Below are 95,521 nucleotides of genomic sequence, written 5' to 3' on the forward strand. Positions count from 1 at the left end.
CTGCTGGTTACCGCATCCGGCGTGTTCGGCGAAATGCAGGTTGCCCTGAACGAGATCTGGAAAGTCAAACCGGGCGGCACATCGATTTCACGTCTCGTGCGGGCACGAGCTGCCAGCCTGGGTCTGGTCGCGGCGCTTGGCTTTCTGCTGCTGGTGTCCCTGGTCGTAAGCGCGGCAATATCGGCGCTTGCAGATATCATCAACGCTTATCTGCCCTTTGGCACCCTCATCCTCAGCGCTATCAACGGGATCGTTTCGTTTGCGCTTATCGCGCTGTTGTTTGCGGCAATCTACAAGGTCCTGCCCGACCGCGCCCTGCAATGGCGCGACGTCGGCGTCGGCGCCGTAGCAACGGCGCTTCTCTTCACGATCGGCAAGTCGCTGATCGGCTGGTATATCGGCACCAGCGCCGTCGCATCGTCATACGGGGCAGCCGGCGCACTGCTCGTCGTGCTGCTGTGGGTCTTTTATTCGTCCGAGATCTTTCTGTTGGGCGCCGAATTTACGCGAGCCTACTCGGTTCGATATGGCAGCCGGTCCGATCTGGAGGCGACCATTGAAGCAAGCAAAACGCGAGCAGAAGCCAGCCACGGCGGCCATGATCGAAAAGTCTGAAAACGAAGTCTCGAATTTTTTTCAGCCGGTTGCTCACTGCCTCCCGAAGCCATTCCCGGCATCGACACCGGCGCTAAAACGCCCGGCGCGGCGCCCTGAGGCGAGCATGGCTTTGGCCGGTCGCAGCGACATGCGAAGTTCCTTCGCCGCAGCCACCAGCTTGGCACGGTCGCTTCCGTATCTCCTGATCAACTGATGGACTTGCGCCGGGGTGATGCCGTTTTGCCGGGCAAAATGCCTTACCACATAATCCTCGCTGCCAGAAATCCGATCCCGGTGGCGAGGATAGAGCTTCGCCGCGTCGGCTGCCATGCTTACTCTCCTTTGGTCACGTTTGCTGACGATGTACGATTGGCCAACGCAAAACGGGCGAATTCGTTGCCGCATGCGACACCAATGCAGTTCGCTTTTTCGCCGCAGGCCCGAGCGCCCGGCCAAAGCAATCGGGTCGAAGCACGTATCTGGTTAAGTCCATACGTCGATTTTTCGAGACTCAGCCCTCAGGCACGCGCATGATATGGGCAGGGAGGAAAAGCCATGCGCGAATTGCCAAAGAGCATTGACGCAGACGTTGTAATCGAAATCAGCAGGTTGCTCGACGACCGTGCGAAGTCGGCACCAGTGCCAGTCCACAAGCTTGCCTCGATGATCTCGAATAGTCTCGAGACCGATCTGCCGACAGCTTCCATCGAAGAGTTGATCGTTGAAATGGCCATGACCCGCCAACTTCCGATGCTGTTCGATCTGCCGGGGGCGGATGCAGACAACGTCATATCGATAGCCTTGGCGCGCGCCAGCTGATCCGGCTGAGGGACCTTTCCGGCCAGTGTGATTTCAAGACGCGGATCGTTCCCGTCCTGCTCCAATTCGCGCCGCTGGCTCCGGCCGGCGGCGTGTTTGCCGCGTCGCCAATGACAATCGTCATCGGCAATAATTCGTCATGGCGATCCGCTGTTTGGGAACATGTGGTGTCCAGTTGCATTTCCTCTAGACAACAAAGGAGGAATTCATGAACTGGGATCAAATCAAGGGAAAATGGATGCAGTTCAAAGGCCAGGCCAAGGAGCAATGGGGCGACCTTACCGACGATGACCTTGATCGCATCGAGGGCAATCGTGACCAACTCGCAGGACGCATTCAGGAGCGGTATGGAATCGCCAAGGAAGAGGCAGAGCGCCAGGTAGACGACTGGTCCAGAAGCCTCACCTGAGTCTTCAATATCCAGGCTGCGCCGTCGATCGGCGCAGCCTCGGCATCATCCAAATTCACGCTCGCAAATGTGGTGCATGCGACGGTGGTGAGTTGATCTGTGCCAGCTGTCGCTCCCGGTTTTCGGAGCTAGCGCGCCGCTTGTCTCTTGGCTTGCACGGCGACGGCGGTAAGGAAAGCCGTTGCGGCAGTATCGCACGCCGCTCGGGACGGGCTATAGGCGAAAAGGATCAGTTCGGCAGCCCTTGTCGTAAGGCCGTGCTTTTTAGCGAAAGCAGCTATTTCGTAAGGCTTGTCGTGGTCTATGGCCAGTTCGTAGTCCTCATTCATTGCTTCCTCCCGTTTGCGACGTTCCTCGCCTTGGCCCCCTCCGCGGCGCAAGGATTAACTTCCCCGGCCTTGAGAGAGTCTACCAATTAGAGATTGCAAAAGGCCTGCGGCGCAAGTCCGCTGCTTTTTTCGCGGCCATGCTGCCAACGGAACCAAGAGCAGCGGGCCAGCATGGAGGATCACTTCGGCGCTAGCCGTGCCGATCTGTTCATCGATCCGCCTGATACGCCCGTCTTGAGGGGCAGCCCCATTTTGTCCGCTGCACATCAAAAAAGATTATATGATGGCGCTGATATCGCAGGTGGTCGACGCAAGCCAATGCCGATCTTTTCAGTCAAGCACACGACCGTCTATCGCTATACGCAGCCGGTGACGTTCGGCGAGCACCGGCTGATGTTCAGGCCGCGCGACAGTTTCGATCAGCGACTTCTGGATCACGGCCTGTTTGTCGACCCCGAGCCGAAAGAAATTGGCTGGATCCACGACGTTTTCGGAAACTGCGTTGCGGTAATCGATTTCAACGGCTCGGGCGACGAACTGCGTTTCGTGACAGACATCCGGCTCGATCACACGCCGCAGCATGCGCCTGATTTCCGTATCGATGACGCAGCACTCAGCTATCCATTTTCCTATGATTCCGACGAGGCAACCGACCTCAGCCAAACCATCGAGCGCCATCACCTCGATGATGGCGACGAGATCGGCAAATGGGCACGACAGTTCGTGAGCGCCAAAGGGCGCACCGAGACGGGCAAATTGCTGATGACGCTTTGCTACGCCATACACGAGAGCTTTGTTTATTCGCGTCGAACTGAATCAGGGACGCAACCGCCTCTGATGACCTTGCACCTGCGTCGAGGCACATGCCGGGACTTTGCGCTGTTCATGATGGAAGCGGTTCGTTCGCTCGGTTTTGCCGCCCGGTTTGTGACCGGTTATGTCTATGTGCCGAGCCGCGACAGCGGTTCTGTCGTCGGCGGCGGGTCGACGCATGCCTGGTGCCAGGTCTATTTGCCTGGCGCGGGTTGGGTCGAGTTCGATCCCACCAACGGCATTGTCGGGAACCGGGATCTGATCAGGGTGGCTGTGGCCAGGCATCCTGGGCAAGCCATCCCACTTTCGGGAAGCTACTGCGGCAGCGCGTCGAGCTTTCTCGGCATGACGGTGGAGGTCAAGGTGGTGAGGGAAGCCGGCAATCACCAGCATCAATAAAATCAGCGTATCCTAATACGTCTCGGGAAGGCCCCAGCCCGCCGCGCCTTTCGGCATGACGGGCTTCAGCGCGAGGGGTCACGTCAGTCGTAGACCTTCACAATCTTGCGGGTACCTGGATCGACCAGGACAGTTCGGCCCTCGATGACGACGTAGCGGTACTGAACGTCCGGCACCTCGTAAAGCTCGACTGTTTCGGGCAAAGCTGTGCCGATGTTGAGCTCGACGCCGGGAAGGCTGAGTGATGCCACCGGTTTCTTTTTCACGTATTCGCGGATCACGGTGTCATGCTCGGGTTGAATAATGACGTCCTGAGCGGCAGCGGCGCTGACACCGACGAGCAGAAGCATGCCTGCCGCAGCCAATGTAAGTTGCTTTCCCATAATAGCCTCCAAGCAACCTGTAGCTGCGGTGCTTGATTGCTGCCGCGGCGGGTTGCCTAGCCATCTCAACGATGCGGAGCAATTCTTGTTCCACCGGCGGTGCGCGAACCGGCTGCCACGGCCTATCAACGCCGATGTTTGGCGACGCCCGCGAAAGCCCGCTCAAGGCCTGGTTTCTTCTTGAGGCGGCGCGTTTGGGACTGGACAATCAGGCTGTGGCCATGTTTCACACGCAGAGGGCCTGTCGCCGGCGTCGCCATAACGTTCCACGAGTTTTGCGAAGCCGTAGGCGAAGGCGGAAAGCAGCGCCAGGATAACCACTATGCGAGCGGCCATACGGGATTATATCAGGCTCCCGCTCAGGATTGACCCCAGCATCAGCTGTGCGAGGCGACTGCGCGAAACCGTAACGCCACTATGCTGCTACCCAGAGGCGTCTAGCTTAGCTAGTTTCCGTCCAGGGGGCCGCATCGAAATCGATCGCAAATCCCGCGTCGATGGCGCTTCGCGCAATGAGATCGCCAATTTGCCAATCCGTGAGTTCGCAAAGTGGAAACATCTTCCTCACGGCGATGGTCACTTCGACTATCGAGACGCTCGGATTGTCGACATGATCGATCAGGTAGCGGACAATCGCTTGCCGAACATCCAATGAATTTGGCTTCTGCAGTGGCGCGGACATTTCCGGCCTACGAATGGAGCCGTGGTTCCAGGCCATCGGCTGTTTTGGCGTCGAAGGCAACGGGCACGCCGTGCACGACGCATGCCGCCGCCAGCATCTCCTCCAACTCGTGGTTGGTGGCCTTGCAAGCCGGCATCAGCGTTCGAATGGCGCGGATCGCCTGCGCGATCGAGAGATACCGAGCCTTGCCTCTGGAAAGGACATAGGCCTCTGTCGCGCCTTCAACGGTGACTGTGTGAAAAGTGTGGCTCATCAACAGTTCCTCCCTGCCAACACTACGACTTTCGTCTAACATGCGGCGACCTTCAAGCTTATGTCTGATATCGGACAATCAGGCGGAGCGCGTCGCGTTTGACCGGCCTCATGCGACGCGCTTTGTTTTTATGCATGTCGCTATCGCAAAACCGCTGCACACCCTCGGGTCAGGCCCTGGGTCAGGCCCGAGGCGCATGCTTGTGCGCGACATGCGTTAGCCGAAGTGACGTTGCTCCTCGTCGGCATAGGCGCCATGTGTGAGCTTTATCATTCCGGCACGGTCGACGATCGTGATCTCGCCGCGCCTGGCGTGAACCAGCCCGCGATATTCAAGCATTTGCAGGGCGGTGGTAACCCCGGGGCGCCGAGAGCCGAGCATGGTCGCCAGGAATTCATGCGTCAGCTGGATCTTGTTGCCCTCGGTCCGGTCGTGGACCATCAGCAACCAGCGGGCCAGCCGTTCCTCGATTTTCGAATGGCCGTTGACCAGTGCCGTCCGCGACGACTGGACAAGGAAGGCGTGGGCATAGGCAAGCAGCGACGCGCGAAGCGACTGGCTCTTTGCCACCTCAGCACGAAGATTCTCAACCGGCAGGCACCAGCCATTGCCTGCGACCTGGATGTAGGTTTCGTTGGGAGAGCTGTCCTGGCCGAGAATGACGGCAACGCCTGTCATGCCATCATAGCCAATGATCCCGACCTCACTCTGCCGCCCCCCAGTCATGGTGGCGACCACCGAAGCGATACCCGCCTCTGGAAAATACACATGCTCGATCGGCTGATACGGCACCTCCAGCTGGGCTTTGAGGTCCAGTTGGACATGATGCATTGACGGCCGCAGCAGCGCGAAATCCTCTGGGGAGAGGGCTTTCAGCAGATGATTGCAAGGAAGGGACACGGCTCTCTCTCTCCCGGACGGGCAAGAGCACGTACCCTCTTACTGTCGGCTGCATCCGCAGCAATGGCGGCCGATATCGAAACATAGGCTGCAAACGCGCGATTGGCAAAACCTGCGCCACCGGCGGCCGAACTTCAAACTGAGACAAGGTGGCGGCAGCAGTCGATCTGGCGCACTTTTGCGCATACTTGCGCGCTGGCTTCGTCAGCGAACATACTGTGCGTGCCACAACCGGGCGCAACCCTGCGCAGCTGTGGATCGAGGTGCCTGGACGAACGTCCGATGGACCCTGCCCATGCGGACATTCCTTACTCAGCTCAAGAGTTGAGCTTCTCCAGATTGCATGGCCAACACAGGATGCGCGCGTTCTCATCGGCGTTCGTGCCGCCGCGCTGGGGCGAAACGTGATGATCGAAGTGCCATGGTGTGTTTGGATGTTGCGCGTGGGGTTTGACTTGCGACCAGAGCGTTAAACACTTCGGACACCGCTCTGGGTTCTCGGCAATGAGGCGGGTTCTTACTGCCTGGGAGAACGCGCCGCCGCTCGCCTTCTTCCTCTCAGCATAAGCTTGGCTGCGTTGGCGCTGGCATACCAAGCAGCGATCGTATGTATTCCACGGGGTGACAGCGTCACACTTGCTACAGAACTTATGAGCGCGCTCGGCTGGCGGAATACGCATCTTGGTTCGGGTTCCTTGCTTGTTTCATTGAAGGCAGGTCCCCACGGGGGGGCTCGCAAGTTCGACTTATTTGATCGCTCGCTCGTAAATTTGTTCCAAATATTCCGGGTTGCCGCTACTGTCTAACCCGGCATCCGACTTTCTTATTCGTTGCCGGCGAGCCAACGGACCATGTTCGCCATCAGTTTTCCGTAGAGCGGCCATCCGAGAAAGTCCTGCGAGAGCCAATGCGGGCCGATATCGGTCGCCCAGGCAATCGCGCGGCCACGGCCATGGCTGCGAACGGCAAGGAGCGGCCAGTCCGTGCCGCGATATTGGCAGGTCGCCAGAAGGCGGGACGAGCCGTCCTGCCTGAATTCCAGCTTGTTCATGCCGAGAATGGGCGGCAACGGCCCCTCCACCCCGGAAAAAATCGGATGGGACGACTGCAGGATCGAGGCGTGGAGGCCTTGCGGCACCTCCATGCCATCGCAAAACGGCAGGCAGCGGACCGGCAGCACGTCTTCGACCGAGGTGTCATGGAACCGCGCCGTCCCGAACATGCCCTGAAAGCCCATGTAACCGCCGGCCAGCATCAGCCCTCCGCCGCCTTCGACATAGGCCTTGAGCAGATCGAGGCGGTTGACGCCGACACGCCCGGCGCGGGCATCCGGCGTGACCAGCAATGTCAGCGCGCCGACATCGGAGATCACCACTGCCTGATATTGGGCGAGCGCATCAAGCTCATAGGGAAACTCCGCGGCGCAGCGCTCGCCGCCGATCTGCGTGACGACGATGCCTTCTATGCGGCGTTGAAGGCCGTCGCACCATTTGTCGAGGTCGCACTTGTAAGCACATCACTACCTATGGCGACCGACGTCGTCGCCGAAAAAGTTTCGCCTGCAAGCAACATCTTCATTGCCGCGCCCCGCACTGTTTTTGTTCGAGAGAATTTGGCAAGGGCGCCGGATCGACCCGGCGCCCCCTTGGGCTTGAGCTTTACAGGGTCAGAACTTGAACTCGGCCAGATTGTCGGGCGTCACTATCTTGGCCGGACCGAGGATCAGTTCGCCGCCGGCGCCAATCGTGTATTCGCCGAGCCTGCCTGCTGTGAACTTCTCACCCTCTTTGCCGGTGATCTTGCACTGCGCAAGCGCCTGGGCTGTCTGATAGGTAAGATAGCCAAGATCGGTGACGTTCCACCAGATATCCTGAGCCGCGCCGTCCTTGATGTATTTCGAGATCAGAGTGGCCGGCGCGAGGCCGGTCAACTTGACCTTGCCGATCATGCCCGCCTCCTCGAGTGCACGCGCGGCCGCCGGAAGGCCAATGCCTGCCGGGACGATGATCACCTTGAGATCCGGAAAGGCCTGGACCAGCGCCAGCGCCTGTTGCTGGTTGATTTGTTCGCTTTCTTCGCCATAGGCGACCTGCACCAGCTTCATTTTGGAGAACTTCGGCTCTGCAGCCATCTTCGCCTTCATGAAGTCGATCCAGGCGTTCTGATTGGTCGCCGTCGGCGTCGACGACAGGATCGCGAATTCGCCTTCACCGCCGCTGAGGGCGAATGCACTTTCCAGCATCATTTCGGCGAGGCTGTCGCCCTTCACCTGATTGACAAACACCGCGCGGGCATCGGCGGCCACATCGGAGTCATACGAAATCACCCTGACGCCCTGCTGAACGGCGCGCTTCAGGGCAGGGGCGACGGCATTGGCGTCGTTGCCGGCAATTGCGATCACCCCGACCTTCTGCGACACGAGGCTGTTGATGAATTCGATTTGCGCCTCGGCAGTCGCCTGCGATGGGGCGACCTGGGTAGCGGTGCCGCCAATTTCCTTCGCTGCCTCTTGTGCACCGCCAAAAGCCACTTTGAAGTAGGGGTCTGTGTCGAGCTTGGGCAGGAAACCGACCGTTACGGGTTCCTTGGCGCACTCCTGGCTGAAGGCCAGCGAGGTTGGCGCCAGCAGAACCGCGGATGCGAACAGGGCTAATCTAAACGCTTTCATTGTGACTCCTCCGTCAAAATTCGGGCTTGAAGGAAGGGGCCCGAGATCACCCCTTTGTCTCGCGCATTGCGCGGGATCTGCTGAGCCGCTCCTGTGTGGAGCGCCAGTAATTGCCGACGAGCAGAGAACCGATAAGCAGCATGCCGATGATCATGCCCTGCGCGTCGCCGCCGATCTGGCTGAGCGCCAGCACGTTACGGATGATGGCGATAAGGACCAGCGCCAGCATGACGCCGGTCAGGCGACCCTTGCCGCCAAAGACGCTGACGCCGCCGAGCAGAACAATGGTGATGACATCGAGCTCCATGCCGAGCGCATTGTTGGCGCGCGCGTTGGAGAGGCGGGCGGTATAGACGATGCCGGCGATGGCGGCGACGATGCCCGAGACGACGAACAGTTTCAGCACCATCCGGCCCGTGTTGATACCGGAATAGCGCGCCACTTCGGGGCTGCCGCCGAGCGCATAGATGCGCTTGCCGGTCGGCGTCTTCTGCAGCACGACCGCAAACACCGGCGCCAGCACCAGGAAGGGCACGATGGTCCACGGTATCTGGGTCCCTGGCAGGTTGTTGATGCCGAAATCGACGACCGCCGGCGGCAAAATGTTGACCGAGCCGGTGCCAAGCAGGATGTAGCCGATACCTCGATAGAGCGCCATGGTGCCAAGCGTCACCACCAACGACTGCAGTCCAAGGCCCGACACCAGATAGCCGTTGAAAGCGCCGAGCAAGCCGCCAGCGACGAGCGTCAGCGGGATTGCAGCAAGCGTCGGCACGCCCGTCTGGACCAGTAAGCCAAAGATGACGGACGTCAGCGCCAGCACCGAGGCGATCGACAGGTCGATTTCGCGGGTGATGATGAGCAGCGTCATCGGCAGGATCAGCAACGCCTTTTCCGAAGCGCTCGCGGCCAGTTGCGAGAGATTGAAGGCCGAGCCGAAATTCGGCACAAAAATCGCCGCGTAGAGGAAGATGGCCAGGCAAGAGGTCGCCAGCAGCAGATCCCAGAAGTCGATCGAACGGAGGAACTTTTTCATCTCGCCCTCGCCTGCCTGGCCTGATCCGCGCGACGCACGATGAAGGTATCGATACCGATGGCGACCAGGATCACCAGGCCGTAGACGCCCTGCAGCCATAGAGGGTCGACGCGCACCAGCGTCAGGCCGTTCTTGATGACCAGCAGCGTGAGCGCTCCGAGGATGATGCCGAGCAGCGTCCCCGAACCACCGCGGATGGCGACGCCGCCGACCACCGCCGACGCGATCACCGTGAGTTCGAAACCGAGCGCGACGCGGGCATCGATGGTCGCATAGCGCGATGCCCACAGCGCGCCGCACAGGCCGCCGAGCAGGCCGGCCATGCCAAAGGCCAGCAGAATGCGCCGGTCAACGGGGATGCCGATAAGACGCGCACCGTCCGGATTGGAGCCAGCGGCGAACAGTTCGCGCCCGATCGCCGTGCGATAGAGCAGCACGTAACCCAGGCACAGGATGACGATCGCGATGGCGACGATCAACGGCACGCCGGCGATCTTCAGGCCGGTCATGTCGAGCCAGGCTTGCGTTACTTCATCGGCGCTGATCTGGTCGCCGGCTGCCCAGATCGAGTTGAAGCCGCGAAAGATCGACATCGAGGCCAGTGTGACGACGATGGCCGGGATCCCTCCCCTGGTGACGACGAGGCCGTTGATCAGGCCGGCGACACCACCGACCGCGCATGCGGTTACGAGGCCGATGCCGATGTCGAGCCCTGGATAGGCCTGAACCAGGCTGGCCGCCATGTAGGCCGAAAGGCCAATCACCGCGGCGATCGAAAGGTCGATGTTGCGGGTGATCAGCACCAGCATCTGAGCGAGTGCTGCCACCACCAGCAGAGCGGCATCCATCGACACGGCGGTGAGGTTTGCCGCACTCACCATGCGCGGGTTGATAATGGTGACCGGGATGGCGACCGCCAGCATCGCGGCGAGCAGGCCGAACTCCCGCCGCTTCAGCATGTCGAGCGGTCCTTTTTTCCTCGCCGCGCCGGCGGCGCTATCCGCCTGTGCTGCCGGGTCGGCGTTTTCGCCGGCCTTCGTCGCAGCTTCCAGCACCTTTTCCTGGGTGGCCTCGCCCCTGGCAAATTCGGCCGTCCGATGGCCTTCGCGCAGGACGATGATGCGGTCGCACATGCCGATGAGCTCGGGCATTTCGGAGGAGATCAGGATGATAGCCATGCCCTGCGCGGCAAGATCGGCGATCATCGCATGCACTTCCGCCTTGGTGCCGACATCGATGCCCTGCGTCGGTTCATCGAGGATGAGGACGCGCGGCTCGGTGCGCAGCCATTTGGCCAGCACCACCTTCTGCTGGTTGCCGCCGGACAGGTCCTTCACCGGCTGCCCGTATCCGGAAAAGCGAAGCTTCATGCGCTTCAGCCAAGCCGAAACCAGATCGATCGCGCGGTCGGTGCCGTAAAGGCCGGAGCGAGCCGCCTTGTCGAGGACGGGCAGCACCGCGTTGTCGAGGATAGAAAAATCCATCACCAGGCTCTGGCCCATGCGGTCTTCCGAGACATAGGCGATACGCGCATCCATGGCGGCGCGTGCCGATGCGAAGCGCACAGCTTCGCCGTCGATCCGGATTTCGCCGGCATCGGGCTGGTCGATGCCGAACAGCACGCGCGATCTCGGTTCGCCCACTGCCGACCAGGCCGCCGAGCCCAAGCACCTCTCCGGCGTGGAGCTTGAGGTCGATGTTGGAAAAACCGCCGGCGCGCGAAAGCCCCCTCGCCTCCAGCACCAGCGCGCCGGTGGCGTGGTTTCGTTCCGGATAAAGGTCGGTCACTTCGCGGCCCACCATCATGGTGATGGCGGCCGCGCGGCCAAGTTCGGTCTTCGGCTTGACGCCGATGAGGCGCCCATCGCGTAGCACCGCGATGCGGTCGGCGATGCGGAATATCTCGTCCATGCGGTGGCCGACGAACATCATCGCCACGCCATGCAGCCTGAGATCGGCAACGACATTGAACAGCCGTTCGACCTCGCGCTGCGACAGCGCGGCCGTCGGCTCGTCCATGATCAGCACCCGCGCGTCGAGCGACAGCGCCCGGGCGATCTCGACCAGTTGCTGTTCGGAGGTGCGCAACGTTCCGAGCCGTGTTTCGGCCGATACGTCGAGGCCGACCGTCGCCAGCACCTTGCGCGCGCCGGCAAGCATGGTGGCGTTGTCGATGCCGCCGAAGCGGTCGCGCGGCATATGGCCGAGATAAATATTTTCGGCGACCGAAAGATCGGGGAACAGGCCAGGATGCTGGTGCATGACCGCAATGCCGGCTGCCTGGGCATCGTGCGGCGTGTGGAAGACCACAGGCTTGCCATCGACCTCGACATGGCCGCCTGTAGGGGCATGCACGCCGGCCAGCAATTTCACGCAGGTGCTCTTGCCGGCACCGTTTTCGCCAAGCAGGGCCAGCACCTCGCCAGCGCGCAACTCGAAGGACGCGTCCCTGAGGGCAATCGTGCCGCCGAAGGCCTTCGTCGCCTGGACCAGGGCAACGGGGACCGCCGCGTCCCTCTTCACCACGGCATTGGCTTCGCCTAATGCGTCCAACTGCAGCATCCTCCCTCCAGCTGGTTGTTTTTTTCAATTTGCTATATTAAATGCCCTAAAGCCGCAACTGGAAAATTGACTTCCATGGCACTGACGGGCACTGTCGCGAGCGCACTGGGGCGGCTGGAGTGCCTCGATCGCAGCAGCTTCAGAGCTGTGATCGGTTAGAGTGGCTCTGCGAAAAAGAATGGGGAGGCGCCGGTTTTGTCCGGAAAAGGCAGCAATTCCGTCAAAGTTCGGCATTACAATGAGCGGTTCGTGCTTGATGCCATCCGCCGTCTGAAGGAGGCATCCAAGTCCGATCTGGCGCGGGCCGCGAATCTGACACCGGCCGCGGTAGCAACCATTGTCGACGGACTGGAGTCGTCTGGATTCATAAAGCAAGTGGGGAAAAGGTTCGGGCAACGCGGATCGCCGTCCACTCTCTACCGACTTACACCAGAGCGCATCTACAGCGTCGGTATCAAGATCGGCCGGCGCGCGCTGGAAGCCGTCCTCGTCGACTTCGCCGGTGAAGTTCGCTCGCGCGGGTCGCACGAATATCGCTTTCCGGACCCCGACCTGGTGCTCAAGGCCGGCAATATGTCGCTGGCCAATTTCGAAAAACTGGTCGACGGGCTTGGCGACGCCAGCATCGTCGGTATCGGCATCGCTTCGCCGTATTTCCTCGGCGGCTGGAGCGAAGAACTCGGCTTTCCCAATGACCTTGGTAGCCGCTGGGAAGCAATCGACCTGACGACATTCTTCGCTACAAAGCCAAGGATCCCGGTTTTCGTCGAAAACGACGCGTCGGCGGCGGCGCTCGCCGAATTAATCCAAGGATCCGGCGCACGGTTTCGCGACTTCATGCATATTTCGATCGACACCTTTGTCGGCGGTGGGCTGGTGCAAGGCGGCAAGGTCCACACCGGGCCGCATGGCAACAGCGCCGCGCTCGGTCCTTTGCCGGTCTCGCCTTCAAGCCTCGATTCGGTGGCGGCCAAGCCGGCGCGTTACCAGAGCCTGCTGCATCGTGCCTCGATTTACGTGCTGGTCAATCACCTCAAATCGCGCGGCGTCGAGATCAATCGTGTGCGCGAACTGGATCCGCTGCCGCCGGGGGCACGCGAACCCCTGTCCGAATGGATCGACGACTGTGCCAATGCGCTGGTCGAGGCAATCATCGCCATCACCTCCGTCATCGACATCGAGGCGATCGTTCTCGACAGCATCCTGCCGCGGCCTATTCATCTCGAACTTCTGACAAGAGTTCAGTCCCAGTTCAACCGGACTAGCGCCATCGGCATCGTGGCGCCGGAAATCGTCTCGGGGCAATTCGGCCCCGAGGCCTCGCCGATCGGCGCAGCGATGTTGCCGTTCTCGGCACTGCTGGCCCCCGACAGCGGCGTGCTGATGATCGGTAAGGACAGAACGATATTGTTGGGCAGCCTTTCGAAGCTTGCCAGGCAAAGCCAACCAGCAAGGAGCTCAGCGATTTCAACGGGATGAGATGGTGCTGCGAGAGAGGATTGAACTCTGGCTTACTTCAATTAAATCAAACACTTAAGCGCCAGTTTGTGACATTGTGACGGACCGTAAAGTGACCGGCCAAGCACCTTGCCGGGCGTTGCGCCATAGACCTATTTGGCCTTTTCCTTATGAAGCGTTCGATTCTGTTTATTCGCTCCCAAGGCGTTCCCGATCAAGCCCCCAATAGCCACGACGCCTCCAGCCACCCAGCCCCAAATTGCGACCGCAGTGCCAGCTACTGCCAAACCCATGGCCGGGATGAAAAACACAGCCACGAACCCGACGAGCAACCCACCTGTGGTCCAGCGCCGTGTCGTGGTGCTCAGTGCCTGTTTCTTTGCGATGGAACTGAGCCGACGCAGGATTGCCGAGTCACGATCTTTCATTTTGATACCCCCACTAAGAATCTGACTCGCCACGTAGACGACAGTTAGCAGGGTATCGAGGCCTCGCTAAGTGCCCTAAGCGATCTATTTCTTGCCAGGGTTTCACTGGGAGCATCGCGTGCCATGTGGTCTCACCGACCCGTTGCGGACGCTTTCCGACTTGTAATACCTTCCCTTCGCAATGATCCTATTCGCAAAAGGCTACTTGCACCGGTGGAGTTCGGATGACGCGAGGTTTGATTCTTCTTGCATGGATCGTCGTCGGAGCGTGGACTAGTTCGGCATTAGCTCAAGATGCCACCGAGAAAACCTTCCCCCACGACATCACGCTTAGCGATGTAGCTCCCTTGAAGCTTGCAATCCGGAAGCACCTTGCCATCTCGACGGAACCAACAGTGTGGATCGCGATGGCTCGCATAGGAGAAAGTGGGGGTGTCTACCTTTGTGGGCTTACGGATGGTGGCAGCGTGTCGACCTCCATTCTCTTCTTTGCGCATAAGACAGATGGGGCTGTCGAAGTCGAAGAAATTGATAGTGACTCCAAAATCGATGGCAAGGCCAAAAAGCTTTGCGACACTCACGGCTTCCGCACCCCTATCCCCGGCTGAACCTCCGCAACCTTTAAGAACAGCTTCCCATTTCACCCATCTTGGTCATTCCGCATCTATGAGTTGACGACCTAGCCTCCTTTGGAGCGCGGACTCGAGCGCGAGCAAGCCCACACCTCGCGATCAGTTCAATTTAATATTTACCAACTATTTTCTTCGGCGATGCCTTGCGCAGAACCAGAATTTGTTTGATCAAATTGGCGAGAGACCAATAACCCGCAATTGTGATCGGAAACCTGCTAATATGATGTTTGAAAGGCCGCCAATCGAACGTTCAGTTCAAGCGGGACAGCGGGTGCTCGTCGGTCTTGTTGTGCTGCTTGCGCTCGCCGCCCCGACCTTGGCTGAGGATACTGACGATTGCGGAGGCGCCGCTGCAGGCTCACAGCGGATCGCCGCCTGCACACGGATCATCGAGGACGGGGCGCGAAGCCCGGAGAGTCGCGCCCACGCTTACCACAGCCGGGCGATCGCCTGGGCTGACAGCGGCGACAATGACCTGGCCATGGCGGACTACGACAACGCCATCGCCCTCGATCCGAACGACACCGATGCCTACAACGAGCGCGGACTGCTTTGGCTCGATAAGGGCGAGAACGACAGCGCCATCAGCGACTTCGACCGGGCGATCGAGCTCGATCCGGAAAAAGCCATGGCCATCTATAACCGCGGTCTCGCTTGGGCTCACAAGGGCCACGACACTCGCGCCATCGCCGACTACAGCCACGCCATCGAGCTCGATCCGAAATATCTGGAGGCCTACAACAACCGCGGCTTCGTTTTCAACAGGATGGGCGAATTCGACCGCGCCATCGCCGATTTCGACGAGACGATCAGCCTCGATCCCCAACACCCCTACGCTTACAATAACCGGGCCATTTCATGGGGCGCAAAGGGTGATGCAGAGCGCGCCGTCGCCGACTACAGCCAGGCGATCACACTCGATCCGACCTATGTCAACCCTTATGGAAGCAGGGGAATCTACTACTTCTACGATCGCAAATCGGCCAAGGCGCAAGCGGATCTTGCCACAGCGGCAGCACTTGCGCCCGGCAATGCCTATTATGCGATCTGGGCGGATCTGGCCGAGCAGCGTGGCGGTGGTGCCAGCCAATTGCGCCAGATGGCCAGCAAGTTGGACATGACCAGATGGCCTGCCCCGCTGGTTCGTATGTTCCTTGGCGAGGAGACGCCCGAAGAAGCACTGGCCGCGGCCGACGATCCCGTCCCGAGCAGGAAACGCGGAAATCTATGTGAGGCCAATTTCTACTCCGCGGAGTTCCACCAGCTCAAGGGCCATACCGACAGGGCTTTGCGACTTTACCGGCTAGCTGTGCGCGACTGCCCCCGCGATTTCATCGAATATGTCGCAGCAAGCAAGGCACTGCGTGCCTTGGGCGTAACCCCATAGGGCGTCCTGCTTTGCGCGCCGATCTCAATAAGTGTCGGCTAACAAACATGCACGCAAGCTAATGTAAGCGCAATATCATCTGAGAATAAGTTTGGGAACGGGCCGTCGGCGCTTGCTTGCATTGTTGCACTAGTCTAGGCGATGTTGCCGCTGGGCAAGCAATAATTGGGGGATGGAAACTGTGAAGCGATTTGTTTTGTTGACGTCAATGTTCGCTGCCGTGGCAGGGTGTGCCACGCCCCCTGACAAGATCGCAGGTGTTCCGAATGCCGGCCCTTGCACACAGGCGGACCGAGAGCGTTTGGCCATCGTATCAAATCAGCAAAACAAGGCTGTGAGCGGCGACGCCTTGGGCGTATTTCTAATAGGCGTGCCCGTCTCCTCTATGTCAGGAGGCGACCACGAAACCGAGATCGCAATTCTCAAAGGGCGCTGTGGCGCGCCTAAAACCTAGTCCGGCCTTTCAATGCCATGCCGGTGCCGACGTAATTTTCTCCCTCCAACCCGGGGGATATCGTTAGGTGACCGACGGGCCAGGATGTGAGAGGTGTTATCGCGGCCTCGCAAAGTGTCTTCGCACCGGCAAGAGCCCCAGGCCGTGAACTCATAAATTCGGTCATGACCGGCATGGGTGGAAAGCGGAACTGCGGCGACATACAGTAATGGCCATGATGGTCCGCAAGCCCAGCCTCATCGAAATGGTAGTCCAAGCATCTCTTTGCGCTTTCCTCCTGTTGCTCGTCTTTGACTATCTCCAAGCCTCGAAGGCGGCCGCATGCTGGCCACCACCGGCTGCACAGGGGTGCTAATCCTTGGGGAATGACGGAGGGACCGATGGAGGGCGGCTCCTGGAACTATGCGAACAAGGAAATCTACCTGAGATCAGCATTGGTCTGGGGTGGTATCCTCGCAGTAGCTATTTTGTCGCCGTTTGCTATGCAGGGTATTTGGACCTGACTGGCTGCCATCGCTATCATTCTTGCCGCAGGATTCTACAGCGCGGAATGGATGACCGGGTTCTTGCTATAGCGACCTCCTGGCGAGATCAGAGTCGCAATCATGAATGAGTAGCACTACCCGAATAACCGGCATCCCACCGGCCAAAGAAGCCTGGCATGCGCGCAGAGGCTACGCTGCCTTGTCCTGCTTGGAAGTAGTCGAAACTCTTTTTGCCAGCCCAGGGGCCACAGCTATGGACATTGTGGAAATCGCCAAGAGGCACGGACAGTTCCTCGAACGCCTAATTACGGCATCGACAGGATTTATTGGTGAATTGCTTGTGGCTGACGCACTGGTCAATCGTGGTTACCAAGCCAAGCCGGTCAACACCAATGCCAGGCAGAAAGATATTTTGGTCATCGCACCCAGTGGGAAGATCTTCACCATAGAGGTAAAGTCTGACAGGCAGAAGCGCCCGACTTGGTTCGTGCGAACCTGTCCTGATCCTGCTCAGAGCTCGATCTCGTGTTTTGTGTCCGCGCCACGCTCACCGCAGGCCCTTCCCAATGCGGAAGACGTCGAGATTTTTGTGCTGACAAACGAAGAGGCGCGCGAGATTTGGCTGTCGTCAGAATGGAATCAAAGAAATCCGACAAATGGGGATATCCGACGCTGGCAAATTCCTAATGAAGCGCTCCATGCATGGCAAAAACTGCCATATTGAGCTTACCCCATTGAGCGATATTCACCGGTAACAGGGTGGGTCGGGCGGTTGTTGCCCAGCCTGAGCAGTTGGATGTCGGGCTTATCTTTTCACTGTTAGACTCGGCTTGTGGCGGCGAAAGTGATGACGGCTGCCAAGGCCAATTTTGCGGCGGCAAGGAAATTAGCGAGCAATCGCCTCGCTGTTCGACGACACCAAGCAGAGGCCGTCGAACGTTACGCAGAAGATTCATCGCGTCGATTACGAGTTTAGCAGCAGCTTCGAACGGAGTTTTTGCCGGTTCGGTTATTTTGATCCTCGCTCTAAATATAACAGTGGTCGCGCTGCTTTGAAGTGCGAGCAACCTGTGTATTGTGGAGGGGCCGCTGTTCCCGTATGCCGGCAGGCGATGTGAGCATCGCGTCCGTTACCGGAAACACTATGTCCTATTCCAAGGCAAAAGAGCTTCTCAGACTGGCTGATTTCGCCTCTTCAAGGTTCCGCGGCGTCACGCTGACGGATATCTGTGAGCATTTCGAGGTAAGCCATCGAACAGCGCAGCGCATGACTTCGGCGCTCTCGGAGGCATTTCAACATTCGGTGGAGATTGCCGAAGATCAAACCAGGGAACGGCGCTGGATCGTTCGAGAGGTGCCACTCGCTAGATTGCGGCTCTCCGGTGACGAGGAGCTCGAGGGGCTTGAATTCGCGATTTCCCGCCTTCGCGAAAGCGGTGATTCAAGGCAGGCCCGCGCTTTGGCGAGCCTTCGCGACCGTCTTCTGGCCGCGCTGCCAGTCAAAGAAGCACGGCGCGCGGAAGCTGATGCTGAAGCGATGCTTGAAGTTCATGGAGTTGCAGCAAGGCCAGGTCCAGTCGTTGCCGTGGCACAAGCCGTAACCGACGCAGTGACCGCAGCGCTGCGCGGACCATACAGGCTTCGCTTTAGCTACAATGACAGTCTACGTCTTGTTGAACCTTACGGCGTTCTTCTCGGTGCGCGGCGCTACCTCGTCGGGAGGCAACCCGATAAAGGACTGAAGCTTCGGCATTTCCGCTTTGACCGAATTAGAGCGGTCGAGGTGACGGACGAATGGTTCGCGCGAGACTTCGATTTTGATCTTGCAGCCCACGCAGCGCGAGCGTTTGGCTCGTTCCAGGACGACAGCCAGTTCGGTGAGGTCGTGTGGCGCTTCGCTCCAGAAGCGGCCGATCGCGCCGCGGAATGGCGATTTCATCCCAACCAGCAAGTGCGCCGGACTGTCGATGGCGCACTTGAGGTGCGGTTTGAGGCCTCTGGCTGGCTTGAGATGGCATGGCACCTTTACCAATGGGGAGATACTGTCGAAGTCATCAAACCCAAAGAGCTCGCTAATATCGTTCACGTGGCCCGAAGGGCTGATTTTGATGCACTTCCCTGATTAATGTTCACAGTTTGTTCGATAGTTCAATCCCTTCAACTTTCGTCGACGTTCGTGACCATCCCCCTCCATGACAGCTTCTGACACCCTCGCGTGATATCTCATGCGAATTCGGATCGCTCTTTTGGCTCCGGCTCAATCTGGCTCAGGTGATCTTCGCATGTTTCGTTTCATTCATTCCTCCGATCTGCACCTCGGTCGCAGGTTCGGCAACTTTCCGGAAGACGCTCGCGGTCGACTGGTAGAGGCTCGGCACGCGGCGATCGGACGTCTAGCCGCTTCCGCACAAGATCACGGTGCAAGCCACGTGCTGCTTGCAGGAGACGTTTTTGACACGGAAACGCCTTCTGACGCCGTTTGGCGTCACGCCTTGGCTGCGATGAGCTTCGCACAAGGCATTCAATGGTGGATTCTTCCCGGGAATCACGACAGCCTGGCCGCTGAGGTTCTCTGGGGTCGCGTGCGCACCCATGCGCCGCCAAACGTCCATCTTCTTAGTGCGCCGGAACCAGTCGAAATAGCGCCGCGCGTGGTTCTCCTGCCCGCTCCTGTGCCTCGCCGCTTTCCCGGCCGCGATCTGACAGAGTGGATGGCCCTTTGCGCTACTCCTGAGGACCACTTCCGGATTGGGCTGGCACATGGCGGGGTTCTTTCATTTGGGTCCGAGGACGGCGGGGCCGAGATCATACCGCCCGATCGCGCCAAGTCTGCTCGACTCGATTATCTTGCGCTTGGTGATTGGCACGGACTGAAGCAGTTCGGCGATCGCACTTTCTACTCTGGCACGCCCGAGCGCGATCGATTCAAGCACGGCGGGCCCGGCTCTTGTCTCGCTGTCACCCTCATGGGTCCGGGCACAGTGCCCCAGGTCAACGCCATTCAGACCGGCCAGTTCGACTGGCGGGAAGCACCACTTGCTCTCACACCTGCACAAGATGCAGTGGCTGCGCTGGAGATGCTGCTGCCGGCCGAAGGCAGGGCGAGGCGCGACATGCTTCTCAAAATTCGAGCCACTGGTTGGCTGAGGCTGCCAGCGCGCATGGCTCTCGCGCGTGCCGCAGAGCTCGCAACGCCCGAGTTCTGGCATTTCGAATTCGACGATGCAGATCTCGCTACCGAATGCAGCCTGGAGGATCTCGATGGAATTGCGTTGAGCGGCGCGCTGCGGCTGGCGGCCGAAGGTCTCCATCAGAGGTCTGAGGACGCGGCAACGAACCCCACGGATCAGGCGATCGCCGCGGCGGCACTTAGACGCCTTTACAACTATGTGCAGGGAGAGGCGCAATGAAGCTCGTCGCGATACGTCTCGATAATGTCCGACGGTTCACCGACCCCGTTGAGATCACAGGAATCGGCACCGGGCTGAACGTCCTCTCGGCCCCGAATGAGAGCGGCAAGTCGACCATTGTAGATGCGCTCCACGCAGTCTTTTTCAAAGGCTACAGGTCGTGGGACAAAGAGGTTGCGAGTCTTGCGCCGCATGCCGGTGGCGATCCTCAAGTGGCGGTCGAAATTGAAATCGGCAACTGCCGCTTCAAAGTGGAAAAACGTTGGAGTAAGACGCGCAAGGGCGAGGCCAAGGTCTTTCGCGACGGACACCTGATCAAGCAGGCGGACGATGCCGAGACATGGCTCGCCGAGGTGCTCAAATCGCCAAGGGACGGGGGGCCGGCCGGCCTACTCTGGGTGCGGCAGGGCTTGACGAGTCTCGACGAAGGCGAATCCGCCCATTCAGCACGGCGCGACTTGCTCTCTTCAGTCACCGGCGAGGTTGAAGCAATGACCGGCGGGCGCCGCATGGACGCGACGCGGGACCGTTGTCGGCGGGAACTCGACCGCTACGTGACCAGCAGCGGGAAAGCGAAAGCTGGCGGTCCACAAAAGCTCGCCGAAGACGAGGTCTTGGCGCTCGATCTGCAACGCGAAGGGCTCGTCGGCAAGGCGGCCTCTCTGTGCGCGGAACTTGATCGCCGGCGTAATCTAAGGCGCGAGCTCGCTAGTCTCGAAGACAGAGAGCAGGATTCGGCAAGGATGGCGCGGCTCGCAGAGGCGCAGGCCGCCCATGACGAGGCATCCCGTCATGCAGATGCGCTTGAGCGTGCGATTGAAACTGAAAGATCGAAACGCCTTGAGATGGAACGAGCCCAGGAGAGGCTTGCGACAATCGGGACCGCGCTTGCCGAAGAAAGGGCTGCCGGAGCCGCCTTTGAGTTGGCCATCGCTGACGCCGCCATCAGGGACAAGGCGCATCGTGAGGCTGAGGCTGCGTTAGCCGAGGCGAGAAGGAGTTTCGACAAGGCGTTCTCATTGGCAGAAACTGCCTCTGATGTCTTTCGAAGGGCACTACGTGCCCAGACAGGCGCCGCGACAGCCGAGCGGCGAGCGGAGCTTGCGCTTCGACTGACCCAGGCTGAAGGCTTGCGGACGGAGCTTGAGAAAGCCGTAGCGGACGCCAAGGTTGGCCTCACGGACAAGGTGCTGCGTCAGTTGGAGGACCGGGCTGGAGAGGTCCGGGTTCTACGAAAGGCCCGCGAGATCGAGGCCGTCGCACTCACGATGACGTATGCCGCCGGACGAACAGACGGTGTCGCGCTCGACGGTCAGCCGTTGCCCGATGGAAATCGTGTGGCAATACCCGATGGCGCCACGCTCGAGATTGACGGCATTGGATGCCTAACTGTCCATCCCGGTGCACAGTCCGCCGCCGATACACTTGCGGTAGCCGAGAAGGCGCTTGCCGACGCACTTGAAGCGTCTGGCTACGAGAACATGGAGACCGCGCGCGCGGCCGCGCATCTCCGGCGTGAGGCCGAAGCGCGACGCCGGAATGCTGAACACGAGTTCAATGGAGCGGCGCCGAATGGACTCGAAGCTTTGCGGGAAAGTATTGCGCGCCTGCCTGAACCCGTCGAAGCGGAACCCGAACTTCCGAGCGCAAAGGAAGCTCAGGAGGCCGAAGTAGCAGCGAAACAGGCTCTTACAGAAGCAACCGACACACTTGAGAAAGCCCGTTCTGCGTTCGAAATTGCGCAGACTGCAGCCGCCCGCGTTGCCGCAGCTGCGGAAAGCGCAGCGGAGAGGGTCTCCAGGGCACACTCCGCGCTCTGCAGCTTCGAAGATGCCGAGGCCGAAAAAACGAGCCTCACAAACGAGATTGTCGGGCATCGGACCACGTTGGCCGAAGCGATTCGACAGCGCCAGGCGATCTCGGCTGTGGCGCCTGATCTCGAGGCGGCGAAGGCTGGGCTACAACGTGCACAATCGGTCATCACACGCGTCGAACAGGACCGCCAACGCATTCGCGTTGATCTCGGAAGGTTGGATACGGCGATCGACATGCATGCTGCGGAGGCCGTCGAGGAAGAGCTTGCCGACGTTGAAATCCGACTAAAAGCAGCGAGGAGGAGACTTAATGAGATCATGTTCGAGGTCTCGGTCCTGCAGACAGTCGGCGAGGCGCTTGAATCCGCTCGAGCAGCTGCACGTGACCGCTACGTTGAGCCGGTCCTGAGGGAACTCACACCACTCATCCAACTGCTCTGGCCCGAGGCCGAGCTTCGCTTCGACGCCGAGAAAGTCCTGCCGACGGCTCTGGTTCGAGCCGGGACGGAGGAAGACTTTGACATCCTGTCGGGCGGCACTAAGGAGCAGATAGCGCTTCTCGTGCGGCTGGCCTTTGCCCGAATGCTGGCGAAGTCAGGTAGCCCCGCACCAGTGATCCTGGACGACGCGATCGTCTACACTGACGACGACCGCATCGAACGCATCTTCGACGCCTTGACGCGGCAGGCACAAGATCTGCAGATCATCGTATTTTCATGCCGACAGAGAGCCTTCCGAGATCTCGGAGGCAGGAGCCTGGCAATCATCGGACTGGAACCTATGTTGGATGCCGCGTGATGAAACGCGACGGAAATGGGCATCGCCTATCGGCCTCAGATTTGATGCGGTTCATGGCCTGCCCGCACGCTACAGGCCTAGACCTCGCACATCTCGCCGGCGAGGGGCCGCAGCCGGCGGATGACAGCGAAGACGCTGCCCTACTTCAAAGATATGGCGATGCGCACGAAGCGGCCCATCTGGTGCGGCTCGAGACAAGCGGAAAGCGCGTCGCCAAGGTTGAAAAGGATGGGATCGCCTTCGATGATGCTGTCAAAGCGACCCTCGACGCTCTTCGAAGTGGCCCGGACATTGTTTTCCAGGGAGCACTAGAAGGAGGGATGTGGGGCGGATACTCCGATTTCCTCGAACGGGTTGATTTGCCCTCGAAACTCGGAGGATTTTCCTACGAAGTTACAGACACCAAGCTGAAGCGCAAACCTGCCCCGGCTCATGTCTTACAACTCGTGCTTTATTCCGACCTGTTGACAACCACCCAGGGCCGCAGTCCAGAACGAGCACATGTGGAGCTTGGTGACGGCACGCGTTTCAGTTTCCGTCTCGCGGAATATGCTGCGTATGCTCGCGCAGCGCGAGAGAGGCTCGAGTCATTCGTTGTCGAACCAACGAAAACCCGGCCTGTGCCTTGCGCAACTTGTAATCTCTGCCGCTGGCGCGAACATTGCGCTGGAGAGTGGGAGCAAGGGGACAGCCTTTTCCGCGTTGCAGGCATGACAAGGGCCCAGGTGGAAAAGCTTGAGGCAACCGGCATCACAACGATGGCCAATCTCGCCCAACAACGCGGCCGCGTGCCGAAGATGGCCGAGGCGACACTCGAAAAGCTCAGGACTCAGGCAGCGCTGCAGCAAGAGCGGAAGAGTGGCGAACCGACCTATGCCCTGCGGCCTCCCCTTCCCGGCAAGGGCTTCGACCTGATGCCCCGGCCCCATCCGGGCGATCTCTACTACGACATCGAAGGTGACCCGTTCTATGCTGAAACCAACACCGAAGGCCTCGAATACCTACACGGCGTCTGGGATGGGAAGGCTTTCAAAGCGTTCTGGGCTCATGATTTTGCGGAGGAGAAGGAGGCGATTGTTGCCCTTTTTCACCTCTTCGAGCAGAGCATAGCGCAGAACCCGCACGCTCATATCTACCACTACGCATCATATGAAATCAGCGCGCTTCGCAAGCTCACCACTCGGCATGGCGTCGGCGAAGCGCAACTCGACCGATGGCTGAGGGAGCGCCGTTTCATCGATCTCTATGCCGTTGTTCGGGGAGGCGTCTACGCATCCGAACCATCCTATTCAATCAAGGATATGGAGGCCTTCTACGATCTTTCCCGCACAGGCGAGGTGACGACTGCAGGGGGATCCGTGGTCGCTTACGAGAAGTGGCGTGAAAGCCGTGACGCCGCCATCTTGGAAGAGATCGAGGACTACAATCGCATTGACTGCGTCTCGACGGAACGGCTGCGCGATTGGCTGCTCGAAATCCGGCCGGACGGGCGCTGGCTGGAACTCGGCGAAGGCTTCACCGAGAAGTCTATAGTGGCCGAAGCCGAGGTCGACGATCTCGCCGCGTTGCTGCTCGAATCCAGCCTACCCGAGGACCGTCGGCGGCTCTTGTATGACCTCGGCGTTTTCCACTGGCGCGAGCGCAAACCTGCTGCGTGGGCTGTATTCGACGCCGCTGCGAAGGATTTTGAAGAGCTCTGCGATGATATGGAATGCCTTGGCGGTCTCGTCGCTGACGGGCCGCAACGGCCGGTGAAGAGGTCGAATGAGCGAGATTACCGATATCCGCCACAGGAGACGAAGCTAAGGGCAGGCAAATCCTCGCAGTTTGCCCTCGAGGGCGGTTTCGGACAGGTCGACATCACATCGCTTGACCGGGGTGCTCGGCGGGTAACGCTGAAAATGGGGCCGAGCTCCGGCGAGACGCTCCCGGACCGTCTCGATCTTATTCCAACCTTCGCACGAGATGCCAAACCCATCCCCTCCGCGGTCCGCAAAGTTATCGAGGACCAGTGTAGAGACCGTGCGAACAGGGCGGCCGAGGATCTCCTCTCACGCAATCCGCCGCGCTTCAAAGGTGTATCACCGCTTCCCCTGGATGAGGCGGCAGATCCCCTCCGAGGAACAATAGCAGCCATTCGGGCGATGGATGCGACAGTCCTGCCAGTCCAGGGCCCGCCTGGCACAGGCAAAACGTATGTCACCGCGCGTGCTATCCTGGCACTCGTCAAGGACGGCCATCGCGTCGCCGTCTCATCCAATAGCCACGAAGCCATCCGCAACGTCCTGATGGCCTGCGTAGATGCGCTTCGCAATGACGCCGACGTCGGTCTGACACTTGCGCAGCTCCAGCTCGTCCACAAGATTGGGTCCGACACCGGCGAGGCACCGATTGGTTACGAGGCTATCGCGAGTGTGCGGAACAACGACGATTCTGCACTTGAAACAGCACAGGTAGTCGGCGGGACAGCCTGGCTGTTTTCGAGAGGCCAACTTGAGGGCGCGTTCGAACACCTCTTCGTCGATGAGGCTGGGCAGGTTTCTCTCGCAAATGCGGTCGGAATGTCGAATGCGGCGAAGAATCTTGTCCTTGTAGGCGACCCACGCCAACTCCCTCAGGTAATCCAGGGAGCGCACCCTGACCCGGCAAATCTCTCTTGCCTCGACTGGGTTCTCGGCGAAGGGCAGAACGTTGCGCCGGACCGGGGGATTTTCCTTCCTGTCACTCGTCGCATGCATCCCGAAGTCTGCAGCTTCATTTCATCGCAGTTCTACGAAGGTCGGCTGCATCCACACGAAACGACGTCGCGGCAAGCAATCCATTCATCGGGCCTGCCCATTGCCGGCGCGTGGCGGATTCCGGTGACCCACCAAGGGCGCGCACAGGAATGTCCTGAAGAGGTTAGTGCAATTCGTGAGAAGATTGAACTTCTGCTTGCCGGAAAATGGACCAACAGTGACGGTTTGGTGCGCCCGCTACGGAAGGACGATATCATCATTGTCGCTCCTTACAACGCGCAGGTGAACGCTCTAGCCGAAGCTTTGCCGGACATCAGAGTAGGAACCGTCGATAAGTTTCAGGGGCAGGAAGCGCCGGTTGCCATTGTCTCAATGACCGCCTCTTCAGCGGAAGAAACATCACGGGGCATCGAGTTCCTTTTTTCCCGCGAGCGGCTCAATGTCGCCGTGAGCCGCGGCAAAGCGCTGAGCCTCGTATTTTTTTCGCCTCGACTCCTGCAGACGGGGTGCTCGACCGTCGAGCAAATTCGTCTCGTGAACACGCTCTGCGCACTTCCCGACATGCCTACAGAATGGGACGAACGGACGGAATGAGTCGATGAAGGACACCGCAACAGCCCGCCTTAAATTCGAGACGCTCAAGGGAAAGCAGCGTCAACTCCGGGCGGGTTTCCCCGAGCATTTCGGCCTTCGCGTCCACCGGTCGATCAGTTGGATCGGACGGGCTGAAGCCGAAGCCAACGATCCCGCTGCGGCGTTCCTGTTCCTCTGGATTGCATTTAACGCCGCCTATGCAGACGAGCGCGACGTGCGAGGTGAACGTGAGGCATTCGCATGGTTCTTCGGAATGCTCCGCGACCTCGACAAGGACCGCCGCATCTATGACACGGTCTGGACTCGCTTTCCCGGACCCATCCGGCTGTTTCTTGAGAATCGCTTCGTCTTTGGTCCATTTTGGTCCCGCCAGAACGGGATCGACGGTTACGACGACTGGGAGCAACGATTCAATGCCGCCAGGCGCGCCTTCCACGGCGCGCTGATGACCCGCGATACCGCCAGTATCCTGTCAATGCTATTCGACCGCCTCTATGTGCTCCGCAACCAGCTCGTTCACGGCGGCGCAACTTGGAACTCGAGCACCAACCGCAACCAACTTCGTGACGGGGCCGACATCCTTAGGTTTCTCATCCCGATCATGATCGACATCATGATGGACAACTCAACCGAGGATTGGGGACGACCATTCTATCCGGTTGTTGAGAATTAGACCCCTGTTTACGCCGACAAAGGCACAACCGCCCGCAACAAATTGGCCGTGATGAAACAGCTGAACCGGGGGACGCTCTTGGAAGCCAAGTGACAGCGAAAAACGAGGAAACAGGTCGTTCAATTTCGACCCATGTCCGGGACGTGAGGACCAAAGACGCCGCCCTCGACGTCATCGATTCGCTTGGCGGCTCGAAGGCGACCTGAATGCGATTCTGGAATTGGTTCAATACTGTGCACTGGTCAAACTCTCAACTTCAGCCGCAGCCAAGCGTTCCCTCGGATTCGTCGGCCTTTGTGCTGTCTAACCCGGTAGTTGATGCACCGCAGATCACCCCGATGCCGCCGGCCGTGAACGTTTTCTATGCTGCATCGGGGTCCACTATTGATCGCGGCCTTCGCGAGATCATCTTCGATCTTGAGACAACGGGAACATCCGGCGAAGACCGGATTATCGAGATCGGCGCCATCGAGCTGATCAACCGGGAGCCTACGGGTCGCGCCTATCAGACGCTCGTAAACCCCGAAGGTCGAAAGAGCCATTGGGCGGCAGAAAGGAAACACGGCATCAGTTCATCAGAACTGGTCGGTCAGCCGCCCTTCGCCGCGGTGGTGCCAGGCTTCTTGGAATTTGTCGGCGGGGCGACGCTGATTGCCCACAACTGCTTTGGCTTCGACCGACGAATGCTCAATGGCGAGCTTGAACGCGCTGGATTGGCCCAGATTCCAGCGGATCGCTTTCGCTGCACGCTCGAAATGGCGCGTTCGAAGTTTGTCGGCAGTTGCTCGCTCGACGCCCTGTGCGATCGTTTCGAAATCGACCGCAGGCAACGCAACACGCACAGGGCGCTGATCGACTGCGAACTCCTCGCGATAGTGTATGCCAAACTCGACGCGGCAGCCGTCGACCCGGAAGCGGCGGCAAGAGCGGCGCCGTCTAGTGAGAGAGATGGTTGAGGATATGCGAGCCGGTGCCACCGAACTGGCGGCAACGTTGGATCGCAAGGATCTCACGGACGATACGCTCAGAAACGTCCGGAGATCGCCTCCCAGGGAGTCGGCAAGAATTTGGCTGCCGAAGCCATCGACGCTCTTCAAGCAAGCGGTGTCGGCGCTTGGTGCGTCCAGCGACTTGACGAACTCTCTGACGATTTCGACAGGCTTATAGACGACATCGCTTCTCGGCTTGGCGAGTTGGAAGATGAATGAGTTTGGCCGAACTGAATACTATTACGACGCCAGCCACATCTTTACGCAACGTCGCTGAATTGACCGCAAACAAGTTGTCGACGATGACCATCAAGTGATACTGTGTTGGTGGGGGTCGATGTCGAAAGCGCCAGACGACCAACGACTTCGAAGGGGTTTCATTGCTTGACCACACCATTAGGCGGCTACTCGCGCTTTACCCGCGAGGCGCCACCGACGATCAGCTTGTCTGGCGGTTGAGGTCGTCCGGGCTACGCATCGGTGCGTCAGAGATGCTTGCCGGACTGCTCTCTCTGGCCGAGCGCAGAGAAATCGTGCGGGCGCGGAACGGGCGATGGATGGCGGTCTCACAGTCCGCGATTGCTGCACCAACGACGGGGCCCAACCCCAGCGCCAACAACGCTGGCGCAACAATTCTTTACTCGGTTCCTGCCGCCTGCAGAGCAGTAGATCCCCCTCCTCCTTCGGGAATTGCCGAGTCGCCTACAGTCGCGTCTTTGCCGGATTGGGCGACGCTCCTTGGCTACTACGCTGCGACACAACGGCAGGATCCTCGTGGCCAGATAGTGGAATTCCCTGACCGTCATGCCGTGAGCTGGCAACTTCTTCGCAGTTCGGGTCATTGGTGGGAGGACGCCGAGGTCCGCGTGGCAATGGAGTTCTTGCCGGAAAGCTTCCGGGAGGCACTTGCTCGCCGGACAGTTCGGACGGCTGCGGTGGGATGGCCTGTTTCCATCTTTTCGATCGCCGAAGGCCCCGCCTGTATACCTGGTCTGCTCCTGCCAGTTGACTGGCGAATCGAAGGGTCAGATCTGGTGCTGAATTTGGAGGCCGCACAGCCGACCGTAAACCCAGCATGGTTGAGGGAGGTGCGGCGCAACTCCAGGTGGAACGAAAGCGCGCTGCTCGACACCCTTTTTCCCGAGGGAGAGGAAAGCGACCTCGCCGCCGTGGGTAGCCGGATGAGGCACGCTCTAGCAACGTTGGGCGGCGCGCAGCTACGTCCAGCGGATCTCGCGCCGGAGCTGGCCGTCCACGGCACCGGTCTGCGAAATGCGGCGGCCTTGTTCCTGATCGAGGATGGGACATTCACCAAAGGAGCAGCTGACGATCTTGAAGCTCTTCGAGCCTGGTCAACTGAAATGCGTTCCGGCACTGCGCTGGCGGAGTTGTTCGCGCGGGATGCCAAGAGCCCCGAGACCTCTGAGGTGGCTGTCCTCTCGCCGACCAACTTGACTGACAGTCAGTTGGAGGCAGCGGAAGCGGCGCTGCAAGGGCCTTTGACGGTAATCCAAGGCCCGCCCGGCACCGGCAAGAGCCAAGTCATACTTTCCCTCATTGTTTCGATTGTGATGGCCGGTCGGAGCGTGCTGTTTGCGGCGAAGAATCACCAAGCGTTGGACGAGATTGAGCGACGTTTGAAGGAGATCGTCCCCGCGGTTCCCCTGTTGGTTCGAGGTCGCGATGCTGACGGCGATCGGAATACAAATTTCCTTAATGCGCTTTTCGATATCGCCGGTGGCGAAGCGAGGAAACCGGCTGACGTCGACGGTATCGAGGCCGGACGGATCGGCCTGCTCAATTCCGCGCAATCGGCGGCGGCTGACCGTCGGCGGATGCGCGATCGAACGGGCCTTCACCTAGCGCTATCTGAGCTTGCCGATCGGCATGAGCTGATCTGCCGCCACCTTCCCGACGGCTCGGCAAGACGACCTCGCATTTCATGGGTGAAACGCGCATTGCTGTCCCTGCATCGGTTACTGGGCCGCTCAGTCGATCTTACTATTCCGCTGCCCGATCTTGTTCCACTTGCTGAACTAAATGCGCGAATAGCCGAGGTGCGGCGCAGACTTCAAAAACTTGACTCGCGACCGATTGACGACAGCAAAGGAGACTTCGACCCGGCCGTAGGTGCCGTTGAAATCCGCTCGTTCTTGCCAAGATTGGCGGCCGTGAAGACGCAGGCAGGAGAGGCGGAGTGGTTGCGGATATCTGAGCGCGCAAAGGAAATCCAATTTGGCAACATCAAGAGTGCGCGAAGGATGATGCCGGAAGACGCACGCGCAGTGCTTGAGCATCGTCCGGTCTGGGCCATCAGCACGCTCTCAGTCCCCTCTCGCGTGCCTCTCATTCCTGGCCTGTTTGATTACGTGATCTTCGATGAATCGAGCCAGTGCGACATTGCTTCAGCCCTGCCTCTCTTGGCGCGGGCGCGCAAGGCAGTCGTCGTTGGCGACCCGATGCAGCTGCGTTTCGTCCCATCATTAGGAATCGCCACCGAGCACGCTCTTATGGATGCGGAACGCATCCCCCAACAGGGACGGGCGTCGATCGCGCAAAGCATAAACTCGCTGTTTGATTTCTGTGCGCGCCAACCGAACGCACGGCGCCTGTTCCTGCGAGACCAGTTTCGTTCGGCACCGCAGATTGTCGACTATTTGAACTCCGATTTCTACGGCGGCAAGCTCGTGAGCAGGCGAGAGGATGATGCCTTCCGCCCCCCGTCTGGCTACAAGCCCGGATTGGTGTGGGAAGATGTTGCGGGCACCGCCAGCAGACATGAGGGTGGAACCATTAACAAGGCCGAGGCGGAGCATATCGCCACGGTTCTTCGCCGAATGGCCGATGACGTGGAGTTCACGGGCACGGTCGGAGTGATTTCTCCGTTCAACGCGCAGGTGGCGGAAATCGAAGTCAAGGTCCTGGGCCTCCTGACGAAGAGGCAGCGGGAGCGCCTGTCGCTTAGGATTGCGACAGTGGACAAGTTTCAGGGCGGCGAGGCCGATGTAATTCTTTTCTCGCTGGTGCTTGCCCCCGGCTGCCCTTCCTCGGCCCGAACCTTTTTGCAAAGGGAACGCCGGAGGCTGAATGTGGCAATTAGCCGGGCTCGTGCGCTCTGCATTGTAGTGGGGGATCTATCTCATGCTCGGTCCTGCAACATCAAGCACATAGAATATCTCGCGCAACGCGCAGTCACTCCTTGGTCGCCCCCGCGCCCGCCCTTCGACAGCGACTGGGAGCGCAGACTCGACACTGCGATGCGAGCGCGGGCGCTTCAGCCCATCGCACAATACCCAGTTGGAACACGATACCTCGACTTCGCGCTCGACCCTCAAGGGGCCAAACTCGATGTCGAGGTGGACGGCAGGCGCTGGCACTTGGATGCGGACGGAAACCGGAAGGTGAGCGACCGGCTGCGGGATGCCGAACTTCGTGCCCGCGGCTGGAAAGTGCTCCGCTTCTGGGTTCACGAATTAGCTAATGATATGGAGGCATGCCTTGACCGGATTGAACATGAACTCAGGCGCGCCTGACTCAGCCCGAGGCCAAGCCGCTCCAATCGGCGGTCGGATATGGATCGCTCTCGTGGCGATGCTCGGGCTGGCCGTAATCGGATTGAATCTGGTCGTCTTCACAATGGTGCAGGGTGCCCAGCGCATCGCAGAGAGTCGCGAGACTGAATTGCAGCGCCGGACGCTGATCGTATCGGCGATGGAGGAGCGAAAAGGTGAGTTGGAGCAAGCTATTCGCAGCCTCGATGACAAAAGAGTGGAAGCTCAGCGCGCAAAAGAGGATGCCGAAAGGAGTGCCTCGGACGCTGACAAGATAAAAGGCGATCGCGACAGGGCGTTGGCTGAATTGAACAAGGCGCGATCTGACCTTGCCGAGGCAGAAAGAAGCCAGGACGCGGCAAAGGCTGCCGAGGGCAAAGCCAAGAGCATGTTTACCCAGCTGAATGCGCAGATCGAGAAATCTACCGACGATCTGACGCAGAGCGCTCAAGAACTCAAAAAATTGGAAGCAAACCTCGCAGAGGTGAAGGACGAGATTTTAGCGGAGGATCAGTCGCGTTCGGATGCCGAGGCAAAAGCCCAAAAGGCGCGCTCCCATGGGGCTACGGCTGGAGGTAACCTCGAAAAGTTGAGAGATCAACTCGAGAAGGCCGAGAGCGACCTTGCAACCGTGAAAAAAGACCTAGCTGAGAAACAGGCTGCCTTAAGCGGAGCGCAGCAGATGTTAGCAAATGCTTCGGCCGCTGCAGACGAACAAGGGCAGCGGACCTCCGAGGCCGAAGAGAAGGCAAAGGCTGCCGAACAGAGACGCGCCGCCGCAGAGACGCGATTGGCGGAAGGTAGCTCGAATGAGGCTGCCCTTAATGACCGCTTGGCGAAGCTGAAGGCCGATGCTGCGGCTGCACAAGCTCAATTGGATGCGCAGCTTGCCTCTCTCGACAAGGTCCGGGGCGACGTAGCTCAGCAAACCGTAGCCTTCACTCGACTTCAGGCGGAGGTGGCTCGACTGCAGTCGCAGAGTGCCGCTGCCACGCAAGATGCTGCGACCGCGGATCAGGCTGCTGCGGCGCGGATGGCGGCAGAGAAGGAATTGGCGAAGGCGCAAGGCAATCTGGTGGCGGTGAATGGCCAGCTTGCTAGAGCGCAGGCAGAATTGGCTCGCACGAGGACACAGATCGCAGACACGGCAATGGACGCAGAGGCGGCCAAAAAGGCCGAGATCGCGCGGCTTGAAGCCGACAAGATGGCGTTGGAAGCAAGAAACACCCTCGAAAGCCTGAACTGCGAAATTGAAACTGCAAAAGCCCATTTGGCGGAGGTCAAAGTCACCTCCCCTGAACAAATTGCGACACCTACGACCGACCCCGATCCGGCAGCCACGGACAATTCCGTGCCGCCGTGCGCCGCGAAGGAATGAGGAACCACGATGTTAGCCTTTGATCCCGCCACCCTCGTTCTGCCGTCACTCTTGGCACTCACAGCGCTCGCCGTCTTGATGAGCGGTATCGCAACCATGTTTCAGATTCGGCGTGCGCGGCTACCCGATGCGACTCGCTACGAGCATGTGCGCGAGCTACGCGCACAAGAGGAAGGGCTATTAGCCCAGCGACGAGCAGAACTGAGCATTGTCGAACAGAAAATTCAGGAGAAAGATCGTTTGATCGCAGAGGTCTCGGCCCTGGAAGAGCGGCGAGATGCCACCAATGCAGAACTCTCCAATCTCGAATCCGCCCGAGCGGAGATCGACGAGGTCAAGCGCGAAGCTTCGGCTGCGGCGGCCGAACTGGCTGAGGTTTCACAGAAGCTCGGAGCCGCGACTGACGAACTTGATCGTGTGACCGCCGATCTAGACCCTGCCCGGATTGTCGAGCGCAAGCGTGAGGTGGAGCGTCTGACAGAGGAACTTCACCAACTCGAAGCCAAATTGCCTGAGCTTCGGGCCGAGCGCGATACCGCGTTGCGGGCGCTCGAAGAGGCGCGGAGCCTAGAGGCTACCAAGGCTGCCATCCACGTGGAGGTGGAACGGCTGCATCGCGAGGCCGAACGCCTTTCAGTTCAGGTCGAGGAACTGACTGCCATAAAGGACCAGGTGGATCGGCTGCGGGATGAACTGGCCCGTGCATCTGAAGAGTTTGGTCGTGTCGAAACACGCCGCAACCACTTGCAACGGGAACTGGAGGACCTGGCGGAGCGAAGTGATGCCGTGGAGCTGAAAAAGAGTGAGGTTCAGGCGATCGCCGTCGACCTCGCCCAGAAACGTGAACGTCGCGACGAACTGGCAGAAGAGGTGGACAAGCTCGCGGCACGGCGAGAACGACTGCTTTCAGAAAGTGGCGGCGCTGACCTGGCCGCAGTGGACGAACAGGCCATCCTCGCCGATCTCACGAAGTTGCCGGCATTGCTCGAGACACCGGCAACGTTGCGGGATGCCGGGCGAACAGAAGGCGCGGCTCTGCATGACGTCGCGGCCTATCTACAAAAGCATGGGCTGTCATATAGCGGGCGCACAGTCAGGGCCTTTCACACCGCTCTAAAGATTAATGACAATGCTCAGCTCACGGTGCTGGCGGGCGTCTCCGGCACAGGAAAAAGCCTGCTGCCGCGGCGCTATGCGGAGGCAATGGGAATGCATTTCCTGCAAATCGCGGTCGAGCCGCGTTGGGACAGCCCCCAGGATTTGCTGGGCTTCTACAACTATATTGAAAAGAAGTATCGCGCGACCGATCTCGCCCGTCTTCTAGTCCACATGGACCCATTCAGGACCGTCGAGATCGATACCAGTCGCTACGATCGCCGCGACCATATGTCACTCGTGCTACTGGACGAAATGAACCTCGCTCGCGTCGAATATTACTTTTCCGAGTTCCTCAGCCGCCTCGAAGTGCGGCCCCGATTTCAAGAGTCGGAGGATGACAAAAAGCGCAAGGACGCCCTCATCCCGATCGACATTCGCGGCCTGAAGAAGACACTGTCGCTGTATTCCGCGCATAACGTCCTCTTCGCCGGCACTATGAACGATGATGAAAGCACGCAGGCGCTCTCGGACAAGGTGCTCGATCGCGGCAATGTCATGCAGTTCGCGGCGCCGAAAGACTTTCCAACAATGAACGAAGTTGGCAATGTGGCCCGACCCGACGGTGCGATATCCTTCAAGAGCTGGAGAACATGGGTGAAGGGTTCGGACAGGCTCGACGACGCACGCCGAAACCTCGCCGGTCAGATCATTAATGGGCTTGCCGATATCATGGAGGGTTGCGGGCGGCCCTTCGGCCACCGATTGCGGGATGCCATCCTCGCCTATTGCGCCAACTACCCGGCTGATGGGAATGGCGGTGTCGATATGCGCGTGCCCCTAGCTGACCAGATCGAATTCCGGATTCTCCCAAAGCTACGTGGCCTCGATATTGAAGGCCATCGGGACCCATTCGACCGGTTGGTGAAGCTCCTGCGCGAGGATCTCGGCGACAGCATGTTTGCCGACCGAATAAGCGATCTCGTTGAGAGGCAGCAGACCGGAACCGGTTTATTCGTATGGCGGGGTCTCACGCGGCAGAGTTGATGCAAGTGACGCAGAAGCGTGAAATCGAGCTGTGGCTGCGACCTTGGGCCCTGGTGGACCTGAAGCGGCGTCACCGGCGACCCCTTGCATCCGGTTCGACCGCCATCGTGGACCGAAACCGCGCTGGCCTGTGGTTATATGTGCCTGAAGGAACGCGTGCTGGGCCGGCTGGCCTCACGAAACTCGGCGAGCCTGTTTCGGGGTTCTCCACGGACAATGGTCGAACGCTGCTGGTCCTGCCACTTCCGCTGAGACATTCGACCGGCTCGACCGTCCCGACCGCGACCGGCACCACAAAGCTCTCTTGGCACTCTGCGCCGGAAAGACCCTCAAGAAACCACGATCCGCAAACGGCCGGGGAGGAAGCCGCCCGTCGCCTGATGCTGCGCGCGGAAGCGGTCTGGGACCGACTGCGCGATGTCGAGACCGCGTTGGCCGACCCTGCCAACCTATGGGAAGAACTCCGAAAGCGCTGGACGGAAGAAGACAATGACGTCCCGCCCCGAATGGATTTGATCGTCCATCACGCGACCGCCCTCTCCCGGACCCTCGACGAGTTGGACCGCACGCCGCGGCGCATCCTTCGACGCACGAACCAGCAGGTTCCTATTTCGCGTGTCCAGGAGTTGGACCGACGCGCGATGACGTGGCTGGTGCGGCAGCCCGGCGAGACGCTCGCCGAGCGCGCTGGCGACAGGCAACGCCTTTTGGCGGTCACACGCGAGGAGAATTTCGACACGCTTGAGAACCGGGTGCTTCGCGCATATGCCGAGCTTGCCCGACATGTGGCGCGAAACTATCTCGATCGAAACCGCACAAAGGCACTTTCCAATCGGGCACGGAAGGTCAAGGATTTCGAGCGGCGATGCAAGCGTCTCGCTCACGATCTTGCCGATCGCGGCGTGCGGCTGGCTGAAGCCGGGGTGACCCCCAACTTCGTGCTTCAGCATAACCCGCGCTATCATGCGATCTGGGAGGGGTGGCAAGAGCTCCTTAAACACGATCGGATCTTCGACGAACTTTGGCAGTGGCAGGCCCGATCCTGGGAAGAATTCTGCACGCTGGCGGTGATGGTCGCCTTGGTCAGCGTGCCGGGCGCGCGTCTGATCGCGTCGGCCCCGCTTAGTTTCCTTGATGAGCAGAGACGCGGCACGTGGACCGATCACGACAACCCGTTGGGTGTTTTCCATTTGCCCAGCAGCGGCATTGTCGTCGAGGTCCGTTACCGGATGGCCAATCCCGATGTGCGATTGAGAGACTTTGGCGCTCCGATCTGGGTTCGTATCGGCCGTGTCGGTGATGCACAGGCCTTCCTAACCAATTTGGCTATCTGGCCGGTCTGGGACATCGAAGGGGGTTTGGTGGAGGGCGAAATTTCTGAAGTCTCCGACTTGCTCCCCTTCGGTCGCAAGGCCCAACTCGCCGCGGGAATCGTATTGCGCCCTGCTGCCGCGGGCAAGGAGGCCGAGATCATGGAAGGCAACGGTGTCCTGACCGCAACCATTGGAACCGATGGCAGCGCTCTCAGCGAGGGCGTAGCAGCCGTGAGAAATTTCCTCACGTCTGTAATCCAGGCAAAGGCCGGCTGATGCGTCGACTCTCGGGAATGGATATCAATGGCTGGCACGATTTCGCGGCGCGCAACTGGGAGCCCGATGACCCCCACGTGCTGTCGCCGAGTCCAATTCTTGTGGATGGCGGGATCCACGGTGTAGTCGTCCGCCAAGAGTCGGGCGTCTGGATCGGCGGCCCCCAGGCCAAGCTATCGCCACATGGACGCGGCCTAGGGTGGGGAAAGCTCGGCGATCCAGTTCGGCGCGTGGAAGTAACGGAAATCTGCAACGATCTAGCCAAGAGCTCCGAGGCGGGGCACGATCTCCACCTTTTCAAGGCCATCGTCGACTCGCTAGCGCGAGAAGCGCATTCCGTCACGCTCACGGTGCCGGATCATGACGCATTTGCGGAGGCGGCCCAAGCTCGCTTGCTGAAACTGCTCGGCCACGGCCGGCGCGCTCACCGGCTGCTCTGGCGACCCGTAGCGCTTTTCCTCGATGCCCTCGAGGCCGGTTCGATATCTCGAGATGCCGAGGGCAGGCTCGTCCGATTGCTTATCCACTCAACTTCAGGCATCGAGATGCAGGCGTTGCGTCTTCGCAGGGACCGCGATCATCCGGCCCATCTCGCGCCGGAACGCGATGGCTACGGGCGCATCGTTGTTCCGGAATTAGCGCTAGGGACGATGCTAAGACGAGCTCAGAAAGAGGTGGCAATCGCAAATCCGTCGATTCAGATCGGCAATGGCGAGAAGAGCCAGCTGGCATCAAAGTTACTTTTCGGTCAGGTGAGCGCAGGCGATACGGAGATCCTGAGAAGCGACAACGGCACTTGGATTGAGATCTTGGCGCCCCGCCTCGATCCGTCGTTCGTGGTCCAGCCGTATCATTGCGATGGCGTGGCCGATAGCAAGGACGTTGTAGCGACATTTCTTGCGACCCCGCTGGCCGAGCCATACGCGACCATGCTGGCCGAGTCTCTGAGCGATCAAATTCCCGATCTGCAGCGATTGGAATGGTCTTCAATTGCACGCGGATCTCTGAGGGCGGCTCAGCTCGTCGAACGAGGCCTTCCGCACTATTTCGATCGGCTCACACCGATTGGCCTTGCGATCCTGAAAGGCGAACTACCTCACTTTGAGGACTTGGTCGGGACCCAGGCTACGTTGCCCGCGAACCGCGAATATGTGTCGCCGATCTACGATGGCTTGACATGGGGGCAAGGGAAAAAAGAGATCGATTTCTACGTGGTCAAGGGAGAAACGGAGGTTCGTCACTGGCGGGCGCAGCAAGATGTGCCGCCAACAAAGGATGTGAATGTCGAACTTCGGCTCAGGCAAACGCCTGGGCAAAGCTGGGCAAGACTTTCTCTGACGTCACCTGAATGGGAACCGCTGCAGCGCAGCCCAATCCTACTCGACTGGGAGAAAATCCTTGTGGTCGACGAGAGCCCCGAGGAGATACTGACAAAGCTGAGATCTCCACCGCCAACTATCCCTGATCAAATCGTCGAACTCGCGAACATGGAGTTCTGGACCGGCAACGCGCGGTATATTGGGATACTGGATTGCCTTCGGCAGGGGCCTTCGGGCGGCGCCGAAGCGGGTCAAATGGCAAAGCTACTCTCGAGGTCGATGCGCGATCCCGAAACTCGAACGAGAACCCGCCCCATAGGCACAAACGGGGAACTGCCGTTGGAGCTGTCGGACGTGGCCGCCGAGGCATTTATGCAGAACCTCAATGATATGGGCCAATACGTCCAACTCGCCCTCAGTGAGCCTCGGAAGAGACTGCGAAACAATGACTATCTGAGATGCCTTACTTGGGTGTTCACGCTCTGCCCTGAGAACGTTCAGAACGCCATCGTCGACGCACTGGAAGCCGACTTTCGCGGACGCGGTCATCCCCTACTTGTTCCTGCGAATGCCAAAACGGTCCTCACGCAAGGTGCAGGGCGTGCTCTTACCGGCCCGGAACGCATTGGTCGCGCGCTTGCCGTCCTGGCCGCTCGGCCCTCCAACTCTCACACGCTGAACGCGCTTGCCATGATTCTGTCACGGCGTGACGAGGCACCAGCTTCGCTAACCGGCGAACTCGTCCGGCGGATCGCCGATCGTCTCGTGGGCGAGTTGCGCGAACGATTGAACAATAGAAACTTCCTCATACGTTTCAGAAACGCCCTCTCGGCAACCGCTGGTCTCTTTCGATATCGTGAGATCGAGCCATACGCACTGCTTTCGGCTCGAGATCCAACCGCCCAACGTCTGCGTGACGTGCTCTCACAAATCGGCGAGGCGCTGGGGCGCGAGCGACTTCTCGTTCGCCATCAACAGGAGCTGCGAGAGACCGTCTTCGGTCTAATCAAGCTTCTGGATGGGGAAGGAGACCCGAATATCCTGCACAAGATCGACAGTCTGGACGACGATGATGAGGGCAACGCCGATGGTCAGGACGATTAGCTGCTAGCCGGGATGGCGTCGAGATTAGGGAGCGCCCCACCTCAATTTACGTCCGGCAATTCCGTTGAGAACCATTGGGACGCCTTGCCCCTCCTCTGCCCGACGTTCTTCAACTTATTCCCGCACCCTGCAGGCCACTCGAAGTAGCCTCGAGGCGCCCTTAGCCAGCCGAAATTATTCAGATCGGTCCGACTTGGAAAGGACTGCCTTGAATTCTGCGGACAAACTCAACCGTTGTAGGCGCTCAAGGGCAGCGACTGCAGAATTGACGCGCTCGGACAAGAGGGCAAAGGCGACATGGTGGTTGATCGGTGGAACACGGATGCTGACCGCCGCGGTGGCTTTCCCCGCCGCAAATTCCATATCTTCGTCTAGGATTGGAACAAGGAGTGCCTCCGCGCGCTCAGCGTCCCTGCATGCGATCACCAACTCGACCGTTCCCTTCTTGAACTTGTGGTAAAGTCTGCACTTCGGTGCCTTTCGCGGAATCAAGAAATCGATCCAAGAGGAATCGCGCCCCTTCTCGGGCGGTTCGGCCATCTCAATGAGGGAACCAGGCGATTTCAGGTGAAGCCAGTAACTGCGCCAAAACTCGGTCATGGCGCGGTCTACTTGCTTGACGTAGCCTTTTCGTCCGGACGCAATGGCCTTCGCCAGCATGTGGCGTTTGAAGGCTAGATCAGGCCGTCCAGCTTTCTCGAGCCAGTCGAGGACAGTCTCATAGGGAACCTCGATATCCAGGAACTGCCGCTCCTCCTCGCGCAGTCCTGCAAGATATTTCTGAGGGGCAAGGAGGACGATCCGGAAGCTGCTCCACTTGCCAGACACCTGTCCTTCCTCTCCGCGCATTCGGTAGCGCTCAAGCTGTCGCGGTGTAAAGGGAGCATAGATTTTGTTTTCAACAAGGTAGCCGACCTTCGTGTCGCTCTCAGCGCAGACGATCTCGACGTCGGTTTCTCCAGTCGAAGTCTCGAACACGGAATGGCGCGCCGAGACAAATGTGACCGAACGCTCGGGTTGAGGGTCGACCAAGGCGCAGAACCAAGAACGGAAGCCGCTGTCAATGTAGAGCATCTCGAGCAGCAGCATATCGATCATCCGCTCGTCGACAACGGGCAGCACCTTGACGTCCAGGTTCATGGCAGGACGGTCCACATCTTGAGTAGGTTGGATAGGGATCAGCACAACGACTCACACGGCATCCCGTCGCTGTCCCGATCGAGCTTGCCGCCCCAAGAGCAATTCTCAAGATACCACCGCGCCTCGTCGCAAGAGCCGATTTGCGAACACTTTAACCGCGGCTGGCAAGACCAGCTCTGCGCGACCACTGTCGGCCGGTTCGTCCTTTGCGAAAACGGACTTCCAGCGGTCGGAAAACCTCTTCGCTGTTCGACCGTGTGTTCCCCGCGTAACGGCGAGCTACTCACGGACAACACTGACAGCGCCGTCACCAGGGTAATCACTGAATGCTTCATAGTTCCCCACGCCTCGCGCCCTTCGCATATCGCCCACACGACTATGGACTTGCGCAAAGCGGCCTCCCCGCCCCAGATTCCTATCGCTTTGATCGTCGCCACCCTGCCGAACGGGCATCTGCTTCTGAGCAAAACCACCGTTCGCCTTTTGATTCCGAGATCCGGCTCACTTCGTAGAATTTCTGTCCTGGCAAGTGATAGATGCGCTCCCCTTCGGCTGAAATGTTGCCTTTTATCTTGCACCCGATGTTGCCGGTGGCGAAGAGCGGGGCGCTCGTCGACTTCTCTGTGGCAATGTGCTCAGCCCGCCACTCCCACGGCACCTGGAACGATCCCGACCAGATTCCGCGCGCCGCTGCCTTGGCGAGCGCCTGCTGACCTGCGTAGGCGCCGCTGCTATATTTCGGCCAGTCGAGGGCGTTTCCGTTCTCGACCAACCAGCCAGCGATGTTGATTCCGTCGCCTCGCGAGCAGTTGCCGACGTAACGGCGATAGCTATCCCAACTGACGAACTCGCAGCGCACCGAGCGGGATTCCGAAAGAAAGCCGTCAAGAGCCGCGGCTGCCTTCGCGCCGCATTGATATCGGAAGCCCCTCGCATCGTCGCATTGTTGGGAAGACTCGGGCGCATCAATGCCATTGAAGCGGATCCGCTGGCCGTGAATTTCGATCGTGTCGCCGTCGATCACAGATGCGATGCCGACGATCGGATCCGCACCAAGCATCGAACCCAGCAACGGCGTCAAGGATAGGGCAGGCCCGCCCTCAGAAACGAAATAGCCTGCGACGCCCAGCGCCGTCACAATCGCCAACAGCCTCTGCGGCTGTCGAAAGGCCGACCGCCTAGCATTTCGTTTTAAACGCATGAGGTATCCCCCGACACCATTGGCGGATCATGCCGTGATTGGCCCCTGTTGTCGAATCCGTCGAGCGAGCGGCCGAATGCAATGCTTTGCTGAGGCCCAGATAGCAACGGCGCCGGGGAATTCATCATCACGCCGCCGCCGGCCCCGCTTGAGCCGCTGACGCCAGAAACGCCATAACTCCTTGCCGGGTGATCCCGTCAGCCCTTCTTTTGCTTTTTAGCGCCGACTCTGCTCTTCTCGTCCAAAAGATGGGAGTGGGACAATGACGGCCGAAATTGCTGTAATAAACAAAACGGCGGTTGCTTTGGCGGCTGACAGCAAAGTCACCCTGTCCAGGGGCGGGAAACAAAAGACTTACGACACCGTCGATAAGCTTTTTTCGATTTCGAAAACGGAACCCGTTGGAGCCATGATATATGGGAATGCCGAGTTCATGCGGTTCCCGTGGGAGACGATCCTCAAAGAATACCGCCGCAGAAAGCCAGGAAAGCGGTTTGACACGGTTTTCCTCTGGACCGATGACCTTTTCGAATTCTTGCTTACATTTTTTTCGTTCAACAGCGATGATGAAGACATCGCAGCGCTTACAATTGTTGAGACATGGCTTCAGCACTACATCGACGGCTGCGCGATCGCGGCCAAGGGTCCAGAAGAATTCAAAACTAATTTTGCCGAAGAGATCAGGGCTGCGACCGTTGAGCTGAAAGGTATCGACGACTTCATCTCCGACGAAGAATGGGCAACTTTGATCGCTCGGCTGGAGCCGAAGCTAGATGCAGTCCTGAAACGCGGCATTTTGGAACAGATGTCGGCAATCATCGAAGAATTAAAAGTATTCGCGGAGCTCGTTATCCGAAAGGCTCACCCATCCCCTGCCGCGTCAGGCTTGGTTGTGGCTGGGTTCGGAGAGAAAGAGCTTTTGCCGTCGCTCCATGCCTTTCGGATCGACGGAATACTTTGCGGCCGGATCAAGGCGTTCGAAACTGATAAATTTGATGCCACCCGTGAAAATCGAGGTGGGGTAATGCCGTTTGCGCAAACGGACATGGTTGATCGATTTATGCAAGGCATTGACCCAGAATACGCTGTCCAGCTTCATGAAAGCATTAGAGGGCTGCTTTATACCAGCGCGATCGATACCGCCGTGGCTCTTGGGCACTCAAAGGCAGACGTCGAGAGAATGAGCGATGCCTTTTCTGCCGCCACTCAAGCGGCTGTCGACAAGTTTTGGGAATCTCACCAGCGAATTCGGCGGGAACGGTTTGTGTCGCCTATTGTTGATATGGCGATGAGCCTGCCAAAGGATGAACTGGCGAATTTGGCTGAATCCCTTGTAAGTCTGACATCTCTGCAGCGTAGGGTGTCGCGGGAATTAGAGACGGTTGGTGGCGCGATTGACGTTGCCGTGATCTCAAAGGGCGACGGTTTTGTATGGATTAAGCGGAAGCACTATTTCCAAGCGGATCGAAACCTGCGCTTTGTAAATAGCTATTTCGCAGAGCATGGCGGGAACAGCAACGGAGGACCAGTGGATGAACATGCAGCAGCGACGACAGAGTGACACGGGCGTGCGGATTGCATCTTCGTTTGTTGAGCAGAGGCGTGCGATCAAAGAAGTGACAAAGCAAAGCGTAGGCCTAGCCTCTCGCGTTTATCAAAAGGCGCTTGAAACCGAACTCAAGAAGGCCGCCGAGCAACCAAAGCCGTCAGATAAAAAGTGATTCTTGTCAGATTGAGCCCGCCGTGCCGAAGGTGCGGCGGGCTTTTTTGCGTCTGGAACAATGGCTTTCGATAATAGTTTGGGCTTCTGCAGCATGTTCTCGCAGACAACGCTGCGATCGGATGGCCCAGCCCGCGTCCTCCCCATCCAGGGCGCGGGCTTTTCGCGTTTCAGGGAACCGAAACGTTCAAAGTTTATTGAATAGCCTGGGGACGTGGGGTTTTTATGAGTGGGGCGAGGCTGGCGTTTATCCCTCCGATGGAACCCAAGCTGGTCGCCAAGCCGCCCGGTGGCGAGGACTGGATTCACGAAATCAAGCTCGACGGCTACCGCTCCCAGATCGTCATCAATGGGCCTGACGTCCGCATCTACACGAAAACCGGCATCGACTGGTCGGCCAAGTATCGCGACCTGGTCGACGCCGCGAAGGAACTGGATCTCGACAGCGCAATCATCGACGGCGAGACCATCGTCACCAACGAAGCCGGCCTGCCAGACTTTGCCGCACTTCGCAGAGCGATCACGCAGCGCCAGCATGATCTCTATCTCGGCGCCTTCGATCTGCTGCACCTCAACGGCCAGGATCTGCGCGATCTAGCTGTCGAGGAGCGGCGTGATATCCTACATGGATTGATCCCGACCGACAGCCGCATCCAGTTCAGCGAGGAGATGCCTGGCGATGGCGACGCGGTGTTCTATCTCGTGGACCAGGCCGGCCTCGAGGGAATCGTTTCGAAGCGCCGCGGCAGCAAGTATCGTAGCGGCCCGACAACGAACTGGCTGAAGACAAAGAGCTTCACCGTCGACGAATTCGAGCTGCTTGGCGTCGAGCGTGAGCGGGGCAAGGCGGCGTTCGCACTTTTGGCCGAGCCCGGCACCGGGAACTATGCCGGTTCTGCCTTCATCACATTGGGCCATGACATACGGGAACGACTGTGGAAGCGCGTCCAGGAACACGCCGGACCGCCGCCCAAGGCCATGAAGAAGCGGCCGGCAACGCAATGGGTCAAGCCCGGGATGAAACTGCGCGTCAAGCATCTTCGTGGCGAGCACGGCCACATACGTCATGCAACGCTGTTGGGTTTCAGTGACGAGGAGTAGCGCCGTGTTGGCGGGACTTCCGGCTCGATCCGAAATGCCGACGGCTTGCTGGGGCGCGGTCTGTCAGGTGATCTCCGATCAGGAACTGCAAGGGCGCGGTCGAGCCTGGTATGCGGCAGCGACAGTGTGACGCTTCAACCGTGCGTTCGAGCTTTGGCGGGCGAAAACGCACGAAGACCGCCGAAAGCCGGCGCGTGAAGACCAGGGCGATGCCGTCCCGCAGAATGATCTGGCTGCGCTAGCCGTTCCACTTGGCCTCGAAGCACCACTCGCCCCGGCCGGGTGGCTCGTAGATAGCTTAGGCTGCATCGGCTCAATCAATCCGATCTCCCCGCCGCCTCTTCACGCTGATCCACGCATGCCCGCTGAGGATTTAGGAACGGAATGGCAGCGCTCTAGAGAGGCCCTGAAAGATTCGACTCACCGTTTCGGTGAGCGTATAAAATGCTGTCAGGTTGAATAGGCTATTAAAAGTCACGTTAGTTGAGAAGTCATAGGGGAAAGTCAGACTCTCATCGCATAGCAGGCCCGTAAGATTCTTGCAGATCAGAGGCCCTTGCATGAAACGGTTTTTCATCCTCCTGTTTGCCGCTGCCGCAGCAGCTCTCGCCGGCACAAGCGTGACGGCCGGAGAATGGGAGCGTAGGGTAATATCCGATTGTTTTTTCGCGAGAGGCGCGAGGACCGGGTGGCAGATGCGGCACTGCTCTGGGTTTGACGTGCCTCCCCCTGTCCTGCAGAGCTGCCTCAATGGAGGGCCTTGTTTTGACCCGGTGGTCAGAAGAGCTCCGCCGTTGATTCTGCCCTTTCCGGGGCCGGAGGTAAGGGAAGATCCGTTCGCTGACGACGATCAGGAAGGGGGTGTTCAGCCACGCTTTAAGCGCGTCTACAAACGACCAATCGGCTCAGCTCAAGAGGTCGCGCGGGCCTGCGCTGAAGAGGTGGATCTTGATGACGTCGTTGCATTCACAGCCTGCACTGGTCAGCGCGTCATTCTCTCCGAAAGCCAGCAGACATTCATTCAATGCGCCGAGAAAAATGCGAGTGGTAACACCGGTAAGTTCGCGACGTGCGTCCTAAAAGGCCAGCTCAGCAAGGACCAGCGCGCCGCCGCCGAATGCGCGATGGAATCGGGCGGTGACACTGACAAGTTTGCCAGTTGTGCCGCTGACCATTTCCTGGACGAAGAGCTGTCCGACGAGCAGCAGGCGGCGGTCGACTGCGCGATGGAGGCCCAAGGCGATGCCGAGAATTTTGCCAGTTGCGCAGCCACCGAAATTATGGGCGGTGACGTCACTCCTGAGCAGGCCGCTGCTGTCGCGTGCGCGGCTGAGTCGCAAGGAGATGCGACTTCATTTGCCACCTGCGCCGGAACCAAGTTGCTTGGTGCCGGGCTCAATCCCGAACAGCGCATAGCCGTCCAATGCGTGGTGGAAACGGGAGCGCAGCCCTACGCTGCCGCGGCTTGTATTGCAGTCCGCCTGACACTGCGCGAGCTGGAAAAGTGCCTGGAAGGCGACTTTGGAGGCGATGGCTGCTTTGGCGATGATAACGATCTTCTGGGGAAGAACGGTTGGACTATGCGGACATTATCCAACGCAGTCAGTGACATCATCAACGGGCCGGGCGAAAATCATGAGCTCTTTGGCAGGAAGGGATGGCTAGGAAGGACGCTTGAAAACGCACGTAGCGACATTGAGAATGGCGCCGGAGAGACCAACGATGCGGTCGGAAAGAAGGGCTGGGCGTGTCAGCGACTTGGCTGCGAGAATTGGTCCCCTTTTTAGCCCTCCCGTTTCGCGACCTTTCATTGGATGGTTCTGATCAATTCCAAGAGCGTTGCGACCACGTCGTCAATGAACCACAGGACAAGTAGTCCCAACATCACGACCGATATCGCTGCGAGCGGTCGCGCAATGCCTGCTTTCTCCGCGCTCTGAAGCCATATAAAGAGCGGGGCGAACACGAACGCCATCCACGCTAACGTGGTTGCCAGTCCCATCACTAGCAAGGTCACAGAGCCGCTCGCCTCGGCTGCGGCCAAAATTACCGCAATCACTATAAAGTTGCGGACGACCTCTAGAAGCCGTTTCGCGACAAGATCGACCGTGCGCCATCGTCCAACGGACCGCTTCCGCCGCTCCTGCTGTTCTGCCGTCATCAGACCATTACGCACCAATTCATTCCCCGGCCTAAGCGGCCCGCGGTCTCCGCTGCCCGCACCCACGACTGCGACAATATACGAGAGAGCAAGCATTGCTTGTTAATTCGGCTTCCATGCACGTATCATCGCGCGAGCTATCACGAGCTGCGCCTCGACCTTGGCGCTTTCCTTTCGGGTCATGTTGCTTCAAAGACCGCATGATCTCTCCACGCGGTCCATCCGGCTTCAATCATGCAGTCGACGATCGCCTGAAAGCCCGGCTCCATGGCCTCCTGGCAATCGATCTCCCGATCGGATATTCGCCCTGTCGTCTTGGCGGTCTGATCACCCACACCTCCTCATAAAAAACGCTCCCCTTTGGCTCGGTGGTGTTTCCGTCGGGCAGTATGCCGCCCTTGACGATCCGGTCAAAAACTCATCTTTCGCCCCTAGACTTTCCAATCAAATTGCCTTTGCGCCGAGCGACTATGTCCAATGCGGATTGCACATCCCGATCGATCTGCTCCCGCCGCGCCATGAACCAATTCTTAGCGCCTGGATAGTCAGCCGCCGATTCCCCGGAGTCCGAAAAAAAACCTAGCGTATTTTGGGACAAGGCAAGGATACCTTGCTGCCCCAATACAACGAAAAGAGTGACACGTGTTTCGGCGGAATTGTTCTCAAGCCATTTGGCGACCCCGATACCGACCATATTGTTCTGTAGGTCCTTCATGATTTCCAAAGTCGTGTCGGGCTTTCCGCGTTTCACATAGAGTTCAGCAAATTCATTGATCATTCCACACCGGACGACCATCTCTTCGGCTATTGTCTCTGAAAGCCCGAGAAGCCTCAGTCCGGAATAGAGATAGGAAGACGCCGAAGCATGCTTGAGGGCGTTGCGATAGGTCCCGTCAAGACCTTGCTCAGTCACGATCCGGCGGACGCTCACTTCGAACCAGCCGTAAAAAGCGAGCGGCGGCAAAACGATCAGGAGCGCGAGCGCTAAGAGCTTCCTCATCCTACGATGCCGTCAGAACTCATCTTTCGCCTTCTGGTAAGGGATCATCAGCGCTTTCGGATAGGTCGCGCGGCGCGCGACCAGGATACGGGCCAGGATTGACATTGTGACGTCTGTCAAAATGACCATCTCACCGGCCCGGCTTCGTTTCCATCACGGCACGATGGTGACCAAATGTTTTTCAAACTTAAGCTGCTGGACGTGGAGATCTCTCGGTTGGAAGCTGAGATTTAAAATGGTTGAACGATGCGCGGACCGGTCACCAAGATCAATGCTCAATGAATAGAGTGCATCCTGTCGGCGATCCACATCCTGAAGGCGAGCCTTTCTGCGTCAGCTTGGACCGGAGTCTTAGCTCTCGTGTCATCAGATCGCTCTTATGTCTCTCGTGTATCTCGATCACGCTTGAAGCAACCGGCTGGTTTACTCTTCAGGCTGAAAAGTGGAGGGCGGCGACTGCGCCTGAACGCACTCGGTATCGGCGAAGTTGCCAGCTTGTCGCCTTCGACCGCTCGTAGGTTCGAGACTGTCAGATCACCCAGAGAGGTGCGAACATTGGGAGCATCTCAACGGGCCAGAAAATCGGCATTGCCAGAAGCCCATCCCAATCGGAGCCTTTGACCGGATTTTAGGGTCAGCACGTTGGCGGTGTCGGGTATCGCGTCTAGACCTAAGAGACGCAGAAACCGCGCGAAATCTTCGAACCACATTCGCTGGGGCGAGAATGAATGAACGACCATTGCGGCCTCGTCGGTTTTGAAGCGCCGCGCCTCGATAAGAGCCGATGCCGTCCGGTGCATCAGTTGATACCGAATATTGGATGGCGGGACTTCATCCAATCCCAGCAAGCTGCACAGATGGCGCATGCGTTCCCGTTTGCCTTGCGACGGGTTCGAAAACCAATCGCCCACGGTAGGCCCGAACGGCTCGTTCACCTTGCCTTCGATGGTTGCAGCACAAGTCTTGTCGCCAAACCGGATAAGCGCGAACACGTCGTTCTGGCTGTCACGATTGCCACCGTCGAGTGGCACCTTGTGTTCGGGCAGGGCCAACAGCAACTCCGCCGGAACGCCGAACATTCGAGCGATCTCGTCTGGAAGGCCGCCACTGTCCTCCCAACAGTGCGCGAGCGTCTTTGCCGAATAGCCCGTTCGCCATTGCTTCTCGGGTTCCGCAAGAAACGCCTGCCAGCTCGACGGGCCTTGGCTGGGAAGATAAACCCGCGTCCTATGTCGCTCACGTGCGGGTGCCACGAGTTGATCCACAGCTCAAGTATCCCTTCCCAAACGAACGAAAGTTTTTTGCCACCACTCCACGTCGGCCAACCCTTCGGCGACCATATGAGCGATACATGCTCCGCCGCGTATACCAACTTTGTCACATCGTAGGAGGGATCGAATGACCTTCCGTAAAACAGACAAGTAAAAGTTGAAGCACCTCATGACACCTGGCGGGATTGAAGGCTCCGATACGTTGACCGAAGCGGAAAGCTTTGACCCTGCAGCCAAATCGGATACTCATCACCCCCTTTGAGAGGTTGGGGGATTGAACGTGAAGTTTGCACTGGTCGGTGGCGAGCGCCGAGAACCCGAGCCGACCCTCACCGGGCAGTGCCCCGGTTGCGGCGAGACGGTGACTTCGAAATGCGGAACACAGCGTGTCTGGCATTGGGCGCATAAGGGGCTGCGAACCTGCGACCCGTGGTGGGAGCCTGAGACCGAATGGCACCGGCGCTGGAAAAACCTGTTTCCGGTCTCGTGGCAAGAGACGGTCCTACGATCAGAAACGACCGGAGAGCGCCACATCGCAGATGTAAGAACGCCGGACGGTCTTGTCATGGAGTTTCAGCACTCCCCGGTCACTCCTGCTGAACGAATATCAAGGGAGACCTTTTATCGGAACATGCTCTGGATCGTTGACTGCAAGCGGCTAAAGAGGGATCGTCCAAGGATAGACAAGAACCTGTCGGACTGGCGCAGGCTGCCGGAGGGGGATGTTCGAACGACCCACTCGCCCGATGAATTCTTGCCACAGCAGTGGCTCGACTGTTCCGTGCCTGTATTGTTCGATTTCGATGGCTTGGACATAGACTATCACTCGGATAGCCATAACCATCTGATCTGCCTGCTACCCAACCGCTTCATGGATGAAGCAGTTTACTTCCCCGTGGAAAGATCCACATTGGTGAGCGTTGCTAACAACGAAGCCTCAATCTTCGATTGGCTAACTGTGCATCAACGTCTCTTAGAAAGTAGAATGCAAGCTCGCACGGCGTCCCACCGACTGCGATCGTCCTACCGCAGGCGTTGGTATTAGCGTCCTCCGTTTGGTCAAGAATTGCGCTAGTTGCGCCAAGCGGCGCCAAGGACAAAAATCGGGACATTCCCCAGCTACTCGCCACCGCCTTGGCGAGGGCATCGCTGGAGGCTCTGAAAATCCGCCGTGATCGGCCTGCCGATGAAGGTCGTCTAGGCTCTGATATGTGGGGTGTATCAGAGGTTAGAAACCTATTTCGCGTAACGAATAGCGATGAGACTTTTCGCAACCAGAGTTTGGGGAACGAGCTTCGGGCGCATACCGCTTGCGACGTTTACGATGGAGGGTCATCAGCAACGACTGTTGCGACTGGCAGATCGCGGAGACCGCCTCGTTTTTGTCGGCACACAGACCGAGCGGACCGACGAAGAAAACCGAGGGCGCTTGCTTGGCATGGGGGAGATCGGTTTTGAACCCCTTCGCACGCTCGACTTCATTGACCGTCAGGACCTTGACCCTCGCGATTTCGATGCCGATGACCATTTCCGCTTTCCCTACGCCGTGCCGCTGGTCAAGGCGTGGCGGTTCACTCCAGCGCCGTTTTTAACAGACGTGCTGTCCAAGCAACTTCCCATGTTGGCTACTCCGGGCGTCGTGGAACTCGATGCCTCGGATACCGATAGCGTTCTGGCTCTTGTGTCAGAGGAAGTGCAGCTTCCCGCGCTTCCGGCGTTGGCGAAGATGCGTCGCCTGAACCAGTTCTTCCGTCCGACCACTGGCCCCAGACCAACTGACGCGATTTACAACGTCACGCGCAGCGCACAGGAAACCAGTTGGACTTACGCGCTGCGCTATGGAAAGCGGAATATGTTCAAGGTTGGCCACACGAGCGATGTGCAGGATCGCTTGGCTTCGATCAATCAGCATATTCCCGTGGAGATCGGCGCGGAATGCTGGTCGGTGGCTTTACAGCAGAAGTGGGAAACTGCGTCCGGTGCCTACGACATGGAACAGCGAGTATTCGTGCTTCTGGCGGCGAAACGCTCGGGGTTTGAGCGCATTCAGTGCACCGAGAGAGAGCTTCAAAGCGCGTGGCAAGGTGCGCTGATGGATGTTCTCAATTCACCCAGCCCGACCTCCAACTAGAGAACTGCTCCGGCTGCGTTGCTGGTGAACATGTCGCCGTCGCGGATGTAGCGGGCGAGCATGGCGTCGGAAGCGTGGCCGGCCTGCGACCTGATCTTGAAGCTGGAGGCTCCCGCCATCGCTGCGCTGGTGGCCAGTCCGGCCCTTAGACTGTGGCCTGAATACTTGGAAAGCCAAATTTCTTAGCTCATACCGCCAGTGAACGAAATGAGAACAAAAGAGTCAAGCGCACCATTGACGAAAGCGGAATATGTTCCTTATTCGTGTGTATCGGAGGGGACGAGTGCGCGGCTGCTGAAAAGCGTCGACCGGCGAAGCGATGGCAAAAAGGGCGGAAGACAATTTTCGGATTGAAGTTTGGGATCGCGACGAAACGCAACTTGTCGAGACGATCTGTCGCTCCCCCGATTCCATGGTCAGCCAGGCCGCCTGGCAGGCCGCAATCAGGCGCCGCCCGGGGATGCTTTTGATCCACTACAACAGTAGACATGTGATGGAGAAGATCCTGACACCAGGCGAGGCCAAGGCCGACCCGCAGACCATCGTCGATGGCAGCGTGCACGCGGGCCTCGATATCGCGCTTGGCGACCTGCGCGATTGGCATAAGCTGCGTGCCTGGTGCAAAAACTGCTCGCACCACGCCGAGGTAAAGCCAACCGTGCTTGTTCGGCGCTATGGCAAGAATGCGCTGTTTAACACGGTCGAGAGAGCGCTTTTCTGCACGAGTTGTGACAGAGGCGGACCGGTAAGGCTGGAAATTCACAAGCTGCCTCGGAATTGAAGGCCAGAGAAGCACATCGATGGCGACTCGCACCGATGTGACGCCAGGCTTGGCGCGATAATCGACGCTGGGCATAGCGGGTTGCGCATTCCGCTGCCAGGAGCGCGGCCCAAAGCGTCTTCCATGGCACGTTGAACGACTCGCTTTTTATCCCGTTCTCAGCTTCACTGAAGAGTGAGTGGGGGAAGAGAAATGGCACCAATATTAAAGCGCCCGTTGTGCGAGCTATTTTCTGCATTCCTCTTCGGCGCTGCACTGTTAATTTCGGGGTGTGCTACTCCTTACATCCCCCCGAAGATTGAAGAGCCTGGCCAGAACAACGCGTCTAGCTTTGGCGGTATAATGAGCTTTGCCAAGCAGCAAGACCTACGGGTTGTATGGGTGCATGGGATGTGCACTCACAAAGAAGACTGGGCAGATAATCGTCACGCGCTTCTCCAACAGGCAATCGCAATTGGGTCGTCTAGGCGAAACACTATGTATGGCCCAGCGCGCGCCGCGCGCGTCACGTTCGACCATGATGTGAACGGGCATGCACTCGAACTCCGTTATCTCGTCTGGTCACCGCTCGCGGCCGGCGCAAAAATCGCGATTGGGCTTGATCACAATGATGAATTGAAGCGTGCCAGCCTGAACAGGGATCTCAAGAAAGGTCTAATCGACGACTGCTTTTCCGACGCCGTCATCTACACGGGCATTGCTGGCAACCCGATCAGATCCTGGATGCGTTCCGAAATCTGTGACGCTCTGGGCGGCAATATTTCAGCCGCGGGCAAGTGCGTTATCGACGACAGCAAGCCGCGACGGAAGACTGTGCTGGTCGCCGAAAGCCTTGGCAGCAAAATACTCTCCGACGCGATCGTATCGATTTGGCAAACCACTCCGGCATCGGAACAGTCGCGGATTGCCCAGCGCATTGGCGATGTCCAGATGGTGTTCCTGCTGGCAAACCAGATCCCTCTCCTGAACGCCGCAACCTACTCTCCAGACACCGCCAAGATTGCAGCTGACAGATCGGCGGATCGCGCCAGCGGATCGCTCCTCGACGTGTTCGCCAGCGCACGAGTTCGAAAGAAAAAGACGTTTATCGCGGAGCCGTCCGGCCCCATCCGCTTTGTCGCCTTCACGGATCCAAATGATCTATTGAGCTATCGGCTCTTCCCCAAAGCGTATCTGCCGGAGGACATGAAAATTACCAACGTGATTGTCTCAAACGATCAGACATACCTCGGTCTGTTGGAACGCCCGGACACCGCCCACTGCGGTTATGGCTGGAATTCCGCGGTGATAGCTACGGTCGCGGAAGGCTACGATGGCAAACGGCTAGGATCGATACCGATCAAAGTCCCACACTCGTGCGGGCTCGGCGGGTAGCACGCTGCGGGGCAGCGAGCCACCCTCTCCGCCAGCATTAGTGCTGCCGGGCAGGACGCGGGCGCGTTCTGCGGCTCGCTCATTCCGACAAACGCGTTCGATACCGAGCAGCTCGAACTAGCCGACGGCGTGGCCTATCTTCAGCCATTTCGTAGACGGGCCGCTGCGTGCCCTAACAGGTGGCGCCAGGCCTTCCGCCCATGCCGGTGGCCGAAGTTCAACCGTGGAACCGTCGCTCACAGTAGCCGGAGTTGCGGCGCCTAGCTCCTTCAAGGTGGCAAATACCATGCCCTGCATCACATTTTGAACCCGGCGTTGTTGGCCCAATTCGTCAAAAATCTGCGCTAACGCCGATGCTATTTTATCTTCCGTAGGAGGGGCGCCGGGCGAGCCATCTGCATAGTCGGTCGAAATCCAGCGATACTCCTCCTCCAAACTGGGCCACCATACTTCGAATGTTTTTTGAAGGCGGGCGTCGTCAATGGGCGACTCAGAGAGCGCGTTCACTGCCTTTACCAGTTTCCGGAGACCCTCCTTTTCAAACTTGTTGTGCTGAAACTGTTGCAACGGGCTATCGAGTAGCGAAAGCGGGTCCATGTTACATAGAAGCGGAGCCACCTTTCCGTGGAATATGGACAATGCGCCTGCCTCGAAAAGAACCCAAGGCGCGGTGAAGTTCGACTTTGTCAACACAACAATGCCAAAACGGGCTTCGTTCAGGTTTGTGGCTATTCTGGCGAGACCCCGATCGCCTGAAGCGATGTCCGTTTCGGACATGAAGATATCGGCAAACTGCAAAACGCTCGGAAGCCAATCCTTTAGAGCGAGAGCTATCCGCTTACTCTGCTCCCCCGACCAACTCACAAAAACTTTCATTTCGGATCCTCGCTAAGTGCAGAAACTAGCACATTCGGCGCATAGCAAAAGAGGTGACGATCAGCTCATTGGCCGGCCTGCCGCGACCGCCACCCACCGAATAGGACGGCGCCACCTCCTCGATGTCGTAGCCGGAGACCTGCTTGTTGCGCTCAAACGTCCGTTTGTCGTCGATGGGCCGCGCGATTCTGCCGGCCGTGTCAGAATGCGAGTGACGAAGCCAGGCCGGAAAATCGTTGCTTCGAAGGGGTGATACACAGCGTCTCGTTTCCGCGTGCGCCTGCGCCACCTCCGGGGCGAGTGGCTAATTATAATTAGCCTGCCAGTGATCGCCATTCGCCGGCCGATGGAATTCAGAGATCGGCAAGGCACCGGCCTTCGCCACGGGCGGCATCGTCGGCAGGAACAGCTTCGCCAACACCTATGCGCCGAACCTCGCCATCAACGTCAGCGGTTCCGGCAACCCCCGGCAGGACGCGCACCTTGCCAGTCAAATCGCGGAGCATGTGGACAGCACCCTAAAGGCCAATCAGGCGAAGGACGGCTGCATTCGGGCAACAGGCCGGAACGGATGATCCCTCTAGCGGCTTGTGCTGTTGCCGAAAGCCATGCGGATGCCAAGTCCGACGATGAAGCAACCCGCGATGCGTTGCTGCCAAAGCCTGACACGTGGACGCGCCATGATCCACGCTCCTACCGTGCCGGACGCGAGGGCGTAGGTTCCAAGCACAAGGACACCCGTCATCTTTTGCGTTGCGCCTAGCAGCAGCAGTTGCATCGTCACGGACCCTCGATGCGGGTCAACGAATTGAGGCAGGAACGCAACCATGAAGGTGATGGGCCACGGGTTGACCAAGTTGGCGATCATGCCTTCGCGTGCTGCCGCAAGGGGCTTTACCGGTCGTGTCTCATGTTGCGCGGTGGCATCCGGTGACGTGAAAATCAGGCGCGACCCCAGCCAAACGAGATAGGCCGCTCCCATCCATTGGAGCGCTGCGAATGCGAGCGGGGAAGCTCTTAAGAGAGACGAAACCCCTAGCGCGATCAGCGGGAGTTGCACCATTCCCGCACCGACTGTCATTCCCAGCACCGTGAACAGGGCAACGTCGCGTCCTTGTCCAATGCCACGAGCCATGACAAGCATGCTGTCCGGTCCCGGCGGCATCTGCATGAAGATGACCGTCCCGACGAATGCTATCCAAAGTGCTGGGTCCATCTTGGCCTTTGCCTCACACGATCTACCCCCAATCGTCTGGGCGGCTTTGAAGTTCCCATGCGACACTGTGTCGTTTTCGATGAGTGACGCGCTCTGGTTGGGCGAGTTCTCTGAAGAGGTGAGCTTTGAAACGCCGCACCGATGCTTGATTAGAAACACCAGCAGGCCAGAGTTGGAACGCATGCGAAAAAGGGGCGCGGTGTGATCCCCGCCCCCTTTCGTCGATCAACGATCAATCAGGCTGGTGAGACCGGCGCAACCTTACCTGTTGCACCTTCGAACAACCCCTCCAAGAAGACCACCCGGATCTGAAGCTCCAGACGGGTCATTATTTCGATGCGCTTCTTTGACCGAGGCTTTTCACCTGTGAGCAATTCGCCTTCAGTAAGCTGCATTGAAGCACCCGCGATCGAGGGGCTTGAGTGGAAGCGCCGGCTATGAATGGCCTGCGATCAACCATCCCCGCCACCTCGCCGCCAATAGCTTCTCTGCAAGCGTGAGTGGCGGCAGAGGCGATGGCATCCCCATAGGATACGGGCCGTTGTGCATATTGTAGAAGCCGAGCGAATTGGCTTTGCTTCTCCGGTTCCCGATCAGCAGGGCGAGGGTTTCGCGAGTGAGCTCGGGCCATGGATCATTGAGCCTGATGTTGTGGAGGATCGTTTGATGGATCTCCTTGACCACTGCTTCGGCATCGAAATTTTCGCCGTAGAAGAGGGCTGTCATCACGTCGAGTAGTGTGACAGGGAAATGATCGATGTCATCATCCGGAGGGTGGCTGTTAGCATGTGCAATCAATTTCTCAATTGTGTCGCGGTCGATAAGCGGCAACTGGCCTTGTAACGACCCTATGAGTGCTTGCAGGATCCCGATTTGCCCCGCTCCTATGCCTTCGACGTTCTTGAGCAAAGCTTCGGCCTTCCCTAGCAGAGCTTCGGCATTCTCTAACTGATCTTCGAAAAACTCGCGCTCACTGCCAAATTGATCGATAACGTTGGTCATGATAATCTTCTCCTTGTTATCGGCGGGATTAAGCCCTGCCGTTGGCTACATCGCCGGAGTGAGATCGGGCTGAATCGAAAAACACTCCGGCGAATTCCTCGCTGTCAGTCGGGACGCTCTGCCTTCACCTGTATGGAAGGGAACACGAACCGCGTCGGCGCTCGTAGTTGGGTCTGGATCGCCTTCAGACGGTCGATCTCGGCGATGGATGCCTTCAGCGCCTTAACGTCGCCTCTCGGCAGGTTGGCACTAGCCTCCAGGGCTTCATCGATCGCCCTGTCGACCTCTGCCAGCTTGTATTGGTTGATCAGCACCGACAGTTCATCGGCGGCGTCGAGGCAAGCGCCCAAAATGCCTACCGCACGTTCAAGCGCAGTGACCGGCTCGTCGCGATGATACTCAGATTTGAAGGTCTGGATTTCCGTTCTCAAAAAGTTCGGACCGGATATGTGGACTCCGTAGGCATCGAAGCTGGCATCGAAAGAAAAGTGACGATCCCCAACAAACTCGGAAAATGACCGCTTCAGATAGCCGGGCTTAGTCGGCGTGGCCTTCGCCGCCGCCAGTTCGGCCGCCTTCTGGCGTTCGCGGTAGCGTTTCTGTTTTTCGGCGGGCGTAAGAACCATGATCGAATCTCCGGTAGCAGTCACGGTTCTGGTAACATGGTGACCGTTACCGTGTCAACGGAGATTCGTCCAAGCTTCGCCCGGTCCACATCCTCGTGCACTATCTCGACGGGTCTGCCAGACGACTGTTATGACGAGCCAGGGTTCGCAGGCGAGCTCACTGGCGAGCTCGAGCACCGGACTGCTGCAACTGGACCGCAGCACACTATGGCGCTCTCTGGCGGCCATCCCTGACAGCGTGGCGAGTGATTTCGGCGCCCTGCGACCGGATGCACTCTTGCGACATCTCGCTGACCCTCCCAGACATCGGTTGGTTCATGGAATTCCGCCGACTACTCAAAGACGATGTGCCGTGAATAAACGGTCATCGAGAACGAGATCGAATGAGAGAACCATCGGACACGGATCGCAGCACCTGGGGCCCTCTAGCAGCGAAACGAACGACGAATATGGTTGAGCGCCAGTCTCGGATGTCTCCCAAGCACACGCATTCGGCACAGGTCAATGCGCCTATTTAGGTGTGGTCTGTCAGAGGTTTACGGGAACATCGGCCTAGGAACTACGCAGGACATGAAATAGGCCTCTTGCGGTATCGAGACTTCTAGCGCCCGATCATCCTACACTTCGGCCCATACAGCAGTCTGCCTCCGACGCGGAGCGCCTCCTGGATCCCGCCTTCGTTGACACTTTTCCAAAAACTTGGATTTCGGACGGTTTTGTCAACCTGATGTAAACTTAGGGTAAAGCAGACTCTTATTTCGCCTAAGAGAACGCACGTTTCTGGTTGACAGAATTCGTTGCGGATCACGAGTGATCGATGGCCCAAGTTGACGTTTGTCAACGTGGGCATGCCTGACCAGGCCTGTTCCCTTCAGACGGCCAGCCTGCACCCCACGCGAAGCGGTGCATTGAGGGAATACTTGTCTGCCGCAACAAAGAGCATCCCCTTGATCTAACCAAGAAAATCCTAGGACTTCCATCTTTGGGGTTCATCCCGTGTTAGAAACAAAGTCGATTGGTTCCTAGGAACCCCGGCGATCATCTGCTGCTTCCTCTCACGGCATCCAGAACCGGCACCCGTGGTGCACTCGCAGACGGGCGCTTACTTCACTGATCCCGCTAGATTAGCGGGACTGACCGAACATGCGCCCCATGCTCGCGGTCTGCGCTGGAGCCGGAGGGCTGTCGCGCATGACTGGCATTAAGACCGATGGCACAAAGGTCGACTCCTGGAGCCGGCGAACCATCGTGCTAGGGCGCATCGCCGGTTCTTGGAAAATCATCCACGAACATGCCAGCTTCCCTATGGCAATGGACGGAAGTGGGCGCGCTGTGACGGATCTCTTGCCGTAGTTCCGGAACGCCTAACGTCCTCAACAGGAATGTCGGCTTTCACGCGGCAAGGGCTCGTAGGTGAACGGTCGATTTGGCGGCGCGTTGCTGACAGTCAGCCTTTTCACGGGAGCGAACCAGCAGCTTCTGGGGATCGAAAAGCAATGGCAGACATTCGACAAGGTGGGACTGTGGCATCAGACTGGTCCCATTTGCGCCTTCGCGGCAGCGCGCTGACTCGAAAAATGGGCGGAATACCAACCTTCGCTGTGGTGCAGGCCGTCAACGGAGGACGGGAGGGGTCGGCGAAATGACCAGGATCGGCGCAAAGTTGCCCTCCATCTTGCGGAGCGCGCAACTCGGCTGTGGATCAAATCGGGGTTCAATGTGAGAGACGGCTTACCTGCCTCCGTCCACTCGATCGGAAACCCGCGCATGAGCCGCTGAAGCTGCGGTAGGTGGCTGCCGACCATCGAGAATCGCCTCAACAACGTCGGGCTCGAGCAGCGCAGGCCGTAGGAGCTACGCGACGTAGGAGGTCTTGAGCTTCTCTGCCCTGGCCAGTTCACTGATCGAGCCAACGCCGCCGTTTGTCGATCATGTTCTTCCAACGGAAGGCGCGGACGAGAGCAGTGAGCAGCGTGCCATCGCAGAAGCTGGCAAACGCGTAGCCCATTCGCCTTGCGGTTTGAGTCGAGACCTGAAAGGATCGAAGCGAGCCAGATGCGAGAGCACAGCTCTGGCTGTGGGAGCACGCCAGCGTGGTGACCACTCGAACGGAGCGGCGGCTGGCGGCCATCATGGCCGCCGACATCGTCGGCTACTCGCGCCTCATGGAAACCGACGAGGCGGCGACGCTCGCAGCGATCAAGGCGCTCCGGGCGGAGGTGATTGATCCACTGCTCAACGAGCATAACGGACGTGTCGTTAAGCTCATGGGCGATGGCGCCTTGGTTGAGTTCCACTCCGTCGTCGATGCCGTTGCTTGCGCCGTGGCCATTCAGACCAGAGTCGCCGCGCATCAGAGCGTGGCTCCTGCCGAGCGCCGCATAGTATTTCGTATCGGCACTAATCTCGGCGACGTGGTGGTCGAAGGTGATGATCTCTTCGGCGACGGGGTGAACGTGGCGGCGCGCCTTGAGCAGCTTTGCCAGCCGGGCGGCGTGCTCATCTCGGGAACCGCCTACGACCACATGAAAGGCAAGCTCAGCCTGCCAATTGACTTTGCCGGCGCTCAAAAGATCAAGAATATCGCCGAGCCGGTTCGCACCTACAGCGTCAGAATGCAAGGGGCAAAGCTCGGCTGGAGCCTGCGCACTCGCCGCATCCGGCGCTTTCTGCCGATGGCGGCTGCATCCCTTGTTTTGCTTGCGTTTGCGGCTGCTGGAGCGTGGTGGTGGCTGCGGCCGGTTGATACTGCCATCGGCAAGCCGTCCATTGCGGTTCTGCCTTTCAGCAATTATGGCGGCGACGAGGCCACCGGGCGCCTCGCCGACGGCCTCACCGAGGACATCATCACCGACCTCGCGCGTTTCCCCGAATTCCAGGTCGTCGCCCGCAATTCCACCGAAGCCTACAAGGGTAAGCCGGTGGACGTCCGCCAGGTCGCAGCAGCGCTATACGTCGGATATGTGCTCGAAGGTTCCATCCAGCGCCAGGGCAGCCGCGTGCGGATCAATGCGCAGCTGATCGAGGCGGCGTCAGGCAAGCATCTGTGGTCGGAGCGCTGGGACCGGCCGGATGAAGACGTGTTCGCCGTCCAAACCGAGATTTCCGAGCAGGTCACCAACCGGCTCGGTGGCGGCGAAGGGCTGATCCAGGGCGCCGGGCGGGCCGCGGCCAAACGCAAGCGGCCGGAAAACCTGAACGCCTACGAATTCTATCTGCTCGGCACCGAGAAGCTTGCGCAGATTAATAAGGCGGATGTCGAAGAGGCCATTCGCTTGCTCACCCGCGCCGTCGAGCTGGACCCCGGCCTCGCCCGCGCCTGGGTCGAGCTTTATCATTCGCATAGTCTTTTGGCGAGCTTCGGCGTCAGCCCTGAGAGCGAGCGGAAGGCAGCTGTCGAAGCGGCCGAGCGCGCCGTCAGGCTTGATCCGAGCGACGCCGAGGCGCACGCCGTGCTCGGCATGAGTTTTGGCGAAAGGGGCGACCTGGCCCGCGCCAAGGTCGAGTTGGACACCGCCTTGCGTATGGCTCCGAGTTCAGCTGAAATCCTGACCTTCTATATCGGCTGGGCGCCAACCTTCGGGGAACCCGAACGCGGCGTGGAACTGGTCGACCAGGTGATCCGACTCGATCCGAACTACCCATTGTGGGCCACAAACTTCTTCTCCTATGCCTATTTCATGGCCGGCCGCTATGAAGATGCGCTGAAGATGCAGGTGCGCATGACACCGGAAACCTACAACGTCCCCAAGTGGTCGATGCGGTGCGGTTCGTTCGCCGCCCTTGGTCGAACGGAAGACACGAAAGCCTGTGTCGCAGAGGCGCTCAAACGCTTTCCCGATCTGACCATGGAAACCATGGCAAACGAGCCGGGCTACAGCGACGCCGAGCACCAGCGCTTCCTCGAGACAATGCGCAAGGCCGGCTTCCCGGTCTGTGCGAGCCCCGAGGCGCTGGCGAAGTTCGCCAAGCCTCAGCGATTGCCGGAATGCGAGAAAGGGACCGCCAACTAGGCTGCGTCGCAGGAATGTCAAACGGCGTCACCTTTGACCATGCCGGCCGGAATGTCCGCTTCGAGGCGAAGGTAGTGTTTGCCTGTTGGGCCGACATGCTGAACAAAGCTGCCGTCCACCTCGCCGGTAGACGTCAGTCGTCTTTCGGTCATGAGCGCTGGCTGGACCGAATGTCGGGTTTCTGGAGGGAAAATAGATCCCGAAAGGTCCGATCAGGGTCAGATCGCGTCATGCAACACTCGAACTGAACGAAACAAAGGTCGACCTCGGTTGGTCACAGTGATCAGTTCGACGCGGGCATCACTCAGCATCATCGTCCTGCTTCGTGCCGCCCATGTCACCAAAGAGGGCGCGCAATATCTTTCGCAGCACGACCGATATCTTCGGATCCGTTCCGTTCGACACCTTGCGCAGCACGCGGATGAACTCTTTCTCATTGGCTGAAACGCGCTCGCCGACAATTACCTCAAAGGCTGCCCGGTCTCTTTCATTGCCGTCCTGCGTTAGCGCCATGATGAATAGCTCACGAGCATCGGTTTCTAGCGCCTTGGCGATGCTCACAACCCGAAAAAGCGGCACCTTGATTCGACCGGTTTTCATCATCGAAATGACGTTGTCGTTGGTAAGTCCAATCTCCCTGGCTATGTCTCTTTGGCTCTTCCGGTGCCCTAGTTCGTAGATGCGCTTGTCGAGGAATTTGGCAATCTCGGATTGGCGATGTGCATTCCTGCTATCTTTTTTCATGCTCGTTCTCTTTCTTAAGTCTATGATCTTGCTTAATATATATCAGAAAGCGATAGGGTATTTTGACTTCCCAATGATCTATGCAAATTGAATGTTCTTCAATTGGACCATTTAGCTAAGTCTATCACTCAATGATGGTTCGTATAAATCCAATATTTGAGATATACTGTCGAATCTATACATAAGTCATCTATGACTTACTGCGGTCTTGGCGGCCGAGCACACATTGGGGGATCCACGGCGCCCGAAGTTGGCGAGATGGAAACGGCCTAGGGCACCGCCTGTCGCATGGGTAATGCGACTCGGATAAAGGCCATCCTGTGTGGTCGAGAGGCTGCTCGATGGATGGGCCGCCACAGATGAACTACTCGACCAAAGTCGTCCTTAGGGGCATCAAAGACCCGAAGCGCGAGGTCGAGCTGGAATACAGCGCAGCTCCAACGGCAGCTGTGCAGCGGCGGGTTGCCGGAAGAACAGTTGTTCACCCGGTGATCGATCTCGGTGACTACACGTGCCGAGCGGTCATTGACTGGGCCGAGATTGACTTCTGGTTTGAGCACCGGACCCAGTTCCGATTTGTCCGAGACGTTCTCAGTCCCATCATTGGCCGGCAACCTTATGTAGAGCCGCTAGATCCGGAACCTGGAAACGTCAGCACTCAGTTTCGGGTAAAGGTCCAAGAACCGACGCTGGATCTCCTGGGACAATGCGAACGCGCGCTCGACCGAGAATTCGCTTTGCAGATGTATGGGGTGATTCATTCGATCGAGATTAGCCTGGATTTCAAACCGGTGACGCCGTCCTCCGACAAGCTCGGGAGGATGGTGGGGGTGCTAGCCCGGCACCTGTTTCCAGACCGGGATTTCATGACTGTCGGCCCCGACAGACCACGTTTTCTGTCGAATCGAAAGGAACCAACCTTCATCATCGGAGCGAACAACCTGCTCTCATCTCATGCAGACCGACCTGCTCCGATCGATGCGACGTTCTACGTTGGCCGAAGGGATGGGCAGGTCAGGTGGCGAGTGATGGAGAAGCTCATCGACAACCAGAACATCGAAGCTGGAACCTGGGATGATCTGCCTGTCAGCGAACACCGAGCCAGGACTGAAGTGACGCTGGACCGGCAGGAGCTGATCGACCTCGGGATCAACTTCCTAGACGATCTGCGACGATTCAATTTCGCCAGGCTCCAAGGCAGATACTTCCAGTTCATGGTCCCGACGTTCGAGAACCAGTTCGCAGGCAAGCGCCCAGCTCAGAAGGCACTGGAGATCGATCGCTGGAGAAGGTTCGTCAACGCCGGCATCGTCGGCGTAATTGCCATGGAACGGGCGAGGCAGTCGTTCAGAAAGGGCGCCAGGCCGGAGCTTAAGAAGTTGCTGCGAGCTAAGGGGCGCAAGATCCGGCCGGTTACCAGGCTCGGCAGCGGGGCTTCAGGTAGCTTCCTCGCCTACGAGGCGTTAAACGGGCGCGCGGCGATGGCCCTGGAGATGCTGGGGCACTGGGAGGGTGGGTGAGGCTGTGAAAGGCGAGTCCCTACTGCCCAAGTTATTAGGTGCTCTGAGCCACTCATGTTCACGATCCCAGCGCCGCAAACGGCTCCCGTGCATTCATATTCGCGACGGCATGCAGTTTGTGGTGGAAAAAACTTGCCAAACAACAATCGCGCGGAGCACTTCGCACGTTAGCTGAAAACAGCTGTCGGGCTCCTTTGACAGGCCGCCATTTCGCGATCGTCGGGCACTCGGCATTAAGGTCGCATTTTCGCCGCGCGAATGAAGCTCCCACGGCATCACCTCACCCCGTTCGTGATTGCTCTCTACCCCAATGCCAACAGGCATCGCGCGCCTGGCGATGAAACGAGAGCTCGTCGGCGACTGCGAATCCGACCCGCCTAGCGCCAGCTGCAAAGCCACCCAATGCGTTCGCCTCTAGGTCTCCGGTGTCGCGACCGCTCTCATTGACGCAGATTGCAGGCAGCATGGGCAAGCCGCGTGCATGGCAGACATCAAGGAGACGATCCAGGTGCCCATTCGCGCCGCTCATTCGATGCCGGGCCTGGCTCCATTCGACCTTGCTTGCCTTTGCCAGATCGCCATAGGTGACGCACCGCTGTTCGATTGCCGCCTGGGCGAGCAGTTCCAGAGACATGTCGATATTGAGGTGACCTTTTTCCTGACTCCGGCGTGCGCGCTCCTCTAGCAATTGCAGGTAAAGCGGCGCGCTTGTCGCACCCTTTTGCTCGTGGTTGCGTATCCATTGGTCGATTTCGGTATCTGTCTTTTCGGTCAAGCTTGCCATTCGACTTCCCCTCTTGCCCTCTGATTTGCGAGCCCGTGATGTTCGCTCCGTCGCTTCCAAGTGGCGTTACCTCATCTGCGCGAGTGCATCGACTAGCCATTGCGCACTCCCATGAGGTGCAAGGCATGTCCAATGAAATCCTGCAAATCAGCGGAGTGATAGGCCAGCCGCTTGATCTTGTGGCCCTCCGCGTCCCACTGATCCACCTGCGCTTTCTGCTGCCGATAGCGGTGGAACCGACCCCAGATAAACGCCAGCATTTCTGCCCAGATCAACTGCGTCACCTCAGGATATGCCGCCGCTAGGTCCTCGCTTCGGTCACGTCCCACTGCCACCAGTCGGATGCGAAACGGAGCGTCGTTACGGTGGAAGCCTGCCCCGTGGATGTCCGCCGCGGCCGCTTTGATGCGGTCAGGCGGCAGGCACCCGATCGCGGCCAGCACGCGATGAACGTTCTGCTTGTCTTCCCGCGTCCATGGGCCATTCAAGGTGCAAGGCTGATTTGTCTTCACCTCGGCTATGACCACGTCGATCAGGTCACCGGATAGCGCGAGGCTCTGCACGTCGTCGGCCATAATGTCGTTCGGATCATCGAACAAGCGCTCCGCACGAAAGGGAAATCGAACCGCCAACAGATCGGCGTCCGTCCGCTGACCGCCGCGCCGTTCGGGGTGAACCACAAAATTCTCGATCTGGAAGAAGCCATTCAAGCGGAAATACCAATAGGCCACCTTCTCCGGATCGAGGCGCTCCACAGCAGGCCTTGCCGGTGCGCGGCTCATTCCGCCGCCTCCAGCTCTCGATCCTCGGCCGGCGCCAAGGCCTCTCCCAGCAGCGCGTCGAGCAGGCGGCGGCGGGTAGCGGCGGTCGCGGTGAGGCTCGCCTCCAACCGGTCGCACAGCGCCATCAACGCATCGACCTTGGCGACGATGCGATGTTGTTCGGCGAGGGGCGGGAGGGGAATGAGAACCTGTGTTAGAATTTCGAGGTTGATGTTCTTCTGTGCCGTCGCTGGGGCAAATTCCAAAAGGTTCGCTTTTGCGGTTCGGACAAAATATTCAAAATATCTGCCGTTCTCGAACATCGACGCCGGAATGAACCCGACGACGCTGTCAGGAAAACAAGCGTCAAAGCTCAATATCCCGCTGTCCGCGATATTCGCAGCAATCGTGATGCATAGCGTTCCCTTTGGCCATTTGAAACTCTGGGACAGACCAAATTCGTTGTATTTGCTGGTATAGGTCCCAATGACGCCTTGCGATCGGGCAACATCGCCGGTCTGGATCATCAGGTGCTCGCCGCCGTCAAATAGCGCAGGATCATTGCGAGGTCGGTGTTTCGACTTCCCCCTGCCGAATGTGCCAACCTCAGGAAAGCGCGCCCATGCCCATCCAAAGGGCAGTTCGAAGGGCGCTTGATCCAGGTCGACTTCCTGCAGTCGGTCTTGGCGCTTGGCCTTTCCCTCTTGCACCAACTTCGCCTTCTCTTTCGCAATCCGCTTCAGCAGTTCCGAGGCCGGCTCGTCGTTCGCATCCTGCTGCAACAGTTTGCCGCGCATCGCGAGGTTGAGGATGGTCTGGCGTAGCTGTCTGATCTGGTCCGGGCGCGTGGTGAGGGCGGGCAGCGCGTTGAGGGCAAAGCGGGCGTCCGCCTGGAAGGTTTCCGGATCAGGCGAGTTGAGGCGGGCAAGGCTCGCCGCGGCCAGCCGGTCGCGCACGCCCTCGCGGCCTGCCCGCGCCTCCTCCAGCCGGTCGCACAAACCCATCAACTCATCGACCTTGGCGACGATGCGGTTTTGCTCGGCGAGCGGTGGGAGGGGAAAGGGTTGTTGCTCGAACTCGGCATACTTTAAGCTTTGAACGGTCGTGCCGGTTTTCACCAATTCCCGAAGAAGGAAGTCCGTCAGCCCGCGGAACATAATCTGAAGATAGCGCTCCTGCCCATCTAGAAAGGGGGCAAGCACTTTCATGTCTTGATTTGCAGCGGCGGGAACCCGATTGATCGAAACGGGAAAGGTTCGCTTCAAGATGCCGCTTCGAGCGACCATGAAAAGGCAGCCTGGCCGATAGAGCTCTAATCGCGTTTCGGCGAGCCCAATCGCTGAAATCCGCAACTCCGAATCCGTGACCTCATTTAGCTTTATGTCCTTGGGCGATAGCCAAACGATATCGCCGTCCCAAAAGTCAGAACGATTCATCGAGGGGGTCATGCCACCGGACAGTTTGCCGATATCGCAGAGCCGTGCCCAAGCCCAACTCTCTGGCGTTGGCATAGGAAGTTCGTCATGTCGAATAGGTTCGGACGACTTCGGTTTCCTGATCTCCCCTGCCTTCACCAGTCGCGCCTTCTCCTTCGCGATCCGCTTCACCAATTCCGACGCCGGTTCGTCGCTCGCGTTCTGTGGCACGAGCTTGCCGCGCACCGCCAGTTCGAGAATGAAGCGGCGCAGCCTCGTAATCGCGTCGGGTGCGTCGGCAATCTGTTCATAATGCACTAAGAGGCGTTCAGCGTTCATCGGGCGAGCGCCTCGGCGAGGATCACCTTCAACTGATCGCGCAAGCCCGCCGTCTCGGCGTCGGCGGCGGCCAGATCGGCCAGCAGCGCTTCCGGGTCGCCATGGTCGTCGGCCGCAGCGTGCGGGTTCTTGAAATCAAGATTGTAGCCGCGCGCCTTCACCTCCTCGGCGGTGACGCGCCAGGCCTCCGGTGTTTCTTCCCGGCCGTTCCGATTTTTGCCGCCCCACCAGTCGATGCAGCCCTGGAAATGCTCCAGCCGGATTGGCTTGGTCATCGAATAGGCCTTCTGGCCTTCCGGCACGCGGTGCTCGTAGAACCAGATGTCCTTCGTCGGCGCACCCTTCTCGAAAAACAGCAGGTTGGTGCCAATGGCGGCATAGGGCTTGAACACGGAATTTGGCAGGCGGACGACAGTGTGGAGGTTGCACTCCTCCATCAGATGTTCCTTCAGCCGCGTCTTAACGCCTTCGCCGAATAGCGAGCCATCGGGCAGCACGACGGCGGCGCGGCCGTCGGCCTTCAGCAGCCGCACGATGAGGGCGAGGAACAGGTCGGCCGTTTCCTTGGTGCGAAAGGTCGGAAAGTTGTTTTCGATGCCGTCCTCCTCGCGCCCGCCAAAGGGAGGATTGGTGACGACGATATCGACGCGCTCGTCCTTGCTCCATGAAATCAGCGGCCGGGCTAGCGTGTTATCATGGCGCACGAAACTGGGGTCTTCAATGCCGTGCAGCAGCATGTTGGTGACGCAGAGCATGTGGGGAAGCTGCTTCTTCTCCACCGCGCGCAGGGCACCCTGCATCGTCTCGCGCTGCTTCGGCGTGCGGACGTAGCCCTTTGTCTCCATGTGGCGGATTGCGCACGTGAGAAACCCGCCCGTGCCGCAGGCGGGATCGAACAGGATTTCGCCGGGATGCGGGTCTATGCGACCAACCATGAAGGCGGTCACGGCGCGCGGCGTGTAATATTCTCCCGCATTGCCGGCCGATTGAAGATCGTTGAGCAACTGCTCGTAGAACTCGCCGAAGTGCCGCCGCTCGTCTAGATTGTTGAAATCGACCTGATTGATCTTGTTGACCACCTGCCGCAGCAACTGCCCGGATTTCATGTAGTTGTAGGCGTCCTCGAACACATCGCGCACCACGCGGCGGCGGTCGCCGGGCTTGCCCGTAGGCTGCAATCCCTTCAGCGCCGGGAACAGCTCATCGTTGATGAAGTCGAGCAGGGCCTGCCCGGTGATGCCCTCTGGGTCCGCCGCCCAGTTGCGCCACTGGAATCTTTCGGGGAGCGGCGGGCGGTAGCCGTTCCTGGTCAATTCCAGTTCCTGATCCTGATCGTCGATGATCTTGAGGAAGAACAGCCAGGTGAGCTGGCTGATGCGCTGCGCATCGCCATCCACGCCGACGTCCTGGCGCATGATGTCCTGAATGGATTTGACGGTGGTTCGGACGATCATGTCTTGGGACCCGCTTCAAGATTTCCATTTCGCCACAGCCTGAAACTGACCGCCCCTAGAAGGTCATCGCGGGCATGGTTAAAAGCGACTTTGGTTGAGAACGACGCAAGGAGTCGTTCGTTAAGGTAAGTTTGCGTGAAAAGGGATGCGATGCATCCGTGCACCGAATGGAACGGAGCAATGAATTCCGATGCGCAGGGCGATGCCGAAAACACCTTCCCAAATTCCGCTTTCCCGGTCTGGCAACCCAGGCTGATGAACTCTTTCGCCGTCGGATTTGGAGCGTTAAAGATTTCAGCCAGCCGCGCCGGAACAATATTCTCATCTCCGAATAAAAAGCCACTTGAGTCCCCGTGCCCAACAAGCACTACCTGTTCGCACATTCCGTGGAGTGTTCCCCAAAAGGTGACGAGCTCGGCTTCTGTGCGGAGTTCAATAAGCCGCACTGAATCACTCGGCAGCAGCATCCTGCAATAATGCAAGACCGATTTCGCAAGCGGGTCGAGAAGCCCGTCCTCGTTAAAATCGCCGATGCGGATGATTAATACACCAAAATTCAAAGCAACCTTCGAGGTCGCTATCATATCTGAAAGAGCGCCGTCCGGCTTATCGACCTGGACGGAGCGATCCTGTCGCTGCCTGACCATCGTCCGATAGAAGGGCGATATGTCGTCGTCGTCCAATCCGAGAAGTGAACGACGCACGTAGACTTGGTCGCCAATCTTCAGCGGCATCAGGCCGTTTCCTGATAGAGCGCGTCCTGCATCTCGTGGACGGCCTTCTCGAAACCCTCCTTGCCGCCGAACGCCTTAATGAGTTGCACGACGCTGCCCATTGCAGTGAAGGGCGTCACCTTCAGCACGTTGGTGTCATCGAGATTGAGCACGCCCTCGTCGCGATACTTTTCCAGCAGCGCGTCGAGCACGGCGCGAGCCTGTGGCCCGTATTTGGTGAACACGTCGCGCTTAGTGACGTTATCGGCCCGCTCACGACGGGTGAGCGGCTTCTTGTCGAAGGCGACGTGGCAGATCAGATCGAACGGATCGAGGTTCTTGCCAAGCTCGTCGGCGACGGCGTCGAGCGCCAGGCCCTCGGCCTCCAATTCCTCTATGATCGCCTGCTTGCGTTCGGTCGCTTTCCATCGCTTGAGGAAATCGTCGAGGCTGGCGAAGCGCTTCTTCAGCGCCGTTTTGGTGAAGTCACGCAGTGATTCGGTCACGAGCTTGCCGTTCTCGTCGAGATATTCAACGCGCTCTGCCAGGATGCTGGCGCCGATGCCATCGACATAAATTTTTCGGATTGGCCCCCCGGGCGGCAGCAGACCCGGCTGATCGACAATGGTTTCGTCCGAGCCCGGCTCGGGCGTGACTAGCACGCCATCGTCACCTGTAGCCGGCGCGTCGTCGGGCGGCGTGATCGGATCGTCGTCTCCGAGCGTGCAAATCTGCACCGGGTCGCCATCGAAATCCGGGTCGGCGAAATGGCTGGTCGCGCCGCGAAAATCGATCAACGTGAAGAAGAACTTCTTCGTGTCCTCGTGGACGCGGGTGCCGCGCCCCACGATCTGCTTGAACTCGGTCATCGAGCCGACCGCGCGATCGAGCACGATCAGCCGGCAGGTCTGCGCATCGACACCGGTCGAGAGCAGCCGCGAGGTCGTCACCAGCACGGGATATCTCGATTCCGGGTCGATGAAGTTGCCGAGCTGGTCCTGGCCTTCTTTGTCGCTGCCGGTGATGCGCATGACATAGCGCTGGTTTTCCGCAACCAGATCGGCGTTCTCGTTGACAAGCGCCTTCCGCATCCGCGCCGCGTGCTCCTCGTCGACGCAGAACACGATGGTCTTTTGGAAGCGGTCGCCGCTTTCCTTGAGGAACTCGGTGATCTTCTTCGCGGTCAGAACCGTGCGGTCGTCGAGCACGATATTCCGGTCGAAATCCTTGGCGTTATAGATGCGGTCCTCAACCTCGTTGCCGTCACGGTCAAGCTGCCCGAGTTCCGGGCGATAGCCTTCCACGTCTCGGTCGATGTGAACCTTGATGACCTTGTAAGGTGCGAGGAAGCCGTCGCTGATGCCCTGCTTCAGCGAATAGGTGAAAACGGGCTCGCCGAAATAGTCGGTGTTAGAGACGTATTCGGTTTCCTTAGGCGTGGCCGTCAGGCCGATCTGCGTCGCGCCGGAAAAATGCGTCAGGATTTCGCGCCATGCCGAATCGTCGGCCGCGCTGCCGCGATGGCATTCGTCGATCACGATCAGGTCGAAGAAGCCGGGCGAGAATTCGCGATAGAGCTTCTGGCGCTCCTCCGGGCCGGTGATCGCCTGATAAAGCCCGAGATAGACCTCGAAGGCGGTGTCGATCCGCCGCTTCCTGTCGAGCGCCAAAGTCAGATCGACCGTGGTTCCGTCCTGCCGCTCGATCGTCTTGGCGTTGGTCGAGAGCTTCGCCATCGCCGCGCCGAGCGGGCGGAAGTCGTTGACCATCGTCTGGTCGATCAAAACGTTGCGGTCGGCAAGGAACAGGATGCGCTTCTTGCGGCCGGCCTTCCACAGGCGCCAGATGATCTGAAACGCCGTGTAGGTCTTGCCCGTGCCGGTCGCCATGACCAGCAGCACGCGGTCGCGCCCCTTGGCGATGACCTCGATCGCAGCGTTGACTGCGTTCACCTGATAATAGCGCGGGGCCTTGCCGCTTCCGTCGTCGAAATAGTCCTGAAGCACGATCTGTTCGGCCTCGGCGTCCAAGCCCTTCCAGGCGCGATAGCGCGCCCACAGATCGGCCGGCGGCGGGAATGCGTCGAGCCCGAGATTCGTCTCGATCGGAACGCTCCGGCCGGTGCGGTCGTGGAACACGAAGCCGTCGCCGTTCGAGGAAAACACGAAGGGAATATCCAACGTCGCAGCATAGTCGAGGGCCTGCTGCATGCCGTCGCCGACGCTGTGATTGTTATCCTTGGCCTCAATCAACGCGATCGGGATATTCGGCTTATAGTAAAGAACGAGGTCTGCCTTTTTGGCCTTGCCGCGCGTTACCAGCTTGCCGCGAACGATGATCCGGCCCTTGGTGAAATAGACCTCCTCCCGAACCTGCAACATCTCGTCCCAGCCAGCTTGCCTGACGGCCGGCAGGATGTATTTCGTGCAGATATCGCGTTCGGTGAGGCTTCGTTTGTCCAAAATTGAGGTCCCCCAACCGAGGTCTATGGGGTAAGCTCACTCCGATCAAGAGACTAGTGCGCCGGGTAGATAACGGTCGTTGAATGAGCAGCAGCGGAAATTGCCTCGACTGGCGCGAGTTCTCTGTCGCGTGCTTGCTACAAAATGAGGGACAGCGGCCGTCTTACACAATTCGGTGTGAGGTAGTTCTCAAAACTCATACCGCGGCATCCGCGCAATGGCGGACGCCCTCGCGGCGATCGTCACGTCCCCATAGTCGTCGCCGGAGGTTCGTCCTGCATGGCCCTGGATCGCGTCGAGCGTCCGATCAGCAACGCCGATCTCACGACCAACCGTCTTGAACCGATGGCGCCAACCATGGCTAGGGCTCACACCTTCAGGGATGACCTCCCTATCCTGCAACCAGTCACTTACCCTGCCTGCCACGGTCCGCGCCGGCAGCGTCCCGTCTTTCTTTTTGGAAGCCGGGTAGAAGAGCGGGCCGTCTGCCGCGCGATTCACAAAATCCATAAAGCCCAGGTCGATTAACTGCTGGTGCAATGGAACATCGCGATAATTGCCCGCCTTGACGGAACCCGCATCGGGCCGGATGCGAACTACCGGCACATCGTTCTCATAGCGAAAGTCCTGCTTCCGAAGCTGAGTGATCTCGGCAATTCGCGCTCCCGTATGGGCGCACAAGATCGGCGACCATCGTTTCGCAGCAGTCGTTTCGGGTGCTTCCCGCGTCTGCGGATTGGCAGAGTGTTTCGGCTGATGATCGCGAGCGACTTTCAAAACCTCAACCGCCTCGTCCAGGGTAAAACCCTGTTCGCGCGAACGCTGCTTTTTCGAAACCTTGATGCGAACGTTTTCGGCCACGTTGGTCTCGAGCCGATCGTTGTTGACCGCCCATTTCAAGACCGTGCGCACGGATGCCAGATACACGTCACCGACGGTCTTGCTGGCGAGCGTTTTCAGGCTCGCATCTTTCCAATCCAGAAGGTTCTGTTTGGTGAGCTTCCGGGCGTCGTCATGGCGGATGAACTTGGACAGGCTAGCGAAAACAGGGGTCCAGCGCTTGCGTGCCTCCCTGCCCTTCCCGTCGGCGGCGCGCTCATCCAGGTAGTCGGTAAGCAGACCCTTGAGCGGAACCGGCTGGCGGTCATCCTCGACGGGCTGAGCGGTCGTTAGCAACGGGTGCGAAGGCTCACCCTTGAAGTCACCGTCGTTTCGTTCATGTTGCCGGGACATGGCCTCATAGGCGGATACGCAAAGAGCCTGAGCGATCAGGCGCCATTCGACACTACCCTTGGTGGCTGTGTGATTGCCGAGAGACTTGAACTCCTCGAGGCGCTCGCCGACGAGCCGCTCAAGCTCATCATCCGATAGCTTTCCTGAGTAGCCGTCACGAAAGAGCCGAGCTCCCTCGTAGTCGACCTCAAAGCCCGCATATTGATGATGATGCGCCCGGATCAACGCATCGTCGGCCAGTCGCATTTGATAGTCTCGGCTGGCTATTTGTGGTGGAAGAAGTGGGTAGCGGCCGACAGTGATGGACTGTTCGCCAGCCGCAACGGCGCGGCGCTCGGCAAGTGCAATTTCGTGCTGAAGGGCGGCGACGGCACCAGGCAGCATCTTCAGGGCTGTCCGGTAGTCGGGACCGAGCGCCTTTCGCAATTCCGTCTTCCCGATATACGGCCGAAGTTCTTTCGGGACTACAAGCCGTGCAAAATAGCGGCCGTCCCGATTAAGGAGATTTCGAACGCGGCCTGTCATCAGTTCCATCCGATTGTTACGGCATTTGTAACGTCAGAATGGACAGAAAGCGTTGCGTGTCAATGGCTTCAACGATTTCAAGGAGATAGACTGGTGCTGCGAGAGAGGATTGAACTCTCGACCTCTCCCTTACCAAGGGAGTGCTCTACCACTGAGCTACCGCAGCCGCTGATGGCGGGGCTTCTGCCATATCGAACCGGCAAGCGCAAGGCCAAGCGCAAGCCATTCGCAAGCCATCTGTGAAAGCCCGCTCCGACGGCTTTTGCGGACATGGCAGCGCCACAATGTTGGCTATCCCTGAATAGCGGGTCAGCCGGGACGGAACCATGAACGACAAGGCAACTCCATCTGACAAGGGCGGGCCATCGAAAAAGGACAGCCCGCCGAAGAAGGCTGACCGCCAGACCCGGCTGGCCGAGCAATTGCGCGCCAATCTGCAGAAGCGCAAGGCGCAGTCACGCTCGCGACGCACTGGCGACGCCGACAAGCGGCGCGCTGGCGAAACCGACAAGCGGCCGGACGGGCTCGGCGGCTTACGCGAGACGCAAAAGGATTGATATCAACAGGCTGGCCAGGGCGGGAATCCTGTTTCTTGAACCAAGCCGGCCAATGGTTTAGACGGGCCACAACAGACTCAACCGATTAAACCGGCCTTTCGGCCGAGGGGACGCTCTTTAAATGGATCGCATCAGAATTGTCGGCGGCAACAAGCTTGCCGGAAGCATCCCGATCTCGGGCGCGAAGAACGCCGCGCTGCCGCTGATGATCGCTTCGCTGCTCACCGACGACACGCTGACCCTGGAAAACGTGCCGCATCTGGCCGATGTCGAGCAGTTGATCCGCATCCTCGGCAATCATGGCGTCGACTACTCGGTCAACGGACGCCGCGAAAAGCAGCAGGAGGGCTATTCGCGCACCGTCACTTTCTCCGCCCGCAACATCGTCGACACAACGGCCCCCTACGAACTGGTGTCGAAGATGCGCGCCTCGTTCTGGGTGATCGGCCCGCTGCTTGCCCGCATGGGCGAGGCCAAGGTGTCGCTGCCCGGCGGCTGCGCCATCGGCACGCGGCCGGTCGATCTTTTCCTGGAAGGCCTCCAGGCGCTGGGCGCCGATATCGACGTCGACACCGGCTATGTCATCGCCAAGACCAGGAACGGCCGTCTTGTCGGCAATCGCTACGTCTTCCCGAAAGTGTCGGTCGGCGCCACCCATGTGCTGATGATGGCCGCGTCCCTGGCCAAGGGCGAGACGGTGCTCGAAAACGCCGCCCGCGAGCCCGAGATCGTCAACCTCGCCGAATGCCTCAACGCCATGGGCGCCAGGATTTCCGGCGCCGGCACCGCGACCATCACCATCGACGGCGTCGAGGCGCTGTCGGGCGCGCGCGTCCGGGTGATACCCGATCGCATCGAGACCGGCACCTATGCGATGGCCGTCGCCATGACCGGCGGCGATGTCTTGCTCGAAGGCGCGCGGGCGGACCTGCTGCAGACCGCGCTCGACGTGATTTCCCAAACCGGCGCCGAGATCACGCAGACCAATTCCGGTATCCGTGTCAGGCGCAATGGCGCCGGCATTGCGCCGGTCGACGTGACGACAGCGCCGTTCCCGGCATTCCCGACCGACCTGCAGGCGCAGTTCATGGGCCTGATGACGATGGCTAAGGGCAAGTCGCGCATCACCGAGACGATCTTCGAAAACCGCTTCATGCACGTCCAGGAACTTGCCCGGCTCGGCGCCCACATAACACTGTCCGGCCAGACGGCGATCGTCGACGGCGTGCCGAAGCTGAAGGGCGCCCCGGTGATGGCGACCGATCTTCGCGCTTCGGTGTCGCTGGTCATCGCCGGCCTGGCGGCCGAAGGCGAGACCACGGTCAACCGGGTCTATCATCTCGACCGCGGTTTTGAGCGGCTGGAAGAAAAGCTGTCCGGCTGCGGCGCGGAGATCGAGCGGATTTCGGGGTAGAGGTAACGGCCTGAGGTCGGCGCTGCTCCTTGCATGTTCGGCATCTTCTCTCCGTCTGGACCAAGGCTATTGCAGGTGGAAAGCCGAGGCTTTCGCTTTACGATGTACCCCCACCCCTAACCCCTCCCCACAAGGGGGAGGGAGACTTCCGTTGGCGCTGACCTCGGCAAATTGCCCGCCTTTCAGCGCCAAAAGGGAAAGTAAAGGCGCGCGGCAGCGTCCGCTCCCCCTTGTGGGGAGGGTTAGGGTGGGGGTCCATCTTCGCAAGAATCCAAATGCGATGCCCTGGTCAGGATCCGCGGCGCGGTTGCACGGATCGCCAAGACCGCCTAACAGAAAGCCGATGTAAACCTTCGCAGGTGCGAACTCCGCATGAACCTTCTCAAGCTTGTCGCGCTCGACGATCAGGATCTGAGCATCGTCTCGGCCCATGTCCAGGACGCCGTGCTCAAGGTCGGCGACCTCGAATATATGCCGGCGGTCAAGCGCTTCGTGATGACGATGAACCGCTTCGTCTGGGAGGCGAAATCGGGGCTGTTCCGCCAGCACAATGAACGGCGGCAAAGCGTGCTGCATTTCGACCGGGTGCTGGGCGCCAAGACCAGCGGCATTGCCCGCGACAAGCCGGACGAGGTGCTGTCTCTGCTGGCGATCAGCTTCGTCGCGCTCGACAAGCCGGCCGGCATTGTCGAGCTGATCTTTTCAGGCGGCGGCGCGATCATGCTCGATGTCGAGTGCATCGAGGCGCGGCTGGCTGACACTGGCGGCGCCTGGGAAGCGACGTCGCGCCCCTTCCACAGAGCCTGAGCACACAAGATGGCCATCACGCTTCGTCTGTCCGATGCTGATTTCGAGCAGCGGTTTGCCGCGTTCCTTTTGACCAAGCGCGAGGTCTCGGAGGACGTCGACGCGGTGGTGCGCGCGATCATCGCGCGGGTCCGCGCCGAGGGCGACGCGGCGCTCATCGACTACACGCAGAAATTCGAAAAGGCCGACCTGAAACGCCTCGGCATTGCCGTGTCGAAAGACGACATCGCCAAGGCCTACGATGCGGCCGACCCGCAGACGATCGAGGCGCTCAAATTCGCCCGTGACCGCATCCGTTCGCATCACGAGCGGCAGCGGCCGAACGACGACCGCTATACCGACGCTGTCGGCGTCGAGCTCGGCTCGCGCTGGACCGCGATCGAGGCGGTCGGGCTCTATGTGCCGGGCGGTACGGCGAGCTACCCAAGCTCGGTGCTGATGAGCGCCGTGCCGGCCAAGGTCGCCGGCGTCGAGCGCGTCGTCATGGCGGTGCCGGCGCCCGGCGGCATCATCAATCCGCTGGTGCTGGTGGCGGCGGACCTGACCGGCATAACCGAGATCTACCGCGTCGGCGGCGCGCAGGCGATCGCAGCGCTTGCCTATGGCACCGAAACGATAAAGCCGGTCGCCAAGATCGTCGGCCCCGGCAATGCCTATGTCGCGGCGGCCAAGCGCCAGGTGTTCGGCACGGTCGGCATCGACATGATCGCCGGGCCATCGGAAGTGCTTGTCGTGGCCGACGGCAGCAACGATCCGGACTGGATCGCCGCCGACCTGCTTGCCCAGGCTGAGCATGACGTGTCGGCGCAGTCGATCCTGATCACCGACGATCCCGTCTTCGGCGCGGCGGTCGAACAGGCGGTCGAACGCCAGTTGCAAAACCTGTCGCGCGCCGGGACGGCGGCGGCGAGCTGGCGCGATTTCGGCGCCGTCATCCACGTCCCCCGAATCGAGGCAGCGCTGCTGCTGGTCGACCGCATCGCGGCCGAGCATGTCGAGCTTGCCATCGACGAGCCGGAAGCCTTCCTGGCGCGGATGCGCAATGCCGGCGCCGTCTTTCTCGGCCGCCACACGCCGGAAGCCATTGGCGACTATGTCGGCGGCTCCAACCACGTGCTGCCGACGGCGCGCTCGGCGCGCTTCTCGTCCGGGCTTTCGGTGCTCGATTTCGTCAAGCGCACCTCGATCCTGAAGCTCGGGCCGGAGCAATTGCGGGCGCTGGCGCCGGCGGCCATCGCGCTGGCCACAGCGGAAGGCCTCGACGCGCATGGACGCTCCGTCGCCATCCGGCTGAATATGTAGCTGACATGGCGGACTACGATCGAACCCGTGCCAGGCTGATCGATGTCGAACTCGACGAATCGATCGGCCGTTCGACGCCCGACGTCGAGCATGAGCGGGCGGTGGCGATCTTCGACCTGATCGAGGAAAACAGCTTCCAGCCGGTCAATGACGACGGCGCCGGGCCCTACCGGCTAAAACTGTCGCTGGCCGAATCCCGCCTGGTCTTCGCGGTGACGCGCGAGGATGGCGCGGCGGTCGTCACCCACATCCTGTCGCTGACGCCGCTCAGGCGCATCGTCAAGGACTATTACATGATCTGCGAAAGCTATTACGATGCCATCCGCACCTCGACGCCCAGCCAGATCGAGGCGATCGACATGGGCCGGCGCGGCCTGCACAATGAGGGCTCGCAGACACTGATGGACCGGCTGGCCGGCAAGATCGATATCGATTTCGACACGGCGCGCCGGCTGTTCACGCTGGTCTGCGTACTGCACTGGCGAGGCTGAACTGTCAGTCCCTCTGCCCCACTCGATCCTGCCCCGCTCGATCCTGTTCGTCTGCGCCATGAACGCCGTGCGCTCGCCGATGGCCGAACTGCTGGCGCGTCAGGTGCTTCCGGCCACCACCTTCGTCGCGTCGGCCGGGGTGCGCGGCGGCGAACGCGACCCGTTCGTCGACGCCGTGCTGGCCGAGGACGGGCTTTCGCTCGGCGACCGGCACCCGAGGACACTGGACGATCTCGAGGACGACTATTTCGACCTGATCATCACGCTGTCGCCGGAAGCCCATCACACCGCGCTCGAGCTTACCCGCTCGCTTGCCGTCGACGTCGAATATTGGCCGATGCCGGACCCGACTGGCGTCGGCGGCACGCGCGAGCAGATCATGGCCGCCTATCGCGAGGTGCGCGAACGGCTGAGGGCGCGGATCGGCCGCCGTTTTCTGGCGTCGGAAGCAGAGAAACCGGGCTGATTTAAGCATGTTCACAAGCGCACGATTATCATATAGGTTCCGCCCAAATTCCGGCTAGAGTCGGATGATTTCAGGTCTGTTCGACCTGAAATCTGAATCCGCCTCTAAATCCAAGACGTAGAGCATGATGTCGTCCGAAAACCGCTTCACACTTTTCGGCATCATGCTCTAGGCGCTGGGAATCCATCCAAGCAAAGGTATCGAATGCCGAAGGAAGAAGTCCTCGAGTTTCCGGGTGTCGTCACGGAATTATTGCCCAATGCGATGTTCAGGGTGAAGCTTGAAAACGAACACGAAATCATCGCCCACACCGCCGGCCGCATGCGCAAGAACCGCATCCGCGTGCTGACCGGCGACAAGGTCCTTGTCGAGATGACACCCTACGACCTGACCAAGGGCCGCATCACCTACCGTTTCAAGTAAGATCGTCAGAGCTCGGCCGGGATCGCGATGAGCATTTTGCAGAAGCTCGTGCTTGCCTCGGGTTCGCCGCGCCGAATCGAGCTGCTGCAGCAGGCCGGCATCGAGCCGGACCGCGTGCTGCCGGCCGGCGTCGACGAAACGCCGCTGCGCGCCGAGCATCCACGCTCGCTGGCCAAGCGCCTGTCGAAGGAAAAGGCCGAAAAGGCGCTGGCCTCGCTGCAGACGGAAGAGGATTATGCACCGAGCTTCGTGCTGGCCGCCGACACGGTGGTCGCCGTCGGCCGGCGCATCCTGCCCAAGGCCGAAACGTTCGACGACGTCGTCAATTGCCTCGGACTGCTATCCGGCCGTTCGCACCGGGTCTATTCCGGCATCTGCCTGGTTACGCCGAGCGGCAAGCTGCGCCAGCGGCTAGTCGAGACCAGGGTGCGATTCAAGAGGCTGCCGCGCGCCGAGATCGACGCCTATGTCGCCTCGGGAGAATGGCGCGGCAAGGCCGGCGGCTATGCCGTCCAGGGTCTGGCCGGCGCCTTCGTCGTCAAGCTTGTCGGCTCCTACACCAACGTCGTCGGCCTGCCGCTCTATGAGACGGTGGCGCTGCTGGCCGGCGAGGGCTTCAAGGTGCATGCCAACTGGCAGTCAGTTCGGCCATGAACTCGGGTGCGGACGACAAGGTCACGCCGCTGCGCCCCAAGCGGCCCTGCCCCGAATGCGGCAAGCCGTCGGCGCGCGAGACCTACCCGTTCTGCTCCGTGCGCTGCAAGGACATCGACCTCAACCGCTGGCTCAAGGGCGCCTATGTCATTCCGGGCCGCGACGACGAGGACGAAACGGACAACGACCCTCCCAAATGAAGCTGTTCGGCACGGCTTGGTGACTTCGACCGCGTCCCATGAATCGAGCTGTCCAGTGATTGCTCGTTTGCCGCTTGAAATCAACGCTTAGGCGCTGGACAGGCCGGATTCCCGTGCTATAACCCACGCGCTTTCGAGGGGCGCCTGCGGCGCTTTCAAGAAATCCGGCGTGCAGAACTGCCCGCGTGCCGGAACAGGCCCAGATAGCTCAGTTGGTAGAGCAGCGGACTGAAAATCCGCGTGTCGGTGGTTCGAATCCGCCTCTGGGCACCATCCCCTCTTGTCCCGATAGTCTCTTTCGCCGAATCTTCTACGCTTCTGTTTCGGCAACAAGCTGAAATCGTTGAATATTTTGTCGCGCGAGGCGCGGTTGGTCGGGTTTTGTGGAATTTCGGCGTAGTTGGTCCAACGAGGCGGAGGGCTGGTATTTTCGCTGGTATCGGACATCCTGATGGTATCGATGCAGCCAAATGGAGGTCCCGAGAATGGCCCTTTCCGACGTGAAATGCAGAAATGTCCGACCCGCTTCCAAACTCGTGAAATTGTCTGACGGTGGCGGGCTCCAGCTTTGGGTTCAGCCTACCGGATCTCGCCTATGGCGCCTCGCCTATCGTTTTGGCGGCAAGCAGAAGCTTCTGGCGTTGGGCAGCTATCCCCTCATCTCCCTCGCTGAGGCACGCGAGGCGCGCGACACCGCCAAACGTCTCCTCCTCCGTGGCATCGACCCCGCACAGGAGCGTAAGTCGCAAAAGGCTTCGGCAGAGGACACCTTTCGCTCAATCGCGGAGGACTATGTCGACAAGCTGAGGAAGGAGGGACGTGCCGACCGGACCATCACCAAGGTCAAATGGTTGCTCGACTTTGCCCATCCAACGTTTGGGGACAAAAGCGTTCGGGAGATCGATCCGGCCACAATTCTTGCCGCTCTCCGCAGCGTGGAGGTTCGCGGTCGATACGAGTCGGCCAGGCGACTGCGCTCCACCATCGGCAGCGTGTTTCGATATGCAATCGCAACCGCACGCGCCGATGTAGATCCGACGATCGCCCTGAGGGGCGCACTTGTCGGTCCGACGGTCACGCCGCGTGCCGCGGTTACCGATCCTAGGGCCTTGGGAGGCTTGCTGAGGGCGATCAATGCATTTGACGGACAGCCTACAACCCGAGCCGCCCTGAAGCTGATGGCCCTGCTGTTTCCCCGCCCCGGCGAGCTGCGCGCGGCCGGATGGGGCGAGTTCGATTTCGAAAGCTCGGTGTGGAGCATCCCTGAAGGGCGCATGAAGATGAGGCGGCCCCACCGCGTACCTCTTTCCAGGCAGGCCGTCGGGGTCCTGACCTCCCTTAGAGAAATCTCTGGTGGTGAAGCGCTGTTGTTTCCTAGTGTTCGATCGGGTTCGCGTCCGATTTCCGACAACACGCTTAACGCCGCCCTGCGCCGCATGGGCTACGGTAAGGAAGAAGCTACCGCGCACGGTTTTCGAGCAACGGCATCAACTCTGCTAAACGAATGCGGAAAGTGGCATCCGGACGCCATAGAGCGGCAGCTGGCCCATGTTGAGAACAACGACGTTCGTCGCGCCTACGCCCGGGCAGAGCACTGGGAAGAGCGCGTCAAGATGATGCAATGGTGGGCCGATTATCTGGATGAACTCGAGAGCAAAAACGCGCGGGTGAAAATTACCGGCGGTTGAAGACCGTTAAAACTGGGCCACCTATGGTCTGGCGAACCCAGTGACTGCGAGAGGGTGATCCCTCCCGCTTTCGGGACACATCACCACTGCCTTCCAGTGAAGCAGCATTCTGACCGAAATCGGCCCATCTCCAGAAAGCTGACGTTCTCTGCGCGCTTATCGTTGATCCGATACTTGGACTTTCTGACGGCACCCACTGACCAAAGTTGATGCAGAAAGTCTTCGTGGGCGCTGTATCGCGATAAGCAGCGGCAAGGCAGCGAGCGCCATCCAAGCTTTTCTAATAGACTGGCCGACGATGTAGGCTGGGTTTCCAAAAGCGATCTGTACAGAGATCAAGCTGTCCAGAAGCAGACCGACGACACTGCTCGCGACGGACGCAAGCACCAAGCCGCGCCGTCGAGCAGGTCGACCATCTCCGCAATCAAGAACGCCACGCCGGAGGCGACGGCCAAGACTGGCGACGCAATCAGCGCGGCGATAACGCCACCGATCAACACGGCAGCGACGGCCCAGATGGGCCCAAGCGCTTCCTGTACGAGATCTCGGGGCACGAAGGACAGGCCCCGGCTAGAAGAACTCCCGACGATGCCAGGATGCCTGGCCAGACCGGGATGAGGCATGGCCCATCCGGAACGCAAATCGTTCCACCATGCGCGATGAGCCAGTTTGCCGCCGGCACGCAGCCAATGAATGCTGCGAGACTCCCCCACCCAGCTGCACGGTTCGTTCCGATGAAACTAGAGATCAGCGGCACTCTGCTCGCCGATCTCGCCGTAAAACGAGGACGTGTCGACTGTCATATCGTCAATGACCGGCACCCCGTCGACGAGACTGCCATGAAAAGTCCCTGGGAAACTTTCGGACGTTTCCAAAGGGTCATCGGTGTTCATCCCATAGCGCAGAACGACATACCAGGTCAGCGGACCCTGGAACTCGTTACCGTCAAATCGAATCTCTTTCTCGAACGTTTCTATCGTGTCGATTTGAGTGGACGCGGAAAGAGAGTCGAGATCTGACCAAGCCTGCGTTTCCTGGTAATTCTTGGCTTGGACCGCTTTTGCGATCGTCTGGCGCCGTGCGGCTGTCTTGTCTTCCATGTCCGTCATCCGATCATTGCAGTGCCGATGCCGATCCGTTCGACATAGCGCCACTTCAACATTTCGCAGAGGCCGACAATATCCGGATAGATATGGCTATGATCGACACCCATCTTGAAAAGCGTTCTCCGAAACCTCGACCGCATGCCTGCTGGTATGACGAACTTGTCAGAATTTTTAGGCACCCAGGCCCTGTCCGGCTGGTTATGGACTGAAAACAACCCTCTTTGGTTCACGATTCTCGGAGCTGACTTCGCCGGAACCAAAAACATCACACGATCGATCGTGAAAGGGTCTGGGTTCTTTAACGGGTCAACAATGTCATCAGCGGGAATGTTGACCGCATGCACTACTGCATCGTCTTTCGGATCGCCGCTCGAAATCGCGAAGTAGCAAGCGACCAACGGGTTCGTCGTCCAATCGAGCAAACGTGTTGGAAGTCCATGGTGTTGAGCAACGGCAAGCCAGTTCCAGGCCCCACTTACGGGAAGCTGGAACATAGGCTCGGCGGACTGCTGAAATGCTCTAAAGACTCTTTCCTCATTGATTGCGGAATAGACTGCGGGGGGTCGTCCGACGGTGGGGATGTGCTCGTGTAATACCGAGCCACACCCGCGAAAGACGCGCATCGGGTGCGCCTTTGCGTCAATGAATTCAATGAACTTCATCCACCGCGCCTGAGTGTCGCGGACCATCTCCTCGAACTTCTCCGGTCCTGCCGCACCAAGCGGACGCTTCTCGAACACACGCGGCAGCGTCTTGCGAGGCGGAGGCGTCATGGTGATGGTGTCCGCATCGCGTGGTAGAGGGCGCTTGGATAATCTGCGGCAATGCGTGATGCGGGAAAGCAATGCTCGACCGTTCGAGTGTCGCGTTCGGGCCAAAACACCACCTTTGGCTCCCCCACCCGATTTCGAACTTCCTCGATCATCGACAGCCTTGCATCCGATCCGATGATCAACAAGTCGATCGGCCCCTCCGCATCGAGCTCTCCGTCCCAGTCCATGAGCGTGAAAGCTGTGGAGCCGCCAAAACCCTCGATCAGGATCTCCGTCTGCATAACGAGCGATTTTGCCTCGAAGCTCCCGACGCCGAGTAGCCGCAAGCGTTCATCGTCTTTTTGGCTAATGCGAAGCCCCGCCAACTTCGGTGGCTGAGGAAGAGGTAGCCGGGCATCCTCGACGAAATATGCGATGCTCCTCGCGGCAAAGTCCGCGGCGTCAACGGGTTCGTCTCGGAGTTCGCCCCAAGCATGTGCAAACGCCGTCGCCAGCACATCCCCAATTCCAATACGGAAGTAACTCGCCGCGGCGTAGCTTGGGATTGAGATGGGAGGCCCACCAAAAAACACTCGAAGTCCTCCTAACCGATCCCGGCAAAGCAGAACCTGGGGCGATGGCTTTGAATCAAATATGTTGTCGGCTGCCTGCGTGAGGTTCTCCGATGTTGGCTTTGTCCTGCGATCGAGTCCGCCAAAACCAAGAAGCTCCTCCTCCGAGAGGATCATCGCCAGCCTTTCAGCGGTCGAGCCGTTCTTATGGTATGGCTCATAGGAGTTCTGTGGATCGTAGACGACAGTGCGACCGTCAACCCGCGCGCTCCCTTCCATGAACCCAAAGCGAACGACAACATCGCCCTTTACCTCCAGGGTCGGTTCTTGCTCGTCATCGCATGGTACGGGCGGGACAAATGACTTCTGCAGAGTGTCGAGGTACTCGAAAATCAACTCGTGTCTGGTCGGTGCCAGATGTCCGACGATTCCAAAACTGGAGAGCGTCGCCTCGGCATCGCCTCTCCAAACCTCGGGTACATATGTGTGAAGCACGGTACCGTCCGATAGCCCGCTCGCCGCTATGGCCGAGCGCATCCCCGATCCAAACAATCGCTCCCACTTGGGATACCGACAGCGTTCGAGATAAGTCGAGCCGGCGATGATCATGATGCCCTAAAGACCGCTACAGAGCACCGAGAGGCGGACACGAACTGGATGACGGCAATGTACCGAACGCCACCGTCAACGCAGCTGATCAATTGTGCCAATCCCTGAAACGCCGCGAGAGTCCCAACAATTTCTCCACCGTTGGTTACACAAACGAGGCTACGCCACTTCCCGCTCGTCGAGATCTGAACGAGGAGTTCATCGCCTTTCTCAAGCCCCTTGACCTCGTCCGGCCTAAACCCGACGAGATCCAACTCGAAGCTCAGATCACAGCCATCTTCCAGAACCACCGGCTTGCTTTTTGCCGCGGCCTGGCGAGCGCTAGTAGGTGCATAGCCCGCCATCAGGATGCTCCTCTCTTGGATCGAGGGTAAGTCGCGTCCACGCATTCTCGGTGCTTGAGGCAGCCATTACACTGTCCGCATGCATACTCATGTACGTGGCAGGAGAACGTGAGACCTATCAGTTCGTAGGGAAAACCTGATTTGCGCAGAAGCGTTTTCGTGGACATTCGCCGCGCCGGCGCGACGACGCGCACGTGCCCCTCTTGAAGCGCGAGGGTGCGATCGAGCGACTTCAGGAAAGGTCCTTTTCCATCAGCATGATGGTCCGTCGAAACCGAACCGAGAATGATTTCCTTCAACCCCTCGGGCATGAATTTCATCGCTGCAAGCGTCACCAACATCTGGTTTCGATATGGCCAGAACTCTGCAGTTGAAGCACCTGGAGCCTCATCCCTCCCTGCCATGGCACCCGATCCAATGGATGTGAGATCGGCGCGGATCGTCCGGTGCTCCAGCCCTATTCGGCTGCACAACGCGCCTGTTGCGGCAATCTCGCCTTTGGCTGCGCCCTGACCGTAGTCGATCGTGACGCACAGATCGGGTCGCAGCCACCAGGCCAGAGCCGAAGAGTCCAGGCCGCCGGAGAAAAGAAGCGCCCTCACCGTATGGAACTCCAAATTGCCTGGTAGATCGCGGTCGTAAAATCGTCTGTAATCAGACAGTCGGTGCCTTCCAGCATTGTAAGGCTTTCGGGTCGGGGCGATTCAGCCAGCGCAATCACCGGAATTCCGAGATTCCGAGCGTACCCCACCTCGAAAAGAGTGCCTGCATCCTCCCCATCAATGACCGCGACAACCGCATTGCAAGACTGCAGGCCCTCCAAATCCTTGCCGGCGATATACTCCGCGCCTCCATGGGAGCCTACCTCGTGAATAGGCGAGAATGTTTGTCCGCCTAGCATCCCCAGGCAGCCGCGCATCTCATCGACGAGCCACCGCTGCGCGAGCGTGAAAAAAGGAGCCGCGATATAAACCCGACCCGCAGTTCCTCCAGCAGTTTGCGGCATCAGCCCTTCGACGCCTTCAAGCGAAAGCTGGGGTTCACGTGTAGAAACGTAGCGGGCAACAGCGCGAGAGGCGAAATCGGCCGCCTGCGCCGCCGGCCAATCACGTTCGCCCCAAAGATGAGCGAATACCGCGCTGAAGATGTCGCCGGATCCCAATTTGAAAACGGTCTCGGATCGATAGGCGGGCAATTGCACATTCCCGCTAGGCAGCATGACGACAGCTCCGAACGGGCCGCGCTTCACCACGATGACGTCGGCTTTGAAGCGATCACGTACAGTCTCGTAGGCCCAGATATCGCCTCCGCCAACGCCGTATTCGAGCTCTGCCTCGTTGAGAACGATAGCGAGTTCCTTCGCGGTGGAACCGTTGGTGTGAAAGAGCAGCGCCGCCGAAGGATGCTGTGGGTCGTAGATTGCCCGTCTGGCACTGATAACTGCATCACCCTCGACCATCCCGAAGCGCAGGACAACATCGCCACTCGCGGAAAGCGATGGGAGTGGCTTGCTAGGTGGACCGACAAGCTCGGAAACGGAGAGCGGGTGAAAATAGTGAAAGCCGATGTTGGCAGTAATCTCTCGCAGATCGGTCCTCACGCCAAGCCCGTGCATCGTCCGCCGGACATCTTCGGCCCAGCCAGTATAGGCGTACGCCGTCAGGTGAGAATTCGGTGAAAGCGTGGACAGAGCCACGGCGGCTCGTCCAGCTGATCCGAAGATCCGCGACCAGTGAGGCCGCACGCACTCTTCGCGGTAGACGCCGCCGACAATGATCATGGCGTGCGGCCACCAACGACATGGCAGTGGCCCGAGCCAGTTTCGGTGACCTCGACACTATAGCGAACGCCACTCTGGAGACATTCAAGGAAATTTGCGTAGTTCTCGAAGGCGCCAAGCGAGCCAATGATCATTCCATTGGATCTTATCGCCACAGCGATCGGATGCCTATCTCGGAATTCAGTCCCTATTCGGAGAACGTCGCCGTTCTTCAATCCAACGAGCCCAGGAAGACGGATGCCCTGCAAGTCAGTATCGATGCGGATGTCGCATCGATCCGCACCTTCTATTCCGCCCAAACCAAGGCCGAGCTTGCTCTTGCTCGCTTTCGCTTGCGGCGCGCTCGAATTATCGGCGTTCCTGTCACCACCTGTCGGTATGCGCTTCCCAGCCATCGAATCAAGCCTCCCAATTCGAAGATTAAGTGGTAGCTCGATCAAAGGTAAACGGGTCAGCCGAACAATATGCGCATATCCCGCCACATAATTGCGTCAAGAAGCGAGGCCTTGACCTGGATTGCCTGAGCGAATTCCAGAAATTTTTTCTCAAGCGCCTCGTAATCTTTCGGAAGGCGGTATTTTGCTGGAAACAATCCCATCAGCTCGCCGGCTCGAAGGACATGAATATCAAGGATTGCGACCTCGTCGCTACCTAGCCAATTCCTCACGATCCAGGAAGCTGTCTTCGGCCCAATCCCCGGTAGCTCCATAAGCTGCCGGCGAAAGATGATCGGGTCATCGGTCTCCGGTGGCTTCTTCCGGATAGCATTCAGCGCAACGTGAAGACGGCCTGCACGTTGCCTTGGATAGCGGTACTTGTGCCGCCTACCTCCGACCAGCAGCGGCATGCTCAGCAAAACTTCTATCTCCTCCCGTGATGGCACCGGATCAGCAGAGAACACGCCCGCCTCATGAAGATGCTCCCACGCGGCGCGATTCAACTCCATCTTCACGCCGTATCCGCCAAGAAGGCAGAAAGCCAGGTCCTCGGCTAGCGGTGTACCTTTCGGGCTGATGTAATCCTCGGGATCATCCGCCTCGAACTCCGCCATCTTCGACCAGTAGGCGGGACTTCCTGCCCAACCACTCAACCCGAAGCGAACTCCCGGAAGAACTTCGTCTTCCGGGTCAAAACGACGTGACGTATCGGAACTAGCAAGCATGCCACAGATCATATATGTATTACATATGAAAAGCAAGATTCCGGACATCGCTCGTAGGATCGACCTTAAGCGACGAGAGACCTCCACGACGCAGGTAGAGCTTGCAGATTGGCTGGACGTCAATCAAGGCCATCTGTCGAAGGTGCTTGCCGGAAAAGAGCCTGTTTCAAAAAAGATGCGCTTTCGGATGGCCAGTCTGTTGAGCGCATGGCCAACGCCGAAGTCAGGCGATCCGGTTCTTGAAGCCGAACTAGTCGCAGCAATACGCAAATCAGCTGCATTTTGCGAGTTTATTCGCGCGGCACTCAAAATGCATAAGCCATAGGGCATGGAATATGTATTTTGTGCCGCCGCGGACGCGCAGAAGCCAAGTTAGCAAGGTCAATACAATGCGGTCTCACTCGTCCAACGTGATGATTTTGAAAGTTCGCATTGGAATGATATCGTGCACAGCGCCAATATTCCCTCGCGATTTGTGATCGAGGTGGAGGAGCGTCTTGTAGGCTAGTGCGCGGCTTCTGGATCATAAAAGTTGGCCGTTCGGTTTCGTCGCGTTCGCCCCAGGTTTTCCGCGTAGTCTGCTTTCGCCAGCAACCAACTAATAGCTGCCATTCCGCTTCCGTGAAGATCCTATGGGGATGGAAGGCGACCAGCGCTCTGCCAGAGTGAAGTTGCCAAACATCACCTGGAGGTCAGCATGCAAGCCAACACCACCAAAGCCCCGGCCGCTATCCGCGTCGATCTTGCCGCAATATTTGTCTCGTTAGAATTGTCTCGTTCAAAATGGCTCGTGACTTCGCTTTCGCTAGGTGGGGGCGAGAGAATGTCGAGACACCTCGTGTCGGGAGGCGACATTGCGGGTTTGCTCGCTCACTTCGCAGAGCTGCAACGAAAGGGGGAAGTGCGGACAGGGCAGAGTTTCCGGATCGTATCAATCCAGGAGGCCGGTCTGGATGGATTCTGGATACATGGGGTCCTCGAACGCGAAGGCATCGAGAGCTATGTCGTCCGCCACATCCTTTTGCCGTCCTGCCGGATCGAAATTGCCGTCTCTTTCATGGATACGTCGAGACCGATATACTGCTCCATGGCTGTCCTCCGTTCGATGCCTGGGCCCGGTGTCCATCGTGAGCCCGTTCTTCATCCTATCGGGGGACAGCCAGCCGGCTAGAGCTCCGAACATCGCCGCCACAGCTTTGGTGGCCACCGCTCCCGCGATTACGTCATGTTCGTTCTCCGGCCCCAAAGCTGCCCGTCGGGAAAGCGCCTAATCCCGGTCGTTGGCGCGGGTCGTCGGTTGAGCCCATAAGCGGACGTTCGGAATTCAGATGAAGCGGATTTCGACATGACCAAGGCACATCGTGAACGGCTTCCCTTTGACTACCATCGCGCAGATTAATGTTCTATATTTGTTCGTTCGAATTCCGATTCGCAGAGGGCATATCCGTCTTGGCAGTCGCAGAGTCGGCATCCAGCTTTGACCCGTCAGAAATTCAGCGTGCGGTGCCTGGCAGGCTTCGCTCCTTGCTGCGCGGTCGGCCCGAGCCGGTCCTTCTAATCGGTGCCGGCGCGTCCATTTCGTCGGGCATTCCAGCTGCGGGAGAGGCGGTCGAGAGGATCTCCAAATGGCGATGGTGCCTCGACAATGACCGCCTGCCCAATGATCCAAGCGTGCGCCGCGCGGACTATTGGCCTTGGCTAACCGGGCAGCCCTGGTTTTCGGCCGACGTCCAGCTTGCGGAACTATACCCGGACGCCGTCAAGCATCTGCTGAATGTTGCGAATGACAGGCGCGTGTTCTTTGAGGATATGATCCATCCGCCGGTGCACCCGAACCGGGGGTATAGGAGCCTCGCCAATATCCTGCACCAAGGCTGGATCACCACTGTTCTTACTACAAATTTTGATGAATGCATCCAGAACGCCCGGGTGCTTGTTACGCGCCCGCATCATCTGGTGGCGATCAAAACGCCCTCAGACTTGGTCCGCTTCTCCTCTGCGCCTGAAAATCCGCAACTCGTCTATCTGCACGGTTCCGTCGAACATTTGACGGACAAGAATCTGGCGGTCGATGTCCAGAATATGGATGGCGAAATCGTCGAGCGTGTGCGGCCGCTGCTGCGCGATCATCCGATCATCGTCGTCGGCTATCGTGGCGCCGAGCCTTCGGTGATGCGGGGACTGTTTCTCGATAACATCAGCTATACAAACAATTTTTATCACGGGATCTATTGGTGCGTGCTCGATCGCGAGATCGACACGCCGATGCCGCCGATGGTGTCAGAACTCGCATCGGCGATCGGCGGAAACTTTACGACAGTCCCGATTTCGGGCTTTGATGATCTTTTCGAGATTGAGTTGTACAATCGGCTGATTGCAGAGGGGGCGCAGCCGACTCGGCGCAACCATGGCTATCGGACGCCCGAGCTGCCGCTTGACATGGGCCCGATCGCTAGCGGCTCGCTCGATGGCATCGATCGTGTGCTACTCTTCACGCGCTTGCGGGAATATGCGGCGGTTCTCAACAATTGGGCACCGGATTCCTATCAGGAAGAGTGGACACTCCGGATCGCCAGCACTTTCAACCTCCTGATCGCTGCCGACGATGCAACCGTTCCAAGTGTTGCGGGTTGGCTACTGTTCGCCAATGACCCCTCAGCTTTGGTGCCCAACGCTTTCGTGCGCTTCAGTGCGAAGGGCCCGGTGCTGTGGCTACGCCAGTGCCTCGGGGAGGATGTGGATATTGTGCCTGACTCCGACGGCGGCGGGATTGCCGAGGTCGAAATCCGCGGAAATTTGTGGTCGCAGCTCGATCAACTCACCGAGCTACTCTCGCGCGTCAATAGGCAGTTTCGTCTGAAGCAGGAAGTGTCGCGGCAGGTCCGCTCCTATAGCCCCTTGGCTCTCAAGGAGATGATCGTGAATGCGTTGGTACACCGAGATTATGCCTGTGCAGGTTCAGTCGAGATCGAGGTCACTCCTGAGCGAATCGTCACGCGCAGCCCAGGCGGCCTGGTAGATACCGTCGCGGCTCAGATCTACGATCAGGAGCTTCAAGCTCTCATTAAGAGCGGGCGGCGGAGCATCAAAGGCTACCGAAATCCAGTGATTTCCGACCTTTTCTATGGCGGCGGCCAAATGGACCATACCGGTTCCGGTCTGTCGGACATGTGGAAGGAGACAATCAACAATAATGGCGACGTGAATTTCGGGCCAGAAGACGGGAATAAGGCGTTCGCCGTCGAGATTCGTGCGCGCCCGGAGGCTGTAGACGACATCACCAACACCGCCATTGCGGACGAATCGCAAGTTACACGCTTCACCACGAACCTTCTACCGATCCACACCATGCCTGATCGGATCTGGCATGCTGGCACGACTGCTACCTACACAGGCGGGCTTTTTCGGTCAGCGGGCGATTTACAGGTGCCACCCGGCCATGTGCAGGACGGGCGGTTCTACACCCTCTACGATCTTGATGAGATCACCAGCCATCTAGTCACCCCGTTCGATACGGGAGACGTTGAGACGGTCGCGCCCCACGAACTCATCGCGCTCCCCAATGGCGAGAACATACTAATCAAGCTTCTCGTGGATGCCGTTCTCGGGCATTGTCGCGCGCTCGGCATGCAGATCGATTTCAAGCGCAAGCGTGCTCATTTCCCACGCTTTGAGGCGGAGCATGAGCGTCGTATCACCTACAAGGCTCGCTACAAGCGGGCGACCAGAACAGTCGTCAAAGCGAGGACTAAGCGGGATACTGGGGAGATTTCTTACTATGAGCACAAGGCGCTCTCGATCACGGTCGCTCCTTATGGTGCCGAGTGGTGTATCATCCTTTCACCGGGATATGCCTTCACGCGAAATGGCTTCGGCCGGCTAATCGGAAACGAGCTCATCAACAGCCTGTCGACGCGGCGGGCAGCCAAGGACTTCAATTCAAACGTCCACAATGATCTGGCCTTCTGGCAGGCCATGTTGGCGGATCAAACCGACGGGGTATTCTCGCTCAAGCCGGATGTCCGGAATGAATTATCATCTTTCGCTCCCAACATCGTAATCAGCAACCAACTCCCCGGCGCATCACTGAACTCCAGCGCGCTGGAAGAGTTGGCGAGCACAGAGGCTGACCAGGACGAGCTCGACGAATTGGACGAGGAGCTTTCCGCGATGGCGGACATGGTCGAACTGGATGATCTGCGGGTGCTGGAGCCAGCAAGTGCTTCCGACCGGATGGACGACGATGACTGATCTCTCGCTCTTCGAGTTACGGCCGCCGCCGTTGCAATTCGGTGGCGCCGCATCGACGTCCGATCCTAAATCCGGTCTTGATAGTGCCGGCCCGTTCGACCTGCGATTCGGATCGGCACGGAAGGACACGATCTATGTCGGTGCAATAGGTCCCGCGACGATCGTCGACAGTGCTCAGAAGTGGTTGACTCGATGCTCAGCGGGAATTCCATCGTTCGGACCAGCCACCTCGTTGCGGCGTCCGTTCCCAGGCTTTTCCGAGGTCTTTCGAAAGAAGCTCGTCTTCTCGGCGCATCTCACCGTTACTCTGGGCGACGTTAGCGCCGATCCGATTGGCCTGGCGCTCGCGCAAACTGACGCATTCCAGCGGTTTCAAACTATCGTTGATCTCTATGACGTCGCACTACAGAGGCTGGCAGGGCGGGATGTGAACCGACCTGATGTCGTCCTAGTCTGCTTGCCCCAGAATGTGCTCGACAAGTGCAAGACGGTTGAGCGGCAAAATACGGAGACCGAACGCGAGCGCGCCAAAGCGATCCGAAAAGCGCGAGCTAGCCGCCAGACCGACTTCTTCGACTTACTCGATGAGGTCGAGGAAAGCGAGGACGACTTCCTCAAGCGGGATCTGCGACATGCGCTCAAGGCCAAAGCCCTCGCCGTGCGACTGCCAATCCAGCTCGTCACACCGCGACTCCTCGAGGATGGGCCTAAGACCGAGGATCCGGCCACCCGCGCCTGGAACTTCTCTGTCGGCTTATATTACAAGGCGGGCGGCGTTCCCTGGCGGTTGAGCCCACCCGGTCCCGAGACCTGCTTCGTTGGCATAAGCTTCCACCATTATCGTACAAAGCAGCGACATGTCGTGCAGTCGAGCCTCGCTCAAGCATTCTCTAGCGAGGGTGAGGGATTCGCGATCCGCGGTACAGGCGTGCCGGCGGAAGCGGATCAGCGGCTGAATGTCCATCTTTCCCACGATCAGGCCTTTGAACTCGGCGAGCGGATCATCGCCGAATATGCGTCACGAACCGGTCGCTCGCCGTTGCGTCTGGTGATCCATAAGACCAGCCAGTTCGATGCAGCCGAGATCAAAGGGTTCCGTGCGGCGTTAGGCGACATTCCGATCCTGAGCCTCGTCACGATGGTGCCGAGCGCGTTTCGCCTCGTACGCTTCGGAATGTATCCTCCTCAGGTAGGTACTATCTGCACTGTGAACGGCGCACGGACGTTCCTCTACACATCTGGCTATATCCCTGAGATCGAGACCTATCCCGGCCCGCATATTCCGCAGCCCTTCGAGGTGCGCGTGATAGGTCCCGAGGATCCCTTGACCGCTGCAGCCGACATCTTCAACCTGACGCGGATGAACTGGAACACCGCGGATATCCGCGGAAAATGGCCTGTAACGCTCTCGTTCGCGCGACGCGTCGGCGGGATTCTCAATGAATATGGCGAGCAGGATCCCGAGGAAACCTCCTTCCGATACTTCGTGTAGACGATCGCGTTCACGTGCGGATCTGCAACTTTTGTTATTAAACCAAAAGCTGTCGGTCCGCTTTCCGCTCCATGCTGCCGAGCAGCAATGCGCCTCATCTCCGTCGCTCACGACAGAGCTATCGTGCCGCAAAAACTGCCACGCCTGTTTCGATTCGAGGCGATATTCAAGGTAGAAAGGGCTATTAGCTTGGGCTACCGTTGCGCTCAGCTTTTGCTAATTTTGGCGCGCTCTTCGACGGTGTTTCAGGACAAGTAGCGACATTGACGTGGCGATAAACTGAGCTTCCCCTCATCCTATCCGCCGGCAGTATCATTCTATTGCGAGAAACGATGACAATGTACCGGACTGACCTCAACTCCGTCCCGCCGAGCACGCCGGCAGAATATTCTTCAGCCTGTATCTGGGCACCTTGGGCCATGCCGAAAATATCGTCTCCGTCGCGGATTACCTTCCACTCCGTCAGAACTGCGCCACGGGTGACCATTACTTGTTCAGTATTAACCGGTTCCTCAAGTACCAAATCCGTGGCCACGCGATTTGTTACTTTGTATGGATAGATGCCGTGCCAAAGAAGGTGAGCGCCGCCGAGTTTTTCGCAGGCAACCTCACCAGCTTCGTATGCCGCCTGCCACTTACTTCGAGTTTGCGGGTCAGCAACGATGGTCCACTGTAAATGCAAGAAAGCCCTCTCAGAGAGTGTCCGCAGGGCGGCCTCGTTGTCAGCGAGGAGGTAATTCGCTTCGGTCACTAGGCTCTTCAAAAGTACCGCCGCCTCCCCAACGAACCCCTGAACATTGGCGCTCGAAACAGACGTTTCTGGGAGTGACAGCAACTCCTTTAGCCTCTTTCCGACATCAGACGACATTAGGCCCGGTGGGATCGAAGGGCTGTTCTCCAATGCCTCGGCCTCCAAAGCCCCAAAGATCGCCCGGGCAATCCGGTAGAGCTGCTTTCCTTGACTTCCATTGGCCAGGACGCTGTCAAAGGCTCCCCACATGCTGACTCCATCTACAAAGCCCTCTATTCGGGCGGATAGTGCTTTCCAACGTTGGCTTCCAGACATCGAATCTCGCCTTGATTGTAATTTTAGATCAGAGTGCGCTAGGCTTTTGTAAGAAAAGTGAATTTGAACAACGGCTACATTGTCCTAGGTCCACTATCGCCAAAGAAAAAAACTAACGCCCCTAGCTGAACAAGCGCTTCAAGTTTTTTGATGTCGCGGAATTTCGCGATACTGACACTTTCGATCTTCGCCGCCCTCATTGTGCAAGTTGACAAGAGACGGGGTCCGTGTAGTGCACCGCTGTAACGGAGTCACCGTCCGTGTGATATTGCTCCCCAAATTGGCATCCGGCATGATGTGGAGCTGGCGCGCTGGCCGTACGGTCGACAGACTTGAGCGCGGCCTAATGGACGATGGCTAATTCGTGGTAGCTTCGGCCGGACCCTCGCCGGTGAGCTGGCCTGCACGCCTTCAATCCTCCGCGACCTGCGCAGCCCGCTTGTAAGCCTCCAGGTGATGCTCATCCATCAGCGCCTCGAGATCTACATTGCTGATCGGGTTCTTGTCGTAAAGAAGGGTGATAAACTCACGAAAGCCGTGGCTACCCCGGAGGTCCGCGCCATTATGCGAGGCATTCAGCACTAAGGCGATGTCTTCGCGCGAGAAGCGATCAGAGAGCGGATTGGCGACGCTGGCGGCGAGCGCGTTGGCCTGGTCCCAGTTGGCGGCAGTCGCATAGATCTGAGCCGCCCGGGTAATCATCTCAGGAGGCGGCGCGGTCACGCCGGTCAATTGGTCGGCGGCCAACGTAGCTAGTGCCTGAAGCGCGCTGGCGCGCCACCAGCCCATCTGCAGCGCTGCCTTGATAGCTTGGCCCTTATCACCCGACTGCTCCTGCAGGAGCCAAGTCCGAAGCACCACCTTGGTGGCATCGTCGACCTGCTCGCCCGCCTCGCGGACACGCAGAGCTGCCGCGGCGGCGAAGCGGACCGCGTCGCTAACACCACTTTTCGCAAGCTTCTCGATCGCGGTCACAAGCCTTGGCACCGCAATTGGGCGGTGCAATTCGACCGCCGCTTCTATCGCCAGGAGCACGTTGATATTGGCGTGGTAGGGATGAGTTGCGTCTGGCCAGCCAAAAGCAAGATCATCCACGAAGGCACGCACCAGCGGGTCGCGCGCTTTGCCAATTTCGGTGCCGCGCAGGCGAACGACGGCGTCGTTCAGTACCATCGGGAAGTATGGTGAGATAATTACTGATTGAAGGCTGGCGAGCGCCGCCTTGCCCTGCCGCGCCTGCTGCGAAAGGACGTAGCTCAGCGCTGAGCGAATGTGCAGTCGTGCGAGTTCGGCGGCAGGCGCATAGGGCTGTGCGTCATGCGAGAAGGTCGGATGGGCGCATCGGTTTCGGTCGGCGCGTAAACGACTGAGTTCCTCGTATTCCTGATGTCCGAAGAAGTCGAACTTGTCGCGAAACTCCTCGAGAAGGTTGCGCTCAATCTCGAGCAGGCCCTTGATTGCCTGCGGGTTCCCGTTCCGCTGCTGCTCCTGAAGGGAGTCAAGCTTGGCTACGAGGGCAACGGCGTCCTGGTCGCCGCCGGTTGCCAAGCCGCGCAACTTCGCGATCAAGTCGAAGCAAACGGCTACGTTCGCTGAGACGATTGCGGCTCGATAGGCCCCCGCTTCGTAGCAGCGCACCGCTTCGCGAATGTGCACCTTGGCATCATCATTGACGCACCGCACGATCATCTCTTCGAAGCCAAGTATCACGGCAGCAGCATCTCGTATGTGGCAATCACAGGCCGCTCGTGCGGCCGCGGCGAAGCTTAGCGCAGCAAGGTCAGCTTGTCGTGACCGATCAAGAGTGCATTCAGGTGTATCGTTGCGGTGGCCGGCGCGAGTCTCGCAGACCAACTTGACGGTGCCCGATGCAGACTGTGCCCACTCGAACCACACAAGAGTCCGATAGAGGCCGGGGCTCAGTGGCAGCTATCCGCCCGGATCCATCCGCAGAACGAACCCGCTGCGCGGGAGGGCGCCTGCGGTTGAGGTAGAGATCAGGAACCGGTCGTCGCGCCTGCATTGAGCG

General features: G+C 59.1%; 87 protein-coding genes, 2 tRNA genes and 3 pseudogenes (1 of these 92 running past the window's edge). 46 read left to right on the forward strand and 46 right to left on the reverse strand.

Annotated features, from left to right (window positions below):
* Positions 1-615, forward strand: partial view of a YihY/virulence factor BrkB family protein gene (locus AC0L2A_RS11080; protein ID WP_473511357.1) — the 3' portion only. The gene continues 306 nt to the left of window position 1, outside the view; the window shows 615 of its 921 coding nt (coding positions 307-921); its start codon lies off the left edge, out of view; it ends in the stop codon at positions 613-615.
* A gap of 33 nt (positions 616-648) precedes the next feature.
* Here AC0L2A_RS11080 and AC0L2A_RS11085 read toward each other — a convergent pair whose 3' ends face one another.
* Complete coding sequence (locus tag AC0L2A_RS11085) at positions 649-927, reverse strand: DUF3606 domain-containing protein (protein ID WP_473511355.1); 279 nt, start codon at positions 925-927, stop codon at positions 649-651.
* A gap of 225 nt (positions 928-1,152) precedes the next feature.
* Here AC0L2A_RS11085 and AC0L2A_RS11090 point away from each other — a divergent pair, with 225 nt between their 5' ends.
* Positions 1,153-1,416, forward strand: coding sequence for a hypothetical protein (locus tag AC0L2A_RS11090; RefSeq protein ID WP_027155567.1), 264 nt, complete (start codon positions 1,153-1,155; stop codon positions 1,414-1,416).
* Between the two features lie 208 nt (positions 1,417-1,624).
* A complete protein-coding gene (locus AC0L2A_RS11095) occupies positions 1,625-1,825 on the forward strand; it encodes a CsbD family protein (protein WP_023800267.1) in 201 nt (66 codons plus the stop codon).
* Positions 1,826-1,953: 128 nt separating this feature from the next.
* Here AC0L2A_RS11095 and AC0L2A_RS11100 read toward each other — a convergent pair whose 3' ends face one another.
* Positions 1,954-2,154, reverse strand: coding sequence for a hypothetical protein (locus AC0L2A_RS11100; protein ID WP_473511354.1), 201 nt, complete (start codon positions 2,152-2,154; stop codon positions 1,954-1,956).
* Between the two features lie 318 nt (positions 2,155-2,472).
* Here AC0L2A_RS11100 and AC0L2A_RS11105 point away from each other — a divergent pair, with 318 nt between their 5' ends.
* A complete protein-coding gene (locus AC0L2A_RS11105) occupies positions 2,473-3,366 on the forward strand; it encodes a transglutaminase family protein (RefSeq protein WP_473511352.1) in 894 nt (297 codons plus the stop codon).
* Positions 3,367-3,449: 83 nt separating this feature from the next.
* Here the strand turns inward: AC0L2A_RS11105 and AC0L2A_RS11110 are convergent, their stop codons facing one another.
* The 10 genes and pseudogenes from AC0L2A_RS11110 to AC0L2A_RS11155 all read right to left on the reverse strand — a co-directional run.
* Entirely contained in the window at positions 3,450-3,749 is a 300-nt protein-coding gene (locus AC0L2A_RS11110; RefSeq protein ID WP_077379707.1) for a DUF1236 domain-containing protein, read from the reverse strand.
* Between the two features lie 442 nt (positions 3,750-4,191).
* Positions 4,192-4,431, reverse strand: a complete 240-nt coding sequence (locus tag AC0L2A_RS11115; protein ID WP_091595132.1) for a hypothetical protein — start codon at positions 4,429-4,431, stop codon at positions 4,192-4,194.
* A gap of 7 nt (positions 4,432-4,438) precedes the next feature.
* Positions 4,439-4,684 carry a hypothetical protein gene (locus tag AC0L2A_RS11120; protein ID WP_436798460.1) on the reverse strand — a complete coding sequence of 82 codons (246 nt, stop codon included), beginning with the start codon at positions 4,682-4,684 and terminating at the stop codon, positions 4,439-4,441.
* 216 nt (positions 4,685-4,900) lie between these two features.
* Positions 4,901-5,584 (reverse strand): Crp/Fnr family transcriptional regulator, encoded by a 684-nt coding sequence (locus AC0L2A_RS11125; RefSeq protein WP_473608794.1) that lies wholly within the window; start codon positions 5,582-5,584, stop codon positions 4,901-4,903.
* A 317-nt stretch (positions 5,585-5,901) separates the two neighbouring features.
* On the reverse strand, positions 5,902-6,264 hold the full coding sequence (locus AC0L2A_RS11130; RefSeq protein ID WP_139172623.1) for an HNH endonuclease: 363 nt from the start codon (positions 6,262-6,264) through the stop codon (positions 5,902-5,904).
* Positions 6,265-6,407: 143 nt separating this feature from the next.
* Positions 6,408-7,049: a glutamine amidotransferase gene (locus AC0L2A_RS11135; protein ID WP_473608887.1), complete on the reverse strand. Its 642-nt coding sequence runs from the start codon at positions 7,047-7,049 to the stop codon at positions 6,408-6,410.
* A gap of 201 nt (positions 7,050-7,250) precedes the next feature.
* A complete protein-coding gene (locus AC0L2A_RS11140; protein WP_091595126.1) occupies positions 7,251-8,252 on the reverse strand; it encodes a rhamnose ABC transporter substrate-binding protein in 1,002 nt (333 codons plus the stop codon).
* A gap of 46 nt (positions 8,253-8,298) precedes the next feature.
* Entirely contained in the window at positions 8,299-9,288 is a 990-nt protein-coding gene (locus AC0L2A_RS11145; RefSeq protein WP_473608795.1) for an ABC transporter permease, read from the reverse strand.
* Positions 9,285-10,931, reverse strand: a complete 1,647-nt coding sequence (locus tag AC0L2A_RS11150; protein ID WP_473608796.1) for an ABC transporter permease subunit — start codon at positions 10,929-10,931, stop codon at positions 9,285-9,287. Before AC0L2A_RS11150 ends, AC0L2A_RS11145 begins: the two co-directional genes overlap by 4 nt.
* 418 nt (positions 10,932-11,349) lie before the next feature.
* Positions 11,350-11,850 (reverse strand): annotated as a pseudogene (locus AC0L2A_RS11155) (ATP-binding cassette domain-containing protein); the annotation flags it as partial.
* A 249-nt stretch (positions 11,851-12,099) separates the two neighbouring features.
* On the opposite strand from AC0L2A_RS11155, the gene AC0L2A_RS11160 reads away from it, so the two are divergent.
* Positions 12,100-13,329: an ROK family transcriptional regulator gene (locus AC0L2A_RS11160; RefSeq protein ID WP_473608798.1), complete on the forward strand. Its 1,230-nt coding sequence runs from the start codon at positions 12,100-12,102 to the stop codon at positions 13,327-13,329.
* A gap of 131 nt (positions 13,330-13,460) precedes the next feature.
* Here AC0L2A_RS11160 and AC0L2A_RS11165 read toward each other — a convergent pair whose 3' ends face one another.
* The gene (locus AC0L2A_RS11165) at positions 13,461-13,736 is read right to left on the reverse strand and encodes a hypothetical protein (RefSeq protein ID WP_473608799.1); all 276 of its coding nucleotides are present in this window, start codon (positions 13,734-13,736) and stop codon (positions 13,461-13,463) included.
* 224 nt (positions 13,737-13,960) lie between these two features.
* On the opposite strand from AC0L2A_RS11165, the gene AC0L2A_RS11170 reads away from it, so the two are divergent.
* The 15 genes from AC0L2A_RS11170 (at position 13,961) to AC0L2A_RS11240 (ending at position 38,793) form a co-directional block, all read left to right on the forward strand.
* On the forward strand, positions 13,961-14,344 hold the full coding sequence (locus AC0L2A_RS11170) for a hypothetical protein (RefSeq protein ID WP_473608800.1): 384 nt from the start codon (positions 13,961-13,963) through the stop codon (positions 14,342-14,344).
* Between the two features lie 295 nt (positions 14,345-14,639).
* On the forward strand, positions 14,640-15,755 hold the full coding sequence (locus AC0L2A_RS11175) for a tetratricopeptide repeat protein (protein WP_473608801.1): 1,116 nt from the start codon (positions 14,640-14,642) through the stop codon (positions 15,753-15,755).
* Positions 15,756-16,947: 1,192 nt separating this feature from the next.
* A complete protein-coding gene (locus AC0L2A_RS11180; protein ID WP_473608802.1) occupies positions 16,948-17,418 on the forward strand; it encodes a nuclease-related domain-containing protein in 471 nt (156 codons plus the stop codon).
* A 420-nt stretch (positions 17,419-17,838) separates the two neighbouring features.
* Positions 17,839-18,816 (forward strand): helix-turn-helix transcriptional regulator, encoded by a 978-nt coding sequence (locus tag AC0L2A_RS11185; RefSeq protein WP_473608804.1) that lies wholly within the window; start codon positions 17,839-17,841, stop codon positions 18,814-18,816.
* 160 nt (positions 18,817-18,976) lie between these two features.
* Positions 18,977-20,104: a metallophosphoesterase family protein gene (locus AC0L2A_RS11190; RefSeq protein WP_473608805.1), complete on the forward strand. Its 1,128-nt coding sequence runs from the start codon at positions 18,977-18,979 to the stop codon at positions 20,102-20,104.
* On the forward strand, positions 20,101-22,716 hold the full coding sequence (locus tag AC0L2A_RS11195; protein ID WP_473608806.1) for an AAA family ATPase: 2,616 nt from the start codon (positions 20,101-20,103) through the stop codon (positions 22,714-22,716). Before AC0L2A_RS11190 ends, AC0L2A_RS11195 begins: the two co-directional genes overlap by 4 nt.
* Complete coding sequence (locus AC0L2A_RS11200; protein WP_473608808.1) at positions 22,716-26,048, forward strand: TM0106 family RecB-like putative nuclease; 3,333 nt, start codon at positions 22,716-22,718, stop codon at positions 26,046-26,048. The genes AC0L2A_RS11195 and AC0L2A_RS11200 overlap by 1 nt, the downstream gene beginning before the upstream one ends.
* 4 nt (positions 26,049-26,052) lie before the next feature.
* Positions 26,053-26,721, forward strand: a complete 669-nt coding sequence (locus tag AC0L2A_RS11205) for a hypothetical protein (RefSeq protein WP_473608809.1) — start codon at positions 26,053-26,055, stop codon at positions 26,719-26,721.
* A 206-nt stretch (positions 26,722-26,927) separates the two neighbouring features.
* Complete coding sequence (locus AC0L2A_RS11210; protein WP_473608810.1) at positions 26,928-27,677, forward strand: exonuclease domain-containing protein; 750 nt, start codon at positions 26,928-26,930, stop codon at positions 27,675-27,677.
* Between the two features lie 111 nt (positions 27,678-27,788).
* Positions 27,789-27,929, forward strand: coding sequence for a hypothetical protein (locus AC0L2A_RS11215; protein ID WP_473608811.1), 141 nt, complete (start codon positions 27,789-27,791; stop codon positions 27,927-27,929).
* Positions 27,930-28,582: 653 nt separating this feature from the next.
* Positions 28,583-31,243, forward strand: a complete 2,661-nt coding sequence (locus tag AC0L2A_RS11220) for an AAA domain-containing protein (RefSeq protein WP_473608889.1) — start codon at positions 28,583-28,585, stop codon at positions 31,241-31,243.
* 52 nt (positions 31,244-31,295) lie between these two features.
* Positions 31,296-32,639 (forward strand): hypothetical protein, encoded by a 1,344-nt coding sequence (locus AC0L2A_RS11225; protein WP_473608812.1) that lies wholly within the window; start codon positions 31,296-31,298, stop codon positions 32,637-32,639.
* Positions 32,640-32,648: 9 nt separating this feature from the next.
* A complete protein-coding gene (locus AC0L2A_RS11230) occupies positions 32,649-34,781 on the forward strand; it encodes a hypothetical protein (protein ID WP_473608813.1) in 2,133 nt (710 codons plus the stop codon).
* Positions 34,781-36,370, forward strand: a complete 1,590-nt coding sequence (locus AC0L2A_RS11235; protein ID WP_473608815.1) for a DUF2357 domain-containing protein — start codon at positions 34,781-34,783, stop codon at positions 36,368-36,370. Before AC0L2A_RS11230 ends, AC0L2A_RS11235 begins: the two co-directional genes overlap by 1 nt.
* 17 nt (positions 36,371-36,387) lie before the next feature.
* The gene (locus AC0L2A_RS11240) at positions 36,388-38,793 is read left to right on the forward strand and encodes a hypothetical protein (protein ID WP_473608816.1); all 2,406 of its coding nucleotides are present in this window, start codon (positions 36,388-36,390) and stop codon (positions 38,791-38,793) included.
* Between the two features lie 174 nt (positions 38,794-38,967).
* Here AC0L2A_RS11240 and AC0L2A_RS11245 read toward each other — a convergent pair whose 3' ends face one another.
* From AC0L2A_RS11245 to AC0L2A_RS11255, 3 genes are all read right to left on the reverse strand, one after another.
* Positions 38,968-39,933, reverse strand: a complete 966-nt coding sequence (locus AC0L2A_RS11245; protein ID WP_473608817.1) for a hypothetical protein — start codon at positions 39,931-39,933, stop codon at positions 38,968-38,970.
* Positions 39,934-39,971: 38 nt separating this feature from the next.
* Positions 39,972-40,268: an excalibur calcium-binding domain-containing protein gene (locus tag AC0L2A_RS11250; RefSeq protein ID WP_473608819.1), complete on the reverse strand. Its 297-nt coding sequence runs from the start codon at positions 40,266-40,268 to the stop codon at positions 39,972-39,974.
* Between the two features lie 80 nt (positions 40,269-40,348).
* On the reverse strand, positions 40,349-41,071 hold the full coding sequence (locus AC0L2A_RS11255) for a thermonuclease family protein (protein ID WP_473608890.1): 723 nt from the start codon (positions 41,069-41,071) through the stop codon (positions 40,349-40,351).
* A 325-nt stretch (positions 41,072-41,396) separates the two neighbouring features.
* On the opposite strand from AC0L2A_RS11255, the gene AC0L2A_RS11260 reads away from it, so the two are divergent.
* From AC0L2A_RS11260 to AC0L2A_RS11270, 3 genes are all read left to right on the forward strand, one after another.
* Positions 41,397-42,695, forward strand: a complete 1,299-nt coding sequence (locus AC0L2A_RS11260) for a hypothetical protein (RefSeq protein ID WP_473608820.1) — start codon at positions 41,397-41,399, stop codon at positions 42,693-42,695.
* Positions 42,667-42,855 carry a hypothetical protein gene (locus tag AC0L2A_RS11265; protein WP_473608822.1) on the forward strand — a complete coding sequence of 63 codons (189 nt, stop codon included), beginning with the start codon at positions 42,667-42,669 and terminating at the stop codon, positions 42,853-42,855. The genes AC0L2A_RS11260 and AC0L2A_RS11265 overlap by 29 nt, the downstream gene beginning before the upstream one ends.
* Positions 42,856-43,112: 257 nt before the next feature.
* Positions 43,113-43,955, forward strand: a complete 843-nt coding sequence (locus AC0L2A_RS11270; protein WP_473608823.1) for an ATP-dependent DNA ligase — start codon at positions 43,113-43,115, stop codon at positions 43,953-43,955.
* 64 nt (positions 43,956-44,019) lie between these two features.
* On the opposite strand, the pseudogene AC0L2A_RS11275 reads toward AC0L2A_RS11270, so the two are convergent.
* Positions 44,020-44,130 (reverse strand): annotated as a pseudogene (locus AC0L2A_RS11275) (YcjX family protein); the annotation flags it as partial.
* 619 nt (positions 44,131-44,749) lie between these two features.
* Here AC0L2A_RS11275 and AC0L2A_RS11280 point away from each other — a divergent pair.
* A complete protein-coding gene (locus AC0L2A_RS11280; RefSeq protein ID WP_473608824.1) occupies positions 44,750-45,742 on the forward strand; it encodes a hypothetical protein in 993 nt (330 codons plus the stop codon).
* A gap of 20 nt (positions 45,743-45,762) precedes the next feature.
* Here AC0L2A_RS11280 and AC0L2A_RS11285 read toward each other — a convergent pair whose 3' ends face one another.
* The 4 genes from AC0L2A_RS11285 to AC0L2A_RS11300 form a co-directional block, all read right to left on the reverse strand.
* The gene (locus AC0L2A_RS11285; protein ID WP_473608826.1) at positions 45,763-46,131 is read right to left on the reverse strand and encodes a hypothetical protein; all 369 of its coding nucleotides are present in this window, start codon (positions 46,129-46,131) and stop codon (positions 45,763-45,765) included.
* A gap of 164 nt (positions 46,132-46,295) precedes the next feature.
* The gene (locus AC0L2A_RS11290; RefSeq protein ID WP_473608827.1) at positions 46,296-46,451 is read right to left on the reverse strand and encodes a hypothetical protein; all 156 of its coding nucleotides are present in this window, start codon (positions 46,449-46,451) and stop codon (positions 46,296-46,298) included.
* Between the two features lie 83 nt (positions 46,452-46,534).
* On the reverse strand, positions 46,535-47,116 hold the full coding sequence (locus AC0L2A_RS11295; RefSeq protein WP_473608828.1) for a hypothetical protein: 582 nt from the start codon (positions 47,114-47,116) through the stop codon (positions 46,535-46,537).
* Positions 47,117-47,682: 566 nt separating this feature from the next.
* Positions 47,683-48,381 carry a DUF6946 family protein gene (locus tag AC0L2A_RS11300; protein ID WP_473608830.1) on the reverse strand — a complete coding sequence of 233 codons (699 nt, stop codon included), beginning with the start codon at positions 48,379-48,381 and terminating at the stop codon, positions 47,683-47,685.
* Between the two features lie 286 nt (positions 48,382-48,667).
* On the opposite strand from AC0L2A_RS11300, the gene AC0L2A_RS11305 reads away from it, so the two are divergent.
* Both AC0L2A_RS11305 and AC0L2A_RS11310 read left to right on the forward strand, forming a co-directional pair.
* Positions 48,668-49,432 (forward strand): competence protein CoiA, encoded by a 765-nt coding sequence (locus tag AC0L2A_RS11305; RefSeq protein WP_473608831.1) that lies wholly within the window; start codon positions 48,668-48,670, stop codon positions 49,430-49,432.
* Between the two features lie 213 nt (positions 49,433-49,645).
* Positions 49,646-50,518 carry a hypothetical protein gene (locus tag AC0L2A_RS11310; protein ID WP_473608833.1) on the forward strand — a complete coding sequence of 291 codons (873 nt, stop codon included), beginning with the start codon at positions 49,646-49,648 and terminating at the stop codon, positions 50,516-50,518.
* Here the strand turns inward: AC0L2A_RS11310 and AC0L2A_RS11315 are convergent.
* Together AC0L2A_RS11315 and AC0L2A_RS11320 are read right to left on the reverse strand one after the other, a co-directional pair.
* Positions 50,515-50,637 carry a hypothetical protein gene (locus AC0L2A_RS11315; RefSeq protein WP_473608834.1) on the reverse strand — a complete coding sequence of 41 codons (123 nt, stop codon included), beginning with the start codon at positions 50,635-50,637 and terminating at the stop codon, positions 50,515-50,517. The genes AC0L2A_RS11310 and AC0L2A_RS11315 overlap by 4 nt on opposite strands.
* A 68-nt stretch (positions 50,638-50,705) precedes the next feature.
* Positions 50,706-51,374 (reverse strand): hypothetical protein, encoded by a 669-nt coding sequence (locus AC0L2A_RS11320; protein WP_473608835.1) that lies wholly within the window; start codon positions 51,372-51,374, stop codon positions 50,706-50,708.
* Positions 51,375-51,776: 402 nt separating this feature from the next.
* On the opposite strand from AC0L2A_RS11320, the gene AC0L2A_RS11325 reads away from it, so the two are divergent.
* Positions 51,777-52,673 carry a hypothetical protein gene (locus AC0L2A_RS11325; protein ID WP_473608837.1) on the forward strand — a complete coding sequence of 299 codons (897 nt, stop codon included), beginning with the start codon at positions 51,777-51,779 and terminating at the stop codon, positions 52,671-52,673.
* 117 nt (positions 52,674-52,790) lie between these two features.
* On the opposite strand, the gene AC0L2A_RS11330 is transcribed toward AC0L2A_RS11325, so the two are convergent.
* From AC0L2A_RS11330 to AC0L2A_RS11350, 5 genes are all read right to left on the reverse strand, one after another.
* Positions 52,791-53,549 (reverse strand): TIR domain-containing protein, encoded by a 759-nt coding sequence (locus AC0L2A_RS11330; RefSeq protein WP_473608838.1) that lies wholly within the window; start codon positions 53,547-53,549, stop codon positions 52,791-52,793.
* A gap of 580 nt (positions 53,550-54,129) precedes the next feature.
* Positions 54,130-54,765, reverse strand: coding sequence for a LysE family translocator (locus AC0L2A_RS11335; RefSeq protein ID WP_473608840.1), 636 nt, complete (start codon positions 54,763-54,765; stop codon positions 54,130-54,132).
* A gap of 236 nt (positions 54,766-55,001) precedes the next feature.
* Positions 55,002-55,160 carry a hypothetical protein gene (locus AC0L2A_RS11340; RefSeq protein WP_473608841.1) on the reverse strand — a complete coding sequence of 53 codons (159 nt, stop codon included), beginning with the start codon at positions 55,158-55,160 and terminating at the stop codon, positions 55,002-55,004.
* A gap of 40 nt (positions 55,161-55,200) precedes the next feature.
* Positions 55,201-55,767 carry a hypothetical protein gene (locus tag AC0L2A_RS11345; protein ID WP_473608842.1) on the reverse strand — a complete coding sequence of 189 codons (567 nt, stop codon included), beginning with the start codon at positions 55,765-55,767 and terminating at the stop codon, positions 55,201-55,203.
* Between the two features lie 104 nt (positions 55,768-55,871).
* Positions 55,872-56,393 carry a hypothetical protein gene (locus AC0L2A_RS11350; RefSeq protein WP_473608843.1) on the reverse strand — a complete coding sequence of 174 codons (522 nt, stop codon included), beginning with the start codon at positions 56,391-56,393 and terminating at the stop codon, positions 55,872-55,874.
* Positions 56,394-57,584: 1,191 nt separating this feature from the next.
* On the opposite strand from AC0L2A_RS11350, the gene AC0L2A_RS11355 reads away from it, so the two are divergent.
* Together AC0L2A_RS11355 and AC0L2A_RS11360 are read left to right on the forward strand one after the other, a co-directional pair.
* On the forward strand, positions 57,585-57,746 hold the full coding sequence (locus tag AC0L2A_RS11355) for a nuclear transport factor 2 family protein (RefSeq protein WP_473608845.1): 162 nt from the start codon (positions 57,585-57,587) through the stop codon (positions 57,744-57,746).
* Positions 57,747-58,486: 740 nt separating this feature from the next.
* Positions 58,487-60,406: an adenylate/guanylate cyclase domain-containing protein gene (locus AC0L2A_RS11360; protein WP_473608846.1), complete on the forward strand. Its 1,920-nt coding sequence runs from the start codon at positions 58,487-58,489 to the stop codon at positions 60,404-60,406.
* Between the two features lie 300 nt (positions 60,407-60,706).
* Here the strand turns inward: AC0L2A_RS11360 and AC0L2A_RS11365 are convergent, their stop codons facing one another.
* Positions 60,707-61,150 carry a hypothetical protein gene (locus tag AC0L2A_RS11365; RefSeq protein WP_473608847.1) on the reverse strand — a complete coding sequence of 148 codons (444 nt, stop codon included), beginning with the start codon at positions 61,148-61,150 and terminating at the stop codon, positions 60,707-60,709.
* 359 nt (positions 61,151-61,509) lie between these two features.
* On the opposite strand from AC0L2A_RS11365, the gene AC0L2A_RS11370 reads away from it, so the two are divergent.
* Entirely contained in the window at positions 61,510-62,670 is a 1,161-nt protein-coding gene (locus AC0L2A_RS11370; protein WP_473608849.1) for a hypothetical protein, read from the forward strand.
* Positions 62,671-62,950: 280 nt separating this feature from the next.
* On the opposite strand, the gene AC0L2A_RS11375 is transcribed toward AC0L2A_RS11370, so the two are convergent.
* The 8 genes from AC0L2A_RS11375 to AC0L2A_RS11410 all read right to left on the reverse strand — a co-directional run bounded on the left by AC0L2A_RS11375 (position 62,951) and on the right by AC0L2A_RS11410 (position 72,522).
* On the reverse strand, positions 62,951-63,454 hold the full coding sequence (locus tag AC0L2A_RS11375) for a hypothetical protein (protein WP_473608850.1): 504 nt from the start codon (positions 63,452-63,454) through the stop codon (positions 62,951-62,953).
* Positions 63,455-63,546: 92 nt separating this feature from the next.
* Positions 63,547-64,236 (reverse strand): hypothetical protein, encoded by a 690-nt coding sequence (locus AC0L2A_RS11380; protein ID WP_473608852.1) that lies wholly within the window; start codon positions 64,234-64,236, stop codon positions 63,547-63,549.
* On the reverse strand, positions 64,233-65,969 hold the full coding sequence (locus tag AC0L2A_RS11385; RefSeq protein ID WP_473608853.1) for a restriction endonuclease subunit S: 1,737 nt from the start codon (positions 65,967-65,969) through the stop codon (positions 64,233-64,235). Before AC0L2A_RS11385 ends, AC0L2A_RS11380 begins: the two co-directional genes overlap by 4 nt.
* Positions 65,966-67,423: a type I restriction-modification system subunit M gene (locus tag AC0L2A_RS11390; protein ID WP_473608854.1), complete on the reverse strand. Its 1,458-nt coding sequence runs from the start codon at positions 67,421-67,423 to the stop codon at positions 65,966-65,968. The genes AC0L2A_RS11385 and AC0L2A_RS11390 overlap by 4 nt, the downstream gene beginning before the upstream one ends.
* Positions 67,420-68,157 carry a hypothetical protein gene (locus AC0L2A_RS11395; RefSeq protein ID WP_473608855.1) on the reverse strand — a complete coding sequence of 246 codons (738 nt, stop codon included), beginning with the start codon at positions 68,155-68,157 and terminating at the stop codon, positions 67,420-67,422. Before AC0L2A_RS11395 ends, AC0L2A_RS11390 begins: the two co-directional genes overlap by 4 nt.
* Positions 68,157-70,598, reverse strand: a complete 2,442-nt coding sequence (gene hsdR / locus AC0L2A_RS11400; RefSeq protein WP_473608857.1) for an EcoAI/FtnUII family type I restriction enzme subunit R — start codon at positions 70,596-70,598, stop codon at positions 68,157-68,159. Before hsdR ends, AC0L2A_RS11395 begins: the two co-directional genes overlap by 1 nt.
* Before the next feature lie 189 nt (positions 70,599-70,787).
* Positions 70,788-72,356, reverse strand: coding sequence for a DUF6538 domain-containing protein (locus tag AC0L2A_RS11405; RefSeq protein WP_473608858.1), 1,569 nt, complete (start codon positions 72,354-72,356; stop codon positions 70,788-70,790).
* Between the two features lie 91 nt (positions 72,357-72,447).
* Positions 72,448-72,522 (reverse strand) — tRNA-Thr (locus AC0L2A_RS11410).
* A 160-nt stretch (positions 72,523-72,682) separates the two neighbouring features.
* Here AC0L2A_RS11410 and AC0L2A_RS11415 point away from each other — a divergent pair.
* The 11 genes from AC0L2A_RS11415 (at position 72,683) to AC0L2A_RS11465 (ending at position 80,358) form a co-directional block, all read left to right on the forward strand.
* Entirely contained in the window at positions 72,683-72,913 is a 231-nt protein-coding gene (locus tag AC0L2A_RS11415; protein ID WP_473608859.1) for a hypothetical protein, read from the forward strand.
* 121 nt (positions 72,914-73,034) lie between these two features.
* The gene (gene murA / locus AC0L2A_RS11420) at positions 73,035-74,327 is read left to right on the forward strand and encodes a UDP-N-acetylglucosamine 1-carboxyvinyltransferase (protein WP_473608861.1); all 1,293 of its coding nucleotides are present in this window, start codon (positions 73,035-73,037) and stop codon (positions 74,325-74,327) included.
* A gap of 372 nt (positions 74,328-74,699) precedes the next feature.
* Positions 74,700-75,134 (forward strand): DUF2948 family protein, encoded by a 435-nt coding sequence (locus AC0L2A_RS11425; RefSeq protein ID WP_023803275.1) that lies wholly within the window; start codon positions 74,700-74,702, stop codon positions 75,132-75,134.
* Positions 75,135-75,143: 9 nt separating this feature from the next.
* Positions 75,144-76,436, forward strand: coding sequence for a histidinol dehydrogenase (hisD, locus tag AC0L2A_RS11430; protein WP_473608862.1), 1,293 nt, complete (start codon positions 75,144-75,146; stop codon positions 76,434-76,436).
* Between the two features lie 5 nt (positions 76,437-76,441).
* Complete coding sequence (locus AC0L2A_RS11435) at positions 76,442-76,927, forward strand: UPF0262 family protein (protein ID WP_027155503.1); 486 nt, start codon at positions 76,442-76,444, stop codon at positions 76,925-76,927.
* 1 nt (position 76,928) lies between these two features.
* Positions 76,929-77,393 (forward strand): arsenate-mycothiol transferase ArsC, encoded by a 465-nt coding sequence (locus tag AC0L2A_RS11440; protein ID WP_473608891.1) that lies wholly within the window; start codon positions 76,929-76,931, stop codon positions 77,391-77,393.
* Positions 77,394-77,597: 204 nt separating this feature from the next.
* The gene (infA, locus tag AC0L2A_RS11445; RefSeq protein WP_006200926.1) at positions 77,598-77,816 is read left to right on the forward strand and encodes a translation initiation factor IF-1; all 219 of its coding nucleotides are present in this window, start codon (positions 77,598-77,600) and stop codon (positions 77,814-77,816) included.
* A gap of 27 nt (positions 77,817-77,843) precedes the next feature.
* Complete coding sequence (locus AC0L2A_RS11450; RefSeq protein ID WP_023803279.1) at positions 77,844-78,470, forward strand: Maf-like protein; 627 nt, start codon at positions 77,844-77,846, stop codon at positions 78,468-78,470.
* The gene (gene yacG, locus AC0L2A_RS11455; protein ID WP_023803280.1) at positions 78,467-78,670 is read left to right on the forward strand and encodes a DNA gyrase inhibitor YacG; all 204 of its coding nucleotides are present in this window, start codon (positions 78,467-78,469) and stop codon (positions 78,668-78,670) included. The genes AC0L2A_RS11450 and yacG overlap by 4 nt, the downstream gene beginning before the upstream one ends.
* Before the next feature lie 197 nt (positions 78,671-78,867).
* A tRNA-Phe gene (locus AC0L2A_RS11460) sits at positions 78,868-78,943 on the forward strand.
* Between the two features lie 212 nt (positions 78,944-79,155).
* Positions 79,156-80,358, forward strand: a complete 1,203-nt coding sequence (locus AC0L2A_RS11465) for a tyrosine-type recombinase/integrase (RefSeq protein ID WP_473608863.1) — start codon at positions 79,156-79,158, stop codon at positions 80,356-80,358.
* Positions 80,359-81,098: 740 nt separating this feature from the next.
* On the opposite strand, the gene AC0L2A_RS11470 is transcribed toward AC0L2A_RS11465, so the two are convergent.
* The 6 genes from AC0L2A_RS11470 to AC0L2A_RS11495 are packed head-to-tail and all read right to left on the reverse strand — an operon-like array spanning position 81,099 to position 85,521.
* A complete protein-coding gene (locus AC0L2A_RS11470) occupies positions 81,099-81,458 on the reverse strand; it encodes a pPIWI-associating nuclease domain-containing protein (protein WP_473608865.1) in 360 nt (119 codons plus the stop codon).
* 5 nt (positions 81,459-81,463) lie between these two features.
* On the reverse strand, positions 81,464-82,237 hold the full coding sequence (locus AC0L2A_RS11475; RefSeq protein ID WP_473608866.1) for an FRG domain-containing protein: 774 nt from the start codon (positions 82,235-82,237) through the stop codon (positions 81,464-81,466).
* Positions 82,234-83,397, reverse strand: coding sequence for a hypothetical protein (locus AC0L2A_RS11480; protein ID WP_473608867.1), 1,164 nt, complete (start codon positions 83,395-83,397; stop codon positions 82,234-82,236). The genes AC0L2A_RS11475 and AC0L2A_RS11480 overlap by 4 nt, the downstream gene beginning before the upstream one ends.
* Complete coding sequence (locus tag AC0L2A_RS11485) at positions 83,394-83,741, reverse strand: hypothetical protein (RefSeq protein ID WP_473608869.1); 348 nt, start codon at positions 83,739-83,741, stop codon at positions 83,394-83,396. Before AC0L2A_RS11485 ends, AC0L2A_RS11480 begins: the two co-directional genes overlap by 4 nt.
* Positions 83,741-84,343 (reverse strand): 7-cyano-7-deazaguanine synthase, encoded by a 603-nt coding sequence (locus AC0L2A_RS11490; RefSeq protein ID WP_473608870.1) that lies wholly within the window; start codon positions 84,341-84,343, stop codon positions 83,741-83,743. The genes AC0L2A_RS11485 and AC0L2A_RS11490 overlap by 1 nt, the downstream gene beginning before the upstream one ends.
* Positions 84,340-85,521, reverse strand: a complete 1,182-nt coding sequence (locus AC0L2A_RS11495; RefSeq protein WP_473608871.1) for a nucleoside 2-deoxyribosyltransferase — start codon at positions 85,519-85,521, stop codon at positions 84,340-84,342. The genes AC0L2A_RS11490 and AC0L2A_RS11495 overlap by 4 nt, the downstream gene beginning before the upstream one ends.
* Positions 85,522-85,541: 20 nt before the next feature.
* Between AC0L2A_RS11495 and AC0L2A_RS11500 the strand changes: the two genes are divergently transcribed.
* A complete protein-coding gene (locus tag AC0L2A_RS11500) occupies positions 85,542-85,952 on the forward strand; it encodes a hypothetical protein (protein WP_473608873.1) in 411 nt (136 codons plus the stop codon).
* Between the two features lie 20 nt (positions 85,953-85,972).
* Here AC0L2A_RS11500 and AC0L2A_RS11505 read toward each other — a convergent pair whose 3' ends face one another.
* Positions 85,973-86,683 carry an 8-oxoguanine DNA glycosylase gene (locus tag AC0L2A_RS11505; RefSeq protein WP_473608874.1) on the reverse strand — a complete coding sequence of 237 codons (711 nt, stop codon included), beginning with the start codon at positions 86,681-86,683 and terminating at the stop codon, positions 85,973-85,975.
* Here AC0L2A_RS11505 and AC0L2A_RS11510 point away from each other — a divergent pair.
* The 4 genes and pseudogenes from AC0L2A_RS11510 to AC0L2A_RS11525 all read left to right on the forward strand — a co-directional run bounded on the left by AC0L2A_RS11510 (position 86,682) and on the right by AC0L2A_RS11525 (position 92,426).
* Complete coding sequence (locus AC0L2A_RS11510) at positions 86,682-87,008, forward strand: hypothetical protein (protein ID WP_473608875.1); 327 nt, start codon at positions 86,682-86,684, stop codon at positions 87,006-87,008. The genes AC0L2A_RS11505 and AC0L2A_RS11510 overlap by 2 nt on opposite strands.
* Positions 87,009-87,380: 372 nt before the next feature.
* Positions 87,381-87,692, forward strand: a pseudogene (locus AC0L2A_RS11515) (IS110 family transposase); the annotation flags it as partial.
* Positions 87,693-88,132: 440 nt separating this feature from the next.
* Positions 88,133-90,934 carry an SIR2 family protein gene (locus tag AC0L2A_RS11520; RefSeq protein ID WP_473608877.1) on the forward strand — a complete coding sequence of 934 codons (2,802 nt, stop codon included), beginning with the start codon at positions 88,133-88,135 and terminating at the stop codon, positions 90,932-90,934.
* On the forward strand, positions 90,927-92,426 hold the full coding sequence (locus AC0L2A_RS11525; protein ID WP_473608878.1) for an argonaute/piwi family protein: 1,500 nt from the start codon (positions 90,927-90,929) through the stop codon (positions 92,424-92,426). Before AC0L2A_RS11520 ends, AC0L2A_RS11525 begins: the two co-directional genes overlap by 8 nt.
* A gap of 184 nt (positions 92,427-92,610) precedes the next feature.
* Here AC0L2A_RS11525 and AC0L2A_RS11530 read toward each other — a convergent pair whose 3' ends face one another.
* Both AC0L2A_RS11530 and AC0L2A_RS11535 read right to left on the reverse strand, forming a co-directional pair.
* Positions 92,611-93,426 carry a hypothetical protein gene (locus tag AC0L2A_RS11530; RefSeq protein WP_473608879.1) on the reverse strand — a complete coding sequence of 272 codons (816 nt, stop codon included), beginning with the start codon at positions 93,424-93,426 and terminating at the stop codon, positions 92,611-92,613.
* A 477-nt stretch (positions 93,427-93,903) separates the two neighbouring features.
* The gene (locus AC0L2A_RS11535) at positions 93,904-95,202 is read right to left on the reverse strand and encodes a hypothetical protein (protein ID WP_473608880.1); all 1,299 of its coding nucleotides are present in this window, start codon (positions 95,200-95,202) and stop codon (positions 93,904-93,906) included.
* Positions 95,203-95,521 lie beyond the last annotated feature (319 nt).

The organism is Mesorhizobium sp. WSM4844, from assembly GCF_055811775.1.

Bases quoted from the DNA above. Each gene is read 5' to 3' on its own strand.
- AC0L2A_RS11085 (WP_473511355.1), bottom strand. From the start codon at position 927: ATGGCAGCCGACGCGGCGAAGCTCTATCCTCGCCACCGGGATCGGATT.
- AC0L2A_RS11090 (WP_027155567.1), top strand. From the start codon at position 1,153: ATGCGCGAATTGCCAAAGAGCATTGACGCAGACGTTGTAATCGAAATC.
- AC0L2A_RS11095 (WP_023800267.1), top strand. From the start codon at position 1,625: ATGAACTGGGATCAAATCAAGGGAAAATGGATGCAGTTCAAAGGCCAG.
- AC0L2A_RS11100 (WP_473511354.1), bottom strand. From the start codon at position 2,154: ATGAATGAGGACTACGAACTGGCCATAGACCACGACAAGCCTTACGAA.
- AC0L2A_RS11105 (WP_473511352.1), top strand. From the start codon at position 2,473: ATGCCGATCTTTTCAGTCAAGCACACGACCGTCTATCGCTATACGCAG.
- AC0L2A_RS11110 (WP_077379707.1), bottom strand. From the start codon at position 3,749: ATGGGAAAGCAACTTACATTGGCTGCGGCAGGCATGCTTCTGCTCGTC.
- AC0L2A_RS11115 (WP_091595132.1), bottom strand. From the start codon at position 4,431: ATGTCCGCGCCACTGCAGAAGCCAAATTCATTGGATGTTCGGCAAGCG.
- AC0L2A_RS11120 (WP_436798460.1), bottom strand. From the start codon at position 4,684: ATGAGCCACACTTTTCACACAGTCACCGTTGAAGGCGCGACAGAGGCC.
- AC0L2A_RS11130 (WP_139172623.1), bottom strand. From the start codon at position 6,264: ATGCGTATTCCGCCAGCCGAGCGCGCTCATAAGTTCTGTAGCAAGTGT.
- AC0L2A_RS11140 (WP_091595126.1), bottom strand. From the start codon at position 8,252: ATGAAAGCGTTTAGATTAGCCCTGTTCGCATCCGCGGTTCTGCTGGCG.
- AC0L2A_RS11145 (WP_473608795.1), bottom strand. From the start codon at position 9,288: ATGAAAAAGTTCCTCCGTTCGATCGACTTCTGGGATCTGCTGCTGGCG.
- AC0L2A_RS11165 (WP_473608799.1), bottom strand. From the start codon at position 13,736: ATGAAAGATCGTGACTCGGCAATCCTGCGTCGGCTCAGTTCCATCGCA.
- AC0L2A_RS11170 (WP_473608800.1), top strand. From the start codon at position 13,961: ATGACGCGAGGTTTGATTCTTCTTGCATGGATCGTCGTCGGAGCGTGG.
- AC0L2A_RS11180 (WP_473608802.1), top strand. From the start codon at position 16,948: ATGGACATTGTGGAAATCGCCAAGAGGCACGGACAGTTCCTCGAACGC.
- AC0L2A_RS11185 (WP_473608804.1), top strand. From the start codon at position 17,839: ATGTCCTATTCCAAGGCAAAAGAGCTTCTCAGACTGGCTGATTTCGCC.
- AC0L2A_RS11190 (WP_473608805.1), top strand. From the start codon at position 18,977: ATGTTTCGTTTCATTCATTCCTCCGATCTGCACCTCGGTCGCAGGTTC.
- AC0L2A_RS11195 (WP_473608806.1), top strand. From the start codon at position 20,101: ATGAAGCTCGTCGCGATACGTCTCGATAATGTCCGACGGTTCACCGAC.
- AC0L2A_RS11200 (WP_473608808.1), top strand. From the start codon at position 22,716: ATGAAACGCGACGGAAATGGGCATCGCCTATCGGCCTCAGATTTGATG.
- AC0L2A_RS11205 (WP_473608809.1), top strand. From the start codon at position 26,053: ATGAAGGACACCGCAACAGCCCGCCTTAAATTCGAGACGCTCAAGGGA.
- AC0L2A_RS11210 (WP_473608810.1), top strand. From the start codon at position 26,928: ATGCGATTCTGGAATTGGTTCAATACTGTGCACTGGTCAAACTCTCAA.
- AC0L2A_RS11220 (WP_473608889.1), top strand. From the start codon at position 28,583: ATGGAGTTCTTGCCGGAAAGCTTCCGGGAGGCACTTGCTCGCCGGACA.
- AC0L2A_RS11230 (WP_473608813.1), top strand. From the start codon at position 32,649: ATGTTAGCCTTTGATCCCGCCACCCTCGTTCTGCCGTCACTCTTGGCA.
- AC0L2A_RS11235 (WP_473608815.1), top strand. From the start codon at position 34,781: ATGCAAGTGACGCAGAAGCGTGAAATCGAGCTGTGGCTGCGACCTTGG.
- AC0L2A_RS11240 (WP_473608816.1), top strand. From the start codon at position 36,388: ATGGATATCAATGGCTGGCACGATTTCGCGGCGCGCAACTGGGAGCCC.
- AC0L2A_RS11245 (WP_473608817.1), bottom strand. From the start codon at position 39,933: ATGAACCTGGACGTCAAGGTGCTGCCCGTTGTCGACGAGCGGATGATC.
- AC0L2A_RS11250 (WP_473608819.1), bottom strand. From the start codon at position 40,268: ATGAAGCATTCAGTGATTACCCTGGTGACGGCGCTGTCAGTGTTGTCC.
- AC0L2A_RS11260 (WP_473608820.1), top strand. From the start codon at position 41,397: ATGACGGCCGAAATTGCTGTAATAAACAAAACGGCGGTTGCTTTGGCG.
- AC0L2A_RS11265 (WP_473608822.1), top strand. From the start codon at position 42,667: ATGAACATGCAGCAGCGACGACAGAGTGACACGGGCGTGCGGATTGCA.
- AC0L2A_RS11270 (WP_473608823.1), top strand. From the start codon at position 43,113: ATGGAACCCAAGCTGGTCGCCAAGCCGCCCGGTGGCGAGGACTGGATT.
- AC0L2A_RS11295 (WP_473608828.1), bottom strand. From the start codon at position 47,116: ATGAGGAAGCTCTTAGCGCTCGCGCTCCTGATCGTTTTGCCGCCGCTC.
- AC0L2A_RS11310 (WP_473608833.1), top strand. From the start codon at position 49,646: ATGAGACTTTTCGCAACCAGAGTTTGGGGAACGAGCTTCGGGCGCATA.
- AC0L2A_RS11315 (WP_473608834.1), bottom strand. From the start codon at position 50,637: ATGGCGGGAGCCTCCAGCTTCAAGATCAGGTCGCAGGCCGGCCACGCT.
- AC0L2A_RS11320 (WP_473608835.1), bottom strand. From the start codon at position 51,374: ATGCCCAGCGTCGATTATCGCGCCAAGCCTGGCGTCACATCGGTGCGA.
- AC0L2A_RS11325 (WP_473608837.1), top strand. From the start codon at position 51,777: ATGTATGGCCCAGCGCGCGCCGCGCGCGTCACGTTCGACCATGATGTG.
- AC0L2A_RS11330 (WP_473608838.1), bottom strand. From the start codon at position 53,549: ATGAAAGTTTTTGTGAGTTGGTCGGGGGAGCAGAGTAAGCGGATAGCT.
- AC0L2A_RS11335 (WP_473608840.1), bottom strand. From the start codon at position 54,765: ATGGACCCAGCACTTTGGATAGCATTCGTCGGGACGGTCATCTTCATG.
- AC0L2A_RS11340 (WP_473608841.1), bottom strand. From the start codon at position 55,160: ATGCAGCTTACTGAAGGCGAATTGCTCACAGGTGAAAAGCCTCGGTCA.
- AC0L2A_RS11345 (WP_473608842.1), bottom strand. From the start codon at position 55,767: ATGACCAACGTTATCGATCAATTTGGCAGTGAGCGCGAGTTTTTCGAA.
- AC0L2A_RS11350 (WP_473608843.1), bottom strand. From the start codon at position 56,393: ATGGTTCTTACGCCCGCCGAAAAACAGAAACGCTACCGCGAACGCCAG.
- AC0L2A_RS11355 (WP_473608845.1), top strand. From the start codon at position 57,585: ATGACTGGCATTAAGACCGATGGCACAAAGGTCGACTCCTGGAGCCGG.
- AC0L2A_RS11365 (WP_473608847.1), bottom strand. From the start codon at position 61,150: ATGAAAAAAGATAGCAGGAATGCACATCGCCAATCCGAGATTGCCAAA.
- AC0L2A_RS11370 (WP_473608849.1), top strand. From the start codon at position 61,510: ATGAACTACTCGACCAAAGTCGTCCTTAGGGGCATCAAAGACCCGAAG.
- AC0L2A_RS11375 (WP_473608850.1), bottom strand. From the start codon at position 63,454: ATGGCAAGCTTGACCGAAAAGACAGATACCGAAATCGACCAATGGATA.
- AC0L2A_RS11380 (WP_473608852.1), bottom strand. From the start codon at position 64,236: ATGAGCCGCGCACCGGCAAGGCCTGCTGTGGAGCGCCTCGATCCGGAG.
- AC0L2A_RS11385 (WP_473608853.1), bottom strand. From the start codon at position 65,969: ATGAACGCTGAACGCCTCTTAGTGCATTATGAACAGATTGCCGACGCA.
- AC0L2A_RS11390 (WP_473608854.1), bottom strand. From the start codon at position 67,423: ATGATCGTCCGAACCACCGTCAAATCCATTCAGGACATCATGCGCCAG.
- AC0L2A_RS11395 (WP_473608855.1), bottom strand. From the start codon at position 68,157: ATGCCGCTGAAGATTGGCGACCAAGTCTACGTGCGTCGTTCACTTCTC.
- AC0L2A_RS11405 (WP_473608858.1), bottom strand. From the start codon at position 72,356: ATGACAGGCCGCGTTCGAAATCTCCTTAATCGGGACGGCCGCTATTTT.
- AC0L2A_RS11415 (WP_473608859.1), top strand. From the start codon at position 72,683: ATGAACGACAAGGCAACTCCATCTGACAAGGGCGGGCCATCGAAAAAG.
- murA (WP_473608861.1), top strand. From the start codon at position 73,035: ATGGATCGCATCAGAATTGTCGGCGGCAACAAGCTTGCCGGAAGCATC.
- AC0L2A_RS11425 (WP_023803275.1), top strand. From the start codon at position 74,700: ATGAACCTTCTCAAGCTTGTCGCGCTCGACGATCAGGATCTGAGCATC.
- hisD (WP_473608862.1), top strand. From the start codon at position 75,144: ATGGCCATCACGCTTCGTCTGTCCGATGCTGATTTCGAGCAGCGGTTT.
- AC0L2A_RS11435 (WP_027155503.1), top strand. From the start codon at position 76,442: ATGGCGGACTACGATCGAACCCGTGCCAGGCTGATCGATGTCGAACTC.
- infA (WP_006200926.1), top strand. From the start codon at position 77,598: ATGCCGAAGGAAGAAGTCCTCGAGTTTCCGGGTGTCGTCACGGAATTA.
- AC0L2A_RS11450 (WP_023803279.1), top strand. From the start codon at position 77,844: ATGAGCATTTTGCAGAAGCTCGTGCTTGCCTCGGGTTCGCCGCGCCGA.
- yacG (WP_023803280.1), top strand. From the start codon at position 78,467: ATGAACTCGGGTGCGGACGACAAGGTCACGCCGCTGCGCCCCAAGCGG.
- AC0L2A_RS11465 (WP_473608863.1), top strand. From the start codon at position 79,156: ATGGCCCTTTCCGACGTGAAATGCAGAAATGTCCGACCCGCTTCCAAA.
- AC0L2A_RS11470 (WP_473608865.1), bottom strand. From the start codon at position 81,458: ATGGAAGACAAGACAGCCGCACGGCGCCAGACGATCGCAAAAGCGGTC.
- AC0L2A_RS11475 (WP_473608866.1), bottom strand. From the start codon at position 82,237: ATGACGCCTCCGCCTCGCAAGACGCTGCCGCGTGTGTTCGAGAAGCGT.
- AC0L2A_RS11480 (WP_473608867.1), bottom strand. From the start codon at position 83,397: ATGATCATCGCCGGCTCGACTTATCTCGAACGCTGTCGGTATCCCAAG.
- AC0L2A_RS11485 (WP_473608869.1), bottom strand. From the start codon at position 83,741: ATGGCGGGCTATGCACCTACTAGCGCTCGCCAGGCCGCGGCAAAAAGC.
- AC0L2A_RS11495 (WP_473608871.1), bottom strand. From the start codon at position 85,521: ATGATCATTGTCGGCGGCGTCTACCGCGAAGAGTGCGTGCGGCCTCAC.
- AC0L2A_RS11500 (WP_473608873.1), top strand. From the start codon at position 85,542: ATGGCAGTGGCCCGAGCCAGTTTCGGTGACCTCGACACTATAGCGAAC.
- AC0L2A_RS11510 (WP_473608875.1), top strand. From the start codon at position 86,682: ATGCCACAGATCATATATGTATTACATATGAAAAGCAAGATTCCGGAC.
- AC0L2A_RS11505 (WP_473608874.1), bottom strand. From the start codon at position 86,683: ATGCTTGCTAGTTCCGATACGTCACGTCGTTTTGACCCGGAAGACGAA.
- AC0L2A_RS11525 (WP_473608878.1), top strand. From the start codon at position 90,927: ATGACTGATCTCTCGCTCTTCGAGTTACGGCCGCCGCCGTTGCAATTC.
- AC0L2A_RS11530 (WP_473608879.1), bottom strand. From the start codon at position 93,426: ATGTGGGGAGCCTTTGACAGCGTCCTGGCCAATGGAAGTCAAGGAAAG.